We start from the raw sequence: 114,188 nt of genomic DNA, 5'->3' as shown, positions 1-114,188 counted from the left end.
CCCGAACATACCCCCGAGGATATCGTCGAAGCCGCCCTGCTCGAAGGTGTAGCTCTGCTGACGGCTTCCGCCGCCGAACATGCCGCCGAAGGCGTCCTCGAACCCGCCGCTCTGGGCCCGGCCGCCGGGCGCGGCGAACCGCGCCCCGCTGCCCATGGCCCGAACGGCGTCATATTCCTTGCGCTGGGCTGGGTCATTCAATACCGAGTGCGCCTCGCTGAGCTCCTTGAACTTCGCCTCAGCGGTGGGGTTCCCCGGGTTGGAATCCGGGTGGTACTTGCGAGCCAGCTTGCGGTACGCCTTCTTCAACTCGGCCGGCGTGACATCTTTCGATACCCCGAGAACCTTGTAGAAGTCTTTGTCGAACCAGTCCTGGCTAGCCATCGCTCGGTACCTGAACGACGACCTTGGCCGCGCGCAGCAGCGTGGAGCCGAGGTAGTACCCCGTCTCCGCGACGTCGCCCACGGTTTCGGTGTCGACGGCGGCACTGGGCTGCTGGAAGATCGCCTCGTGCATGGTCGGGTCGAACGGTTCGCCGACCGTACCAAACGAGGTCAGTCCGAGACGCTCAACGCTCGCCCGCAGCTTGGCCGCGATCGTGGCGAAGGCGGAGTCGGGCACGAGATCGCCGTGCTTTTCAGCACGGTAGATGTCGTCGAGTACTGGAATCAGCACCTTGACGATATCCCCGGTCACGCGCTCTTTCTCGATGGCACGGTTGGCTTCGGTGCGCCGACGGTAGTTGGCGTACTCGGCCGTGACGCGCTTGAGGTCGGCGAGGTGTTCGCTCGTCGGCTCAGCAACTTCGCGCTCCGCCGCGTCCAGAATGTCCTGAACGGTCAGTTCGTCTTCTTCGATGCCATCGGCCGAAGCCGCCGCATCGCCGTCAGCAGCGGATGCCGATTCCTCCGGCAGTCCCGCACCCGCCGCGGCGGTGCCGTCATCGGGCACCCCCGCAGCGTCGTTGTCTGGATGTTTCTTGTCAGCCATAGTTGCGGCCTACTTCTTCTTCTCGTCTTCGTCGTCGTCCACAACCTCGGCGTCGACAACGTCTTCGTCTTTGTTCTCGTCGGCGCCGGTCTCGTCGGTGCCGGCTTCGTCAGAGCCGGCTGCGGCATCCGCTTGGCTGGACTTGTAGATGGCCTCGCCGAGCTTGCCCTGGCTTTCGTTGAGCTTGTCGAACGCGGTCTTCACCGCGTCCTCGTCGTCGCCGGCGAGAGCAGACTTGAGGGCGTCGACGTCAGCCTGCACCTCATTCTTCACGTCTTCGGGCAGCTTGTCGACGTTGTCCTTGATCAGCTTCTCGATCGAGTAGGCGAGCTGCTCGGCCGTGTTGCGGGTCTCGGCGACTTCGCGCAGGCGCTTGTCTTCTGCGGCGTGCTCTTCACCCTCGCGCACCATGCGCTCGATGTCTTCCTTCGCGAGCGAGGAACCGCCCGTGATGGTCATCGACTGCTCGGTACCGGTGCCCTTGTCCTTGGCGGACACGTGCACGATGCCGTTGGCGTCAATGTCGAAGGTGACCTCGACCTGCGGAATACCGCGCGGCGCCGGAGCGATGCCGGTGAGCTCGAAGGTTCCGAGGTTCTTGTTGTCGCGGGTGAACTCGCGCTCGCCCTGGAACACCTGAATCGCAACGGACGGCTGGTTGTCGTCGGCCGTGGTGAAGGTTTCGCTGCGCTTGGTCGGGATGGCCGTGTTGCGCTCGATCAGGCGCGTCATGATGCCGCCCTTGGTCTCGATGCCGAGGCTCAGCGGGGTGACGTCGATGAGCAGAACGTCCTTACGCTCGCCCTTCAGCACGCCGGCCTGGAGCGCGGCGCCGACAGCGACGACCTCGTCCGGGTTGACGCCCTTGTTCGGGTCCTTGCCGCCGGTCTCGCTCTTGACGAGCTCATACACGGCGGGCATGCGGGTAGAACCACCGACGAGAACCACGTGGGCGATGTCGCCGACCTTGACGCCGGCCTCACGGATGACGTCCTGGAAGGGCTTCTTGGTGCGGTCGAGCAGGTCTTCGGTCATCTTCTCGAACTGGGCGCGGGTGAGCGTCTCGTCGAGGTTGGCCGGACCATTTTCGGTCAGCGACAGGTAGGGCAGCTGGATGCTCGTCGACATGCTCGAAGAGAGTTCCTTCTTGGCCTGCTCGGCAGCTTCCTTGAGGCGCTGCTTGGCGATCTTGTCCTTCGACACGTCAACGCCGGTGGTCTCCTTGAAACGCTTGATCAGGTGATCAACGATGCGCTGGTCCCAGTCGTCGCCGCCCAGGCGGTTGTCACCAGCGGTCGAGCGCACCTGAATCGTCGAGAAGTCGTCGTCCTTGCCCACCTCGAGCAGCGACACGTCGAACGTTCCGCCTCCGAGGTCGAAGACCAGGATGAGCTCGTCTTCCTTGCCCTTGTCGAGGCCGTAAGCCAGCGCGGCGGCGGTGGGCTCGTTGATGATGCGCAGCACGTTGAGTCCGGCGATCTCGCCGGCCTCCTTGGTGGCCTGACGCTCGGCGTCGTTGAAGTACGCGGGCACGGTCACGACGGCGTCGGTGACCTTCTCGCCCAGGTACTGCTCGGCGTCACGCTTGAGCTTGGCGAGAATACGCGCCGAAATCTCCTGCGGGGTGTACTTCTTGTCGTCGATGCCGACGGTCCAGCCGGTTCCCATGTGGCGCTTGACGCTGGAGATGGTGCGGTCGACGTTGGTGACGTTCTGGCGCTTGGCGGTTTCTCCGACGAGAACCTCGCCGTCCTTGGTGAACGCGACCACCGAGGGGGTGGTGCGCAAGCCTTCAGCGTTGGCGATGACGGTGGGTTCTCCACCTTCGAGCACGGCCACCACAGAGTTGGTGGTTCCGAGGTCAATACCTACTGCACGAGCCATGTGGGTTGTTCTCCTTCAATCATGTGCGAAACGAACTACAAAGTAATCTCAAGACTTGAGCCTCGATGACTCAAGTCTCCCAGACCGGCTTGGCCACTGTCAATTCTGGCGGCTGAAAGTTGAGTGTGAGTGACTCAACTTTAGAAGAGCGGATGCTGCCGCCTCAGCAGCGAGACTGCCAAACCCACCTGTTTACCCCGGGGCAGTAGATTGTGCACGTGACCGAGACTGTCGCCGTAGACGCTGGTGCCGCTCCAACGCGCGGGCGGGTGGTGGCCTGGGCGTTCTGGGACTGGGGCTCGGCAGCGTTCAACGCCGTCGTCACGACCTTCGTCTTTACGGTCTACATAACAGGCTCATCCTTCGGCGACGAAGACGTCATCTCGGCCCAGCTCGGTTGGGCGCTGGCGATTGCCGGCCTCGTGATCGCCGCGCTGGCCCCAATCACCGGTCAACGCTCCGATACCTCCGGCCGCCGCAAGTTCTGGCTCGGCGTCAACACCTTCATCGTCGTTGCACTGACCATAGCCATGTTCTTCGTGCAGGCGAGCCCGAGCTACCTCGTATTGGGCCTGTTCCTGGTCGCCGCAGGCAACGTCTTCTTCGAATTCGCCGCGGTCAACTACAACGCCATGCTCGCCCAGGTATCAACGCCGCGCACGATCGGCAAGGTGAGCGGGTTCGGCTGGGGCATGGGCTACCTCGGCGGCATCGTGCTGCTGCTCATCGTTTACTTCGGCTTTATTCAGCCCGAGGTTGGCCTGTTCGGAGTGACGGGCGACAACGGCTTGGCTGTGCGTGTGTCCATGTTGCTCGCGGCCGCCTGGTTCGGCCTGTCCGCGCTCCCCGTGCTGTTGCGGGTGCCGGAGTACCGGGCGCCTCAGGCTGCACGCCGCGAAAGAGTCAGCTTCTTTCGAAGTTATATTGTGCTCGGCCACGACATTGCCCGGTTGTGGAAGACCAGCCGCCAGACGGTGTACTTCCTCATCGCGAGCGCGGTGTTCCGCGACGGCCTGGCCGGCGTCTTCACCTTTGGAGGAGTACTCGCGGCATCCGTTTTCGGATTCTCCCCCGGCGAGGTCATCATCTTCGCCATCGCGGCGAACGTGGTGGCCGGTATTGCCACCATGAGCGTCGGCGCGCTCGACGACCGCCTCGGTGCGAAGCCCGTGATCGTGACCGCTCTGGTCGGGCTGCTGGTGAGCGGGCTCCTGGTGTTCTTTCTGCACGACGGTGGGCAGATCGTGTTCTGGACCGCAGGGCTGGCACTGTGCTTGTTCGTCGGTCCGGCCCAGTCGGCCAGCCGCACCTTTCTCGCCCGACTCATCCCGGTGGGCCGCGAGGGCGAGGTCTTCGGGCTCTATGCCACGACTGGTCGGGCCGTGAGCTTTCTCGCCCCGGCTGCCTTCGCGCTGGCGGTGACCATCTTCGGCGAGACCTACTGGGGCATTCTCGGCATCATGCTCGTGCTGCTGCTCGGACTGCTGCTGCTCATTCCCGTCTCGGCCAAACAGCAGCAGATTCGGTAGCTGGGCGCCAACAGGCGTTTGCCTGAGCATCCGCTGAAATGAGGCTGTTCCCTCGCTTGGAGGCCAGAAGCCGGACAGACTGAAGCGCATGACACTTACCCAGCTCCAGAAGGCCGAACTCTTGCTCTCGCTGCACGTGCCCGGCGAGCCACTCATCGTGACCAACGTGTGGGATGCCATCACCGCCAAGATCGTGGCCGACGCCCCCGGCGTCAAGGCCCTCGCCACCGCGAGCCACTCCATCTCGAATGTGCGCGGCCTGCCAGACGGCGAAGGCCTCTCGCTCGATGAAGCCATCATTGCCGCCACGATCATCGCCAGCGCGGTGGATCTGCCGGTCTCGGCCGACTTCGAAAAGGGGTATGCACCGGATGCCGCGGGCGTGACCCGCAACGTGCGTCGCCTCATCGAGGAATCCGGCATCGTCGGCATCAATATCGAGGACTCAGTCGGCGCCCCGAAAGCGCCCCAGTTCGACATCGAGACCGCCGCCGCCCGCGTGGCCGCAACTCGCGCCGGCGCCGACCAGAGCGGCATTCCGCTCGTCATCAACGCCCGCGTCGACACTCTGGCCGGCGGCGGCGACTGGGACGAAGCCGTCGCCCGCGCCAACGCCTACCTCGGCGCCGGCGCTGACGTCATCTTCTTCCTCGGCCTGACCGACGAGGATAAGGTGGCCCGCGCGATCGAGCAGGTCAACGGCAAGATCTCGGTGATCGGCGCCCCGGGACTCGTGCCGCTGAAGCGCCTCGCCGAGCTCGGCATCAGCCGAGTCAGCTTCGGCCCCGGCACTCTAGGACTAACCCTCGCGGCCCTGCAGGCCGCGGCCACGAACCTCACCGCACTGGGTGAGTACCCCGCCGACCTCGGGTTCAAGTTCGCCCTGTAAGCCGCCCGCGCATCGAGGCCATCAGCATCCGCTTCTCAGCGGATGCGGGTGGCCTCGTTGTGCTCGATCAGTTGCCAGGTCGCGCCCTCGTCGGCGGAGACCCAGCCCTCCCACTTGTAGCTGTTCGGGGTGATGGCGGTGAAGTTCCAGCGGATCGGGCGGCCGTCGGTTCGGGTGCCCTCTTGCCGCACGCCGTGGCGGTACGGGGTGGCTATGAGCTGGCAGTACTCGCCGAGAGTCGGCGCGAAGTAGCTCACGCGCCAGGCGCCGGCCAGGGAATCGTAGACGCGCACGGTGGTGGCGACGGTTTCAAACCCAGACGGATGCGTCGTGCTCGCGACCACCTCGATGTCTTGCACGGCGCGGCCGTCGAGAATGAACGCGACCATCCAGACAAAGTCGCGTTCGATCCACTCGCCGGTGGCCTCGTCGAGGCGGGTGCCCTTGGCTGCCCAGGAGCCGACCATCTGGCCGAAGCGATGCATGCGCCCGGGGTATTCCGGGGTTGGGCCGGCAGCGATGAGCGCCTCGTCGAATCGGGTGGGCATGGAGGTCATACCCAGATTTTACCCGAACCGACGTTACGTTCGACGTATTACGTTTGCGGGGCTCGCGGGCATCCGCTTACCCCCAAATGGGCGCGTCAGCGGGAGATGGCGGTGCGGTGAAAGTTTTGGAACGATCTCGACGCCGTCGGGCCACGCTGGCCCTGGTAGCGGGAGCCGTATTCGCTCGAGCCGTACGGCTTCTCGGCTGGGGAGCTGAGCTGAAAGAAGCACAGCTGGCCGATCTTCATTCCGGGCCAGAGCTTGATCGGCAGGGTCGCGACATTGCTGAGCTCGAGCGTGACGTGGCCGGAGAAGCCGGGGTCGATGAACCCGGCCGTGGAGTGCGTCAGGAGGCCGAGGCGGCCGAGTGAGCTCTTACCCTCGAGCCGAGCAGCAACGTTGTCGGGCAAAGTGACCTGCTCGTAGGTGGCGCCGAGCACGAACTCGCCCGGGTGCAGAATGAACGGCTCGTCGGGCTTGGTCTCGATGAGGTGGGTCAGCTCTGGCTGGTCTTCGGCCGGATCGATGTAGGCGTACTTGTGGTTGTCGAACAGCCGAAACAGGCGGTCGAGGCGCACATCGATGCTCGAGGGTTGGATCATCGCCGGGTCGAGCGGCTCCAAACCGATTCGTCCAGCATTGAGTTCGGCCTTGATATCGCGATCGGAGAGCAGCACGGTGCCAGCCTAGCGGCGCGGGGTTGATATGCTGGCACGGTTCCGATTGTTGTTCATCCACGGTCGGGCGCGCGGATGTAGTTCAATGGTAGAACTTCAGCTTCCCAAGCTGATAGCGCGGGTTCGATTCCCGTCATCCGCTCCCTGCAAGCCCGGTCGCGTTCTCACTGGACAACTTCGCGCGGTGTTGCCGGTCTCCGACCCCACACAGTTGTCTAGTCAGCCCATTTCTCCCGTCTCCGGCACCGGCACCGGCACCGGCACCGGCAAAGCGTCCATGGCCTCAATCCCCGCGCCGATCTGGGCGCCGTCGGTCGCGTCGATCAGGGGCGCCTGCCAGCCGCCGAAAGCGAAGCCACCGGCGGTGTCTTCGTCGGGGCCACCGGGAGCCTGCGCGACTCCGTCGAGCGTGGTGAACAGGTCGATGTGGATGCGGCCGGCCATGACGGTCTCCTTGCAACGGAACGTGCCGACATGCTGGCCGTCCACGATCGCGCTGTCAAGGAGCCAGAGCGAGCCGGGTCACCGTGCTCGCCCGAAAACCACAAGCGGGGCAGGGGCGTTCGAGCACCCAGTTTCAGTCAGACGTGTCAGGAACAATAGGCATGGCTTCATGTTAGCGACCAAGCGGCGTGGCGCTCCGGGCGAACTGTCATGGTGCGCCCGATACCGTGGAGACAGGATAGGGAGACAGATGACGGTACTCATTGCTGGATGCGGCGACCTCGGCACCGAGGTGGGCCTGCGGTTCGCCCAACTGGGGCACCGGGTGGTGGGACTGCGGCGCAACGCAAGCGTACTGCCCGCCGAAATTGACGGGCAATCTGTTGACCTCAGCATCACAAAACCCGTTATTCAAGCAGACACCGAGTTCGTCGTCATCGCCATCTCCGCTGGCAGCCCCACCGTAACGGCTTACCGTGCCGCCTACCTCGACGGCCTGCGTAACCTGCTGGATGCGATCGATGACGCGCAGGTCACGCCGCGACGCGTGCTGCTGGTGTCATCGACCGCCGTCTTTGACGTCAACGACGGCAGCCGGGTCGACGAGCAGACCCCCGCCAACCCGAAACCCGGCACCGATTCAATCGTGCTTGACGCCGAGCGGATGCTCCACCAGCGCCTGCCCGCCGCCACGGTACTGCGCCTGGCCGGTATCTACGGCCCCGGCCGGGAACGGCTGATCAAGCAGGTACAAAACGGTGCCGGGCTTTCCGCCCAGTCGCGCCACACCAACCGCATACACCGGGACGATGCGGCCGCCGCGATCGTTCATCTGCTTCTTCGCACTGAGCACCCGGCTCCGCTCTACCTCGGCGTCGACAACGCGCCGGTGCCGGCCAACGAGGTGCTGACCTTTCTCGCGGCCGAGCTCGGCCTGCCCGCGCCAACCGTCGATGAGTCAAACGAGCCGACCTCGAACCGCGAAAGCCAGCGCGGCGGCGACAAGCTACTCAGCAACCAGCTCTTACGTCAAACCGGGTTTACATTCAGCTATCCATCGTACCGAGAGGGCTACCGAGCGCTTCTCTCCGGGCGAGGCACGCGGCACCGCTAGGCCCGCTCCTGCCGAAATACCTACGTTGTTGGTCCGGCCGGGCCGTCCTCGGAGCCCGATGCGATGATGACTGCCATCGAAGTCAACAGCAACCCGAGCCGAGTCTGGTCTTCCGGCGTCACGTTGCGGGCGGCGTGAGCGAACAGCACTTGAAATTCGTTTTGAAATTTCGCCGCAGTTGCTTGCGCCGCCGGGGTCAGTTCCAGCAGAAGGCTGCGTCGGTCGTGGGGGTGCGGCACGCGGGTGAGCATATCTAGGGCCACGAGATGACTGGAGATCGCAGTTACGGCGCCCGTTGTCATCTCCAGGGACTCAGCGAGCATCTTGGGGGTAATTCTTCCAGCCTCGGCTACCCGGGACAGGGCGCGCAATTCACTGCTGGACACGCCGATCTCGGCCGCGACCTGACTGCGGTTGTGGTCCATAGCGCGAAGGAAAGCGAGAGCCGGTACCGATAGGCACTCCTGGGTGCGTGCCAAGTTGATTGCTTCATCCATGCGTTCCTGACCTCTGGTCGTTACTAATTCCCCGCACTGCAGGTCCGTGTCGTTGCCCGTATCAGGGCTTTCCGTTCCGCCAGTGTATCGGAGCGATCAATTCCTAAAGCTTCTCACAACGTGAATAGTTAAAAGTTTGAGTTACTTGCCGTATATTTGACAATCCGGTGAGTCAGTGGCCCCCACCTGGGGCTCGCAGACCTATGCGCCCATGAGCTCACCACAATGAAATGGATCAGGCGATGCAGAGCTACCGGTTGACGATCAATGATGACTGGTTTTACCTGTCGAACGAGTACAACATCGCAGATTTGAAGGCAACCCTGGCCTCCGCCGTGCATAGCGGCGGTGGCTTCGTGGACATCGTCAGCTCCGTGCAAGCGCAGGTGTCCCTGCTGATCACTGCTTGTTCGGTGGTGAAACTTGAGACCATTGCCGAAGAAGACCTGCCCGACGCCGACTTAGGGTCATCGATCGTCGGACCGACTTATATCGATGAAGACTATTGGCTCGACTGAGCGTTTCACGACGGCACACGCAGAATTCGCTGACCTGCAGCCACTGTTCGGGATTAACGTCAAATCGGCGATTTTGCGCCATTGACGAGAAGCAGGCACCTGAGTACGTTCACGCGAACAGCGCACCTGCATTGCGCCCGCACACCCACTGACAGCACGACTGACTGAAAGGTAGTCTCATGAGTTTCCTTGGATTCCTCCTGCTCGGCCTCATCGCCGGCGCCATCGCGAAGGCAATCCTGCCCGGTCGCCAGGGCGGAGGCTGGTTCATCACCCTGTTACTCGGCGTGGTCGGCGCATTCCTGGGCGGCTGGCTCGGCGGACTCCTGTTCAACGTGAACCTAGGCGATTTCTTCTCCCTGACCACGTGGATTCTCGCCATCGTAGGATCGCTCATTGTTCTTCTCATCTACGGGGCGATCACGAGCCGGCGCAAAGCCTGACCCAGTCCGCCGCCGAAAGGCGGCGCTCCACCCAGTGCGGCGCCCAGTTTTTGGGTGCCGCACTGTTTTGTGCCGACCCTGTTACACGTGTCCACACCCATTTGGGGATATCGGGGCCACAATTAGTACCAATCCGAAGCGGATGGAGCTCCGAACACATAGCAACCACGGGTTGACCCGTGAATCACATAGGAGGCACCTGAAATGCGCACATCACCCAATCGTCTGATCGCCACCATCTTCGGCGCGGTCTACGTTCTCGTCGGACTTCTTGGCTTTGCCGTCACTGGCAGTGTCGGCTTCATCGCCACCCAGGGCGGACTACTCCTCGGCATCTTCGAGGTCAACCCGTTGCACAACGTTGCGCACCTTTTGATCGGTGCCGCCCTACTCATTGCCGGCCTCTCCAACGCCATGGCAGCCAAGGCCACCAACACCACTATCGGTGCCGTCTACCTGCTCCTTGGTATTGTCGGGTTCTTCATCGCGAGCACCTCGTTGAACATCCTGGCGCTTAACACCGCCGACCACTTCCTGCACCTCGCCAGCGCGATCGTGCTTCTGGGTGTCGGCCTCACCGCCGATAAGACGGTTCGCACCCACGCCACGGCCTGACAACCGGCAACACTCCATCCCTTCGCAGCAGATCATCCAAGGAGCATCATGTCCGCGGTCATTCGCACCTGGCTCGGCTTCGCCGCTCTCGGCGCCGCTCTGATCCATCTGGCCGTGGGCGTAACGGCTCCGTTTCCCCTGTCGGTTCTTCTGGTCGGGTTCGGCATCGCTGAACTCGGCTGGGGAATCGCCACCCTCGCCACCGGCCGTGTCATCACGCCGCGCATCGTCGTCGGTGCGGCCCTCATCCCGGTCTTCATCTGGGGCGTGACGGCCGCGCTCGGCAGCGGACTCGGCGTCACAAGCGCCCAGACCGGTCTGCCGCTGTACCCGATGGTCGTGGCGTCACTATTCAACATTTTCCTGGCCGCAACGGTGGCCATCGCCCTGCGGCGCGCACCGAACGGAATCCCTACGGCCGTCGGTGCCGCCTCGCCCGGCACGTTAACACCCGGCTCACCAACACCAGGCGGCTGGCGTTTTCTCACCGGACTAGTCGTCGGAGGATTTCTGCTCTCGGCGCTCACCACCCCGGCCCTCGCCGCAACCGAGGTCGGCTCGCACGCGGTGCCCCATGGTTCCCACGGGGTTACCGAGTTGATCGTGCCGGACTCGGGCGGCCACGGGTCACACTAGGTTCCTCGCAGACAAGTGAAACGGGCCCCGCCGGGCAGCAGTGTCAGGCGGGCAGCCCGGTTTCCGGGTCGGTCGATGCCGATCCCGACACACCCAGTCCGGCCAGGTCGGCCACCGGCGGTACCACCTCAATGTTCATGAATCGCTTCACGTTCTCGTCGACGATGATGTCGCTCGGCCGCAACGGGCGGGTCAGGTACAGCCCGTCCAGACTGGTCAGCCGGCTCAATGCCACATAGGTCTGGCCAGGGCTGAACACCCGGGCACCGAGATCCACAATGGCTCGCTCGTACGTCGCACCCTGCGATTTGTGAATCGTGACCGCCCAGGCCAGCCGCAGCGGAAACTGCGTGAATTCAGCCACGACATCCCGACTCAGCTTTTTGGTCGCGGCGTTGTAGGTGTACTTGTACTTCTCCCATACGGTCGGCTCGACCTCGTGCACGTCACCGTCGATATCGACGAACACCGTCGAGGTAACCTTGGTCACCGTGCCAATGCTGCCGTTCACCCAGCGCGGGCCTCCATCGAGCGGTGAATCGTTGCGCAGAAACATCACCTGCGCTCCCACCTTGAGCTCGAGCACCTCGTCGGCCGGAAACTGCTTGCCGCCGAAATCCCCGGTGATGTCAGCCTTCGCGGTGAGTGATTTGCCCGACAGCTTCTTCAAAGCGGATGCGTTGATGCGGTTCACAGCGTCGTTGCGGGTCGCCAGGGTGATCAGGCCCTCGCTCGGCGGCGTTCGTGCTCCCGCACCATTCAGGGCACCACCGATCTCGGGAGTGACCTGGCCGTGCCGTACAGCGTTGAGCATCAGCTTGAAGTCATTGTCGCGCTGGCGATGAATCTCGGTGAGCTCAAAGATACGCAACTCCGCGTCACGCCAGACCTTCGCATCGAAGAACCACATCGACCGATAGTGGTCGGCGAAATAGGCGCGCTCGTCGGGGCCGCCCGGCACCGGGGCGAGCTGGTACGGGTCGCCGAACAGCACGATCTGCACCCCGCCGAACACGTCGAATGGCCGCTGCCTGGCCTGGCGCAGGCTGCGGTCGATCGCGTCCATGAGGTCGGCGTTGACCATCGAAACCTCGTCGATCACGAGGGTGTCGATGGTGTTCAGGAGCTTGCGCACCTGGTCGTTCTGGTCGATCGGACTGTCAGCGATCACGCCGATCGGCAGGCGAAAGAGCGAGTGAATGGTCTGGCCGCCCACGTTCAGCGCGGCGACGCCGGTGGGCGCGGCGATCACGATCTGTTTGCTGGTGTTCCACGACAGGTGGTTCAGCAGCGTGGACTTACCCGTTCCGGCCCGGCCGGTGACGAACACGTTCTGCTTGGTGCCCTCAATTGCCGCGAAAACCAGCGCCTGTTCACGGCTGAGCGGAATCTCTGACACGGCACACTCTCTCTGACAGTCAAATGCTGCACAAGACCAGTGCAGGGGACATCCCACTGTAACCGCCCAGCCCGCACTGGCGCGAGATGGCGCGTGGCCGACTGGCCGTCCCACCTCCCCATACAATATTCAAGTGACCATTCCGGCCGAACAGCATCGGGCGAGCGGGCGCCGCGGCAGTATGCTCCGGGCCGTACTCGCCATCGTCGTGGTCGCCGGGCTGCTCGCGGCTGGTCTCGCCGGCACCATCAGTGCCCTCAATCGCACGGTGTACAGCGCCGGCGGCTTTGTAGAGCAGTACCTCGACGCCCTCGCCCGCGGCGACACCGTCGGAGCCCTCGCCCTCGGCGGCGTCATGCCCAGCACGGCCGATCTGGCGGCCTGGGGGCTGACCGACGAGGTCGCGAAGGATCTGCCGGAGACGCTGCTGCGGGCATCCGTTTTGGGCGGTCTCGACAATATCGAACTCGCCAGCGCGACCGACACACTCGCCACCGACGACAGAACCGCCCAGACCGTGGTGTTCGACTTTGACCTGAACGGCACCGCGTCGAGCATGGTGTTCACCGTCGAGCGGGCGGGTACCTTCGGCGGCGTTTTCAACGCCTGGGCTTTCAGCACCAGCCCCCTCGCCGTACTGCAGGTCTCTGTACTGCACGAACGGTCGTTCACGGTCAACGGCCTCACCCTCGATACGCGCGCCCACAGCGCAGCGGATGCCCCCGCCACGTTCTCCACGTCCGCCGCGTATCTCGCCTTCGCTCCGAACCGCTACACCTTCGAACACGAGTCGGCCATGCTGACCGCCGAGAAGGCCACCGTGCGCGCGACGGTGGCCGGTCCCACCGCCGTCGAGGTCAACGCCTTGCCGAACGAGGCTATGGTGGGCCAGGTGCAGTCGGAGTTGAACAAGTTCCTCGACGACTGCGCCACCCAGACGGTGCTGCAACCGACCAGCTGCCCGTGGGGCATCACCATCGACGACCGCATTGAGAGCACTCCGGCCTGGTCGATCACCGCGTACCCCACCGTCGCGCTCACGCCCGGCGAGCTGTCGTTTGAAATGGGTGCCACCCCCGGGCAGGCCCATATCGTGGTCGACGTGCAGTCACTGTTCGACGGCGACGTCAGCACCCGCGACGAAGACGTACCGTTCACGATGGGGCTCAGCGTGGTCGTGCAGCCGAGCGGCGCCCTCGCCATCCAGCTGCACTAGGCCCGGCTAGTTGCTCGGGGTCTGAGCGTCGCGCTGGGCGATACGGGCCAGGTTCGCGTTGTAGGCGATCAGCTCGGCGTCCTCGTTGCGGTCGGCCTTGCGGTCCAGCCGCTTGGTGACCTTGGTGTCATCGCGGCTCCACATGACGGCCACGACGACGGCGAGCACGAAGGTGGGCAGTTCGCCGATTCCCCAGGCGACGCCGCCGCCCATCTGCTGGTCGGCGATGGCCGAAAGCCCCCAGGTGCGACCCATGGCGCCGTACCAGTCGGCCAGGAGCAGCCCGGTGCCGCTCATCAGGGCGAGGCCGAAGAAGGCGTGGAAGGCCATGGTCACGAGCAGCAGCAGCAGACGGAAGGCGTAGGGCAGCCGGTACGGCACCGGGTCGATGCCGATCAGGGACTGCACGAACAGGTAGCCGGTGATGAGAAAGTGCACGATCATCCACTGGTGGCCGATGTGGTCCGTGGTCGCCCAGCTGAAGATCGAGGTGTAGTAGAACACCCAGAGCGAGACCCCGAACAGTATGGCGGCGACGATCGGATTGGCGACGATGCCGGCGAAGCGGGAGTGCACCGCGGTGAGGATCCACTCGCGGGCGCCACGACTTCCATCCTGCCGTTTGACGATGGCCCGCGCGGCGAGCGTCACCGGGGCGCCCGGCACGAGCATCAGGGGTACGAGCATGGTCAGCATCATGTGCATGAGCATGTGGGTGGAGAACAGGTACTTCTCATAGACGTTCACGCCACCGTTGGTGATGTAGAACAGGGTGAGCATGCCGAGAATCCAGAGCACGCTGCGGTAGATCGGCCAGGCGTCACCGCGACGATGCAGTCGCCAGACTCCGGCGAGGTAGAAGAAGATGCCGAAGGCACAGAACAGAATCCAGGCGAGGTCGAAGTTCCACTCGGTGAAGTAGCGCGAAAAAGTCAGCTCGGGCGGCAGCAGTTCACCGGTCAGAATCTGCGCCGGCGTCGACTGGGGAATCTCCGTTGCGACCACCTGGGCGACCGGAGTGGCCGTGCGGGCGAGGGCTGCGGCGACACCGGAGGCGAGGCCCATGAAACCGAGCTCGGTCACGACCAGCCACCAGAACCACGGGCTGCGCGCCGGTCCCGAGCGCTGCATCCGCTTGATGAAGAATTGGCGGTGCAGAATGCCGAAGCCACCGAGGGCGATGAGGGCGGTGACCTTGACCAGCACGAGAATACCGTAGGGGCTCGACAGGTTGTCCCAGCTGCCGATGCGCAGCTCGGCGCTGACGTAGCCCGACGCAGCCACGACGATGAAGGAGATCAGCGCGAGCGAAGAATACCGCCCAATCACCGAGCGGATGCGTTCGCCGTCCAGTTGGGTGCGCAGCACGATGATGGTGAGCAGGCCGCCCAACCAGATCGCCGCGAAGACGAGGTGCAGGCCGAGGGCGGTGATAGCGGCGTTGTGCCCGGCAGCGCCCGCGGAGTGCCCCTGCTGGGCCATGGGTAGCAGCGAGGTGAGAGCCAGCACGGTCACGAAGACCAACGCGGTCTGGTTGCGCACGGCGAAGCACAGCACCGTGACGCCGGCGGCGATCAGTGTGGTGGCGAGCCAGGCCTGCCCCAGTTCGATCTGGCTGAAGAATTGGCCGACCGTGGCGCTGAACTGATCGCTGATTCCGAAGGGCACGTTGGTGACCTGCAGAAAGGTCAGAAAGCCCGTGACAGCGGATGCGACGGCGAACACGGCCGCCGACGCCGCGGCGAAGTCCAGGGCGGTGCCGAACTCGCGTTCCTTGGGGCTGAGCGCGAAGAGAGTGAGCACGAGGGCACCGATCGTGCCGGCCGCCGCGAGGTTGACCACGAGCTTGGCGATGGGGAGCCCCCAGCGCACCACCGGTCCCGGGTCGGCCAGTAGCTGGGCCGAAGCTCCGCCGCCATAGGCCAGGGCAACAAGGGTGGACAACACAGCGACCAGCAGCAGGGCTGCCGGTCCGAGAACGCGGACGAGACGGGGCACCTGCCCAGCTTATTCGCCCGACCCTGGGCATCCGTCGCGCCTGGTGCGTTCATGGGCAGCAACGAAGGACGCCGAGCGGTGAGTTTGCCGCTCATCTTGGGTCGAAACTCACGGCTCGGCGTCGGTAACTCACAGCTCGGCGTCAGAAGAGTGCCCGGGGGGCCCCGGCAGCCACCCGAACACGCGAAACGGATGCCACGGGCCTGAAAAAGGGGCGCCGACCGTAGTCGACGCCCCTTCTCTACAGCAAAAGCTACTTGGCGGCAGCCTTGAGCTTGCTTCCGGCGGTCAGCTTGACGCGGTGGCCGGCAGCGATGGCGATCTCTTCGCCGGTCTGCGGGTTGCGGCCGGTGCGAGCAGCGGTTGCGGTGCGCTCGACGCCCAACCATCCCGGGATGGTGACCTTGCCATCAGCGGCAACGGTCTCGGCCAGGGTTGCAAAGAATGCGTTCAGAACGCCGTCAACGGCGGCCTGGCTCTGTCCGGAGTCAGCGGCAACCTTGGCAACGAGCTCGGTCTTGTTCAGCGACTTGTCAGCCATTGAGTGTCCTCCTCGGACCTTCGTCTGTATAAACAGCGATATTCGTAATACGGATGCTCCTCGAGAGAGAAGCCCCGTTGGTCGGTTCGACCGAGTTGAAATCTAGCATTGATCCGCCAAAATCCCCGGATTTACGGCGATTTCCGACCATTTCAGGGCAGTTTCACCCTCTCGAGCACTCGATTTTCGCTCTCCGCGAAACATCCGCGAACACAAAACGGGATGCCGACAATAAGTCGACATCCCGTTTGGATGATTCAGAGGCCGTCGAAGACAAGCTTCAGCGGCTGCCAGCAGAAGTTACCAGCTGGACTTGGTGATGCCGGGCAGCTCGCCGCGGTGCGCCATGTCGCGAAAACGAACGCGCGAGATGCCGAACTTGGAGAGGTGGCCACGGGGACGACCGTCAACGGCGTCACGGTTGCGCAGGCGCACCGGGCTCGCGTTGCGCGGCAGCTTCTGCAGGCCCTTGCGAGCGGCTTCACGCGACTCGTCGGTGCCGGCCGGGTCGACCAGGGCCTTCTTGAGCTCAAGGCGCTTGACGGCGTACCGCTCAACGATGACCTTGCGCTGGTTGTTCTTGGCAATCATGCTCTTCTTCGCCATGTTTAGCGCTCCTCACGGAAGTCAACGTGCTTACGGATGACCGGGTCGTACTTCTTGAGTACCAGACGGTCGGGGTCGTTACGGCGGTTCTTCTTGGTCACATAGGTGTAACCGGTTCCAGCCGTGGAACGAAGCTTGATGATCGGACGTACGTCATGAGCCTTAGCCATTAGATCTTCACCCCACGAGCGAGAACGTCCTTGACGACGCTCTCGATACCACGAGCATCAATAACCTTGATGCCCTTTGCGGACAAGGTCAGTGTGACCTTGCGACGAAGCGACGGCACGTAGTACGTCTTTTTCTGAACGTTCGGGTCGAAACGACGCTTGGTGCGTCGGTGCGAGTGCGAAATGTTGTGTCCGAAGCCGGGAACAGCTCCGGTCACCTGGCATACAGATGCCATGGTTACCTCCATTACCGAAGAGCGACTGCTCTTCCCAAGATCCCTTGTCGACGGGCAGAACCACATCAGCTCCGAGCAAACTCAGAACCGGGGGAGAATCGCCCGCAATGTACGCACACAGGCGTAGCAGCTGTCAACGCTACTAGATTCCCGCACCTCTCGCAAACTGAACTGGCCGCGAGGCGGGTGAAGTGTTGCTTCAGCGAGGTCGAAGCAACACTGCAGCCGCTTTCGCGAAACGGTTCATTCGGATGCCGCGGCCTTGGCCGTGCAGGCGGCGCACAGCCCGAAGACGTCCACGACGTGGGCGGCCTGGGTGAACCCATTCTTCGCGGCGACGTCTTTGGCCCACCGCTCGACGGCATCCGCTTCGATCTCGACCGTGAGGCCGCAGTTGCGGCAGATCAGGTGGTGGTGGTGCAGATTGGTGCTACAGGCGCGGTACAGGCTCTCGCCCTCCGGCGACTGCAGGGAGTCGGCGTCACCCTTGACGGCGAGGTCGGCGAGAGCGCGGTAGACCGTGGCCAGACCGATCGGAGATCCGGTGGCGTGCAGAGCGGAGTGCAGGGCCTGGGCACTGACGAAGCCGTCGTTTGCATCGAGGGCGCCCCGTACGGCCTCACGCTGCCAGGTGTTTCGCTTCATGCTTTCAACCGTAACGATGTTCGCGTGGGTCGGCGTGCATCCGTTTGGCCGGGCGCGCCTGCTGCAGCGACCAGCCGTCGAAGAACCAGGGCGAGCAGAAAGAGGGCGGCAGCCGTCAGGGCGATCGCCGGGCCGGCCGCCACGTCGAGGGAGCGGGACAGCAGCACGCCAACGACACCGGCCACCGCGCCGATTACGGGCGCGATGACGAACATCTGGGTGGTCGTGCGTGACACGAGGCGGGCTGCCGCAGCGGGGGCTGCGATCAGGGCGATGGCCAGGATGGCGCCGACGGCCGGCATCGCCGTGACGACCGTGGCCGTGATGAGCACGAGCGTGAGCAGTTCCATGGGCCATTCGTGATATCCGGCCGCGCGAAAACCGCCAACATCGAAGGTCGAGAACATGATTTGCCGGCCGAACAGCACGATGCAGAGCACGGCGAGACCCAGCACGACGGCCACGAGGGTCACGTCCTGGTCGGTCACTGTGAGGATGGAGCCGACCAGGTAGGAGTCGACCTTGACCGGCAGCGAGGGGTTGAGCCCCTGGAGCAGAACCCCGAGAGCGAAGCCGGCGGTGAGCAGAATGCCGGAGGCGACCTGATTGCCCTGACGTTTCACCCGCCCGATCATGGTCATGATGCCCACGATGAACACGCTCGCCACCGCGGCCCCCAGCGGGATACTCACGCCCAGGATGGCCGCGCCGACCGCTCCGGGAAACGTCGCGTGGGTGAGGGCCTGGGCGAAGAACGTGCGCTGGCGCAGCACGACGAGCGTGCCGACCAGGCCACTGAGTGCCCCGATCAGCAACGCGGCCAGGAGAGCCTGTTCGAAGTAACCCATCAGTGCGCCGCCGATCCCGCAACAACCCGCGTTCGACGCGGGCCGCCGATTCGGTCGAAGACGAGCCGTAGTACCAGGGCCAGCACGTAGCCGGCGACAAGAACGAGTACGACGGTGGCTCCGCTCGGCAGGTCGACTCCGCCGTTCACCGACGCTTCGTAGCCGAGCGCGAGCCCCACCCAGGCGGCCAGGATCGCGAAGCCGGCGGCGACCGGAAAGAGCAGCCACAGGCGATTGGTCACCAGCCGCGCCACGGCGCCCGGCACGATCAGCACGGCGAGCACGAGCAGGTTTCCCACGGCGCTGCTGGCCGCGACCACGACCAGGGCGATGGCAACGTTGAGCAGAATGTCGAGTACGAGCGGCCGGTAGCCGGCCGCCGCGGTGCCCTCCAGGTCGAAGGCGCGAAACACCTGCTCCTTGAGCGTGAACCCCACGATGATCAGCGCGATCAGGCAGACCACGACGGTCTGGTTGACCTCGGCCGGGCTGACGGTGAGCAAACGCCCGAAGAGCAGTGCGTCGAGCTGGCCGACGTAGTTTGTTTCCCGTGAAACAACGATGATTCCCACGCTGAACATGGCCGTGAAGACGATCGCGATCGCGGCGTCTGAGGTGACGGCCCGTCTAACGATCACCGTGAGCACGACAGCGGCAAGAAGGGCCGCGATCAGTGCTCCCACGAACAGGCCGTCGCGCCCGCCCCAGACGAATCCGATGGCCACGCCGGGAAAGACCGCGTGCGTGAGTCCGTCACTGATGAACTCGAGCCCGCGCAGGTTAACGAGCACACCCACGAGCCCGGCCACGAGGCTGAGCACGACGAGCACGAGCAGCGCCCTGGCCATGAACGGCAGGTCGAAGGCTGTGATGAGGGCATCCACTCAGTGACCTCCGTGGCCGGGAACCACGATGGTGTGCTCGTCCATTTCCACACCGACCGAGCCGAACGCCCTTTGCACGTTGGCCAGGGTCAGCACCTCATCGCGCGGACCGAAGGCCACCTGGGCGCCGTTGAGCAGCAGAACGCTCTCACACACGGCCCGAGCGAGGTCGAGGTCGTGGGTGGACACGAGCACCGCGACACCCTGTTGCTTGAGGCGTTTCACCGTTTCGATGAGGGCGTCCCGGTTGACCTGATCGAGGCCGTTGAACGGCTCATCCAGCAACAACAGACGCGGGGCGGATGCCACGGCGCGCGCCAGCAGACCGCGCTGCTGCTGCCCGCCCGACAGCTCACCGAAGCGTGTCTTGGCGCGGTTGCCCAGGCCGACGGTCTCGAGCGCCTCGGTCACGGCCCGGCGGTCGGCCCGAGCGGGCACGCGCCACCAGCCGAGGGACCGGTAGCGGCCCATCATGACGACCTGCTCGAGTGAGACCGGAAAATGCGGGTCGAGTTGGTCGGTCTGCGGTACGTAGCCGATGTAGCCGGCCGGTGCCGGCCACTGTCCGAGCACCTCGACAGTGCCAGCCGTGCGGGTGATGAGCCCGAGAATGCCTTTGAGCACGGTGGACTTGCCCGAGCCGTTGGGGCCGATCAGGGCAACGGCCTGGCCGGGCGACACGGTGAAGTCGATTCCGGTCAACGCGGCCTCGGGACCGTACGCGAACGACGCTGCCACCACTCGAAGAGCGGCGGCAGCGTTCGCTGGGGGGGTTACTTGAGAAGTGTTCTCGATCACGTGTTAACTATTGCAGGTCGGCGGGCAGCGGCGAGGGTGTGACGCCCCAGGATTCGAGCATGAGCGTTGCATTGTGCAGTTGCGCCTTGATGTAGGTGTCTCCGGCGCTTCCGGTCGGGCCGAGCGAGTCGACATAGAGAGCTTCGTCGCCGGAGTAGACGGTGACACCGGCTTCGGTCGCGATCGTCTCGGCGGTCTTGGGGCTGAGCGACGCCTCGGAGAAGACGGCCGTGACGCCGGTGGCCTTGATGGCCGCGACCAGGGCGTCGATCTCGGCGGCGCTCGGCTCGGCGTTGTCATCGAAGCTCGGAATCACGGAGCCGACATAGTCGATGTGGTACGCCGCGGTGAAGTACCCGAGGGCGTCATGATTGCTCACGAGCAGGCGCTCGCTCTCCGGTACGGTGTCGACGTTGGTGCGGATCCACTCATCAAGGTCGGTGAGCTGTGCCGTGTACGCGGTGGCATTGGCTTCGAAGGCGCTTGCATTGCCCTGGTCGGCGGTCACGAGGCCGTCGGTGATCGTCTGCACGATGGTCTCGGCGTTGTGCACGTCAGTCCAGATGTGCGGGTCGCCGCCGTCGTGGGCGTGCGCGTCGTCTGTGGCGGGCGCATCGGCTTCATCGGTGTGGGCATCCGCTTCGTCGGCGGTGTGATCCTCGCCGGCGCCGACCTCTGAGATGGTGATGCCGGTATCGGCGTCGATCGTGACGCCGTCAAAGCCCGAGGCGGCGATGGCGTCGTCGAGCCACTCTTCGAGTCCGACGCCGTTGATGACGAGCACGTCCGCGGCACCGAGCGCGGTCAGGTCGGCCGCGGACGGGTCGTAGCTGTGGGCGCTCTGGTTGGGCTGAATGAGCTGGGTGAGATCCACGCCGCTGGCGTTACCGATGACATTACGAGTGAAGTCGGCGACCTGGGTGGTCGTCGCGACGATTTGGAGGTCGGCGTCCGCGCCGTCGGCGCTCGCGGTCGTGCCAGCCGAGCACCCCGAGAGGGCGAGGGCGGTTAACGCGAGGAGTGCGGGAACGATAAAGGATCTCTTGTGCATCCCCCGAGAATAGCCTTGCTGATAATGATTGTCAAAACCATTAGCGGGTCGTTGCGATTACTCGAGCAGCAGGGCCGGCTCCTCGATGATGCTCGCGACGTCGGCGAGAAAACGGCTCGCGACATCACCATCGACGACGCGGTGGTCGAAGCTCGCGCCGATCGTGGTCACGAACCGGGCACGCACCTCACCGTCAACCACCCACGGCTTCTGCTTGATCGTGCCGAGGGCCACGATTCCGGCCTCGGGAAAGTTGAGAATGGGCGTACCGGTGTCCATGCCGAACACGCCGATATTGGTGATCGTGATCGTGCCATTGCTCATCTCGGCCGGGCTGGTCTTGCCGTCACGAGCGGTTATGGTGAGCTTCTCGAGCGCCGCAGCGAGTTCGAGCAGGCTCATGTCCTGCGCCTCCTTGATGTTCGGCACGATCAGCCCGCGCGGTGTGGCCGCGGCGATACCGAGGTTCACGTAGTGCCGCACGATGATCTCCTCATCGGTGAACGTGGAGTTCACCGTGGGGTTGCGGCGCACCGCCCAGATCATGGCCTTCGCCATGATCAGCAGCGGCGACACCCGAATGCCCGCGAAGTCGGTCGAGGCCTTGAGACGTTTGACGAATTCCATGGTGCGCGTGGCATCCACGTCAACGAACAAGCTCACGTGCGGCGCGGTGAACGCGCTCTTCACCATCGCCTGGGCAATGGCCTTGCGCACGCCCTTCACCGGGATGTGTTCGTCGCGATCCGTCGGCCATTCCGGTGTCTGAATGTTGCGGAACACACTGGCCTGGGTCGCCCCGCGCAGCACGTCTTCCCGCGTCACGTCGCCGACCGGACCGGTCGCCTCGACCAGAGACAGGTCGACGCCGAGGTCCTTGGCGAGTTTACGAATGGGCGGCTTGGCCATGACCGGCCCAGCGGATGCCGCGCGTCGCGTCGGTTCCAGCGGCTCGGCCCGCGCACGCACCGGCGCTTGGGGCGCCAGGGTTTCGTGGGCGACGCTCGAGGTGTGGCGCCGACGCCGGGTCGGCATGGTCGCGGCGGCGCCGCGGCCCACGAGCACGGGTTCGGGCGCCTCATCGCTGATGCTGCTGCCGGTGTCGGTGGCCAAGTCGGTGACGTCGGTGGTCTCGGCGACGGGGGCAACGGCATCCGTTTGAGAAACCGAGACGTCGGAGTTGATCGTGATGATGAGGGTGCCCACGTCGACGGTGGTTCCGGCTGCGACCAGGATTTCCCCGACCACGCCGACGAACGGTGACGGCAGCTCGACCAGCGATTTGGCCGTCTCAATTTCGACCAGCACCTGGTTGATCGTCACGGTGTCGCCGGGGGCGACCTTCCATTCCACGATCTCGGCCTCGGTCAGGCCTTCCCCGACGTCGGGGAGGGTGAATTTAGAAACGCTCATAATAGGCCTTTCCTGACGTTCATTAGTAGGCGAGAGCGCGGTCGACGGCTTCGAGCACCCGGTCGGGGCTGGGCAGAAAGTGCGTCTCGACGGCAGCCGGTGGAAACGGTGTGTCGAAGCCGGAGACCCGCAGCACGGGCGCTTCGAGCGTGTAGAACGCGCGCTCGGCGACCGTGGCGGCGATCTCGCTGCCGACGCTCACGAAGCCGGGCGCTTCCTGGGTGACGACGAGGCGACCGGTCTTCGCCACCGAACCGAGGATTGGTCCGTAATCGATCGGGGAGATCGAGCGCAGGTCGATGACCTCGAGGCTGATGCCCTCGGTGGCGGCGAGTTCGGCGGCCTGCAGCAGCACGCTCACCATGGCGCCGTGACCGACGACGGTGACGTCGGTGCCGGCGGACGCGACGCGGCTGGCGTGCAGCGGCGTTCCGCTCTCACCGAAGCGCACCTCGCCCTTGGGCCAGTAGCGGCTCTTCGGCTCGAAGAAGATTACCGGGTCGTCACTCGCGATAGCTTCCTGCATCATCCAGTAGGCGTCATGCGGGTTGGACGGGCTGACCACGCGCAGACCGGGGGTGTGCGCGAAATAGGCCTCCGGGCTCTCCTGGTGGTGCTCGATCGAGCCGATGTGTCCGCCGTACGGAATGCGGATGACCACCGGCATGATCAGGCCGCCCTCATGGCGATTGCGCATGCGGGCCAGCTGGCTGGTGATCTGGTCGAAACCGGGAAAAACGAATCCGTCGAACTGGATCTCGCAAACCGGGCGAAAGCCGCGCATGGCCAGGCCGATGGCGGTGCCAATGATGCCGGATTCGGCGAGCGGGGTATCAAGAACCCGCTTGTCGCCGAATTCGGCGATGAGCCCCTCTGTCACCCGAAAAACGCCGCCGAGCGGGCCGATGTCCTCGCCCATCAGCAGCACCTTGGGGTCATCCTGCATCGCTTGACGCAGTCCGGCATTCAGAGCCTTCGTCATGGGCAGCGAAGCGGATGCCACGCTCGTGTCGGTCGCAGCGTTCATCAGTTCTTACCCTCGTCAAAAGACGCTTCGTAGCGTTCCAGCCAGGCCTTTTGCTCAGCCACGAGCGGATGCGGTTCGGCGTAGACGTTGTCGAAGATCACCGATTGCTCTGGGCCGGTGATTTCCAGAGCGCGACGACGGGCATCGGCCGCGAAGTCGGCCGCTTCTTCATCGACGGCGTCGAGGAATTCCTGCTCGATGCCCCGGCCCTGCAGGTAGCTGCGAAAGCGCACGATCGGGTCGCGGGCCACCCAGTAGGCGAGTTCCTCCGGGTCGCGGTACTTGGTGGGGTCGTCGGCGGTGGTGTGCGCACCGACCCGGTAGGTGAGCGCCTCGATCAGGGACGGGCCCTGGCCGGAGCGAGCGTCATCCATCGACTTTGCCGTGACGGCGAAGCTCGCGAGCACATCGTTACCGTCGATCTGGGTGCCCGGCATGCCGAAGCCGCCGGCGCGCAGATAGAGCGGAGTGCGGGATTGCCGTGCGACCGGCACCGAGATGGCCCAGTGGTTGTTCTGCAGAAAGAACACCTGCGGGGTCTGGTAGCTCGCCGCGAAGACGAGCGCCTCGTTGGCGTCGCCCTGCGAGGATGCACCGTCGCCGTAGTAGACGATGACGGCCTGGTCGGTCTCTGGGTTGCCGGTCGCGGTCGACCCGTCGAGCTGCATGCCCATGGCATAGCCGGTGGAGTGCAGGGTCTGCGAGGCGAGCACGAGGGTATAGAGGTGAAAGTTTCCGTGCTCTTCGGGTACCCAGCCGCCGAGGGTGACTCCGCGCAGCATGCGCAGGATGTCCACAACGTCGAGGCCGCGGATCATGCCGACGACGTGCTCCCGGTAGGAGGGGAACACGTGGTCCTGCGGCCTGGTCGCGTAGGCCGACCCGACCTGGGCGGCTTCCTGGCCGTGGCTTGGCACCCAGAGGGCCAGCTGGCCTTGGCGCTGCAGGTTGGCCGCCTCGGTATCGAACTTACGCACCACGACCATGTCGTGGTAAAACCTGCGGTGGTCGGCCTCGGTGAGTCGGTTGAGATAGGGAAGAAACTCCTCGGCGGCGGCGTTGGGTTCGAACGCGCCGTTCGGAGAGATCATCCGCACGCAGGTCTCGGCCCCATCGAGGCCAAAGGGAGCGGATGCTGCAAGGCGTGGCGCAGTCGCGTCGTTTCGGGTGGCTGACACCGTACTAACCTATCTTCCGAGCTGGGTGATCGGCGGGAAGAGCGTCGACAAGATCCGCGCTCATTAGTAGGAGTGTCGCCACAGCCTGCTCCTCACCGATAGAAACTCGAATACCTTCGGGCGCGAACGGACGAACGACGAGGCCGGCCTCACCCAGCGCCTCGGCCACAGTGGTCGTTTCAGCACCGGTCGGCAGCCACAGAAAGTTCCCCTGGGGCGCAGGGATGTTCCAACCCTGTCGGGTCAGCTCCTGCCAGGTCGCATCGCGACGCGCGGCGATGACGCGAACCCGCTCGAGCAACTCCTTCTCCGCTTTCAGGGACGCGATCGCGCCGGCTGCGGCCTGCGCGGTGACCGAGAGTGGAATCGCGGTCGATCGGGCGGCGTTCAGAATATCCACCGGGCCGAGCGCATAGCCAACCCGCAGCCCGGCAAGGCCGTAGGCCTTGGAGAAGGTGCGAAGAACGACCAGATTGGGGTAGCGGGCGAGCAGTGGCGGGCCCTTCACGGCATCCGCTTGGGTGACGAACTCGATATATGCCTCATCGAGAATGACCAGGAGGTCGGTCGGCACGACGGCCATGAAGGCCTCGAATTCGTCCTTCGTGACGATCGTGCCGGTGGGATTGTTCGGCGAACAGACAATGATGACCCGGGTGTTGTCGCTGATCGCGGCGGCCATCTCGGGCAGATCATGGCCGTGATCGCTGCGATTGGGCACGCGCACGCTGGTAGCACCGGCGACGGCCACGAGGGAGGGGTAGGCCTCAAACGACCGCCAGGAGTAGAGCACTTCATCGCCGGGGCCGGCGGCAGCGAGAATGAGCTGGGCCAGCAGGGCCACCGAGCCGGAGCCGACATGCACCTGGTCAAGGTCGAGGCTGTACTTGGCGGCGAGGCGTTCGCGCAGAACCAGCGCCGAGGCGTCCGGGTAGCGGTTGTAGGCCGTTTCGGCCGTGACTGCCGCGATTACACCGGGCAGGGGGTCGAACGGGTTCTCATTGCTGGAGAGTTTGAAGGCACTGGCGGCGGCCGGTTTGCCCTGCTTGTAGGCCGGGAGGGCGATGATCTCCGGGCGCAGTCGGACTGAGGGGCGGTCTGAGAGGCTCACTCGGTGAGTCTACGCCCGGATATATTCGCTGTTGAGAATGAATGTTCGCTTGACTTTCGGCCGCCACGACCTGCATGGCCCGAGCCAGTGAGATAGTAGGGGCATGGCCAGATTCCTGATCCAACTGATCGTCAACGCGGTAGCCCTGTGGTTCACCGCCCTGCTCGTGACGGGGGTGCACGTCACGCCCTACGCGCCGGATGCCGGTGCCAGCGTGCTCACCTATCTTCTGATTGCGCTCATCTTCGGCTTCGTGAACACCGTTGTCGGCGGGGTGCTGCGCGTCATTGCGTTTCCGCTCTACATTCTGACGCTCGGACTGTTCGCGTTGATCGTCAACGGCCTGCTCCTGCTGCTCGTGGGTTGGCTTTCCGGTTTCCTGGGCTTCGGCCTCGTCGTTGACAGCTTCTGGTGGGGCGTACTGGGTGCCCTCGTACTCGGCATCATCTCCTGGCTGCTCGGGCTGATTCTGCGCCCGGTCACCGCACGCGACTGAGCTGCGGCAGGAAGAAACCTACTGCGGCGCAGGCCCTTCCGGCACGCGGCTGCCGCGCCACAAGACCGCCTCGCCCGCTTCGCTCCCCAGAACGTCGGTCACGGTGTCCCGAAAGCCCTGCAGGTTCGCCTCCGGAGATGCATCAATGAGCAGCGCTGTCTCGCGGTACGTGTCGAGGTTGTGAGCCGGCAGGGCGGCCCCGGCTGGCAGCGGTTCGGAGGCGAATGCCTCACGGCGCACGGTCACCCGGTCATCGGAGTCGGTCAGGCTGTCTCCGCCCATCGCAGGTACGATGTCGTCGCTGTGCTCGACCGTCAGGGTGGCTACGCCGTCCGGCACGGGCACCTTGGATTCGGGTGCCCCAAAGGTGGCCACCGCCTGCACGTTGAACCAACTGTACGCAGCCACCTGGGTGGCGATCAGGCCGCCCTGGGAATGGCCGGCAAGCACAACAGGGTCGGACGGTGCGATTCCGGCCGCTTTCATGGCGCTTATCACGGTCTCGAATGAACCCGCGGTCTGCCCGGCCATCGCGGTGATGTTGGAGGTGAGGTCTAAGGGGTCCGTTTTGGCGATGGCATCCCATTCAACGGTTCCACTGATGTAGACCGCCCACGACGGATGCTCGGCGTCGCCATAATTCTCGATGCGCACCTGCGGCTTCCCTGCGACGGCCTTCGGGATTCGCGCAGCAAGGTCACCGACACCAGTGGGTGGCGTCGGTTGGGTTGGAGTTCCCACGGCAGCCACGCTCACCGGACTTTCCCGGAACACGCCTCCGTTGCGCGCCACGGCCAAAACGCCGAGCGCTGTGCGTGAGATGCCGATGACACCCAGCCCTTCGTCACCGAAAGCCCGACCAACGGATCGCGGTGTACCGGCCAGGCCCCAAGCTACGTCGTCGAGCGACGAGGCCGCAGCTCGTACCAGGGCTACCACGTTCGGGTTCGTGAGAAGGCGGGGGTCGAGCTCGTCCGCACCGTTGCGGGCGGCCGGCGACCGGGAGGGCGAACGCAGACTTCCATGAAGCCCTATGTGCCCGACGCTGGCAACACCGGCCATGGAGACACCGAACGGCGTGCCTGCAAGGGCAAAAACGCCACCTCGAAGTAACCGGCCCAGGCCATACGCGAGATCTGCGGCACCCATCAATGCAGCCTCCCGGGCGACACGCTCCACGTATCCGTAACTTCTAGCCGCTGCAACGAGATTGTCCGCGATAACACCGCAGTACTCGTGAAGCGAATTCAGCCGGCCGGCCACCTGGAGCAGATCAGGCCAGGAGTCCTGGCCCAGCCAGTTCGTCGGCCAGTACGGGTCCAGATTGCGGATCCGATACGCGCGACCCACCCAGTCGGCCAAATCATCTCGCAGAACGTTCAGGAACTGTGCCTGGGCCAACACTTCATCGGTGGCAACGATGGTCGTACCTCCGACCGAGACGGTCAGGTCGCCGTCAGCGAGGCCGTCCCTCACGCCGGACAGAGCTCCTCCTCGAGGTAGATCTGGTTTCGCACGCTGGCCAGCGCCTCGTGCAGGTAGTGCAGCACAACATCGAGGTGTTGCACGATGTCTGCGACGCAGCCCGAGTAAGCCCGCTGAGATTTGGAACTCCAGAATTCGCTGGGGTCCAGGGCGAGCAACTGGCGACGTTTTCCCTCGATTTCGGCATGCAGGCCGAGCAGGAGATCGCGCTGGGAATGCATCATCACCAGGTGCTCAGGACTATGTGGCCCACCCGGCATCCGCCCCACTGCGTCCATGACACCTCCAGGTCGCGACGATCGTCGCAGAATCCGCGACGCATCCGGCTGCCCGTCGCGCAATCTGTGCACAGAGACCGAATACTGGGCGTGTGGAGAAGGCGAAACTGCTCCAGAATGGAAGACATGCCCTTCGCGTCACTCACCCCCGACGAGTCGACGCCGTTTCGAATCATTTTCGTCTGCACCGGAAATATCTGTCGGTCGCCCATGGCCGAGGTTGTGCTGCGCGACCTCGTCACGAAACTCGGACTCGGACGTCTCATCGCGAGCAGCTCGGCCGGCACCGGAGACTGGCATGTGGGTGAGCAAGCCGACGGTCGCACGATCACGGCCCTGGCCAAGCGCGGCTACGACGGCAGCCACCATCGGGCCCGCCAGTTTGACCCGCTGTGGTTCGCCGAGCACGACCTCGTCGTCGTGCTCGACCGCAGCCAGGAGCGCATTCTGCGCAACTGGGCCCTGGAGGATCGCGATCGCGCCAAGGTGCGCCTGCTGCTGAGCTTTGACGCCCAGCAGGCCGCCCTGTTTGACGTGCCTGACCCCTACTATTCCGACGATGCGTTGTTTGACGCCGTATTAGGCATGATTGAGAGGGCAAGTCACGCACTTGTGAAACAACTTGCACCCGCAATTCGACAGGGAGTCCGATGAGTCACCTACCCGTACAGGTTCTGAGCCCGCTTGATGGCCGCTACCGAGCCGCCGTTTCCGATCTGGGCGAGTTCCTGTCCGAGGCCGGTCTCAACCGGGCCCGCGTGCGCGTCGAGGTGGAGTGGCTGATCACCCTCACCGACCGCAGCCTGTTCGGTTCCGCGCCCCTGAATGACGAGCAGAAACTCGCCCTGCGCACGCTCGTGACCGACTTTGGTCAGCCCGAGATCGACGAACTGGCCGAGCTCGAGGCCACCACCCGCCACGACGTGAAGGCCGTCGAATACCTCGTTCGCCGACGCCTCGGCACACTGGGCCTCGATCACATCAGCGAGCTCACCCACTTCGCGGCGACCAGCGAGGACATCAACAACCTCTCCTATGCCCTCACCGTGCGGGATGCCGTGCAGACCGTCTGGCTGCCCAAGCTGCGCCTCGTGATCGAAGCACTTCGCAGCAACGCGCTGGAATTTCGAGCGGATGCGATGCTGGCCCGTACCCACGGGCAGCCCGCGACGCCGACCACCATGGGTAAGGAACTCGCCGTGTTCGCCTACCGCCTCGAACGCATCGTGCGGCAGATCGAGGCCGGCGAATACCTGGGCAAATTCAGTGGCGCCACCGGAACCTTCGCCGCCCACGTGGTCGCCGATCCGTCCGTTGACTGGCCGGCCGTCTCGCGCGAGTTCGTCGAGGGTCTCGGCCTCGGCTGGAACCCGCTCACGACGCAGATCGAGTCGCACGACTGGCAGGCCGAGCTGTACTCCCGCGCATCCCACGCAAACCGCATTCTGCACAACCTGGCCACCGACATCTGGTCCTACATTTCAATCGGCTACTTCCGCCAGATTCCCCAGGTCGGTGCCACCGGCTCCTCGACGATGCCGCACAAGATCAACCCGATTCGCTTCGAGAACGCGGAAGCCAACCTCGAACTGTCCTGCGCCATCCTGGACTCACTCGCGGCTACCCTCGTGACCAGCCGCCTGCAACGCGACCTCACCGACTCCACCACCCAGCGCAACATCGGAGTCGGCTTCGGGCATTCGTTGCTCGCGCTCGACAATATCCTGCGGGGCCTCGGCGAGATCGACATAGACCGTACGCTGCTGGCGAGCGACCTCGACTCCAACTGGGAGATTCTGGGCGAGGCGATTCAGACCGTGATTCGCGCTGAAGTCTCGGCCGGCCGCTCGTCCATCGAAGACCCATATGCCCTTCTCAAGGAGCTGACCCGCGGCAAACGCATCACGAGCGCGGACCTGGCGGCATTCGTTTCGGCCCTCGATATTGGCGAAGCGGCCAAGACCCGCCTTCGGGCCCTGACCCCTGGTAGTTACGTCGGCCTCGCCGCCGCCTTGGTTGACTACCTGCCGTAGTCGTCACCAGTTACAGGAAAGCACCTTCGCCCACAGGGACGAAGGTGCTTTTTTGGCGCTGCGGTGCCGGCTAGTGCCCGTTCTGCTCGTCGAGGTCGGTCTGCTCCGAGGCATTGGGCTTCATGCCGAGCACGAGCATGGCGATCACCACGAGCGCCACGATGAACGTCACGCCGAGTCCGATAACGGAGAGCATGACCTCGCGCGTGGTGCCCAGAATGGTCAGCCCGACGAACAGGGCCATTCCGGCCGAAATGGCGAGCAATTCGACCGGCTTCAGTCGGTCAGAGCGGCTGGGCTGGTGCGCCGAGTTGGGCGTGCCAGGGGTCTTCTTGGTCACAGTGAGTCCAAATCTTTAGGCGCGGTGTTCGTTGGTGCGGTGTTCGTTGGTACGGCGGCGTCGCGGCGCTGCCTGGGCGAATCCCATTTGATGGAGAGGCCGGCGATGGGCAGAAAAACAGCGAGAAAGACCAGGTAGGCACCGAAGAGGCCGACCGAGACGACCGGATTGGGCGGCAGAAGCAGAAAGAGCAGGGCGAGGATCGCGGTGCCGATTCCGGTATACAGCCAGTCTTTGGCCGGCAGCGGGCGTTTGCGCACCCGGATGCCGGCATAGATCTCGAGAAAGCCGGTGACGGCTCCCCAGACACTCACGATGAAGAGAAAGAACCCGTGGCCTCCGGCGTGAAAACCGAGCGCTGCCGCGCCGGCGACCATGCTCACGATGCCCTGGATCAGAAACAGGCTGCGGTCGGCAGCGACGGTAAGGGTACGCGGGCCGGTGAGAACGAGGAGCAGGCCACTCGCGAGCGCGAAAACGCCGAATACGAGCAGACCAAGCTGAGCCGAGTGGTCCCGGTTGAAAGTGATGATCGCTGCGGGAACCACGGCGATCAGGGCGCGCCCAACGGCCACGGACCAGTACCCGGAACCGACGTGTGATGGTGCCTGGGCGTTTGCCACGCACGACCTCTTTCGTTGCAAAATTTGTCAAGCTCAGTCTACGCGGCGAGACCGTGCGGATCTGCGAGCGGGCTGCACGCGGTGCGCTTGGCCGCGACGAACCGGGCCCGGCACGATCAGGCTCCTGCATGAAGCAGTGCCGAGCTACCCGCCGGCCACCATGTCAGCGAACCGGGAGTAGTGGCCGTGGAAGGCAACGGTGACGGTGCGGGTGGGGCCGTTCCGGTGCTTGGCCACGATGAGGTCGGCCTCACCGGCGCGCGGGTTATCCTTCTCGTAGGCACTCTCGCGGTGGAGCAAAATCACCATGTCGGCGTCCTGCTCGAGCGAACCCGACTCACGAAGGTCGGAGATGGCCGGCATCTTGTCGGCGCGCTGCTCCGGACCTCGGTTGAGCTGGGACAGCGCAATAACCGGAACCTGCAGTTCTTTGGCAAGCAGCTTGAGCGCTCGGGAGAACTCACTGACCTCTTGCTGTCGCGACTCGACTTTTTTGCCGCTGGTCATCAGCTGCAGGTAGTCGATAATGACCATCTTGAGCCCGACGCGCTGCTTGAGCCGGCGACACTTGGCTCGAATCTCGACCAGGGTCATGTTCGGGCTGTCGTCGATGTAGAGCGGCGCGTCGTTGATGCGACCGCGGGTGGCCGCAATAGTGGTCCAGTCGCGGGCCTCGACGGTGCCCTTGCGCATGCTCTGCAAGGGAACGGATGCCTCCGCCGCGAGCAGGCGCATGGCGATTTCACTGCGCCCCATTTCGAGGGAGAAGAAAATGCTCGGCATGTTGTGGTGGATCGAGGCCGACCGCGCGAAGTCGAGGGCGAGGGTGGACTTACCCAGTGCCGGACGGGCGGCCACGATGATGAGCTGGCCACCATGGAACCCGTTGGTGAGTTCGTCGAGGTCGGCGAAGCCCGTGGGTACGCCGCTCATCTGGCCGTCTTTGAGCTTGGCGGCCTCGATTTCTTCGATGGCCGCCGTCACAGCGTCGGTGAGCGGAACGTAGTCCTCGGTCTGGGTACCCCCGGTGACGGCGTAGATTTCGGCCTGAGCCGTGTTGACGAGGTCGAGCACCTCACCCTCGGCGGCGTAGCCCATCTGCGCGATGCGCGTACCAGCTTCCACCAGCCGGCGCAGCAGCGCGCGTTCGGCGACGATGGTGGAGTAGAACCCCGCGTTGGCAGCGGTGGGCACCAGGCTCGTCAGGGTGTGCAGGTAGTCCGCACCACCGGCACGGGACAGTTCACCGACCTTGGTGAGCTCATCGGTGACCGTGATGACGTCGGTCGGCTCGCCCTGGGCGTAGAGGGAGAGAATCGCGTCGAAGATGATCTCGTGCTTGGGGATGTAGAAGTCTCCGCCCCGCACGGTTTCGACGACGTCAGCGACGGCGTCCTTGCTGAGCATCATGCCCCCGAGGGCGCTCTGCTCGGCAAGAAGGTCGTGGGGCAGCGCCCGCTCCGACTTCCACGCTTCAGCGGGCCGCTCCAGACGGCCCTGCCCACCACCGGTCGACGAACCGTACTCGTTTGACGCTGGCTGGTTGGCCAGGCCCAAATGGGCGATCGACACTCGGTACCTCTTTCACTGTCGTGACTCTAGGTGTATCAGGACCCACCGACACGGGACGCACTCACCCAGCCCGAGCCAGATTCCGCTACTGGATCACCCTAAGGAGCCGGTAGCACGACCCACAAACACCCCTGTGGATAACTCTGTGGAAAATCTGCGCGAAACGCCGTGGAGATTGTGCAGAACCTGTGCACTCACTTGTGGACAGATTTTAAATATTTGCAAATAACTGCTGTTTCATCAGGAGTTTAAGTTCTGCACATGGGTGTGAATAAAGTAGCCTCAATCAACCCTTGAACCTTGCCGATAGGAATGCTCACCTGTGCACAAAAGCGGTGGGTCAATGCCCCAAAGTGGCTCTTAACGCCCCATAGCGGAGGATTCCTTACGGAACCCCCCGCTATGGGAGTGGTACAGGCGACCGACCAAAAAGCCCGGCCTGCCGAGGTGCGATGCTACTTGGCAGCGACGACCACGAGAGTGATCGTGGCGCTGAGCTCGTCACGAAGACGAACCGTTGCCGTGTGCTCACCGGTCAGCTTGATGGCGGTGAGTTCGATCTTGCGCTTGTCGACCGTGCCGAGACCTGCGGCTGCAACGGCGTTAGCCACATCCGTGGTCTTGACCGAACCGAACAGGCGTCCGCCGGCGCCGGCCTTGACGACCAGGGTGACCTTGGTGTTCTCAAGTTTGACCTTGAGCGCCTCAGCCTCTTCGAAGGTGGCGTGCTCTCGCGCAGCGCGGGCTGCCTTGATCTGCTCGATCTGCTTCTCGCCACCGCGGGTCCACGCTACAGCGAAGCCCTTGGGAACGAGGTAGTTACGAGCAAACCCGTTCTTGACGTCTACGACGTCGCCGGGTGCACCGAGGCCGGAGACCTCATGCGTCAGAATCAATTTCGACATTTGGTTTCCTTACCGGCCTGAGCCTGCGTAGGGCAGCAAAGCCATTTCGCGGGCGTTCTTGACGGCACGGGCGATGAGGCGCTGTTCCTGAACGGAAACGCCTGTGATGCGGCGGGCGCGGATCTTTCCACGCTCGGAGATGAACTTGCGCAGGGTGGGGACATCTTTGTAATCAATGACACCAACCCGAATCGACTTCGCGGGAGCAGCGTTCTTGCCACCCTTAGCTCCGCGAAGCGGCTTGCGGCGGTCGCCACTCGACTTTCCAGCCATGATTTCCTTACTTTCTAAAAAGAGGTGTTAGCTACGCGCTAGGCGAGCTTAGAAGGGGGTCTCGTCGCTAAAGTTACCTGGGCTGTTCCAGACGTCTCCACCAGATGCTGCTGGCGCAGCAGTCTTGGCGGGGGCGCTGGGTGCCCATGGCTCATCGTTGCCCTGGCCGCCGGCAGCGGGTGCACCACTGCGAGGGCCGGAGGACTGCGCACGAGTGAGGGAAGCGGTGGCGTAGCGCAGCGAAGGACCAATTTCGTCGATCTCGAGCTCCATGCTCGTGCGCTTTTCACCTTCCTTTGTCTCATACGAACGCTGCTTGAGACGCCCGGAAGCGATGACACGCGACCCCTTGGTCAGTGAACCTGCAACGTGCTCGGCGAATTCACGCCAAACGCTCGCACGCAGGAACAGCGCGTCGCCATCTTTCCACTCGTTGGCCGCACGATCGAACGTACGCGGAGTGGAAGCGATGGTGAAGTTGGCAACCGCCAGCCCGTTCTGCGTGTAACGCAGTTCCGGATCGCTGGTGAGGTTGCCCACCACGGTGATTACGGTCTCGCCAGCCATGGGCTACTTGTCGCTTGCCTTGTCGGCAGCGGCCGGCGCAGGAGTCGCCTTGGCAGCAGCAGGCTTGGCAGCGGCAACCTTCGCGGCGGGAACCGCGGTGGAGGCAGCAGCAACCGGAGCAGCAGCATCGGCCTTCGCAGCAGCGGCCGGAGCCTCTGCAACGACGGCTTCTGCTACGACAGGCTTGGCAGCAGCGGCGACCTTGGCGGCCGGAGCGGCAGCGGCTGCAGCAGCAGCGTCAGCCTTGGCAGCGATGACCTTCGGGTTGGCAGCCTTGCGAGCAGCCTTCTCTGCGGCCAGCTTGGTGGCGACGACGACCTGGGCGATGCCCTCTTCGGCGCGGAGCACCTTGGTGCGCATGACGGCCTCGGACAGCTTCAGCTGACGGTCGAGCTCGACCGTGGCTGAGGCGTTCGCGGTGAAGTCAACAACGGCATAAATGCCTTCGGTCTTCTTGTTGATCTCGTAAGCGAGACGACGACGACCCCAGACATCAACCTTGTCAATGCTGCCACCATCGTTGCGAACAACGTTGAGGAACTTGTCAAGGCTGGGAGCAACGGTGCGCTCATCGATCTCGGGATCGAGGATAACCATAAGTTCGTACTGATGCATGACTAACCCACCTCCTTCGGACTAAAACGGCTGCAGAATTTCTGCAACAGGAGGGTTGTGCATGTGCTGCAGGCGGAGGCCGGGAATCCGGCACGCAGGCAGCCTGCCCAGACTACCGGATGCCGCGCGCATACGCCAGTCGACCTGCCCGTCGTTGGGTCGACCTACTCGGTCTGAGTGGCATTAGCGGCATTCTGGGCGGCACGGACACCGGAGTCCACTGGCGTGCGGCCGATGAATACCTCGTCGAGCAGCGGCCGCATGGCGTTTTCGGCGGCCGGCCAACCGGCTCCCCGCGGTGCCGGCGCCGTTCCGGCGGCCAGCACGTCGTAGAACGGGCTGATGTCGACATTCTCCGAAGCCCAATAGGCCGCGTAGGCCGGCTGCGCGGCCAGCACGGCCGGAGACGCCGCACCGGATGCCCCGATGAATTCTGATCCGGCGGCACTCCCGAGCCATTCCAAGACCCGCTGCGTTTCGGCCGGATGCTGGGATGCCGCATTACCGGCGGCCGCGATGCCATCGACACCGCTGATCGCACCGGCCGGGCCGCTGGGCAGGCGCACAACGCCCCAATCGAAGTTCGCCCCGGCGCTCACGTTGGCGAGGTTGTAGACACCACTCTGAAACAGGGCCATCTTGCCCTGCAGAAACTGCTCGCGGCTGAAGTCGCCGTTGGTGTTCGTATCGGCGGCCGACGGAGCGACCTGCCACTTGTTCATGAGATCGACCAGGTACTGGAACGAGGCGATGCCGGCGTCGGACGCGAAGGCATACTGGTTGGACTCGTCCTGAAACTGGGCACCATTGGAGGCCAGGTAATTCAGCACCATCGCCTGCAGGTCGTAGCCGGCGTTGTAGCCATATTGGCTGAGGTTGGAACCGTCGAACTCGGCACTGTCGGCCGTGTTCCCGTTGTAGTCCTTGGTGAGTTTCTGCAGCACGCCAATGAGGGTGTCGTTGTCACCGGTGGGATCCCAGGTGAGTGCGGACACGTCGTCGGCGGTCAGGCCGGCATCACCGAGCAGGTCAGCGTTGTAATACACCGCAATGCCGGGGTCGGCCAGCTGCGGCACTCCCCACAGCGTGGCGTCCCTGGTGTACTGGGCGACGACGGGTGCGGACCAGCCGGCCTGGGCATCCGCTGGCAGGGCCGTCGTAATGTCGAGCAGCGCCCCCGCGTCGGCGTAGGCGGGGTAGCTGCCGCCGTCGACCCAGAAGACGTCGGGCGCCCCAGCACCGGCGACGTCGGTGCGAAGCTTCTCGAAATAGTCGTCCCACGGCACGATTTCGACGCCGACCTGGATGTCGGGGTTGTCCCGTTCGAAGGCGGAGAAGGACTTCTCGTAGGCGGCCGCGACCTGTTCATCCCAGAGACGCACGGTCACGGTGGTGGCATCGCTGGATGATTCGGAGCTGGAGAAGTTCAGGGCCGTGACGGCCCCGGCAATGACGAGCAACACGCCGGCAACGCCGGCAGCAATGATGGTGGAACGCTTGGCCATGATGTCCTTTATTGACGGATCGAACCTTCCCCAGTGAACCAGCCTACGCAGATCCCGAGATGGTGATCGACCGCACAAAGCTGCGCTGAAACAGGAGAAACAACAGGAGCAGCGGCACTAGGGCGAGCGTCGTGGCCGCCATGACGAGGGTCCAGTTGCCATTGAACTGGCTTTGCAGGCTCGCTGTGGCGACGGTCACGACCCGCCATTCACTTCCGGTCGTGACCACGAGCGGCCACATGAAACTGTTCCAGTGGCTCACGATCGTGATCAGGGTCACCGTGGCAATAATCGGACGCGACAGTGGCACGACGATCTCGACCAGCACGTCGAGGGTGTTCGCACCGTCGAGCCGGGCAGCATCGATGAGTTCCTGGGGGATTCCACGAAAGTATTCGCGCAGCAGGAAGATCGCGTAGGGGGAAGCAAACGCGAACGGCAGCACGAGACTCCAGAACGAGTTGCGCAGCCCGGCCTCGGTCATCATCAGGTACAGGGGAATGACCAGCACGACGGGTGGGATCATCAGGGTCGACAGGTATACCCAAAACAACACCTGGCGGCCCGGAAAATCAACCCGAGCGAAGGCATAGGCGGCGAGAATCGAGCAGATCAGCTGCCCGACCAGAATCAGTACCGCCGCCAGGATCGTGACCACGATGGCACGACCGAATTGTGCCGGTCCGGTCAGCAGCAGCGCAAAATTGTCGAGCGTGAATGTGGCAGGCCAGCTGAGGGCTGGCTCCTGCGCGAACTGCTCCCGGGTCTTGAACGCCGTCAGGATGCTCAGCAGGAACGGCCCGAGGGTGAACAGGGCACCGAGCACGAGCACCACGTAGACGGCGGCCGTTGAGGAGAATCTAGTCCATTTCATAGGTGACCCTCCGGCGAAAATAGAACTGCTGGGCGAGGGTGATGACCACCAGGATGACCAGCAGAACGACCGCCATGACGGCCGCACGACCGAGGTCGAAGGCGTCGAAAGCTTCGTAGTAGATGCGCGCCGCTACGACATCCGTTGATCGTGCCGGGCCGCCCTGGGTGAGCGCGTACACCTGGTCGAAGACCTGAAAGGCCGAGATGACCGTGGTGACGAGCACGAAGAACATGGTCGGACGCAGCAGTGGCAGCTTGATGTGCCAGAACATCTTTACCGCGCCGGCACCGTCGATGCGGGCCGCCTCGAGAATCTGCCCTGGAATGTTGAGCAGCCCGGCCATGAAGAACAGCGTGACGTAGCCGACGTTGGTCCAGATCACCACGGCAGCCACGGCCGGCAATGCGAGCGCTGGGTCGCTGAGCCACTCAACGCGCTGACCGAGCAGGGTGTTCAGGGCTCCGTCGGTCGGCGCGAGAATCCACTTCCACACGACTCCGAGAGCCAGCGGAGCACAAATCCACGGCAACACGTAGATGGTGCGAAACCAGGCCGACCCCGGCAGACCTCGGGTGAGCAGTGTCGCCGCGCCGAGCCCGATCAGGGTTTGAATCGGCACGACGAGGGCAACGAAGATCAGCGTGACCAGCAGGGAATTGCCGAAGACACCGTCGCTGAGTACGGACTGGTAGTTGTCGAGACCGACGAAGGTGATCGGGCCGATCAGGTCCCAGCTCTGAAAGCTGAGCCAGAGCACGACCAGCACCGGGAGTAGGAGAAAGCAGACCACACCGAACAAACTGGGGGCGAGAAGGGCATAGCCGGTGATCGCACTGCGTCGACGGAGCCTCCCTCTACTCCGCACGCTCCGCCCACCACTGAACCAACCGGCGGGTGGCTTCTTCCTCACCCAGCGGGCCATCATCGAGACGCTGCTCGAGCAGATACCGGTAGGCCTCTCCCACCTCGCGGCCTGGCTTCAGGCCGAGCACCACCATGATCTGCTCGCCGTCAAGGTCGGGACGCAGGGCTCCGAGCTCTTCCTGCTCGTTCAGCGCGGCAATGCGCTGTTCCAGGTCGTCGTAGGCGAAGCCGAGACGGTCGGCCTTGCGCCGGTTGCGGGTCGTGACGTCGGCGCGGGTCAGAATATGCAGCCGTTCCAGCTGGTCGCCGGCGTCGCGCACGTACCGGCGCACGGCCGAGTCGGTCCAGGCGCCCTCCGTGTAGCCGAAGAATCGCAGGTGCAGCTCGATCAGACGGGCGACGGCGTTGATGGTGTCGTTGTCAAAGCGCAGGGCGCGCAGGCGCTTCTTGGCGAGCTTGGCACCCACCACGTCGTGGTGGTAGAAACTCACGACGCCGCCGGGTTCCAGCTTGCGGGTGGCCGGCTTGCCGATGTCGTGCAGCAGGGCGGCGAGACGCACGATCAGGTCTGGGGCCTCCAGGTTGCCGCGCGAGGTCTCGTAGCCCATCGCCTGCTCCAGCACCGTGAGCGTGTGCTGGTAGACGTCCTTGTGGTGGTGGTGCTCGTCGATCTCGAGCCGCAGGCCGGGAATCTCCGGCAGCACGATCTCGGCCAGGCCCGATTCCATCAGTACCTCGATGCCGGCGCGCGGGTCCCTGGAGACCAACAGCTTCGAGAGTTCGTCGCCGATGCGTTCGGCCGACACGATACGGATGCTTTCCCGCATCTTCTCCATGGCCACTGCGGTATCCAGATCCAGCGTGAAACCCAGCTGGCCCGTGAACCGAGCCGCGCGCAGCATCCGCAGCGGGTCGTCACCGAAGGACACCTCCGGAGTGCTCGGGGTGCGGAGGCGCCCGGCGAGCAGGTCATCGATGCCGCCGGCCGGGTCGACGAGCGTGAGCTGGGGCAGGCGCAGGGCCATGGCGTTGACGGTGAAGTCCCGGCGGAGCAGGTCGGGTTCCAGGCTGGTACCGAACACCACGTCGGGTTTGCGGGTGGTGCCATCGTAGCTGTCCGCCCGATAGGTGGTGATCTCCACGGTTTCACCGGCGAGGCTCGCACCGATCGTGCCATACGCCCGACCGATGTCCCACTGCGCTTCGGAGAGGGGTTTGACGAGCGCGAGAATCTGATCCGGTGTCGCATCCGTGGTGAAATCAAGGTCGTGCAGCGGGCGGTCCAGGAACGCATCGCGAACCGGGCCGCCGACCAGGGCCAGCTCGTGGCCGACCGCAGCAAATGCGTTCGCGAGACGAGAAACGGTGGGGGTGGCAGCCAGGTCGCCCAGTCGTGCGAGGGCTGCCGCGACGCTCTGCATATGCCCCATATTAGTTGCCATCAGGGGGGCACGCAGACTCGGTGCAGGCGGCTCTAGGCTGACACGCCGTAGAATCCCCCTATGGTGGCCGAGTCAGATTCCGCGCATCGGCCCGCGCTCCCGGCTGCCGCGTGCAGCGCCGTGCGCCCGGCCCGGCGCGCGATGAGTCGTCGCCGGCCCGGGCCGATTACGGCGTTTCTGGTGGGAGCTCTGACCCTGGCGTCGCTGATTTTTGCACCGATCTTCGTTCTAGCGTCGGCTCAGGCCGACCCGGCGACCGGCTCCGTCGCGAGCGCCACCACCCCCGCTGACACCGTCGGCGTCACGGTCGCGCCGACCACGTCGCCGCAGCTGGTACCTGGCCAGGACCTGGTTCTAACGGTGACCGTGCACAACAACACCAGCGCCGACATTCCGATCGGCCGAGTCGATGTGTACCTCGCGCAGCTCGCGCTGACCACCCGGGCGGCACTCGATAGCTGGCTCCGGCCCGATGACGACGCAAATTCCGGCGACCAGCTGGTGAGCGTGCCCACCACGGAAGGTATTCCGGCTGGTGCCAGCACGAACCTGAGCGTCACGGTTCCGGCTGCGGCCGTGGGATTGACAGATGACAACGCGTGGGGAGCGCGTGGGATCGCCGCGATTCTCGTTGCGGGTGACGTGATTCAAGCTGAGGGCCGCGGCACGTTTGTCTGGTCCCAGGGCAGCGCGATCACCCCGGTCGCTCTCGCCGCTATTTTGCCGATCACGACCCCGGAAAGCGCGACCGGCCTGATCACCTCGAAGGCACTCGAGTCGTACACGAGCTCGGTCGGTCTGCTCTCGCGCCAACTGGATGTCGCCATTGATGCGCCCACCGCGACGATCGCCATAGATCCGCAGATCATCGCCTCGATTCGAGTGCTCGGCACGGCCGCTCCGGCGTCGGCCGTGGCCTGGCTCGACCGTCTGGCCGGTGCGAGCAATGACATCTTCCCGCTCGGCTACGCGGATGCCGACATCGCGTTGCAAGCGCAGGCCGGCGCCACGACGCTGCTCGCGCCCACCTCTTTCGTGTCGGCGATCGACGCGAGCCTGTTCGTCGTGCCCTCGGCCACACCGCTCCCGGAAGACACCACCGACCCGACCGATGTGCCCAGCGTCACGTCACGAGCCAGGGCCCAAGCCACCGCGTCTCCGACACCCACCCCGACACCCACGCCGGAACCCGGCGCAACGGTCATCCCCTCGACCAGCGACCTGCTGGCCTGGAACTACACGAGCACCGCTATCGGCTGGCCGGTCGCCGGGCAGGTTGCGCGCGCCGATCTTGACGTCTTTGCCGCGAGCGGCCTGACCACGACCATCCTCTCCAGCGGGAACGTCGAACAGTCAGACGTCTTCACGCCGAATACCGCGTTCGCTCTTCCGGGCGGGCTTGGTCTGGTCAGCGACTCCGCACTGTCGGCCGCCATCCGTACCGCGGCCGAAGCCACGACCGAGGACGAGTGGCGGGTCAGCGTCTCCGAGGCGGCTTCGCTGCTCGCGGTTGTGTCTGCGGAGAACCCCAACTCGGCACGCACATTGTTGGTCACCTTCAACCGCAGCAGTCAGGAAAGCGCGACCCGGGTCGCTCAGACGCTTGCGGCCCTCGATTCGACGACCTGGTCGAACGCGGCCCCGCTGCAGGCTGCCCTGGATTCCGCCCCGGGCACTACGGTGACTTTTCGGGACCAGGCCATTGACACTAACCGGGTCACGCTCGCCCGATCGCTGTTGCAGCGCGAGGCGGCAATCGCCGAATTCGCGACCATTCTGGCCGATCCGCTGGCGTTCACCGCGCCGGCGCGATTGGATTTGCTGACCCTTCTGGACACAACCTGGGCCTCGCAGACTGAGGCCTGGGCTGACCAGGTGCGGGCGAACCTCGCTGCCTCCTTCGACCTGATCCACGCCGTGACCGTGACCACCCGCGGGCCGATCATTGTGGTGGGCAGCAAGGTCGACCTGCGCATAACGCTCAACAACGCCCTGGACCAGGCCGTCACCGTGCGCACCGAGATCGTGCCGTCCAACGGGCGACTCGTGGTCGGTGAAACCCTCGAGACGACCATTCAGCCGAACTCCGCGCAGGCCGTCTCCGTACCCCTCAGCGCCGCTGTCGGTAACGGCGATGTCGTCCTGCGGGTCACCCTGTTCACCCTGAATGGCACCCCGCTCGGCCAGCCGGCTCCGATCGATGTCAGCGTGCGCGCCGACTGGGAAGGTGTTGGCGCGAGTATCTTCGCCATTCTCGTCGTCGGCTTCTTCGGTTTTGGTATCTGGCGCAACATCGTGCGCCGACGCCGCGAGAAATCGGCCGAGGCATCCGCTGTCAGTGAAGAGACGGTGTTACCCACGGCGGTGCCCGATGCCTGACCCGGCTCCCAGCGGCAGTGGAGGTATCGGCCGGGCCAGTGCGTTCTTGGCCTCCGGCACGATAGTGTCGCGCATTCTCGGCTTCGTGAAGGTCATCGTTTTGGCCGCCATCATCGGCCAGTTCGGTGCCGCGGCCGACACGTTCGCGATCGCCAATCAGCTGCCGAACACCATCTATGTGATCGTGGCCGGCGGAATCCTGACCGCCGTTCTGGTTCCGCAAATCGTTCGAGCCAGCCTCCACGCCGACGGTGGCACGGCGTACATCAACAAGCTGCTCACCCTCGCCCTGGTCGTGCTGTTTGCGACGACCCTCATCGCTACCCTGTTGGCCCCGACCATCACCGGGTTCATCGGCTTGAACCTCCCCCAGAACGAGAAGGCACTGGCCGTGGCATTTGCTTACTGGTGCCTTCCGCAAATGTTCTTCTACGGGCTATACACCCTGCTGGGCGAAGTGCTCAACGCCCGCAAATCTTTCGGACCGTTCACCTGGGTGCCAGTGCTCAACAACCTGGTGGCCATCATCGGCCTGATCGTTTTCGCGACGCTGTTCAGCCCTGACCCGTTCGGTGCTCGATCGGCCGCCGAGATCACGTCGGCCATGGTCGCCGTACTGGGCGGCAGTGCCACCCTCGGCGTGATCACCCAGGCCTTCGTGCTGTTTTACTTCTGGCGCCGCATCGGATTGCACTACCGCCCGGATTTCCATTTTCGCGGCGTGGGTCTCGGTGCCGCCGGCAAAATGGCGAGCTGGACCTTCGGGATGCTTCTGCTCACGACTTTCGCGGGCATTGTCGAAACGCAGGTCGTGACGCTCGCACACGGTGAGGCATCCGTTGCCGTTCTCGCCACCGCCTGGCTAATTTTCATGCTGCCGCACTCCGTGATCACGGTGTCGGTCGCGACGGCGTACTTCACCCGCATGAGCGAACATGCCGCACTCGGAAGCTGGTCACTGGTGCGAACGGATGCCTCGAGCGCGATTCGGGGAACGTCGCTCGTGATTGTGCTCGCCGCGGCCGTCATCGCGGTCTGCGCTTACCCGTTTGCGGCGATCTTCGTGACACCGTTCGACCAGGTGCAGTCGATCGGCAACGTCATCATCGCGTTCATTCTGGGGCTGGTGCCATTCTGCGTGTTGTTCGTTCTGCAGCGCACCTTCTACGCCCTCGGTGACACGCGTACACCGTTCTTTTTCACCCTGTTCCAGGTCGTTCTGCTGATTTGCGCCGTGCTGGCCTGCGCGTGGCTGCCCACGGAATGGATCGCCGTTGGCATCGCCGCGTCGATCACGGTGACCGGTACGCTGCAGGCAATCTTGGCCGCCATTCTCCTGCGCCGCCGAATGCACGGTATCGACGGACGACGCATTCTGCGCAGTCTCGTGAAATATCTGGTCGCTGTGATAATTCCAGTGGCTGCCGGCCTGACCCTCACGACCCTCCTGGGGGGCAATGTCGACGGCGGATTCGCCGTGTCCTCGAGGCTCACGGCCATGGTCTCCATGGTGTTGATCGGGGTCGTCATGTCCGCGGCCTACTTCGGACTGCTCCTGGTCATGCGCAGCGGCGAGCTCACGGCCTTTCTGGCGCCCCTGCAGCGCCGCTTCGGCCGCTAACGCGTTCCCGGCCTGACACGCGGCTCAGCGCCCCTGTGAGTGGTGCGCCTCGCTGGCGGTGGCTGGGTACCGGCGGCTCTTGCTGGGAGGCCGCGGAATAGCATCGGATTAGGATGTGTTGTATCGAAGCGTGAGGCGGGATATTGCCCGTCTTGCCCACCACTGCAAGGAGTGTGCGCGTGCGTCAGATCATCATCATCGGTTCCGGACCGGCCGGCTATACCGCGGCAATCTACGCCGCGCGGGCCAACCTCAAACCGCTTCTGATTGCCAGTTCGGTGGAGGCTGGCGGTGAGTTGATGAACACGACCGACGTTGAGAACTTTCCCGGCTTTCCGGAGGGCGTCCAGGGACCCGATCTGATGACCAAGATGCAGGAGCAGGCAGAGCGCTTTGGCACCGAGGTCGTCTACGACGACGTCGAATCGGTCGACCTGTCCGGCCCGATCAAGACGGTCGCCCTCGGTAATGGTGACGTGGAGCAGGCACTCACGGTTATTTTTGCCACCGGTTCCGCCTACCGCAAGCTCGGCCTCAACGACGAAGAACGTCTCTCCGGCCGCGGTGTCTCCTGGTGTGCCACCTGCGACGGTTTCTTCTTCAAGGGCAAGGAAATCGCCGTCATCGGTGGCGGCGACTCCGCCATGGAGGAAGCCACCTTCCTCACCCGATTCGCCTCGAAGGTGCACGTCATTCACCGCAAGGGTGAACTGCGCGCCTCCAAGATCATGCAGGAACGTGCTTTCGCCAACGACAAGATCGAGTTCACTTGGAACTCCGAAGTCGTCGGTATCACCGGCACCGAGGCCGTCGATGGTCTGACCCTGCGCGACACCGTCTCCGGCACCGAGAGCAGCCTTCCGGTCGGCGGCGTGTTCGTGGCGATCGGCAACGACCCGCGCACGCACCTCGTGCACAAGCAGCTCGACCTCACCCCCGAGGGCACCATTGCCGTCGCGGGCCGGTCATCCCTGACCAGCCAGGCCGGTGTCTTCGCGGCCGGTGACGTGATCGACTCCAGCTACCGCCAGGCCATCACGGCTGCTGGCTCCGGCTGCGCGGCCGCCCTCGATGCAGAGCACTACCTCAGCACTCTTCCCCAGGACCTGCTGGCCTCGGCCAGTGAACCCGAACTCGTCTGATTTTACTAAAACCTAAGTTTACCAGTACTAAGTTACCCAAGAAGGAGACACACATGACTGCACGCGCCGTAACAGAGGCCAACTTCGAACAGGAAGTCATCAACAACGAGAAGACCGTTCTGGTGGACTTCTGGGCCGAGTGGTGTGGCCCCTGCCGCGCCGTCAGCCCCATTCTCGACCAGATCGCGGCCGAAAACGCCGACAAGCTCGACATCGTCAAGCTCAACGTCGATGAGCACCCCGCTCTGGCCGCCAAGTACCAGATCACCTCCATCCCTGCGATGAAGGTCTTCCAGAAGGGCGAGGTCGTCAAGACCGTCATCGGCGCCAAGCCGAAGCCGCAGCTCGAGAAGGACCTGGCCGACTACCTCGTATAACCGACTCAACCCAGAAAACCCGCCCGGCTTCAACCGGGCGGGTTTTTTGGTGCCCGGGGTCACCCCATACGATGAAGACGACAGCAGAACGGATAGGTGACGTGACAATTCAAGGCTCCACTGCCGATAACAAGCAGTCCGGGCCTGTGCAGACAAGTACTGTGCAGGGCGGCAACAACCTCGACCCGTGGTACCACCACTACGCCGATCGCGCCGCCGGCCTTAAAGCCTCCGAGGTACGCGCGCTCTTCGCCGTGGCCTCCCGCCCCGAAGTCGTCTCCCTCGCCGGCGGTATGCCCTACGTTGCGGCCCTGCCCCAGGACCTCGTGATCAATGCCATGGAGCGCGTCATGCGCGAGAAGGGCGCTACCGCACTGCAATATGGCTCTGGTCAGGGAGTTCCCTTGCTGCGCGAGCAAATTCTCGATGTCATGGCACTCGAGGGCATCAAGGCCAATGCCGATGACGTGGTTGTTACCACCGGTTCGCAGCACGCCCTGGAACTGGTCAGTAAGTTGTTCCTCAACCCCGGAGATGTCGTCATCTCCGAAGGCCCCAGCTATGTCACCGCCATGGTGATCTTCAAGTCGTACCAGGCCGAGGTCGACCATGTACCGATGGACGAGAACGGCCTGATCCCGGCCGCGCTGATCGAGCACATCGCCGCCCTCAAGGCAGCCGGTCGCACCATCAAATTCCTCTACACGATCCCCAGTTTTCACAATCCGGCCGGCGTCACCCTCAGCTGGACACGCCGCATGGAGATTCTCGAGATCTGCCGTTCGAACAATATTCTCGTGCTCGAGGACAACCCCTACGGACTGCTCTACTTTGACAAGCAAGCACCGGATGCCATTCGCTCACTCGAGCGCGACGGTGTCGTCTACCTGGGAACCTTCTCCAAGACCCTGGCTCCCGGCTTTCGGGTTGGCTGGGCTCTCGCCCCGCACGCGATCCGCGAGAAACTCGTGCTCGCCAACGAAGCTGCCGTGCTCTCCCCCAGCTCCTTCACCCAGATGGTGATCTCGGAATACCTCTCCACCGCCGACTGGAAGGGGCAGATCAACACCTTCCGCGGTGTCTATCACGAGCGCAAGAACGCTATGCTGGCCGCCCTCGAGGAGTACCTCCCCGATTTGACCTGGACCAACCCCACCGGCGGATTCTACGTCTGGGTCACCCTGCCCGAACAGCTCGATTCCAAGGCCATGCTGCCCCGCGCGGTCAAGGAACTGGTAGCGTACACGCCCGGGACCGCGTTCTATGCCGACGGTGACGGGCGCCAAAACATGCGTTTGGCCTTCTGCTATCCAACGCCGGAGAGTATCAGAGTCGGCATCCGTCGCCTGGCCACGGTCATTCGCGGCGAGCTTGATCTGCTCGACACCTTCGCCGGCACCGGTACACTGGGCGCCGCGCCCGACCGGCCCGGCGCCAGAAATCAACGCTATGCCGGTCCACCGGCCAACATCTCCTAGATATCCACGTTCACCCACACCAAGCTAGGGAAAAACCTGATCATGAGCGAATTCAACTCCCTTAATATCGTTATTCTGGCCGGCGGAATCTCCCACGAACGTGATGTTTCGCTGCGCTCGGGGCGACGGGTAGCGGATGCCCTCACGGGCGGGGGCCACACGGTCACCGTGATCGATCCCGGGGCCAACCTCCTGACCACTCTCACCGAACAAGCCCCCGACGTGATCTGGCCCACCCTGCACGGAGCTACCGGAGAGGATGGCGCCCTGCTCTCCCTGCTGGAGACCACCGGCATCCCGTTTCTCGGCTCAACTGGGCCCGCCGCCGCCCTGGCCTGGAACAAGGGCACGGCCAAGGAGCTCGTGCGCCGAGCTGGTTTTGCCACTCCCCCGGCTATCGCCCTCTCCACCGAGACATTTCGGGACCTCGGGGCCACGAGCGTACTTGAGCACCTGATCGGCGCAATCGGCCTGCCCCTGGTCGTTAAACCAGCTCAGGGCGGTTCCTCTCAGGGTGTCACGATCGTGCGCACCGCAGCGGACCTGCCCCGTGCCATGGTCGACGCGTACACCTACGCCAACACCGCCCTCGTTGAGGCCTATATTGACGGCGTTGAGGTCACGGTGGCGGTAATTGACACCGGGACCGGCCCCACAGCTCTGCCGATCGTTGAAATCGTGCCCGTTGACGGCGTCTACAGTTTCGAGGCACGGTACAACGCCGGCGAGACAGACTTCTACACGCCGGCTCGCCTTTCCGACGAGGCCTCAGCGGCGGTTTCCGCAACCGCAGTCGCCATTCACACACTGCTGGGCCTCCGCCACCTGAGCCGTATCGACCTCATTGTCGATGCCGCAGGTACCGCCTGGTTCCTGGAGGCCAACGTGCTTCCTGGCCTGACGGAAACGTCACTGGTGCCGCAGGCGATCGAGGCCACCAACCAGACCCTGGGTTCCACCTACTCCGCCCTGGCCGCGAACGCCCTGACGGGCCAGTAGGCCTTACGTTTCACGTGAAACCTGCGCGGCCTCAGCGTTGTTTCACGTGAAACACCACGACAGGACTCCCTCAGGCCAGCCAGCGGGAGTGCGACTGCGGTCTCGACGAGCTCGACCGGCGGTCTGTGGGCAATTCATACGGCCACGGGATACTGTTTCACGTGAAACACTCCGTTGCAGCTCCCGCGAATTGCTCGCGGGACGGCAATTACGGTCTCGACGAGGCCGACCGACGGGCCGTGGCCGTTTCACGTGAAACATCGCGACAGGCGTCCCGCAAACCAGCCAACGGGACGGCGATTACGGTCTCGACGAGCTCGACGGCCGCTGGGTGGGCAATTCACGTGGCCGCGGGATACTGTTTCACGTGAAACATCGCGACAAGATCCCCGCAAACCAGCCCATCGGTAGGGCGATGGACGTCTAGACAAGCTCTGCCAACGGTGTGGGCAGAGTGAATTCAGCAACATAGGGGCGGCGGCGGGTTTTTCGCGCAAGTTGCGAGTTTTGAACGTCTTTCAGCGGACTCGCGCACGCTTTTCGCGAGAAGCCCCTGAAAGACCTCGATGTCTAAGCGGGGAGCGAATGACCCGTCAACGCCCGCCGCGCCCGTACAAGCGCCATCAAGATCGACCAAGCCATGGACCGCAGTAAATAGTTCGCCGTGAGCCGTGAACCGTGGGGCGGTTCACAGAAAAAAATGCCCCGCCGCGCGCCATGTTTCACGTGAAACGGCCCACGGGGGGATGAACTAGCTCGCGCTAAAGGCCGGTTCGCCGAGAACGGTAAGAATGCGGTTAAGATCGCCAATTGTGGCGAAATCAACTGTGATCTGGCCTTTTCTAGCCCCAAGATTGATTTTGACGCGCGTGTCGAGTCGTTCTCCGAGGTGCTCAGCGATTTCATCGAGGTGCCCCTGGCGTCGACCAGGAAGTGGTTTAGCCTTAATCAGTCTTGGCACGGATGTCGCCGCAGCCTCGGCCGCCCGCACCGAGAGATCCTCTTCGACGATCTTGTCAGCCAAGCGAAGCATGCCAGCCAGGTCACCCACTGACAAAATCGCCCGCGCATGGCCAGCCGAGAGCACGCCGGCCGCAACTCGTAGCTGCACCGGTACCGGCAATTTCAGCAGACGCAGGGTGTTGGTGATCTGCGGCCGCGATCGACCAATTCTGGTCGCCAATTCTTCCTGTGTGATATCGAAGTCAGCGAGCAGCTGCTGGTAAGCGGATGCCTCTTCGAGCGGATTCAGCTGGGCGCGGTGTAGGTTTTCCAGCAGCGCGTCGCGCAGCATATCGACATCGGCGGTCTCTCGAACGACAGCTGGAATGCTGTCGAGCCCGACCTCTTTGGTCGCGCGAAGACGACGCTCGCCCATGACGAGTTCGTACTTGCCCGGCTCATCCGCTAATGGCCGCACGACGATCGGTTGCAGAACTCCGACTTCGCGAATGCTGTGCACGAGTTCAGCGAGGTCATCCTCGTCGAAAATAGTGCGCGGCTGGGCGCGGTTGGGCACGATGTCCTGCGGGTTCAGGTGGGCCAGACGCGCTCCGGGCACGGGAACGAGCTCGGGGGAGTCATCCGTTTCACGTGAAACACTACGCGGAAAAAAGACATCAACCGGCCGGGGAGCCGACGCGTCGTCCTGCACCGGGATGAGTGCGCCGATACCGCGGCCGAGGCCGGTTCTTTTCGCCATTAGTGCTTATCTTTCATTTGGGGCTTATCTTCGGTTCGGGGAGCACCTCGATGGGCCATTTCTGCTGCTGCTTCGAGGTAGGAGAGCGATCCTGCGGAGTTGAGGTCGTAACTGACGACGCTCTGACCGTAGCTCGGGGCCTCAGAAACGCGCACAGAGCGCGGAATAGCGGTATTCAGCACCTCTTTGGGGAAGTGATCGCGTACTTCCTTGGCTACCTGGGTCGCCAGATTGGTACGGCTGTCGTACATGGTCAACAGAATCGTTGATACCACGAGGTCGGGGTTCAGGTGTTTCTCGATCAGGGCAATGTTCTTGAGCAGCTGGCTCAGTCCTTCGAGGGCGTAGTACTCACACTGAATTGGAATGAGCACCTCGCGGGCCGCGACGAAGGCATTGATGGTGAGCAGCCCCAAAGATGGCGGGCAGTCAATGAAGACGTAGTCGTAGGGCTCGGCCATCTCGGCCAGGTAGAGGTCCAGTGCCCGGCGCAGGCGTTGCTCGCGTGCGACAAGCGACACCAGTTCAATCTCAGCACCAGCGAGGTGGATGGTAGCGGGAACGCAGAACAGTGCACCGAATTCCGGGCTCTTCTGCACGACTTCAGACATGGGCATGTCGTTGATGATGACGTCGTAGACGCTCGGCGTCTCGGCGCGGTGCTCCACTCCCAGGGCGGTGGAAGCGTTACCCTGCGGGTCCAGGTCGATGACCAGCACGCGGGCTCCCTGCCGCGCGAGGGCGGCGGCAAGGTTGACGGCGGTCGTTGTCTTGCCGACGCCACCCTTCTGGTTGGAGATCGTCAGCACCCGGGTCTTGTCGGGTTTGGGCAGTTCGCCGGCCGCGATAACCTGGCGGCGCCGCGTGAGTTCAGCGATTTCGCGGGCGAGCGGCGTTGTGCCGTCGAACCCTCCCGCCTTGCCCGTGCGCTGATCTTCAGCAGGATGTTTCACGTGAAACCTTTGCGTTCGACGATTGATGAGCCACCCGAAAGGGACCCCCGAACACCAAATCTGGTGACATTCGGGACTAGTCCACTGTAGCCCGGATGACCCGGGTTACCTCGGGCAGCACGCCCGCGCCGAGGGTAATAACCTCGACATCACGCAGGCGGTGCTTGCGAATAGCCTTTGCTGCGGCGTCGACTTCACGCTGGGCACCCTCACCCTTCATGAGAATGAGCTCGCCGCCGGCACGCAGCAGGGGCGCCGTCAACGGGATGAGCTTGCTGAACGCACTCACCGCACGGGCCGTGACCTGGTCGAGCGGATGCGCCAGCCTCGCCTCCTCCGCTCGCGCCCGCACCACGGTCACATTGGCGAGGTGAAGTGCAGCAACCTGATCATTCAGCCAGGCCACCCGACGCTCCATCGGCTCAATCAGGACGAAGTTCACATCCGGCCGAGCAATGGCCAGGACCAGGCCGGGAAGGCCGGCACCGGAACCCACATCACCGACGAGGCCCGGACGCAGCAGTGGTGCAACAATGGCGCAATTGAGAATATGGCGAGACCACAGCCGGGGGAGTTCCAGCGGGCCAATCAACCCCAGAATTTCGCCCTGATCAGCCAAATTATTCGTAAAAGCGCGAATGACGTCGAGCTGGGAACCGAAGAGGCCGGCGGCGCCGGCCGGTTCGGTCTCCAGCTCCACCGAATCGATTGGAACCGCGTCGATGGCAACCGAGTCGGACGCGACCTGTTCAGGGGTCGCCTGTTCAAATTTATTCAAGACTGAACGGGTTGGTTCCGGCGTGGCAGATTCCGACATGACCAGCGAGACTAGGCTGCGGTGATGACGGTGTGGCGGTCTCGACCCTCGCCGGAGGACTCGGACCGGTAGCCACCGCTCGCGGCGACGATATCGTGCACGAGCTTGCGCTCGTAGGAAGACATGGCCGGCAGGTCAGCTTCCCTCGAGCCGGCAACGATCCGCTCTATGGCCCGCGCCACAAGGGTGGCAAGCTCAGCTTCGCGCGCCTCGCGGGACCCGCCGATATCGAGGATCAAGCGTGAAAACGAGCCCGTCTTGTTCTGCACGGCGAGGCGCGTCAGCTCCTGCAGGGCGTTGACGGTTTCCGGCTTGGACAGCACGCGCAGGTTGTCGGCGTCGGAGGCCTTGACCGAGAGGTACGCGCGGCCGTTTCGGGCATCGATGTCGATGTCGCCGTCCAGGTCGCAGATGTCGAGAAATTCTTCGATGTAGTCGGCGGCGATGTCGCCTTCACGTTCGAGCTGGTCGGTCGTGAGGGGAACCTCGGCGACACTGCCCGTCTCTGGAGCGGTGGGGGAGGAGGCATCCGTTGTGGCGGGGGCAGTGGGAACTGCGCTGTCAGCAGAGACGGTACTGGTCTCGGTGCTGAGCTCGGTGAGGCCGGTCTTGTCCGTCACGGTGATCTCCACTACTTCTTCGGGCCGGTTTGCTTCTTGGCGCGGGCCTTACCAACCGGCTGCTGACGCTGCACGGGCTTGGCGGGCTCCTCGACCACAATGATGTCACCGTCGGTCGCGATGAGTTTACCCTTGCGGGCGAGGCGCTCTTCGCGGGCCTTGGCGGCCTCACTGCCGGGAGTCGGCATGTTTCGAATCACCAGGAACTGCTGAATCATCGTCCAGAAGTTGGAGGTAAGCCAGTAGAACATGACGCCGAGCGGAAAAGCCACACCGGAAAAGGCGAAGACGAGGGGGAGCAGGTAGAGCATGATGCGCTGCTGCTTGAACATGGGGCTCGCCTTGGTCTCCGGCGACATGTTCTTGGAGACGATCTGCAGCTGCGTGATGAATTGCGACGCGGTCATCAGCACAACCATGGTGGCGGCGATGATCATGACGGTGAGGTTGAACTCGTTGCCGGCGATCCATCGCGTCCACTGTGAGGCGAATGTGTCGTGCAGCGGGGCGTTTCCGAACAGCGTCGCGCTACCGAAGCTCTCGGCGAGGCTCTGATTGAGCGGCCCGACACCGGCGTTGGAGCGCTGGGCGTCGTTCAGCACCGAGAACAGGGCGAAGAAAATCGGCATCTGCAGCAGCAGCGGCAGGCAGGAACTCAGCGGGTTGGTACCCGTCTTCTTGTACATGGCCATGGTCTCGCGGGACATTGCCTCACGCGAGAACTGGTCCTTCTTGCCCTTGTACTTGTCCTGGATCTTCTTGAGCTGTGGGGCAACCTCGAGCATCTTGCGTTGGCTCTTGATCTGCCGCACGAAGATGGGAATGAGGGCGGCCCGCACGACCAGAACGAGGCCGACGATGGACAGCACCCAAGTGAGACCGTCGTCGTAGCCCAGTCCCGCAATTCCCATCTGCGAAAAGAGCCAGTGGAAGGCCACGAGCAGCAGCTCGACCACCCATTTCAGAGGCCAGAGGATCGTACCTATGAGGTCCATACTGTGGGTTAGCCCTTTCCGTGGCTAGGTGCGACAACAAAACCGAACTTCGTCACGCGGTAGCGACGTTTGCTCTTGAGCGGTACATCATCAATGCCGCCTTCTGACCACGGATGACAATGGCTCAGTCTGCGCGCAGTGAGAGCCGAACCCCACGCTAGTCCGTGTTCCTGAACGGCTCCCAGTGCGTAGGCCGAACAAGACGGGTAAAACCGGCACACATCTCCATACAGCGGAGAGATTACAGCGCGATATACGCCAAGAATGACGACACCCACATTGCGGGGTATCAGGATGATCGTCCCGCGTATCGAGTTCATCGCCCCGGACTGCCCTTCCGCGCCGGGAGCGGGCGAGCAAGCGAGCGTTGGACTTCTTCGTACAGCGTCTGCCACGCCGCACCTTGCGCCGTCGGCAAAGCGCGGATGACGACATCCGTTCCTGGCGGAACCAGGGAGAGCAGTTCGTACGTAACCGCCTTGAGACGGCGGCGAACGAGATTGCGCCTCACGGCGTCACCCACATTCCTTGCGACAATGAAGCCGAACCGTACCGGAACGCCGGCGGCACCCGAAGCAACCTCAGCGCTCTTTCGTACATAGAGAACGGTGTGCGCACCAACGATCCGCACACCGCGCCGAACGACGCCTTGATAGTCGCTGCCGCTCGTGATGCGATTTACGTGAGCGAGCACGAGAACCCGGCGACCACAACGAACCTAGGCAGACTCTGGCCTACGCGGAGAGTTCGGTGCGACCCTTGCGACGGCGAGCACCAAGGATGGCGCGGCCCGCACGGGTGCGCATGCGCAGACGGAAGCCGTGCACCTTGGCGCGACGACGGTTGTTCGGCTGGAAGGTTCTCTTGCTCATAGTTCAATCTCCACGTATTTGAATCACCGCTGGCCAAATTCCCCTCGGCCAGAACAACAGCGCGCACAGAAGTTAGAAGCCCGCGGGATGGGGTCAACTGATTAAAACTACGGCCTCGGCCACGTCTGGTCAAACTCAGGCCCCGAATCGGCCCATTCTCCACAATAATGACTCCAACACAGATACCAACCGGAGAAGCCGATTCACCGCTGAATTCGCCTCGCTGAGCGGGATTGACTACCGTAAAGACAAGTTATCCACAGGTTGGTGGCATCAACCTGAGAATTAGGTCGGTTTTATACACAAGCGGTGGATAACTTTAATGATGAACTCGAACCCAGATTTCGAACCAGGCCCCAAAACGCCCGCAGTGCGGGCCAACTGACGGCGGCTTGCCGGTGTTCAACAGCGGCCCCGCACCCGTCCGCCGCGGTCCAGTAGTGAAACACCCGAAATACACAGATTGTAGGAACAATGGCAGACGTAGAAGCGCCGATAGCTGAAACCTGGCGGTCCGTTCTGACCACGTTGGAATCCGACGCCACGATCACCCCCATGCTCTACGGGTTCCTCAGTCTGGTCGAGCCGAAGGGCATCGCCGCCGGTACCTTCTATCTCGAAGTGCCGAACGAGTTCACGGCCAGCATGCTCAATCAGCGGATGCGGGTTCCCCTGCTGACCGCGATGGGTCAGCTCGACGAAGCCACTGCGGTGTCGACCTTCTATGTGGTCGTCAACCCGGAGCTCGAGCAGGAATCCCTGCGCCCGGTGCAACAGACACTGACCCCACCCGATGTCATCACCCCCGCCCCGCCGCAATCGGTATTCGAAGGTGCCGTTCCGGCGCAGCCGCACGAGACCCGACTCAACCCCAAATACAGTTTCGACAACTTTGTGATCGGCCAGTCCAACCGATTCGCGCACGCGGCTGCCGTGGCCGTGGCCGAAGCTCCGGCGAAGGCCTACAACCCTCTCTTCATCTATGGATCATCGGGGCTCGGCAAAACTCACCTGCTGCACGCGATCGGTCACTACGCCATGAGTCTGTACCCGGGCATCCGCGTACGTTATGTCAGCTCCGAAGAGTTCACCAACGACTTCATTAATTCGATCGCGAACAACCGAGGCTCGGCATTTCAGGCCCGATATCGCAACATCGACATCCTCATGATTGATGACATTCAGTTTCTGCAGAACAAAGCTGAAACCCAGGAAGCCTTTTTTCACACCTTCAACACGCTCCACGACCATAACAAGCAGGTGGTGATCACGAGCGACCTGCCGCCGAAGCATCTGACCGGCTTCGAAGACCGCATGCGCAGTCGATTTGAGTGGGGCCTGATCACGGATGTCCAGGCACCCGACCTCGAAACCCGCATCGCTATTCTGCGCAAGAAGGCCCAGAGCGAGAAGCTGCAGGTTCCCCACGACATTCTCGAGTTCATGGCGTCAAAGGTTTCCTCCAATATTCGCGAGTTGGAAGGAACATTGATTCGGGTCACCGCCTTTGCGAGCCTCAATCGCACGCCGGTGGACATGGACCTGGTGCAGACGGTGTTGAAAGACCTCATCACTCTGGATGAGGACAACGTCATCGCCCCGGTCGACATCATTACGAACACGGCCAACTACTTCAAACTATCCGTCGACGACCTATACGGGTCGAGCCGCTCGCAAGCGATTGCCACTGCTCGCCAAATCGCCATGTACCTGTGTCGTGAGCTCACCAACCTCTCCCTCCCCAAGATCGGTCAGCTTTTCGGTAACCGGGACCACACCACGGTGATGTACGCGAATAAGAAGATCAGCGAACTCATGAAGGAGCGTCGGTCGATCTATAACCAAGTGACCGAGCTCACCAATCGCATCAAGCAGGACCACCGATACAAGTAGGTCCTAGCAGCAAAATACCGACCCCTCACGGAAGCGAGATCACAGATACAAGTAGGCCTGTCCAAAGCAAAATTTCGGCCCCACCGGAAGCTCGTACGAGTTCTGACCCGGAGGGGCCCAAATTTTTTTAGTTTTCACACCTGTGGATAACCCTGTGGAATTAACTCACACAACCGGTCGTCGCCTGTAGAAACTCGAGGCCTGCCTGTAGAAACTTGTAATTACCACGAGTTGCGCTTGCTCAAACGAATGACAAACTTCCACAGCTCGCCCACAACTTACAAGCGTGTAGTTCCCAATGCCTGAGCGGTTTTCACAGAGTTATCCACAGTTTCCACAACGGTTAAGAAGATTAACAAGAATTCTTTAACCTTCATCCAGCCGACAACCTTGAGAGCCAGGGCCCTCAGAGCAGCACGGTACTGAATAGACCTGTGACAACAGCTAGCATTGAGGCCCACCCATCCGCCCGTCGAACGCAAGGAATGTTTCGTGAGATTTCAGGCCAATCGGGATGTCTTCAGCGAAGCAGTTTCCTTCGCGGTCAAACTTCTGCCCCAACGCACGACCCTGCCGATTCTGAGTGGTGTACTCATCGAGGCGACAGCAACGGGCTTGATTCTGTCGTCGTTCGACTACGAGGTCTCTGCCCAGACCGAGATCGTCGCCGAAGTTGAAGAGACCGGAAAAGTTCTCGTCTCCGGCCGGCTCCTCGCCGAAATCGCCAGCCGTCTCCCCAACGCTCCTGTGCGGTTTTCCACGGAAAATTCGCGCATCAAGGTCAGCTGTGGATCGGCCAGCTTCACCCTGCTGTCCATGCCTGTTGAGGAATATCCGAGCATTCCCGTGGTCACCACCCAGTCCGGCCTCGTACCGGCTGAGGAATTTGCTGCGGCTGTCGCTCAGGTTGCCGTCGCTGCCTCGCGGGACGATGTCACCCCAGTCATCACCGGGGTGCAACTCGAGGTCACCGAAAATAGCCTCAGCCTCGTAGCCACCGACCGGTACCGTGTCGCGGTTCGGGAAATCGACTGGGATCCGGGCAGCAACACCGCCCCCAATGAAGCAGGAACAATCACCGCACTCGTGCCGGCCCGTACCCTGCAGGAGGTCGGTAAGACTTTCGGTCACAGCGGAACCATTTCGGTTTCTATCACCAACAGTGACGACCGCGAACTGATCGCGTTCACCGCGAACAAGAAGACCGTCACGTCGCTGCTGATCAAGGGTAATTTTCCTCCCGTTCGTCGCCTGTTCCCGGCCACCGTTGACAACTACGCGGTGATGAACACGGCGGACCTGATCGAAGCCACCCGCCGTGTGCAGCTCGTGTTGGAACGTGAAGCCGCGCTGCGCTTCACTTTCGACGCCTCCGGCGTCACCCTCGAAGCCGTAGGATCCGAGCAGGCCCAGGCTTCGGAAACCATCGATGCCATTCTCTCCGGCACCGAGACCGTCGTCTCACTCAAGCCGCAGTTTCTCCTGGACGGGCTCAGCGCCGTGCACTCCGAATTCGTGCGCATCTCGTTCACGAAAACGGAAAACCCGAATAAGCCCGGGCCGGTATTGATCACCAGCCAGACTTCGCGCGAGCAGGCCGGAGTGGACAGCTACAAATACCTGCTGCAGCCCAACCTGCTCCTGCGCTAACAGCGGTGCGAGTTACTCACCTCTCGCTGACCGACTTTCGCAACTATGCGAACGCCGAGGTTGGTTTCGTTCCGGGCCCGAACCTCATCGTCGGCCGGAACGGCCAGGGCAAAACCAACCTGGTCGAAGCGCTCGGCTTTCTCAGCACGCTCGGATCGCACCGAGTCTCCACCGACAAGGCCATGATTCGCTCCGGGCAGGATGCCGGCATTATTCGGGCCCGACTCGAATACAACGGCCGGGATATCCTTGCCGAAGTGCAGCTGAACCGCTCGGGGCAAAACCGGGCGCAGGTCAACCGGTCAGTCATCAAGACCCGCGATCTGCCCCGCTATTTTTCGAGTGTGGTGTTTGCTCCGGAAGACCTGGCCCTGGTGCGTGGCGACCCTTCGGGGCGTCGTAAGTTTCTCGATCAGCTGTTGGTGCTGCGCAGCCCGCGGCTGGCCGCAGTGCTCAGTGATTACGACCGGGTGCTCAAACAACGCAATACCCTGCTCAAGTCGGCCCGGGCCTCGGGAGTGCGCGGCAACCAACTCTCCACACTCGATATCTGGGACGAACGGCTGGTGGAGTTCGGCTCGGAAATCATCGACGAGCGCGCCAAACTCGTGCAACAGCTTGGTGAACCGTTGCGGGCGGCCTATCGTGCTGTCGTGAATGAAGATCATGGTCCGGCGTTGGTGGCGAGCCTCAGCATCCTGGGCGCCGACGAAGATGCCGATCTCGGCGTTCTCCCGGCCAGCGTCCCGCAATCTGCGGCTTCGGTGGAGTCGTCTACCAATGATATCTTTCGAACGGCGCTGGTCGGACTGCGAAAACGCGAATTGGAGCGGGGTATCACCCTTGCCGGACCCCACCGCGACGATCTGGTCTTCATGCTCAATGCCTTGCCGGCCAAGGGTTACGCCAGCCACGGGGAGTCGTGGTCGTTCGCACTGTCCTTGAAACTCGCATCCGCTCAGCTGTTGCGGCAGGAGTCAGCCAGCGGTGACCCGGTCCTGATTCTCGATGACGTCTTTGCCGAGCTCGACCTGCAGCGTCGGGCCCGGTTGGCCGCCGCGATCGGGTCGTTCGAACAGGTTTTGATTACCGCCGCGGTACTCGAGGATGTTCCGCCCGCCCTCGTTGCGCACACTATTCACATTCATGCCGGAGCGGTCATCGATGGCTGAAGAAAATGTTCCACGTGAAACAACTGAGACCGTCGATTCGGTGGAATCGGGTACCAGTGAAGCAGCGCAGGTCTATCTGCGCTTCAAGAGTGTTTTCGGTGATCCCAACGCCAGACGCTCACGCGGCCGTAAGCGAATTGCGCCGGTAGTCGGCTCGAGTGTTCCCTTCGGGATCGGCCGCGACCCGCGAGGTCTGGGTGACACGATCAATTCGCTGACCATGCAGTTGGGCTGGAATTCACCGCTGGCCCAGTCCGAACTTCTGGCGTCCTGGACCGAGCTGGCCGGTGAAGAAACCGCCAACCATTCGACCCCGGCCGGTATCGATGACGGTGTGCTCACGGTGCACTGTGAATCCACGGCCTGGGCCACCCAATTGCGACTGATGCGCAATGTGATCATGGAACACATTGCGCATCGGTACCCAGACGCGGGCATTCAATCAATTCGTTTCCAAGGGCCCAACGCTCCGTCCTGGAAAAAGGGTCCCAGATCAATTCCAGGGCGTGGTCCGCGCGATACCTACGGGTGACCCAACAATTAAGGTCACCCCCTTGAACAAAACGCGTCAAACGGCGATTATGGCCGGTTCGTCTCCCCCCGTTTGGTAGACTGAATGGTCGCCCGTGCGATGGTCAGGAGCCTAATTTCAGATGACAGTTGAACCGACGCCCGAACGCACGTCCCCAGATATATCCCCAGCCGTGGCGGAGCGGGAGCCGGAGCACGAATACGGTGCCGATGATATCCAGGTGCTCGAAGGCCTGGAAGCCGTTCGCAAGCGACCCGGAATGTACATCGGATCCACCGGACCGCGCGGACTGCACCACCTGGTCTATGAGATCGTCGACAACTCCGTCGATGAGGCTCTCGCCGGACACTGCGACACCATTGACATTCGCATTCTCGCCGACGGCGCGATCCGCGTCGAAGACAACGGCCGTGGAATTCCGGTCGATATTCACAAGGCAGAGGGTCGGTCGACCGTTGAGGTCGTGCTGACCGTGCTGCACGCCGGCGGCAAGTTCGGCGGAGGCGGCTACTCCGTCTCCGGTGGCCTGCACGGCGTCGGAAGCTCCGTCGTCAACGCCCTGTCGAGCCGCCTCGAAGTCGAGGTTCGTCGCCAGGGGTTTATCTGGCGCCAGAGTTTCGCCAACGGTGTTCCGAATGCTCCCCTCGAGCAGGGCGAGGCCAACGACGAAACCGGCACGACCATCACCTTCTGGCCGAGTGCGGAAACCTTCGAGACGATCGAGTTCGACTATGAAACCCTGCGCGCACGGTTTCAGCAGATGGGCTTTCTCAATAAGGGACTGCGCCTCACCCTCACTGACGAGCGTGAAGCCCACCGCACCGACGACGGCAAAGTCATCAGCAACACCTTCAAATATGACCAGGGTCTCGTCGACTACGTCGAGTACTTGAACCGTGCCAAGAAGGCCGACCTGGTCAACGACGAGATCATCTCGTTCGAGTGGGAAGATCACGAGCGCAAGATGGCCCTCGAAGTGGCCATGCAGTGGACCACGGCGTACACCGAGAGTGTGCATACCTACGCGAACACCATCAACACCCACGAGGGTGGCACGCACGAAGAGGGGTTCCGCGCCGCGCTGACCACGCTCGTGAACAAGTACGCCCGGGAGAAAGGCATCCTGAAAGAGAAGGATGACAACCTCACCGGCGATGACGTGCGTGAGGGACTGACCGCGGTCGTATCGATCAAGCTCGCCGAACCGCAGTTCGAGGGCCAGACCAAGACCAAACTCGGCAACACCGAGGCGAAGTCGTTCGTGCAGAAGGTCGCCAACGACCAGCTCACCGACTGGTTCAACCGCAACCCGAACCCGGCACGCGAGATCATCCGCAAATCCCTGCAGGCCTCGAACGCCCGCATGGCAGCCCGCAAGGCCCGTGAAACCGCGCGCCGCAAGGGACTGCTCGAGGGTGGCGGTATGCCGGGCAAGCTCAAGGACTGCCAGAGCAAAGACCCGTCGATTTCTGAGATTTTCATTGTGGAGGGCGACTCGGCTGGCGGTTCAGCCGTGCAGGGCCGTAACCCCGAGACGCAGGCGATTCTGCCGCTGCGCGGCAAGATCCTGAACGTGGAGAAGGCCCGACTCGACCGTGCCCTCGGCAACAACGAGGTGCAGGCCATGATCACCGCGTTCGGCGCTGGCATCGGTGAAGAGTTCAACCCAGACAAGGTTCGTTACCACAAGATTGTTTTGATGGCCGACGCCGACGTCGATGGGCAGCACATCACCACCCTGCTGCTGACCCTGCTGTTCCGCTACATGCGCCCGTTGATCGATCTCGGCTACGTGTACCTGGCCCAGCCGCCGCTGTACCGGCTCAAGTGGAGCAACTCGCCGCACCAGTACGTGTACTCCGACGTCGAGCGCGACGCACTCCTCGCCGACGGTGCCGCGGCCGGCAAGCGCATCCCGAAGGACAACGGAATCCAGCGGTACAAGGGCCTCGGCGAGATGGACTACAAGGAGCTGTGGGAAACCACCATGGCCCCCGAATCCCGTACCCTGCTGCAGGTCACCCTGGACGACGCGGCATCCGCCGACGAAATCTTCTCCACCCTGATGGGTGAAGACGTCGAATCACGACGCAACTTCATCCAGAAAAACGCGAAGGACGTGCGTTTCCTTGACATCTGACGACACCACGGGCCAGCCCGACGCCGAAGAGACGGCGGCAACCGCGGCCGCTAAGGCCGCCCACCTCGTGCAGCACGGCAAGATCGACCAGGTCGACCTGCAGCTGGAAATGCAGCGCTCCTACCTCGACTACGCGATGAGCGTCATCGTCGGGCGCGCACTTCCCGACGTGCGTGACGGCATGAAGCCGGTTCACCGCCGTGTGATCTACGCCATGTTCGACGGCGGCTACCGGCCCGACAAGGCGTTCTCCAAGTGCGCCCGCGTCGTCGGCGACGTGATGGGCCAGTTCCACCCGCACGGTGACTCTTCCATTTATGACGCCCTGGTGCGCCTCGTTCAGCCGTGGAGCCTGCGGTATCCGCTCGCCCTGGGCCAGGGAAACTTTGGTTCCCCCGGCAACGATGGTGCCGCTGCCCCGCGATACACCGAAACGAAGATGGCCCCGCTCGCCCTCGAGATGGTGCGCGACATCGACGAAGACACCGTCGATTTTCAAGACAACTACGACGGCCGCACGCTCGAGCCGACCGTGTTGCCGGCCCGTTTTCCGAACCTGCTGGTCAACGGTTCGGTGGGTATCGCCGTCGGTATGGCCACCAACATTCCCCCGCACAACCTGCGCGAGGTTGCTGCTGGTGCCCAGTGGTACCTCGACAACCCCGACGCCGGCCGCGAAGAACTGCTCGAAGCGCTAATTGCGCGCATCAAAGGCCCCGACTTTCCCACCGGCGCGCAGATCCTCGGCGTCAAGGGAATTCAGGATGCCTACCGCACCGGTCGCGGCTCGATCACGATGCGGGCCGTGGTTAGCATCGAAGAGATTCAGGGGCGCACCTGCCTGGTGATCACCGAGCTGCCCTACCAGGTGAACCCGGACAACCTGGCGATCAAGATCGCCGACCTGGTCAAGGACGCCAAGATCACCGGCATCGCGGACATTCGCGATGAGACTAGTGGTCGCACCGGCCAGCGCCTCGTGATCGTGCTCAAGCGCGATGCCGTTGCCAAGGTAGTTCTGAACAACCTGTACAAGCACACCCAGCTGCAGGAGAACTTCGGCGCCAACATGCTCGCCATCGTCGACGGCGTGCCGCGCACCCTCTCCCTCGATGGCTTCATCTCGGCCTGGGTTGCGCACCAGATCGAGGTCATCGTTCGGCGCACCCAGTTCCGCCTGAATAAGGCTGAAGCGGATGCCCACATCCTGCGCGGCTACCTCAAGGCGCTGGACGCACTCGACGAGGTGATCGCGCTTATCCGTCGGTCCAACACTGTCGACGACGCCCGCGAAGGCCTGATGGCCCTGCTCGACGTGGACAAGCTGCAGGCCGACGCGATTCTCACCATGCAGCTGCGCCGTCTCGCCGCTCTGGAACGTCAGAAGATCATCGACCAGGCCGCCGAACTCGAACTGCAGATCGCTGAGTTCAAGTCGATCCTGGCCAGCCCCGAGCGCCAGCGCACGATCATCAGCGAAGAACTCGCCGAGATCACCGCCAAGTTCGGCGACGACCGCCGCACCGAGATCATGTTCGGTTTCGACGGCGACATGTCGATCGAAGACCTCATTCCCGAAGAGGAGATGGTGGTCACCGTCACCCGCGGCGGCTACATCAAGCGCACCCGCAGCGACAACTACCGCAACCAGCACCGTGGTGGCAAGGGTGTCAAGGGTGCCCAGCTGCGCGCCGACGACGTGGTCGAACACTTCTTCGTCACCACGACGCATCACTGGCTGCTGTTCTTCACCAACACCGGCCGGGTCTATCGGGCCAAGGCCTATGAGGCGCAGGAATCGGGACGGGACGCCAAGGGCCAGCACGTCGCCAACCTGCTCGCCCTGCAGCCGGGTGAAGAAATCGCGCAGATCCTTGACATTCGCGACTACGAGGTGGCCCAGTATCTGACCCTCGCCACCCGCGACGGCCTGATCAAAAAGACCGCGCTCAGTGAGTACGACACCAACCGCACCGGCGGCATTATTGCGATCAAGCTACGTGAAGGCGACGAGCTCGTCTCCGCGCTGCTGGTCGAAGATGATTCCGACCTGCTGCTGGTCTCTCGCAAGGGCATGTCGATTCGCTTCACTGCCACCGATGAGGCGCTGCGCCCGATGGGCCGCAGCACGTCGGGCGTGATCGGAATGCACTTTCGCGGCGAGGACACCCTGCTGGACGCATCCGTTATCAATGACGACGGCTACGTCTTCGTGGTGACCGAGGGCGGTTACGCCAAGCGCACCGCCGCTGACCAGTACCGCCTGCAGAATCGTGGGGGCCTCGGCATCAAGGTGGCCAAGCTCAACGACGACCGCGGTGATCTGGTTGGCTCGTTGATTGTGAACCCCGAGGACGAGGTCCTTGTGGTTCTTGCCAGCGGCAAGGTGGTACGCTCATTCGTCGCCGAGGTTCCAGCCAAGGGCCGGGACACGATGGGCGTTGTGTTCGCGAAATTCGCGGATGAAGATCGAATCATTTCCATCGCGAAAAACATCGAACGTAATCTGGTCGCCACGGACGAAGAGGGCGCAGCGGATGCCGATGCCACGGCTGGTACCGTCGACACCAGTGCTGCAGAGGGCACTGCTCCGAACGCGGATTCAGGGAAAGTAGAGACACCGAATGAGTAGCGTCGCCGAAAAGCTCGCCAAGAAATCCACTCGCAAGACCGCGAGCAAGCAGGTTCGCCTCAAACTGGTCTACGTCGACTTCTGGTCGAGCGTGAAGCTGTCATTCCTGGTGGCGGTCTGCCTGGCTATCGTCACGATCGTGGCCACCTTCTTCACCTACACCGTGCTGGTGCAGACCGAGGTGCTGACCAAGGTGGACGAGCTGTACGCGACCGTCGCGGGAGAATCGGCCGACCTGGCCGCCATCCTTTCCATCGGCAACGTCATGGGCTTCGCGGTCGTCGTGGCGGTTCTGAACATGGTTGTGATCACCGCCCTCGGTGCCATCTACGCGGTGCTCTACAACCTGAGTGTTAAAATAACCGGCGGCTTGCTCGTCGGCTTCACGAATAACTAGTTTTTCCGCACGATCGAGGGCTGTTTCTCCCCAAAAACAGCCCTCGCAGCCCGATTTGGGTAATTCTTCCGCCTGGAAGGGTGGCTCGATTTCAGGTTCCGGCCAGATTCCGGTAGTCTCTAATCTGCCCAAGAGGGGGATATAGCTCAGTTGGTTAGAGCGCTTCACTGATAATGAAGAGGTCCCAGGTTCAAATCCCGGTATCCCCACGCAGCACCAGATTCACCACTTCTCACCCGCTTCTGCTGGCTTATCCATCCGTGCCGGTCGGGTAATTGGGGCCATAGCTCAATTGGTAGAGCGCCTGCTTTGCAAGCAGGAGGTCCGGGGTTCGATTCCCCGTGGCTCCACACGCAGGTGAAGGGCCCGTCTTCGGACGGGCCCTTCTTTTTTGCCCGAGCGTGATGTCTAAGCTCGCGAATCTGTTGCCTGCGTGATCGGCCGGCGCCGGGCATCCGCTGGGATGTCGTGTGTACGGCTCCCAGCAGGGCCGTGTCGGCCGCAGCCGCCGTTAACGCGGCAGGGCCCGCATCCGGTGGATGCGGGCCCTGCACGAGCGGACGAGCGTCTGCTCTAGTCTTCCTGCCTAGCGGCTGGTTCAACCTCGTCGTCGGCGACCCAGAGCTCGTCGTCGGCACGGAAGGTCTGCCAGACGGCGTAGGCGACGCCTACGGCGGCGACCACGGCCAGGCCGAGGGCGAAGTAGGTTCCGGCTCCGGGGCCCTTGGGTTCGACCACAACCGGCTTCTGCAGGCGGAGGCGACCTAATGCAGCGCGCACTCGGGCGTCGCGGGCGACGTCACCGACGGACATGACCGTGCCGATGGCGGTACCGATTCCGGGGAGAACGTCGTTGACGACGCGCCGGCGCACGCCGTCGGCGGCTTCCTGGGTGGCGTTCACGCTCGGGCGAACGTAGTGGTCATAGCTCTCGCGTACGCGCGGAGCTACTTCTTCGCGAGCAAGAATACCGGCCTGGTGACCGGCCTGACGAGCGAGAACGTTTGCTCGCTCCAGTACTTCTTGCTGGTGGCTCCATAGTTCGTCTGCGCTTTTGCGCAGCCGAGTGAGTTCCTTGCGGCGCTTGCGTGACAGGCTCATCTGGACCCTCCATCGATGTCGTGTGGCGAATGTGTATCTATCTTGCCACTGAGTGCCCATCTTGCCACTCAATCGCGGAGTTGCCAGCGAATGCACTGGGAGCGCACGGCGGCAATCAGATTCGGTCGAGGTAGCTGTGCAAGAATCGGGGTATGTCTAAGCACACTGCTGTCGCCACCCTGAACACCACCCTCGGACCGATCAAGGTCAACCTCTTCGGCAATCACGCGCCGAAGACGGTCAAGAACTTCGTCGGCCTCGCGACCGGCGAACTCGAGTGGAAGCACCCCGCCACCGGCGTCGCCTCCACCACGCCGCTCTACGACGGCACGATCTTTCACCGCATCATCAAGGACTTCATGATTCAGGCCGGCGACCCGCTCGGCCAGGGCACCGGTGGCCCCGGCTACCAGTTCGATGACGAAATCAGCCCCGACCTCGACTTCACCCAGCCGTACGTGCTCGCCATGGCCAACGCGGGAATCCAGGGCGGCCACGGCACGAACGGGTCACAGTTCTTCATCACCGTCGTTCCGACCACCTGGCTGCAGGGCAAGCACACCATCTTTGGTGCCGTTGAAGACGAAGACAGCCGCGCGATCGTCGCCAAGCTTGCCACGGTCGCTACCGACGGTCGGGACCGGCCCCTCGAAGACGTCAAGATTCTGACCGTCTCCGTCGAGAACGTCTAACCAGTACCTCTGCACAGAAAATGAGTGATCTGCCGGCCTCGGCGGCGAATTTTTGTTACCGCCATCCGGGGCGGCAGAGCTTCATTCTGTGCCAGCGTTGCGGCCGCACCATCTGCGCCGAATGCCAAACCCAGGCCGCTGTCGGGGTCATCTGCCCCGAGTGCATGAAGGAACAGCGCAAGAACGCACCCCGCACCAAACCGGCGGTGCTCACCCGACTGACCGCCGGGAAGCCTGCCGTGACGTATTCCATAATTGGAATAACGCTCGTCGTGTACCTTCTGCAGTTCGTTTTCGGTAATCAGATCACCAACCTGCTGATCTACGCAGGCTTCTTCTCCCAGCCCGGCAGTTTTGAACCCTGGCGCATGCTCACCACCGCCCTCGCACACGGTTCTATCTTCCACGTGCTGCTGAATATGTACACGCTGTGGATCTTCGGGCAGCTCCTGGAACCTCTGCTCGGCCGGGGCCGCTACTTGGCGCTGTATCTGCTGAGTGCGCTGGCCGGTTCACTCGGGGTGCTGTTTTTGGCGGATCCCTCCACTCCCGTGGTGGGGGCATCCGGTGCGATCTTCGGCCTGATGGGCGCGTTCCTGGTGATTCAACGCCGACTCGGCGGCAATGCCACCCAGTTGCTCGTGCTGGTCGGTATCAACCTCGTGATCGGGTTCATTCCAGGCCTGAATATTGCCTGGCAGGCGCACGTCGGCGGAATCATCGGCGGTGCGGTGCTCGGCCTCATCTTCGTGCAGACCCGGCGCATCCGTCAGAAGCCCCTGCAGGTGGGGCTGATCGGCGCGTTCGCCGCCCTGTTGGTGCTGCTGAGCTTCGCGCGCTTCTTCGTGAGTTAACCGACCGAGCGCTGCGCGAGGGCGAGTTATCCACAGGTCTATCCACATGGGGATAATTACACCCGTGTCATTACCCTTGTTATTACGCCGTGGTGACGCAGCGGTAACGGATCAACGTTCATTGGCCGAACAGTTGGTGCAGGGTCGCCGGACTAACGCCAGCGCGTGGTCATCAGGAAGCCGATGAAGGCGATCCCGAAGCCGACCAGAATGTTCATGGCGCCAAGCCCCGCAATGGGAAGCTGGCTGCCGCTGACGTAGAACACGATGATCCAGGCCAGGCCGAGGAGCATGAAACCGAACATGACCGGCTTGAACCAGACGGCATTGGGCGCGTCCTCGTTCGAGCGGGCAACGTCGGTGCGGGCGGGCCGGGTGCGGGGATTCTTACGTGCCATTCTGCGATCCTAGCGTCTTCGCCTGTTTGAGTGGATTTGACGCGAGGTCTGGTACACGTTCAGGTCGGTAGACTCGCAGTATGTGTCCCCAGGCCGACGATCCCACCGAGATCGTCACCAAGCGCCCGCGCCGGGCGAAATCAGGCAAAATTAGCGTGCTCGGCGTGCTCGGCGAACTGCTCATCACTGCGGGCGCACTCGTGTTGCTGTTTTTGGGCTGGCAGCTTTGGTGGAATGACATGATCATGGCCAACTCGCAGTCCGATGCTGCCAGTCAGATCAGCCAGGACTGGATCCAACAGGACACGTCGACGCCCGAACCGGTGCCAACGACTGACCCGGTGCCAACGACTGACCCGGCAGAACCGAGTGCAGAACCTGCACCGGTTGACTACGGAGCACCAATGGTGGCTACCGCTCCGGCCAATGCCCAGGCATTCGCCGTGTTGTATGTGCCACGGTTCGGCGCTGACTATAACCGCACCATTGCTGAGGGCACTGGCCACGACGTTCTAAACAGCAACCGCCTGGGAATCGGGCACTACGACGGCACTCAGATGCCCGGTGGGGTGGGCAATTTCGCCATCGCCGCCCACCGCAGCGCCTTCGGCGGCGGCATGCATTTGATCAACGAACTTCAGCTCGGTGACGCCATCTATGTGCAGACCGCCGACGGCTATTACACCTACCGGTATCGCGATACCGAGTACGTGGCGCCCTCTCAGGTGCAGGTGCTGGCATCCGTTCCGAATAATCCCGACGCCACTGCTGTCGACCGGATCATCACCCTGACCAGCTGTAATCCGTTGTATTCCACCGCGGAACGCATCATCGCCTACGGCGTGTTCGAGTCGTGGCAGCCGCTTTCGGCCGGCGCACCGGCCGAACTCGCACCGATCATCGCAGCCCAGGGCTAGGAGGCTCCCATCTACGCAGCACTGTGGCGCATTCTTCCCGGGCCAATCTGGGTGCGCATCATTTTGGTTCTGATCCTGTTACTGGCGGTACTCGCCGTGCTTGCCACCTGGGTGTATCCCTGGATCGACGGCATTCTCAACAACCAGGAAGCGACGGTGGGCGGCCCATGACCCGTATTCTCGTGATCGACAACTACGACAGCTTTGTGTACACCCTCAATGGGTACCTCATGGAGCTCGGCGCTGAGACCGATGTCGTGCGCAACGACTCTTTTGACAAAGCGGATGCCGCCTCCCGCATTTCCGACTACGACGGCGTTCTGATCTCACCTGGTCCGGGCAAGCCGTCAGATGCTGGTGTGTCCATTGCCGTGGTCGAGGCGGCACTCGAGGCCGAACTTCCGCTTTTTGGCGTGTGCCTCGGGCACCAGGCCATCGCTGAGGCCTTCGGAGCTACGGTGACCAACGCTGAAGAGCTCATGCACGGCAAGACGTCGCTCATCACGCACGACGGCAGCGACTTCTATGAGGGTGTGCCCCAGCCGTTCACGGCCACCCGGTACCACTCGCTCGCCGTCGTCGCGTCGACCGTTCCGAGCGACCTCGTGGTGACGTCACGCACGCAGGGCGGCGTCATCATGGGGCTACGCCACGCATCCGCTCCCATTCTCGGTGTGCAATTTCACCCGGAATCGGTGCTGACCGAGGGCGGATACCGCATGCTCGGCAACTGGCTGGCCCTGACCGGCCTCGCGGGCGCCCAGGAGACCGCAAAGTCCCTGCATCCCCTGCTGCGCCTCACCTGACGTCTCCTTCTGCACGGGGCCCAGGCCCCGTCCAGCAGGAGCGGGAGGGGGCTAGGAGCCGGAGCAATAGGTGAGCGTGATGTCCGAGCGCTGGGGGACATCGCCCGGCGCCAGGGACTGCGCCTTGATCGGGGAACCGGACTCTTGGGCGCAGGTGGGATCGGGCTTGGAGACGGGCTCGAGGCCATTGCTGCTGACCAGATCGATCGCGGCGACGAGTGACTGACCGGTGAGATCCGTCAACGTGACCAGTCCGCTCGACACGATGTAGTTGATCGTGTCCCCGGCGAATTGCGCGGATGCCGCTGCCGGGTCGGTGCGCAGGACGACGTCGGTGGCCACGGTCGGCGAGTTCTCAGCGGTGACCGACCCGGAGACGAAACCGAGCGCTTCGATCGCGGCTTGGGCATCCGTTATCGTCTGGTTGGTGACATCGGGGACGACGACGGGCACCGGACCGGTCGAAACGAAGACCTTGATCACGTCGGACGGGTTGACGATGGTGCCGGCTGGCGGGTCTGTGCGAATGACCTGATCGGCGGGTACCGTGGTGCTCGACTCTTCGGCACGGGTGGCCGCGAGATCCAGGTCGAGGAGGGTGTTCTGGGCATCATCGTAGGTCTCGCCGGTGAGCGAGGGCACCTCGCGTGAGCTGTCGGGCAGTTCCACCGAGGGTTGCAGATTCGCCACCCAGATCATGACAGCCACGACAATAACGACGACGCAGACGATTCCGGCCCAGACCCAGATCACGGGAGGGCGACGCTGCGTGCGCACCATGGTCTGGTCTTCGGAGAGCTGTTTGAGGGCCAGGGCCGAGCCGGTGATGGCGGTGGGTGCTGCGCCGAACAGTCCGGCGCCGACCTCTTCGCCGGCATGATGGATGGGGATCTGGCCGGACCCGGCGGTCTCGACATCGTTGCGGAACTCGACGGCGCTCTGGTAGCGAGCAAAACGGTCCTTGGCCAGGGCGTGCAGCACGACCGAATCGAGGGCCGGAGACACGCGGGGGTTGATCGCGGACGGCTTGACCGGCGTCTCACTGACGTGCTGGTAAGCGACGGCCACGGGCGTATCACCGCGGAACGGCGGGCGGCCGGTGAGCATTTCGAACAGCACCACACCGGTCGAGTACAGGTCGGTGCGTGCATCGACGGACTCGCCCTTGGCCTGCTCGGGGGAGAAATAGGCGGCGGTTCCGAGGATCGCGGTGGTTTGGGCCACGGTCGTGGCGGAGTCGGAGATAGCTCGGGCGATACCGAAGTCCATCACCTTCACCTGGCCGGACTTGGTGATCATGATGTTGCCCGGCTTGATGTCGCGGTGTACGACTCCAGCCCGGTGTGAGTACTCTAGGGCGGTCAGTACCCCGTCGATGATGCGCACGGCCTCGATGGAATCGATCGGACCTTCCCCAATGATGTCCTTGAGCAGCCGACCGTCGACGTGTTCCATGACGATGAACGGAATCTGCGAGTCGTGGCCGGACTCATCGGTGACGGTCTCTTCGCCGGCGTCGAACACGCGCACGATCGTCGGGTGAGCCATGCGGGCTGCGGCCTGGGCCTCCTGACGGAAGCGGGTGCGAAAGGCCGGGTCAGCCGCAAGGGTCGACTTCAGCAGCTTGATCGCCACCGTGCGGCCGAGCCGGGAATCGGTGCCGATGTGCACGTCGGACATACCGCCACGGCCGAGCAGGGTGCCGACGCGATAGCGACCCGCGATCAAACGACCAGAGTCAGGCACTACAGCACTCCCCACAATCAGACACTGTATTCGGGACGGACACAGTGAGCGCTACTTTACCGCACGGCATGAGGGAGTTACTCCGTGACAGCTGGGTCGCCCGTGACTTTCACATCGACCGTGGGCGAGAACTCGGAGCTGACCTGACCACAGAAGTAGCGGAACTTGACCTTGAAATTCTCGGTTCCAGCGGTGATGGTGCCCGTCGTCGTTTCCGCGTTGGTCGGGTTCGCCGACGTGATGACGGCGGCACCGCCCTCGGTGGCGATTTCGTAACCGGCCAGGGTCTGGCCGGCCGGGCAGGTCTGCGCGTTCCAGCTGACCGTGACCGTACCGGCGGGGGCCGCAGGCGAGGGCGTCGCCGTCGGGGCCGACGTCGGCGTGCTCGGCGTTGCCACCGGGCCATAAACGGTGAGGACCACGGTGGTGCCAGCCGGAACCGGACCGGTGGGGTTCACCCGGTAGACCTTGTCGACGTTGTCACTGGTCTCGGCGGCATTGCCCGTGGCGATGTCAGCCACGAAGCCCATGTCGACGAGCAAAGCTGCGGCTTCGGCGCTTGGCTTGCCGACGAAGTCGTCGGGATTGACCGAGGTGTTGGTGGGGGTCGGAGTGGGTGTCGGGCTCGGAGTCGGTGTGGGAGACGGCTTGGGCGTGGTCGAGGGTGTCGCCGACGTCGCTGCCGGCACCGGCGTCTCGTTGTTCTGGGTGAACAGCGCGATGAGCGTGCCGGTGAGCACGATTACGAGCAGGGCGACGAGGGCGATGAGTGGCCAGGTCCACTTGCTGCGTTTCTTCTTCTCCGCTTCGGCGGCTGCTGCAGCGGATGCCCGGGTGATGGGGGAACCAGTGGCCGGAAGGATGGTCGTGGCTTGGTCGTTTCCGGCGCCGGGCATGAGCATGGTGGCGCTGGTGGCACTGAGCCCGCCCAGAACGGATGGCACGGCCACGGCAGCCGCGGCCACGTCACCACGACGCAGAGCGGATGCAGCGCGCGCCAGGTGGGCAGCCGACGCCGGCCGGTCGGCCGGGTTCTTGGCCAGGCAGGCGAACACCAGGTTGCGCACCGGCTCGGAGACGGTCACCGGGAGGTCAGGAGCGATCTCATTGATCTGTGCCATGGCGATGGCGACCTGCGACTCGCCCGTGAAAGGACGTCGGCCGGCGAGGGACTCGTACGCGACGATGCCGATGGAGTAGATGTCGGTGGTCGGTGACGCCGGGTGTCCGCTGGCCTGCTCGGGTGAGAGGTACTGCACGGTGCCCATGACCTGGCCGGTCGCGGTGAGCGGAACCTGGTCGGCGATGCGGGCGATACCGAAGTCGGTGATCTTGACCCGGCCCTCCGGCGTGATCAGCAGGTTACCGGGCTTGATGTCGCGGTGTACGAGACCGGCGGCGTGGGCAGCGTGCAGCGCGGCCGAAGTCTGCGCGACGATGTCGAGCACCTTGTCGGTCGGCAGCACGTGCTCGCGCTCGAGGATGGTGGACAGGGCTTCGCCGGGCACGAGTTCCATGACCAGGAAAGCACTGCCGTCTTCTTCGCCGTAGTCGAAGACATTCGCGATGCCTTCGTGGTTGACGAGAGCGGCGTGGCGGGCTTCGGCGCGGAAGCGCTCGAGAAAGCCCGGGTCGCCGAGGTACTCGTCCTTCAAAATCTTGATGGCGACGCTGCGTCCGATGACGAGGTCGGTGGACTTCCACACCTCGCCCATGCCGCCAATCGCAATGCGCGATTGCAGCTCGTATCGTCCCCCGAAGGTGAGGCCTGCTGTGGGTCTCATTTGTTAAGCACCGCCTCTAGTACTTTCTGTGCGACAGGTGCGGCAAGTTTGTTGCCGAACCCGGTTTGTCCTTCTCCCCCGCCGTTCTCGACGAGAACGGTGATGGCATACTGCGGGTCGTTCGCCGGTGCGAAACCGGTGAACCACAACGTGAATGGATCGGTTGATCCGTTCTGAGCCGTGCCTGTTTTTCCCGCCACGTCGACCCCGTCTATTCTTGCATTGCTTGCAGCGCCATCCTGAACGCCGTTGATCATCATCGCGGTGATCGTCGCGGCAGTTTCTTCGCTCATCACCCGTCCGAGTTCGACCGGTTTGAAGGTTTCGATGGCGCTGAGGTTGGGCGCGAGAATTTCCTGCACCAGGTTAGGGGCCATTACGACGCCGCCGTTGGCGATGGCGCCGCTGACCATGGCCATCTGCAGCGGCGTTACCTGCACGTCGAACTGGCCGAACGCCGACTGCGCGGTCTGCGGATCGTCGAGCCCACGCGGATACACGCTCCCGGCGACGTTCATGGGAATGCTGTAGCTGCTGTTGAAGCCGAATTTCTCGGCTGTCTCACGAATAGCGGTGTCACCGAGTTCGACGCCGAGTTCGGCGAACGGAATATTGCAGGACAACCGGAGCGCTGTGGCCAGGGTGACCGTGTCACCTGCGCCGCAGGTGCCCCCGCTGGAGTTTTCGATCTTGCTCGTGGTGCCGGGCGCCGTGTAGACGGCCACGTTGGGAAAGGTGCTTTCCGGGGTGTAGTCGCCCGATTCCAGGGCCGCTGTGGTGACGACGAGCTTGAACACCGACCCGGGAGGGTTGAGCGAATTGATCGCCCGGTCGATCAGTGGGTCGCTCGGATCGGCCAGCAACGCTTCGTAGCTGGCCGTGACCTCGGCATTGTTGTGCACGGTGAGCAGGTTCGGGTTGAAACTCGGCTTGGACACCATGGCCAGGATACGGCCGGTGGCCGGCTCGGTGACGACGACCGATCCGGTGTAATCGCCGAGGGCATCCCAGGCGGCCTGCTGGGCTATCGGATCGATCGTGACCTCGACGGCTGCGCCCTTCGGGTCCTGGCCGGTGACCAGGGCGCTGATCTTGTCAAAGAACTGCGAGTTGGAGGTCCCGGTGAGTTCGGCGTTGAGGGCGAACTCGAGGCCGGTCGGTTCGCCGTTGATCGGGATATACCCGGTGATCGGTGCGTACAGCTCTGGATTGGTATAGGTGCGCAAGAATTTGTAGTCGTCGTCGGCCGGCATCGACTGCGCGATCGGTTCCCCGGCGACGAGGATGGCGCCGCGCTCAACCTGGTAGCTGTCGTAGAGCGTGCGGGTATTGCGCGGGTCGGCCGACAGATTGTCGGCCTGGAAGGCCTGCACGACCGAGGTCGAGCTGAGCAGGGCGACGAACATCAGCATCACGACGATGCTGACGCGTTTGAGTTCGCGGTTCACTTAGACCACCAGCCTGGGTTGGTTGCGCACGGTGTCGGAGAGCCGCAGCAGCAGGGCCGCGATGATCCAGTTGGCCACGAGCGATGAGCCGCCGGCGGCCAGGAACGGCGTGGTCAGACCGGTCAGCGGAATGACCCGGGTGACACCGCCGATGACGATGAAGCACTGCAGTGCAACGACAAAGGCGAGGCCGACAGCGAGGAGCTTGCCGAAGTCATCCTGTCCGGCGAAGCCGATGCGGAAGCCCCGAGCCACGAACAGTAGGTAGAGGGCGAGGATGCCGAACAGCCCGGCGAGCCCGAGTTCCTCGCCGAGGCTCGCGATGATGTAGTCACTCTGCGGTACCGGAGTGATTTCCGGGCGGCCCTGGCCCCAGCCGGTGCCGAGCAGCCCACCCTTGGCGAGGCCGAACAGGCCCTGCACCAGCTGAAAGCTGCCCCCCTTCGCCTCGTAGACGTCTGGATTCAGAGCATCCAGCCAGTTGGTGAACCGGCCGTTGACGTAGTCCAGGGTCTGGCTGGCCAGTAGCGCGCCGCCGAGAAAGAGACCCATGCCCAGGATGACCCAGCTCAGTCGACCGGTGGCGAGGTAGAGCATGACCAGGAACAGGCCGAAGTAGAGCAGGGCGGTGCCGAGGTCGCGCTGAAAGATGATGACTGACATCGACAGGGCCCAGACGATGAGAATCGGTCCGAGGTCGCGAAAGCGGGGAAACCGGGCGCCGAGAAACTTTTTGCCGACCATGGAGAGACTGTCTCGGTTGCGCACGAGATAGCCGGCGAAGAACACGGCGAGGGCGATCTTGGCGATCTCACCGGGCTGGAAGGTGCCGAAATTGCCGAAGCTGATCCACACCCTGGCGCCGCTGATCTCCTTGCCGAGGCCCGGAACGAGCGGAAGAAAGAGCAGGAGCACACCGACGAGACCGGCAATGTAGGTGTACCGAAACAGCACACGGTGGTTGCGGATGACCAGCAGCACGACGATGGCACTGAAAATAGCCAGGGCACTCCAGACCGTCTGGCGCACGGCCGCGCTCTCCCAACCGCCCTGTTTGTCGGCGATATCGATGCGGTAGATCATGGCGATACCGATGCCATTGAGCACCGTGGCGATCGGCAGGATGAACGGGTCGGCATCGCGGGCGACAAAGCGCAGCACAATGTGCAGGGTGATCACCAGGGCCGACAGGCCGGCGCCGAGCAGCACGAGGGTCGGGTCCAGCTCGCCGAGGGCACCGAGTTGTACGAGCACGACCGCGCTGGCGTTGATGAAGCACGCGATCAGCAGCAGGAACAGTTCGAGGTTGCGCAGTTTCTGCGGGAGGCGCAGGCGACGCACCGGCTCGGTTGCCGTCGGACGCGCCGTTTGAGCGGATGCCTTACTCAACGATGGCCCCCTTCAGTCGCTCGATGATGGCCAGGGCGTCGTCCAGTGAACCGGCATTGATGGTCTGCTCCACCTGCTGGCGGTCATAGACGCGCAGGTCGGACAGGCTCAGCTCGGTGTCTTCGTAGACGCTGGACAGTTTGATCGGACCAATGTCCTGCTGCACGCCCTGATAGATGGCGACGTTCGAACCGTCGACGCCCACGTAGTAGCGGGTCTGGGTCCACTGGTAGCCGATGATCGTGGTCGTGACGATGCTGAGCACCAGCAGAATGACACCGACCAGCCAGGTGACCTTGCGGCGGCGCGCGCGGCGGGCATCCTCTTCGATCAGTTCGGACAGGTAATCCTGCGAATCGGGCTCGAAGTGGGTTTCCCGCACCGGGTGCAGGCGCAGGGCCGGGATGCGCAGGGCACGGTTGCGGCCCGGTTCCTCACCGAAGGCGAGCGGATTCGCGGCGGAACCGACGATGACCGGGCTGTCTGTGCGCGCGGAGCCGTCGCCCGCGCCGATGTCGACGATGACCACGGTGACGTTGTCGGGGGCGCCGCCGTCGAGGCTCTCCTTGACCAGCAGGTCGGCGACATCCTGCGCGCTGGCACCGCTCGCCAGAGCGGAGGCTATGGCGGTGTGCGAGACGACGCCGGTGAGGCCGTCGGAGCAAAGCAGCCAGCGGTCGCCGTCGATCGTGGCCAGAATCGAAGTGTCGATTTCGGGACTCGCCTCGACATCGCCGAGTACGCGCATGAGCACAGAGCGGCGCGGATGCACCATGGCCTCGGCCTCGGTGATGCGCCCGCTGTCAACGAGGCGCTGCACGAAGGTGTGGTCGATGGTGATCTGGGAGAGTTCACGCTCGCGCAGCAGGTAGATGCGCGAGTCGCCGATGTGGGCGATTGCCACCTCGTTCTCGAGCACCACGATGGCACTGACCGTCGTGCCCATGCCGGTGAGTTCGGCGTGTTCGAAGACCGTCTCGGCCAGCTGGGCGTTGGCACCGATCAGGGCGGCCTGCAGAGCGAATTCGGCGTCCTGCGCGCTCGCATAGTGCTTGTCGGCCTCGATGATGCGTTTGGTGGCGATCGACGACGCGACGTCGCCGCCGGCGTGGCCACCCATGCCGTCGGCGACCACAAACAGGCTGCGACCGGCGTACCCGGAGTCCTGGTTGTTGGAGCGAATCTTGCCGACGTGAGACGCGGCTGCGCTATGACTGACCGTCGCCATGACCTACCGCCGAAGCTCGAAGCTGGTGGCGCCGATCTTCACGGTGGCGTTCAGGGGAATTTTGGTCGGCACGGTGACGCGGGAGCCGGCCAGGAAGGTGCCGTTAGTGGAATCCAGGTCTTGCAGCATCCACTCGTCGTTCCAGAGCATGAGACGCGCGTGGTGCGTGGAGGTGTAATCGTCGCGGATGACCAGGCTGGAGTCGCTCGAACGACCGATGGTGATGGTTTCGGCGCCGAGCGGAAACTCCGTGCCGGCCTTCGGGCCGCTCGTGATGACCAGGCGGGTGGTGTTCTGGGCAGTCGCCCTTCCCCCGTCTGCCCCTGAATTCCCGCCCGCCGGGCTGGCGCGCGCGACCGGCGGCGTGAAGGCGTCAGCGGCAGCGGGGGCAGCGACGGGGCCGGGGACGACGGCGGGAACAGCGGATGCCGGGAATGCGGCGGCGGGGGCGGCGGCATCCGTTTTCATCTTGCGCACGCGCTGGCCGAACAGGTCACTGCGCAGGGCGTAGACGATGCCGAAGATGAACATCCAAAGCAAGAGCAGAAAGCCGATGCGCAGCACCAGCAGGGTCAGTTCGCTGACGTTCATGTGTTCGGCCCCCAGAATCCGCCCATATCGTGGCGTTCGGTGGGCGGGTCGGCCGGCGGCGCGGCGCGCGGGTACTCGCGGGAGTCTGGTGAGGCCTGGGCGAGCACGCGGAACACGATGCGGGTGCGACCGATGGTGACGACCGAGTCGGGCTCGAGGATGGCCTGGCTGACCGGGGCGCCATTGAGCTGGGAGCCGTTGGTGGAGCCGAGGTCACGCACCTGGGCGCGCGAGCCGTCCCAGAGGATTTCGACGTGGCGACGCGAGGTGCCGGTGTCGTCGACGGTGATGTCGGCGTCGGAGCCACGGCCGATCACGGTGCGGGCCTTGACCAGGGGGTGCCGGGTGCCGTTGATGTCGAGCACCGGGCTCCAGGCGACGTTGCTCTTGACCGAGCTGGAGTCGATCTGCACCATGCCCTCGCTGAGGCTGCGGTCGTCTTGCAGGGTGATATCGATGCCGCCGGTGAACTGGTAGCGCTGCTCGGTGCCGTGCTTTTGCACGAGGGCGGTGAGCTCGTCAATGAGGGTGACGCCGAGCGCGCTCATGCGGGTGTAGTCGGTGTGGGACATGCGCACGGTAAAGCGATTGGGCGCGAGGATGCGATCCCGCGCGACGACAGCGGCCTTGGTGTCGAGCTCACGACGCAGCGCGGAGGTTATTTCCACCGGCTGCAAGCCCGATCGAAAGGTCTTGGCGAACGCTCCGTTGACGGCGCGCTCCAAGCCTTTTTCAAAGTTATCCAGTATGCCCACAGGTCTCCCGATCCGGTCCGTTTGGCTATGAGCATGTTACTTGTCTCGGGCGACAACCCACCTTCAGGGCGCAAACGGCACGAACAGCCATACTACCCGCGGAGGGTCCCGGACCGAATTCGGGGCCCATTATGGGCATTCCGTGGGTATTTTTCGATAGGTGGCGGGGAGCGGATGCTGCGCGGCCGTTTCGGGCGGTGGCATCCGTTCTCTCCGAGGCTGGCCGAGGCGGGCATCCGTTGTGCCCGCGCCCGATAGGCGGGCTCTCCTGATGGTCGCGCCCGATACCGGTGGGCGCTGCAGTAATTACCGGCGCGGCTACCAATTTCGGGCGCAGTCATGGCTGCGGGGGCCGAGATTGGGCCGATTCAGCCCCCGGACCCGCGCGGCGCGCCGTCGAATGGCGCTGACCCCCCTCGCAGTGTTAGCATTCCTAAGTTCGCGCGAGTGGCGGAATTGGCAGACGCGCTGGCTTCAGGTGCCAGTGTTCGAAAGGACGTAGGGGTTCAAGTCCCCTCTCGCGCACTCTGGGTGTTTCAGGAAATTGAAGTCTCGTTTTCGTGAAATCCAAGCGAACAGGCCGGTTGAGTAGAAATACTCGGCCGGCCTTCGGTTTTTAACGGTGTTGGCGGGGCTGACCGGGCCGGTCGAGGCGGGGGTGACCTCTTAAATAGGAAAAGGCCTGCGGGTGGGCAGGCTGAAGTTTTCGGTGCGCGGGTGGTTAGTGCTGGAGGAGGATGAGGTCACCCCATTGGTTTTGCAGCCCGAGATCAGTCTTCTTATAGTCGATGACGAGCTCGCAGCCGCGAAGCCTCAACGGAATTTGAAAGTTGCGGGCCCTTTCCCCGTTGTAGGCACGGTCGACGATGACTAGGCCGCTGGTGAAGCCGAGGCGTTGGTGGGAGTCGACGAGCTTTGCGCCGTGCCCGATGATTTCTCCCGGCCGGTGAAAACCGACGGCGGTGATGAGTGAGGGGAACAGCATGTTCTGGCCGGGCTTGTCCCAGACCATGACGCTGATTTCGAGTTCGTAGCCGGCCTTATCGGTTTTGGCACCCAGGCCGCCGTGGCTGCCTTCGCGCCGGTAGCGTCCGGAGTGGGAGTCGGCATTGCCGCGCCGCAGGGTCGGGTCGGTCGGGTTGGGTCGACCGGTTCCCGGAATCAGAGTCGCGTCGGCGGCGATGTTGCCGGTGTATTTGGCCCAGATGTCTGCGGGCAGCATGCGCACGCTGGTGTGGAGGAGTTGTTCGCAGAGCCAGTCCAGGCGCTCAAGATTGCGTGCAGACTTTCGTGTGGCCTTCGGCGTTGCTTGCTTCGTGAGCAATTTCGCATAGGCCTTCGGCTTCAACCGCTTATTGCGGGGACCGGGGTAGGGGTCGATGAGAGCCATCATACGATTCGCTGAGCGCCACAGACGTTGGTACCAGTCATCGTGGTCGCCGGCGTGGTTTTGTATTCCGAGCAGGGCAAATTCTTCGTCGTGGAAGTGCACGTCGAGGGTTTCCGCGATGCGGTGATAGTTGATGCCGTACCCCAGTTGCACGTGCAGGAGAAAGAGCACGAGCACAGCGCGAAAAGGGATGGTTGGTTTGACGCCGGCGTTTGATTTCAAGCGCGCGTATCGCCACTCGATAAGTTTGGTCACGACGCCGGAGTTGTCGACGATGCGGATGGCGTTGTTGAGGTAGGCGCGTGAGACGGGGCCGCGGGCGCGTTCGCGCTTGTAGTCCAGTCGGGTCATGCCGAACGTGGACTGCATCCGTTCCTCCAGAAGCGCGGCATCCGAGGTTGACGCGCTCACTGTATAACCGTCCCGCGCAGCTGTGCGCGATAGGAGGCAACATCGAGTGCTTGGACATGCTCCAGGTAGCGTGGCAGGTTTTCAAACTTCTCCACACCGAGAGCGCGAGTGAGCTCCTTGATGCGGGTGCCAGCCTGAAGGTGGGTAACAATCCAGGTCGCGCGCAGCCGGTCACTGCGGGGGCGGAATTTGTCGCTGGTCTCATTCGCCTTGGCAAATTCCGCATCGTGGACACTGTGTCTCACAGCATCGGAGACACTTGCGGCGGTGATACTGGCTCGCTGCCTTGTGCCTGACTGACAATGCCTATAAGCTCCAAAAGTCGGGGGGACAGCTTAGATCACATATAGACCGAGGTCGCAACGCAGCACCCTCGGACCAAATTATATTCTTTAAATAGCTGGTGGATAGCTGTTTTTGTGCAAAAATATCGCGCAGACGTGCATGATTGTGCCGAATCTTTCCGGAGGAATACCTTCGTTCTGATCGCTCTCGACCCAACTGTGGGTAGCCGATTGCTACGGCTTGAGAGGGGGATTGCAGCCCACAACGTACCGAACCAGGTACCCTTGTCAGCTCGAAGCCACGCCAAAAGTCTTTGATGACCTCGCCGGCCGAACCGAGCACGCGGCAGGGCAGCCCTGCTAAATCCCGCCCGAGCAAATGAATGCTTAGACGGCCAACCCGCCAGGAGAACTGTTGTTAAACCTGCCCATTTTTACTTCATCAGTGTTGATCGGAGTTCCCGTGTTCTGGATTCTCTATACCGTCGGGTTTATGTGGGTGTCCCGGCATTGGGCGCGCGAAGACGAAGGGGGTCCGGAATGACTACCGAGATCAACTTCCTACTTTTCTACTTTTTAATTCTCATTGGCATTGGCATCTGGGCCATGCGCCGGGGCGCGGGTAAGGGCCTGGATAACTACCTGCTCGGGGGTCGAAGCATGGGGCCCGCTGTCACTGCCTTGACCTTGCAAAGCACATCCATGAGCGGGTATATGTTTCTTGGCGCTGGCTCGCTGGCCTACACCCAGGGTTATTGGAGCCTCTGGTACGCGCTCGGCGACCTCGGCGGCGGCGTGCTCAACATGTCCGTGCTGGGGCGGCGCATGCGCAAGCTGTCCCAAATCCTCGGGGCCGTCACCTCAATCGAATACCTGGAACGTCGCTATCCGTCGGCGCTCACTCGCATAATCGCCGCTCCGCTCGCACTGATATGCCTGTTCTTCTATGTTCTGGCGCAGTTCATTGCTGGCGGAAAGGGCTTGGCGCTGGTTACCGGCTTCTCCTATCCGCTCGCCCTCGGCATTGCCATCGGTGTCATCGTTCTATACACGTTCCTGGGCGGCTATCTCGCTGTGGCATACACGGATTTCTTTCAGGCGATCATCATGTTGATCGGGGTTCTGTGGGTTCTCTTCGCAGCGCTGGCCACCCTCGGCGGCCTTGGTGCTGCCAATGCGCGAATCGGTGAGATCGATTCCTCTCTGCTGACGATGTGGGGAAAAGACCTCGCAAATTACGGCCAGTGGGGGCTGATTATCGGGGCGCTGTTGGTGTTCTCGATCGGCTACCTGGGCTGGCCGCACGTGGTGACCCGGCACATGGCCATGAAGCGCCCGAGTGTCGCGCGCAAAGCCGGCGGTTACTCAATGCTCTTCAATATTCTTTTCGTTCCGGCCCCGTACCTCGTCGGCATCGTTGCTCTCCTGATCGTTCCGATCGGCACGGACCCGGAGATGGCCATCTTCGCCACCGCTCAGTTGTTGCTTCCCCCCGCCGTGGTAGGCATCGTCATGGCCGGCATTATGGCTGCCATCATGTCCACGGCGGATTCGATCCTGCTGCAAGCCGGTACCATTGCGAGTCGGGACATCTACCATCGCTTCATCAATAAGAAGATGAACGAGAAGAACATGGTGTGGGTTTCCCGCGGTATGGTGCTCGCCCTGGCCATCGTCGGATTCTTCATCGCCGTTTTTCAGCCTCCAGCGGTCTTCGCTCTCGTAATCTTCGCGACGACGATTCTGGGCAGCGCCTTTGTGCCTTGTTACGTGGCTGCCGTGTGGTGGAAGAAGGCGAACACCGTTGGGGCGATCTCCTCGATGATCGTGGGAACCGCCGTCCCAGTGGTCTGGGAGATCTTCAGCCTGGTTTCGCGCACGGGATTGGATTCGATGCTCGTAGGCATCGTCAGCTCCGTCACGGCGATGATTGTAGGCAGCCTGCTGACGCAGACGAGCTGCCCCGTCCCGGCACACATTCAGGCGGCCCTCGGCGAAACGGAGCGTCTCGGCCCGATCCCAGCCCAACTACTTAAGGGCCAAGATGTGATCATGGCGACGGAAGCGTCGGTCCGTTGAGCGCCGCGATACCGGTCGTCGGGCCACAACCAGCTCCGCCCACCACTGCCGACCAGCCGGCCCGTCGTATTCCCGCCGGTATCAGTCGCAATCGGGCTATCCGGCTCGTGCTGAACCGCGCTCCCGATCTCGTCTGCACGAACGCCCGCTTAGTGCACCATCCCTATGCCGGCTATGTCTACGCCGTTCAACAGCGAGCTTTCGGCCGAAGCATCTACGGAGTCGCCCATATCTTGGTCGACCGGTGCAGCGGCGGCACGAGCACGAGCGATCCTTGGCCCGATCCGGTTCTGATTGAACCGTGCGAAACACTGGATGCTGCTCCCGCAACGATCAGTAAAGAACACGCCGAGAACGATGCCCGGCAATGCGCGGTACGCACCGCTCTGCACCGACGTCGCGCCGTGATCCCGATCGAGGTCACAAGCGTCAGCAGAGACCCGTTGTTGTATAAGCCGAATTGGCTACTCGACTTGCAATTGCCCGCGGATGGCGGCACAGTGAAAGTCTTGGTCGACGCCTTGAACGGCGCCTATCATCTGGTGCCCGGTGGAGTCGTTCAGATCGAACCAACCGCCGCCGGGTAAGGACTAATTGCGCCTGTTCTCGATTACTTGGCTTCGCAGAATCCATCGGTAGGAAACGGCACCACGTTAGAGGATCGTCCCCATCACCTCCGCCATGTATATCCGAAAGCCCCAACTGTCGGCTCTGGCTGCTTGACTATCACCATGAACGCCCCCTTACTTTATCCTGCTGGATACAACGCCGATTTCCTTGAAATTCCTCTGCCGCTCCCCGTCCCTCCTGCGGGCACCCTGATTCGTGAACTGCTTTACACACATTTCACCGTGCTCCTCGACCCCGCGCGGCGCCTCGCGATCGCGATCGGCGTCAACATCGACGGGGATCAGCTCATTACTGTTGACCGGGGCGACGACTGGCACCTCGACTCGCGTGTCCCGGTCTACGAACAGGCCGGGGAGGGCGTCTACGCCAGAAACGATCTCGACCGCGGACACCTCGTCCGGCGACAGGACCCGGTCTGGGGCGACACAACGACAGCCAGGCGTGCGAATTACGATACCTTCGCCTACACCAACGCCGCCCCGCAAGCCGGAGCCTTTAACCAATCGAAAGAACTCCGGCTTGGCCTCGAGGACCACGTCCTCACCTACGCACGCACAAACGGTAATCGCATCAGCGTCTTCACCGCCCCCGTGCTCTCAACCCAGGACCCGATATACCGCGGCGTGAAGATTCCACAAGCGTTCTGGAAGATCGCGGCATGGACCACGACCACAAGAGGCTCCACCGCTCTTCACGCTGCCGGATTCGTCCTCGACCAAAGTCCACAGTTAGAAGACATCGACCTCGACACGGACCGCGCTCCAGCCCTCATGTACGGTAATCCCCCGCCGCTGGGGCCGTACCGCACCTACCAAGTACCCATCGTGGACATCACCGACCTCACCGGCCTCAACCTGGCCGCCCTATCTGACGCAGACGTATACGCCCCGGCCCCAGCTATCCGAGAAGACATCGACCGTCGAACGCGCTGGGTCGAACTGGTCGACACCGCAGGAATCCACCTCTAACCACACCGAATCGTCTATAGCCAGCTCAGTCCCCGGCGCCGAGGTAGACATAGACGGTTTCGCGGCTGATCCCAAACTGTCGAGCAAGAACAGATTTCGGCACGCCAGCGGCAGCCTTCTCGCGCAGCTCGGCCGCACGGGCCGTGTCCAGTGACGGGGTGCGACCGCGGTATAGGCCACGCGTCTTAGCCAATGCAATACCCTCGCGCTGACGCTCACGAATCAGCGACCGCTCGAACTCAGCGAAAGCTCCCATGACGTTCACAAGGGTGCTTCGGCGCGGTCGGAACGGGTGCGCTGCTCGCGTGCACTTGTGCGTGACTGGTCCAGGTCGGCCCGCAGCGGGGTGAGTATGTCGTCGCGGTATTCGTGTATCGCGTGTGCTGCCCCGTCGGAGCACGCATGCGAGTCGTTTCTGTTTGGTTGGACGGCGTGACCCACGCCACGAGCCTGTTCGTCGTATCATCATCGCTGTCGGCCTACTTACCACCGTGTCGGGTCGGCACTCCGGGGCGTCGAAGCTGGCCGTACTGGGCTCGATGAGGAGCTGTTCGAGCATCTGCACGCCTGGCCTGCCTCTGCGATGCTGGCCCGGACGATCGTGCTGTTCGCGGCATCCGTCGCCCGTGTCTGGTTAGCTGGCTGGGTCGGTGATGAAACCCTCCTCGATCATCCACTCATAGGCCACATCGGCGGGTTCGGCACCGTCGACGTCAACTTGACGGTTCATGCCGCGCAGGACCTCGTCGGTGAGTTTCGGTGATATCTTGGCGAAGACCTTTTCCAGGCCGGGGTGGGCCTTGATTGTGTCGGTGAAGAAGATCGGTGCCACGTTGTATGCCGGGAAAAATGCGAGGTCATCGGTCAGGACTGTGAGGTCGAGCGCGTCGAGGCGACCGTCAGTTGTGAAGACTTCGCCGAAGTTGCAGGCGCCGTTGTCGGTTGCGCTGTAGATGGCACCGGTGTCGTAGATGCCGATGTTGCTGTCGGGCACGCCGTTGGCGGTGCCACGTTCCAGTCCGTAATGGGCGAGCATGGGGTTCAGGCCGTCTGGCCGGGAGTTGAATTCGGACTCGACGCAGAAGGTGCGATCCTCGACCGGCAACGCGGCAAGTTCGGACATGGCCGTGATGCCGCCGAGGTCGGCGACTGCCTCACTGCGCACAGCGAGGGCGTAGGTGTTGTTCATCGGTGCCGGCGCGCCCCAGGTGACACCGTTGGTGAGGTCGAGGTCGTACACGGCCTGCCACATTTCGTTCTGGTCAGTGATCGCCTCGGCCTGACCGAGGTAGGTCAACCATGCGGTTCCGGTGTAATCCCAGAGCACGTCGGCCTGGCCAGAGAGAAGCAGCTCGCGGGCCGGCTGGCTGCCGGGCACGTTACTGAGGTCAGTGACGTCGAATCCAGCGGCGGTCCCGGCGAGCACCGCGATCTTGCCGAGCAGTAGCTGCTCAGTGAAGTTCTTGGACGTGACGGTGAGGTCGACACCGTCGGCACCGTCGAGCGGGGTGATCGACCCGGGTCCAACCGCGGGAACGTATGAGGTCGCCGGTTGCAGGCCGCAGCCGGTCAGGGCGACGGCGGACAGGGCGAGGACGCTCGTTGCTTGAGCCCAGTGGCCGACGTGTCCGCGGCGGGTGTGAAAAGAGGGGGGGTGCATCTAGAGTCCCTTCGGGCGGGCGACGTGTTCTGCTACGCGGCCGATCCAGTCGATGAGGAGGGCCAGCAGAGCCACCAATAGGGCTCCAGTGACGAGCACGGGGGTGAGGCTGAGATTGACGCCGGTGGTGATGAGGATGCCGAGTCCGCCGCCGTTGACGAACGTGGCCAGGGCGGCGGTGCCGACCAGCAGAACGAGGGCGGTACGCACGCCTGACAGCATGACCGGCACGGCAAGAGGGAGTTCCACGCGAAAGAGCACGGCTGTGGAGCTCATGCCCATGCCACGTCCGGCTTCGATGAGGCGGGCGTCGACCTGCTGCAGGCCGACCATGGTGTTGCGCAGCACCGGGAGCACCGCGTAAAGCACGAGGCTCAGCGTCGCTGCCCAGAAGCCGAAACCAACCCAGAATGCGAGGAGGACGACGACGCCGATCGCAGGGGCGGCTTGACCAACATTGGCGATCGCGAGCACCGGAGCGGTCAGAAACCGCAGGGATCGTCGGGTCAGGGCGATTCCCAAGGGAATCGCGATGACCAACACGATCACCGCGGCGAGGAGGGTGAGCTGGATATGCTGCACGGTGTAAACCCAGAGCGCGTCCGGGGCGAGTGTGGTCAGTTCGATCGGCGACAGGTTGGCCGTCAGTAGCCAGATGACGAGCGCGAGGAATGCGAGCAGAATACCGGCCAGCTGGTAGACCAGTCCCCGCCAGGATTGCCATACCGCGCGGGCACGACTGACCGGTACTGCCGGCGCGGCCGGGTCGCCGGGTGTTTCGACGGCGGAGTCGCCGCCGGAAATGCCGGCTTCTGTAGTTCGGCGGCGGGTGCTCATTGACCGGCCCGCGCGTCGGCGCCGTTGCTCTCGGTCTCGTTCAGGTCGGCGTCGGTGGCAGGCGCCTGCGCTTGGAACACGCCGGTGTTTAGTCCGACGGGCGCTTGGTCCGACTCGAGCACGGCAGCGGTCTGTGACCGGGTAATGGCGTCCATGACGGTCTGCACGTCGATGACGCCCTTGAACATGTCGCGGCGGCCGGTGACGAGCGCGGCTCCGGCGCTGGAGACGAGCATTGTGTCGAGTGCGTCATTGAGCGTGGCACGGTAGCCGACGACCGGAAGTTTCGGATCGGGAACGTTGCTAATGAGCTCGAGGCGGCCGAGCTTGCGGCGGGAGAGCCACTGGATGGGACGGTGACGCTCATCGACGATGACCGCGTGGCCGTGGCCGGCGTCGATGAGGCGGGCTAGGACATCCGCTGCCCGTTCGCCGGGGCTTCCCACGACGGCGTCGCCGAACCCGACCTCTGCCACCCGGGTGAGGGTGAGCTGTTTGAGGCCGGCGCCTGACCCGATAAAGTTTTCGACGAATTCGTTGGCCGGGTCGCCGAGGATGCGTTCCGGGGTGTCGTACTGTTCGAGCTGGGCGCCCTCGTTGAAGATGGCGATCCAGTCGCCGAGCTTGACGGCTTCGTCGAAGTCGTGGGTGACGCAGACGATGGTCTTCTGCAGTTCTTCTTGGATGTTGAGTAGTTCGTCTTGCAGGCGTAGGCGGGTGATCGGGTCGACGGCGCCGAAGGGCTCGTCCATGAGTAGCACGGGTGGGTCGGCCGCGAGGGCGCGCGCCACGCCGACGCGTTGCTGCTGGCCGCCAGAGAGTTCCTTGGGGTACCGGTTTCGGTAGAGCACCGGGTCGAGGGAGACGAGCTCGAGGAGTTCGTCGACCCGCGCCGCGATACGGGCCTTGTCCCAGCCGAGCATTTTCGGCACGAGGCCGATGTTGGTGGCCACCGTCATATGGGGAAAGAGCCCCCCGGCCTGAATGACATAGCCGATGCCTCGGCGCAGGGTATCGCCGTTCATGTTGGTGACGTCGTCACCGTCGACGACGATGCGGCCCTCGGTCGGTTCGATGAGTCGGTTGATCATTTTCAGGGTGGTGGTCTTGCCGCAGCCCGAGGGGCCGACGAGCATGACGATCTTGCCGGCCGGGATCTCCATGGTCAGACCGTCGACCGCGGGGCGCGCCTGGCCGGGGAAACGCTTAGTGACGTGGTCCAGCAGGATGTTCGCACCGGTGATGCCTGTCGGGGAATCTTCGGTGCTGGTGGATTCTGCGCTGTTGGATGCAATGAGTTCAGACACGGATACCTCGGGGTGTGGTCAGGCGGCCGAGGCCGACGAGAAGGAGGTCAAGAATAAGGGCGAGCACGACAACGCCGATGACGCCCGTCATCACCGACTCGAGGGAGTTGGCGCCGCCGAGGCGGGACAGGCCGGAGAAGATGAATCCGCCCAGGCCTGGGCCGAGGGAATATGCGGCGATCGCGGCGATTCCCATGACCATTTGAGCGGATACCCGAATGCCTGTGAGGATGATTGGCCACGCCATGGGCAGTTCTACCTGCAGGAGCGTGCGGAACCGGCTCATGCCAATGCCGCGGGCGGATTCCACGATCGACGGTGCGATACCCGATAGGCCCACGACCGCGTTGCGCAGAATGGGGAGGGTAGCGAAGAACGCTACGACGATGACGGCAGGAACGACGCCGAAGCCGAGTGGCGCGATGAGCAGCCCGATGAGCGCGAACGATGGGATGGTCAGGCCTATGGCAGACACGGAGTTGACGATCCCGGTGAGCGCGGAACTGCGGTAGACGACGGCGGCCAGCACGACGGCGATGACAGTCGCCAGGATCAGGCATTGCACGACGAGGCTAAAGTGCTGCCAACTGCTGAACAGGATCTGCTCATACTGATTCCTTACAAAATCCCACACATCAAAACCCCTTCGCTTCGATCACACATGGATTCACCGCCACCGGCACGGGGGCAACTGGAGGCGCCGATGCGGAGCTGGATGGGGACGCAGGCTGAGAGCCGTAGGCAGAGATGATTCTCCAGTCTTGCACGGCTACTGCCTTGTGGACGCAGCGAGACGCTACGGTCTAATCACGTGCGCCTGCGCCCCCGCGAATGAGGACGAGGACACTTGCATGACGCTGATCAGCACCGGGCTGCGCGTCTCCGAAGCCACGGCCTTGACCTGAGCCGACCTGCAGCTGTCCCGGCCGGCCCGCGCGGTCTGCCACGGAAAAGGACACGCAGACTCTATCACCCCGCTAATCCCGGTACCTGCTCGGACAGGCTGGCCTGGCAGAAAGAAAACCGCACTCCTGAACTCCCGCAGCACCGCGATTCATCTGTGCGACAACGCGCGGTTCGGGCCGGCGGACGGTCCGGGCGCCGTCATCAACCAATACGGGCACGTGCACGGTATCGAAGGGTTGCGCGTCCCCGACACCTCGAACTGCCAACCACGCTCGTGCGCGGGCCTGCCGGTTCAGGCTGTCGTACTCGGTCAGAATGTCGCGTTTGTACTTGGCGGTATAGGTTCGCCTCCGAGCACGCTCGGGAACCTGGGGATCGGGAACATCTTCCATCCCTACAGCCTGCCCGGTCGAGCTACGTTCTGTCATTACTGCGTTCGTCAAGGGGAACTCCTTCCCCGCCCTCTACGACACTATTCGGGACGATCCCGGTGCCTTATCTAAGGTTGACAGAGAGGGCAGCAGCTCTGCTCTGCGAGCGAGTTATTCAAGCAGCAGTGCGAGGCGGTCGGTATAGGCAGGATCGGGGTCGAAAAGGACCACGGCGTTCGTCGACGAGTTCCGGCGCTCCGGCATGATCGAATAACTAGCGACGTCCGCGGATGTCGGGGCGGAGCGCCGCCGTTGAGTGCCCGCGGAGCGCTCCGAGCCAGAGACCTGCCCCGTAGGCGAGGTCGTCGGCTCGGCGTGCGATCCCGAAGCGCACGATGTCGAGTTGCGGTCTGGTTCGTCGGTAGTCGAGGACGACGTCGAGTATGGCTGCGGCGATCGTTGCCCGGCGTACCCGTCGGGAGATGATGCTGCCGAGCACCGCGATCGGCCACCAGTGCCGCGTGAGCAGGGCCATCGTCTGCGAAACCGATGCGGCGACGCCGGTGGCCGTCAGCTCGATACCGATACGCAGCGGATGCTCGTGGCGGGATAGCTTGCGCGAGATGCGCACTGCGGCAACGGCCGAAATTCCGAGGGCGAGAGGAACCGACCAGGCCCGCTGGGCGAGCAACGCCACGATGACGCCGACGCTCCAGGGCGCGAGGATCGCCGGGGCGATGTTGCCTGGATGTCGGAGTGCCAGTGCGTGGCCGCCCGTGCCATAGAACGCTTTGCGCTTGGCCCAGTCGGGAAACGTGACTCGGTGTTCATGGGCGCTCGTCGCGGCCGGTTCGTAGCGCACCCTCCAGCCCTGTTCGACGAGTGTCCAAACGAGGTCGACGTCTTCGCCGACTCGCATACCGTCGCTGAACCCGGCGCCGAGGGCTTCGACACGGGCTACGACGAAAGCCGTTGACACCCACGACACCCGCGCGCGAGGCCGCACCGTGGCGGGAGTCGGTCCGAGGTCGAGCGATGACCGGGCATCTTCGTAACGAGAGATCCAGTTGACTCGGGTCGACAGCTGGAGTCCGATCACTCGCGGGGCGACGAGGGCAACCCTTGGATCAACGAAGTGTCGGAGCAATATTGCTACAGCACCGTCGGTGACGACCATGTCGTTGTCGACGAACACTACATAGGTCGTGTGCACCAATCGCAGCCCCGCATTGCGGGCGCCGGCCGGACCCAGATTCTCGGGCAGAGCGATGAAACGGGCTCCCGCTGCGGCGGCGATTCGTTTCGCATCGCTGGGGTCGGGCGAAGCATCATCGACCACGATGACCGATTTGCGTGGCCCAATACTCGTTAGGAGGCGGTCGAGCGATTCCGGCCGACCGTACGTTGGAATCACGTAGGTGACGTCGCTCTCATCCGCTGCCGGGAGCGTGTCGAGTACCGGATCGGCCATGCCAATTTCGAGCAGCTTGTCAACGAGGGCGCCCGAGCCGGCACGGTCGACGGCCAGGAGGCGCCCGGCGAACATTCTGACGGCGGCCCGGGAGAGATAGATTGCGCGGGTCGGGGAGCCTCCGACCAAGGATCGGCCTTGGTCACGGACCGTGACCGTGCGGTTGAGTTCGACCGTGAAACCGGGTGGGAGCAGAGCAGCGGGCGGCTTCATGCTCGATCTTCCGTGGCGACGGGTGCCGGGACTGTGCACCGGGCGGGGTCGCGGAGGCAACCGCGGGGGTCGATGGACTCGCCGAGGATCCGGCGCTGCACACCGTCGCACATCTCAGCCATGAGGGCAGCGCCAGTCGTGGCGGTGGCTCCGGTCGGGTCGCCCAAAATCCCGGTCGGCGACACCGCTCGCACGCCCTCCGACGCGAGCCGGCTAAAAAGGGCAGACATCGGCGTCATCGCGCCAGGCACAACCGATGCCAGGTCGACCAACTTGGCGTCGAGATGCAGCAGAATCGATGTCTCGGTGATTCCGGCGTGGGCATCTCCCCGGGCAACCGTGCAGGGAGCCCAGGCGACAGTGTGACCTTCGCCCCGGAGCAGAGAAACGGATGTGGTGAGCGCAGCAAGGTTTCCGCCATGGCCGTTGACGAGCACAATGCGGCCAGCCCAGGTCGACAGCGAGCGCACCAGCTCGATCACGACTATCGTGAGCGCTTCGGTGCCGATCGACACGGTTCCCGGAAAATTCTGATGCTCACCACTCGCCCCGTACTGCAGGGCGGGGGCGACGACGACCGAATGCCCCCTGATGGTCAGATCCGTGGCGACTCGCTCTGCCACCGCCGAGGCGATTATGGTGTCGGTGGAGAACGGCAGGTGTGGTCCATGCTGCTCCGTCGAGCCAAGGGGTACGAGCACGACTGGGGCCGGCGGCAGCGATGGCCAGGTGCTATACGCCAATTCACCATCCACTTGTGCCCCCTCGTTCGACTTCAAGTCTGGCCCCAAAAAGTACCGTGCGCCGCCGCCATGGCGGTGACGTGGTTGATAGTGACGTGATTATTGCCGGGTCGTAGCGTCGACGTTGCTCAGTGTCGCTCCAAGGGTGCGCGAGAACGTTGGCGGGATGTAAAAGTCTGCGGGTGAGAGCTCGTGGATTGAATCATGGCCAAGGCCGAGAACGGCCGAGTCGAGTCCGCCACGCAGAATGTCGAGTACGTTTTCGACTCCGGCCTGGCCGTTTGCGGCGAGGCCCCACAGGTAGGCGCGGCCGATCATGACCGCGCGTGCGCCGAGCGCGAGGGCCTTGGCGACGTCGCTGCCTCGACGGATTCCGCCGTCCAGCACAATTTCCACGTCGCCGCCAACGGCTTCGACGACCGACGCGAGCATACGAATTGTCGCCGGTGTTCCGTCGAGGTTGTTGCCGCCGTGGTTGGACACGGAGATGGCGGTTACACCCGTGTCGACGGCTCGGTGGGCGTCGTCGATGCGGGTGACGCCCTTGAGCATGAAGGGTCCTCCCCAGGTTTCGCGCATCCAGGCGACGTCTTCCCAGGAGGGTGGCGGCGTCTGCATCCACTCGTAATAGGCGCCGAAGAATGTCGGTGCAGTGCCGCCCGGCGGAGTGAGATTGGGAGCGGTGAGGTCGGGGATACGGCCGGACTTCGCGAAGCGCAGGAGCCATTGTGGGTGGGGGAGCACGTTGGGCGCGAAGTTGATCATTGTCTTCAGGCTCATCTTTTCCGGAATCTGCGGGCTGCCCCAGTCGCGACCGTTGGAGAAGGACCAATCAAGGGTGGCGATGAGTCCCTTGGCGCCGGCGGTCCGGGCCCGGTCCATTCGCTGCACCATCGATTCCCGCGATCCCGACCAGTACATTTGGAAGAACGTGTTTGGGTTGGCAGCAATTACGTCTTCAACGGGTTTGCTGGCGAACGAACTCAGGCCCATGATAGTGCCGCGGTTAGCGGATGCCCGGGCAACGGCCACTTCACCGTCGGGGTGCACGGCCTGCACACCTGTGGGGGAAATGATGACTGGCAAAGAAATGGGGATGCCCATCACGGTTGTCGTTAGGTCGCGCACCGCATGGTGCCCGGCGACATGCGGTGAGAAGCCGAGCTCGCCAAACGCTGCCATGTTGTCGTCGATGGTCAGCCCGCGCTCAGACCCCGCAACGAGGGCACTGTAGACGGAGGAGGGAAGTGCACTCTTGGCTCGTCGCTGTGCCTCGGCAACGGTTTCGAACCATGCGTTTTTTGCCATGGGAGTTCCTGCTTTCTAGTTGTCGTTTTAGGTTCTAAAGAGTCGACTGATAGCCGGAGCGACATCGCGGTGGGTGCGCACGAGATGGGCGGTTCCATGCCCGGCAGTCGCGAGCTGCCGGCCGAGTTCGATGTCTTTCTCACCGCTCACGTCGATGAGCACGTCGAGTCGCCCCAGCCAGGCCGCGCTTTCCCGTGGATCCGGACCCGCATTATGCACACAGTCCGACAATAGGATCACGCGCGCCTCCCGTGTTGGTACCTGCGCCAGCTGACGCGCCGCGAGTTCGAGTGGGAAGGCGATGTTCGTGAGTCCGCGGGCGGGCATCTGCAAGATGGAATCGAGCAGATCCATCGGCTTCACCTCCCGGCCGAGACCGAGCAGGATGGCTGCGTCCGACCAGAACGCGATGACGGCCAGGGAGTCGTGCTGGAGTTCACCCGCGAGGGCACCGACCGTCGCGGCGGCGGTCTGCACTCGCTCGCCTTTCATTGATCCGGACACATCAACGAGCAGCACCACCGACCGGCGGGTGCGAATGCGCTCCCGCACGATGATGTCTTCGTCTTCCGGAATTGGGTGTTCGGCGAGCATCTCGATTGTGCGATCGAGATCGATTTCGTCCGACCCGGCCCGATAGGGCAAACTCGTGAGCTTGCCCGACCCGCGGTGCGCCAGCGAGTCTGTTCTTGGTTGGGGGATAGCCAGCCTCGCAGCTATCTGCCGGGCTCGGGCGCGCACGCTGGGATCGATGTCGACCACATCGGTGCCACCGAGCACTATTTCACCTATTTCGTCGGTGTTTCCCGCTTCAGTGGTGCCCGGAGACGATTTGGGCGCGGGACCGCGCCCAATTGTCTGCGCGCGCAACACCATGCCTGCGCTCCCCGCGCCGCCGGGCTCAAAGACCACCGGATCCTCCGTGAGCTGTTTCGGCTTGCGACCCAACGCGGTTCTGGCCCGTTTCTGGCGGTCCGGCCTCGAAAGGGGTGTATCCGCTTCGATCTCCCTTCAACCCGGCTCGGCAATGGCCGGTTCCAGAATGAAATGGTCTTCCCAGATCTGTCGCAACACGCGCTCGGGCGTGCTTTCCGCGGCCTCGTCGAGGTGGATGCGGCCGGACAGGGAGACGGTCATGGCATCGTAGACGAGTTCTTTGTAGCCGTCGTCGTGCGGTGACCTGAGGTGTCGAAGCAGTGCGAGTTGCAGCGCGACGAGGACGCAGTCAATTGCGCCGCGCACGCTGCTTCCCTGGCGTACATCCGGGTGACGCCTCGTTGCCCGGGTGACGGATACCGCGTCGATAACGAGGCGATTGGCGAGATCACCGTCGGCCTGGGTGCGAAGCGTGACGATTCCGCGTTCGGCTGGCTCGTCCTGATAGCCGATCGCGAGTCGGTTCAACCGGTCGTGCACGCTCGTCGACAACCGCGTCGTGCCGACGTTGTCATAGGGGTTCATCGACGCAACTACTCGGAAGGTCGGCGCCGCGATGATGGTGCCGACCCGGGGCACCGCGATGGCGCGATCGGCCATTGCGGTGAGCAGTGTGTTGAGGGTGTCTTCCGGTGCCCGGTTGAACTCCTCTATATAGAGGAACCCGCCGCGTTGCATCGCTTCGATGAGGGGCCCAGCCACGAAGTTGTCGGCGCTGTAGTCCTCCCGCAGCACCCGCGCGGGATTGTGGTGGCCAACGAGTTTGGCTGGGGTGAGGTCGGCATTGCCCTCGACGAAGTGCAAGGGGATACCCCATTCTTCGGTGATGGCTTTCAGTATGGTGGTTTTGCTAGTCCCCGGTGGCCCCTCAAGCAGGATGTCGCGGCTAGCTGCGATGGCCGCGAGCGTCAGTTCGAGCTCACGCTCCCGGCCGACAAGGTGCGCGGCTACCCGTTTCTGGGTGTCGACGATGGTACTGGTGGGTGCCACGTGTTCTCCTTCATCTGGAACAGGGCTGGTTTACTTGATGGATGCTCCACCGTCGACCGGGATCTGGCCTCCGCTGACGTAGTATGACTGGTCGGAGGCGAGCCAGGCGACCGCGTTCGATACGTGGATTGGCTCGATCCAAGCCTTGCCCATGGGGTTCAGCCCGGCGAAGGCGGGTTCGGCATCCTCGGCCTGAGGATCGTCAAGGTCTGGGCGGAACAGCTTGTAGGTGTTGCTGTTCTTCACCATCTTCGTGTCGATCGAGTTCGGGTGGATCGTGTTAACCCGAATTCCGTGAGGACCGAGTTCATTGGCGAGTACCTTCATCAGGCCGACGATGCCGTGCTTGGTAGTCGTATAGGCGGCGACGTTGGCGAGTCCCTTGAATCCCGCCAGTGAGGAGATAATAATGACCGATCCACCGGCACCGGATGCGATCAGATGGTCGGCAGCGGCTTTGTAGGTGTGCCATACCCCGGTCAGGTTAATGTCCATGAGGTCTTTCCAGGACTGCTCTTCGATCTTCTGGGTGTCCGATCCGAAGGTGAAGATTCCGGCGTTGGCGACGATGATGTCGAGCCGTCCCAGTTCTGCGACGCCCTCATCCACGGCCTTGGTCAGCGCGTCGATATCGCGCACATCCGCCTGTTTCGCCACGATACGCCGGTCGAGAGCTTCGACCTGCCGGACGGTCTCCGCCAGGTCCTCGGCGGTTGCTGGCTCATAGAATGTGGTGACGCTGTCGACGCCCTCGCAGAGGTCGATCGCGATGATGTCGGCGCCCTCCTGCGCCAGACGAATGGCGTGGCTTCTGCCCTGCCCTCTCGCTGCGCCGGTGATGAAGGCGACTTTGCCGTCGAGGTTTCCCATGTCTGTCTCTTTTCTTCCATATGTGGCGGTGCGCTTCGCGTCGCCCCGCGTCAATTGGTTACTTGACGAGGTTGCCCGCGTCCACGGGGAGGGTAACGCCGGTGATGAATCTCGCCTCGTCGGAGGCCAGGAACAATACCGCGTTGCTGATATCGACCGGCTCCACCCAAGGCACTGGCAGGGCGTTGATACTCTTGAAAGCCTCGACTGCCGAATCCTGAGTGGGGTTCGCATTGGCCGGATCGAACAACCCCCAAACGTCTTCGTTCTGGATCATGATTGTGTTGACCGTTGTTGGATGCACCGAGTTCACTCGAATTGAGTATTGGGCGAACTCGTTGGCAAGCGTCCGCATGATGCCGACGACCCCGTGCTTGGCTGCTGTGTAGTGGACGGTGTTAGCGAGTCCTTTGAGCCCCGCAGTCGAACTGGTAAGAATGATCGACCCGCCTCGTCCGCCTTTGATGAGGTGCGGTAGGGCCGCCTTGCAGGTGTTCCAGACGCCGGTCAGATTAATGTCGATGGTTTCCTGCCATGCGGCATCGTCAAGCTCGAGCGCCGGGGACATCTGAAAGATTCCCGCGTTGGCCGACACGATATCGAGCCGTCCGAGCTGAGCGACTCCATCGTCCATCACCGCTTTTAGCGCTGCTGAGTCACGTACATCGGCCTGTGTAGCGATGATGCGGCGATCCAATGCTTCCACCTGACGCACGGTCTCGGCCAGATCCTCTGCGGTGGCCATTGGGTATGCATGCACCGACTCAACAGGACCGACGATGTCGACCGCAATGATGTCCGCGCCCTCCTGGGCCAGTCGCAGCGCATGACTGCGCCCCTGACTTCTAGCGGCACCGGTGATGAACGCTACCTTGCCTTCTACTCTTCCCATGATCTTCTTCTCCTCGTCGAGTTGTGAAACGAATATTCTTACTTGATGCTGCCGCCCGCGTCGACAGGCAGGGTAACGCCGGTGATGTATCTAGCCTCGTCGGAGGCCAGGAACAGTAACGCATTGGAAATATCAATTGCTTCCAGCCACGGAATCGGCAGCGCCTGCATAGCAACCGATGCAGTCTTGAAGTCTTCGCGGGTGGGGTTCTTCAGGTCAGGGCGGAATAGCTTGTAGATTGCCTCGTTCTGGATCATGTCGGTGTTAACCTGCGTCGGGTGGATACTGTTCACACGGATCATGTGTGGTGCCAGTTCAAGGGCCAGCGTTCGCATGAGTCCCACGACACCGTGCTTAGCTGCGGTGTAGTGGGCGAGGTTCTGGTAGACCATCAGAGCGGCGTTGGAACTGGTCAGGATGATGGATCCACCGCGCCCGCCGGCCTTGATGTGCGGGATTGCTGCTTTTGTGGTGCGCCAGACACCGGACAGGTTCACGTTGATCATGTCTGTCCAGATCTCCTCCGATAGCTCCTCGGTGGGTGCCATGTCGGTTACGATGCCGGCGTTGGCCGACACGATGTCGAGGCGTCCGAGCTGCGCTACACCCTCATCCACTGCGGATTTCAGGGCGTCAAAATCGCGCACATCCGCCTTAGTAGCGATGATGCGACGATCGAGTGCCTCGACCTGACGAACGGTCTCGGCCAGATCTTCTTCCGTGGCCCCGGCGTACGGCGCTCCGGGAATGTCCTCACAGACATCGATCGCGATGATATCTGCGCCTTCTTGTGCCAGTCGGATAGCGTGACTACGCCCCTGGCCTCTGGCTGCACCCGTGATGAATGCGACTTTGCCTTCTACTCTTCCCATGGTTTCCTCCTCATTTTTGATGTTCAGGTTCTATACAGTCGACTGAGACCGGCGCGGTAGTTGCGGCGGCGCGGCATCCGATCGGAAGGCGTACTCCGCGACTGCGTCGTGCTGCACCTCACGGCTCAGAGTCCCCGTTCGCCGAAGCAGTCGCGCGTTCCGATCCTTGATAACGCATTTTTTGGCTGGAGACCACCGACTCTCTGTCGCAAGCGCACCGGGCGCTTGTCACGTCTCTCTGGGTTGCGAACTCTAACTACAGCCGCACGTTCCTTCTCCGCAGCTCTCCCCGGCGCAGCTGGATTGCGAAGTTGCGAGCAGGTTCATCCCGGCCAGTGGGCTCTCGTCACAAGCTCCTGCCGGTGGTTGTTCGGGCGTGAACCCGACGAGAGGACTGACTTCGCAGTCGCTGGCGTTCACTGGAACCATCCCGGCGCGACGGCTCAGTGTGAGCTGTACCGAGCCCATTCCTTCGCGTCCGGCTCGGGTAGTGCGGTGGGAGTGGTCGACGATTGACGATTTTGGAAGCTCTACCGCTTTGCCCTTGCGGTTCTTTAGCAACTCTTCGCCGTAGCCCTGGACGCATTCCGGGTCGGGACCATCCAGCGGTAATCCAGTGAAGAATTTGGCGGCCATGCAGCCGCCCTTGCAAGTGTCGAAAAACGCGCATGAGGTGCACGCTCCACCCGACTGCGGTTCGCGCAGTTTGAGAAAGAGTTCCGAGTGCTGCCAGACCTCCTGGAAGCCGCCCTCTGAGCGCACATTGCCGGCGAGGAACTCTTCGTGAATGGCGAAGGGGCACGCGTAGACGTCCCCGACGGGGTCTATGAGGCAGACAACACGACCTGCGCCGCACAGGTTAAGGCCGGGCAGTGCGTCTCCAAAAGCAGAGAGATGGAAGAACGAGTCTCCGGTGAGCACACCATCTCCGTGTGCGACGAGCCAGTCGTAGAGTTCGCGCTGCTGCGTTTGGGTCGGGTGCAGTTCGTCCCAGACGTCCGCTCCGCGACCGGAGGGGCGCAGGCGGGTGAGCCGCAATTGGGCGTCAAACTTGTCGGCGATGGCCTTGAAGTCGTCGAGCTGGCTGATGTTCTGGCTCGTACAGACGACCGAGATCTTGAATCCCTTGAAGCCGGCCTCATACATGTTCTGCATGGCGTTCATAGCCGTGGCGTAGGAGCCGGGGCCGCGCACATGATCGTTGACTTCCGCTGTTGCGCCGTCGAGCGAGATCTGCACGTCGACGTAGTCGCTTCTGACGAGACGCTGGGCAATCTCCGGGGAGATTTTCACGCCGTTGGTGGAGAATTTGACTCCGACGTGGTGCTCTGATGCGTAGTCGACGAGTTCCCAGAAATCGGGACGCACGGTCGGCTCGCCGCCGCCGATGTTGACGTAGAAGACCTGCATCCGCTCGAACTCGTCAATGACGGCCTTCGCCTCTGCCGTCGTCAGCTCGCGAGGATCGCGGCGCCCGGAACTCGAGAGGCAGTGAACACAGGACAGGTTGCAGGCGTAGGTCAGTTCCCAGGTGAGACAGATGGGGGCGTCAAGGCCGTATTCGAAGAGATCGACGAGACGCTCGGTCTTTCGGGGAATATCTTTCGGGGCGAGAACGAACGGGGACGTTCGGGGTGCATCGAGGAGCGTCATGAGGTCCTTTCAACGACCATGGAGGATTTCGCGAGGATGCCGAGAGCACGCTGATAGCGGGGCAGATCACTCTCAGCGATGCCCGCGGCCGTGCACGCTGCGCGGGCAGAAGGTCCGTCGGCGAGAGTCCTCACGACGGCGAGAAGCGTCGTATCTTTTAGGAATGAGAGCTGGCGGGTACCGAAATGGTAGAGCAGCGCACCGAACGGCTCCGGGCGAACAGATACCTGGGGATGGAGATCCCATCCCCGGTCAAGATCCAGGCCGGCCATGTCAGCGATTTAGTAGACGCCGCACATGCCGTCGATCGAGATCTCCTCGACCAGGGTATCGGATTCGAGATCCAACGCCGCAGAATGTTCAGCGTCGGCGGTTGCGGATTCGGTGGGGCTGGTCTTTTTTGCGGAAACCATGCGGTTCTCCTTGCGATAGAAATCGACATCAGTGGCGAAAATCTCGTGCATGCACCAGACTAGTGGCACTCAGTGCCGAAAGTACAGGGATGAAAACAAATGAATGAATGCTCTGTGGCACCGCGGATGGGCCGACAGCCGCTGACGACCCGCGCCGCCCTGAGCCACGTAGCACTTCGGCTTTTTCTCGAGCACGGTTTCGACCAGACGACCGTCGACGACATTGCCACCGCCGCCGGAATTGGGCGTCGAACCCTGTTTCGCTACTTTCCCTCCAAGAACGATCTGCCCTGGGGTGACTTTGACGCTGAACTCGCGCGTATGCGCGCGCTCCTCGCTGCTACGGACACGACCGTGTCTCTCGTCGATGCGCTCGCCCGGGCGGTCGTCGAATTCAATCGATTTCCGTCAGAAGAGGTCCCCTTTCATCGCGAGCGGATGAACCTGCTGCTGAACGTTCCTGCGCTCGTGGCGCACTCCACGCTGCGATATGCCGAGTGGCGCCTGGTGGTGTCGGATTTCGCGGCTGGCCGCTTGGGAGTCGCCGTCGACGCGATCGAACCGACAGTGATCGGCTGGGTATTCCTCGGTGCATCGCTCGCCGCGTACGAGCAGTGGCTCAGAACTGACGGCTCCAACCTCATTGAGCTGCTCGACTCGGCCTTGCTTCTGCTTAAGGAGGGTTTCACGTCGGGTGAATTATCAATAGTTGGACCCGGAGGACAGGCATGAACCCACGGGTACCGGTGTCGAACTTGACGGACGTGAACTATGACGTGATCGTGGTCGGTGCCGGCGCAGCCGGAGCCCCACTCGCAGCCCGACTGAGTGAAGATCCCGAGAGACGGGTGCTGCTCCTTGAGGCAGGACCGGTGCCGCGGTCCGCCGCCGAATTCCCGCCCGAGTTACTCGATGCTGGAACCGTGCAGGGAGCGACGCCGGGACATCCGCAGAATTGGTCGTTCACAGGTAATCTCACACCGAAACTGCCCTACTCAATCGCGCGCGGCCGGGTCCTCGGTGGATCATCGACGATCAACGGCTCGTACTTCATTCGTGCAAGAAAAGCCGACTTCGATTCCTGGTCTATCGGGTCACCCGAATGGGCCTGGGAAAAGGTATTGCCGTTCTATCGCCGGATCGAAACCGACCTGCAGTATGGCGAGTCCGCCGTTCACGGTGGTGCGGGGCCGATGGTCGTCGGTCGGCCTCCGCAGGACCATCCAGTGACCGTCGCTTTTCGCGCGGCGGCCTTGGAGCTGGGTTTCGCCGACGAACCTGACAAGAACGATCAGGGTATTCCGGGACACGGACCGCTCCCGATGAACACGCTCGACGGCGTGCGTCAGAACACCGGGATCGCCTACCTGAATCCGGTGCGGCACCGCAGAAACCTCACGGTGTCGGGTGACAGCTACGTGCGCCGTGTACTGTTCGAGGGAACAAGAGCCATCGGTGTCGAGGTCACGCGGGGCGGCGGGATGGTTCAGCTGCGAGGCCGAGAGATTGTGCTCTCGGCAGGCGCGATCAAATCACCTCACCTGCTGCTGGTCTCAGGGGTGGGCCCCCGGGAGCAACTGGAACAATTCAACATTCCAGTCGTGCGCGACTTGCCCGGGGTCGGGGCGAATTTCAGTGATCACCCGGATATCGCCGTGCTGTGGCAGCCGCGCCGACAGATCGTTGACTACCGCACGTCGCAGTCGATGGCGGCGTGCCTGAACTTCACGGCGACCGGTTCTACTGCGCCCGGGGATCTGGAGATTCTCCCGATGCTTAAACCGATGGGGTATCTGTTGACCGGCAGCGCGCGCGGCATCATGGTCGGGGTACGCGCCGCAGCGAGGCGTCCGCTTCGATCACTTCGGGCGATGCGCGGGGTGTCGATGCGGCGCTTCGCGAACCAGATCGCCTATCGGGGGGACCTCGCGCTGCTCGTCGCCGTGCAGTCAGAGACTTCGCGCGGACGTATCAGCCTCGAGTCGGGCGATCCAGACGTGCAACCGCGCATCGACTACAACTACCTCTCGACCGAACACGACCTCAAACGCATGCGCGAAGTTGTGCGGGTGGCGGTACATTTGCTGCGAACAGATGCCTACAGGCACCTGTTTAAGCGATTGACCGAACTGACCGACACCGTGCTCAAGAGCGATGAACTGCTCGATGATTGGCTGCGCTCCCACTTGGGCACCGCCATTCACCTCTGCGGCAGCGCACGGTTTGGGCCAGCAGATGATCCTGGGGCCGTCGTCGATCAATACGGGCGCGTGCACGGTGTCGAGGGGTTGCGCGTCGCCGACACCTCGATCCTGCCGACCACGCCCGTGCGCGGACCGGCCGCGACCGCCGTTCTCGTCGGGGAGCGCGTGGCCGACTTTATTCGCCGCGGAATGTAAGGCGTACTTCTTACGGCCTGTACCCCGATGATTATCGCCCGGAGGACGATTCCAACGCCGATAGAAGGGAAGATCGTTCACAAGCCCTGCACAGGATCTAGCGCCCACAATCAACGCCCCTGGGCGTTCTTCACAGTCCGGCCGTGACGCCAACGCATCCCCGTACGCCGGTTGATCTTCAACATTCGGCACGCCTAGGCGTTACTGATTCCTTGCCTCATTAGCCGAGCATATTCAACGCGCGTCTCGGCCATCGGCAGCGCCGGTCACCTTCTTGCGGCTTCGGGAACCGTCTGTCATCGCTACTCCTAAAACTCAGGTGTTGCGACGTTGGCTGGAAAACGCCCAGCCTGTCATGGCCGCCGACACACCGTCTGCGTGAAGTCGGTTCGGACTTTGCGCAGCGCTGTCCCCGATGACGGCGATTGGTTGGCGCTGCATGTGCTGGCAACGGCATGCCGCCATAGGAGGGGGCTATGTTGGGTGGGAGATGCAAGCGGCATCGGAGTTGGTTGAGGTACCGCCGGTCCGGGCTGCTCATCACGAAGGAGATTCAATGTCGAATCAGGATCATGAACCGTGCGCAACGGGAGATCTCGAGGTCCGCAGTCTGTCCGATCATGAATGGCGTGTCGGCGACCGCCGCTGCCACGAAAGGTCACCCAAGAAGGTGCTCGGTTACATCGAAAAACGTGGTTCTGCTTTTGAAGTCATGAATATAGAGGCGCCGCGACGGCACGTCATGTTTGATCATTTCGAGTCGGCGGTCGCCTCGTTTGCGTCAGTTTCCCCGACTTAGATTTTGTTTACGGCGTTGACGTCAACTTGCCGATTCACTCAGCTCCGGGTCCGAAACCCTGACGTGTTTACGCTGCGAGGTCCAGATGCAGCAGTAGCGGCTCGGTCCAAGCTGTCCCTGGCGTCAAGCAGCATAGATGTCAAAAATGAGACTGACTTGACTTAGATGAGACAGGACATGACGGGAACTCCATGACCAGCGTGGTGATCACCGTTCCGCGCGGGAGCTGGTGGATCTGGGGGTGTTGAGCCCGGAGAATCGCTGGCAGTACCTCGGGGACGCCGCCTAACTATCGGGTGCAGCTTGGGGTCAGGTCATGAAGTGGTTGACAGTCGGGCTATTGCTTCGTTGCGCATGTCGATTTTGCGTATCTTGCCGGATACTGTGAGGGGAAAATTGTCTCGAACGTCGGTGTACCGGGGGATTTTGAAGTGGGCTAGGCGTCCGTGGCAGAAGGCGGCGAGGTCTTGGGCGGTTATCGGGTCGACGCCCGGTTTGAGGATGATGCAGGCCGTGAGTTCTTCTCCGTATTTTTCGTCGGGTACTCCGATGACTTGCACGTCGTGAATTGATGGATGGTGCAGGAGGAATTCTTCGATTTCGCGTGGGTAGATGTTTTCGCCTCCGCGGATAACCATGTCCTTGATGCGTCCTTCTACGGTGATGTAGCCGTGCGTGTCCATGCTGGCGAGGTCACCGGTGTGTATCCAATCCTCCTGGTCGATTGCATCTCGAGTTTTGTCTGGTTCGTTCCAGTAGCCGGAGATGACGCTGTAGCCGCGTGTGCATAATTCGCCGATCTTGCCGCGCTCTACCGTTTCGCCGGTGGTGATGTTGATGATCTTGTTTTCCAGGTGTGGCATCGTACGACCGACAGTTGAGGTGCGTTGGGTGATGGTGTCTTCGCTTCTGGTCATTGTCGACACGGGTGCGGTTTCGGTCATGCCGTAGCAAATAGCCACGTCGATCATGTTCATTTCGTCGATCACTCGGTTCATCACTGCTTCCGGACAGGTTGACCCAGCCATCACTCCGGTGCGCAGTGTGGAGAGGTTGAAGGTGGTGAATTCCGGGAGGGCTAGTTCGGCCATAAACATCGTGGGTACTCCGTAGAGTGAGGTGCCGCCGTGATCGTGCACGGCTTGTAAGGCAGCTGTTGCGGTGAAGCTGCGCCCGGGAAGAATAGCGGCGGCACCGTGTGAGTAGATGTTGAGGTTGCCGATGACCATGCCAAAGCAATGGTAGAAGGGCACGGGGAGGACGACCCGGTCGTGTTCGGTGTAGTTGAGGAGTTCGCCGATGAAGAAGCCGTTGTTGAGAATGTTGCGGTGGGTGAGGGTGGCACCCTTAGGAAATCCGGTCGTACCCGAGGTGTACTGCAGGTTTATCGGGTCGTTCGCTGTCAGTTCGTTCATACGGTGGCGCAGGTCCAGGAGTGACACGGTATGGCCGGCTGTGATGAGGGCGGTATAGTCGAATTCGCCCGATAGGGTCGGGTCGGTATCGGTGCCGATAAAGACGAGTTCGTGCAGATCTGAACAGCTGATGAAAGCGTCTCGGGCCATGGCTGTATAGTCACTGTTTTTGTCGGATGGGGCGGAGATGAGCATCCGCATTCCGCACTGCCTGATAACGTATTCCAACTCAGCGATGCGAAACGCGGGATTCACGTTCACTAAAATCGCACCGATCTTGGCCGTGGCGTATTGAACGATCGTCCATTCGGCGCAGTTGGGCGACCAGATACCGACTCGGTCTCCGCGTTCGACGCCCAACCCCATAAGGCCGAGCGCAAAGTCGTCGATTGCTGAATTGAGTTCGGAATAGGACCAGTGTCGTCCGGTTGCTACCTCGATCAGGGCGTCACGGTGGGCGAATCGTTCAACGATGCCCTCAAAATGATCACCGATGGTGCATTCCAGCAGGGGCAGGTCTGAGGTCACTTGTGTGTACGACGACATGGCTGATCTCCTTTGATCGCTACTCGTGCACGGTATCACCCACAGTGCTCGACGAGCCAATTTTCACCAGTCGACCGTCCGTCCGCCCGACTCTCCATGTCACTTATGCGGCGTCATCATCGCCAATTCCCCGCCTGGCCAGGGCTCCGCGTTTACTGAACGTGACTTGATTCGCGAACGCATCCTCGTCGGCTTCACTACCGCCCGAGGCGTGGGCGAGTGTCGGTGGCCATGACAAGCTGGGTGTTTTCTAGCCAACGTCGCAACACTCGATCAAATGTGGGCTGTTTCCTTGTCGAGCGTTGATCTTGGCCGCGACTTCAGCCAGTCGTTCGGGGCTATGGAGATTCAGGTTTGTGCCCTTGGGGAAGTACTGGCGAATGAGCCCGTTTGTGTTCTCGTTCGAGCCTCGTTGCCACGGCGAATGTGGATCGCAGAAGTAGACCGAGATCGTCGTTTCCTCCTTGAACTGAAGGTACTCGACCTTCTCCGATCCTTGATCCCACGTCAGCGATTTCCGGAGGTGCGCCGGCAGGGCGCTGTGGGCGCTCAGCGGTGTTCCGGTGGCTTCTTTGCGACGCCGTTCGACACTGGCTGGCCTCAGTCAGCGCTGCCGGCCCCGACTCTGCGGAGCTCTAGCCAGAGATTCGCCGACACGTCAGGGTCGTCGAGATCGGCGTCCAGTAGTTTCGCTGCAATGCCGATTCGGTGCCGCAGGGAATTGCGATGGAGCTTCAACTCCCGGGCAGCGACCTCCCACTGGCCCTGATTCCGAATGTAACTTTTCACGGTTGCCACGAGATCGGCCCGGGAGTATGCCGTGAGCCGGGCCACCCACTCGACGGCACGAGGATCACGTAGGCCCGGGCCCGTGGAGATCTGTCCCACCCTTGCGAGCAGGCAAGACCGACGCAGGTCGTCGGCGCTGCCCGGTAACTGGCTGAGCGGCATGGGCCGGCTGAGCGCCGCCGCGAACGGAACAGGTTGGGCGCGTCGGCGCGACACTGCTGCCTCAACCGGGTTCCCGGATTCTTCGGCAGGGTCAGGGTCTGTCCGGGTCTCCAGAATGAGGTAACAGACGCCGTCTTCCATTGAGCGAAGGCGGCATCGGCGGATGCTGTCGCCTAATCGCATCGCCGGCTCACCAGACAGCATGGCTGAGACCTGATCGGCGAGTTCTGAGGTGGTGAGCGCCTCAAGGTTGTCTCCCCGGATGGCCAGGAGCCGGACCCGTTCAGCCAGCGGGGAACCGATCAGATCTCCAGCTACAAGACGCGCAGCATCGACGAAACCGTTCAACGCCAGCGTCGTTGCCGTGGTGCCGAGAACCGAGTTCGCCCGAGTGAGCTGCCACTCTCGCTGGGCAGCCACGGCGAGGAGCATGCATCCCGTGAGCATCAACTGCCGATCCGCCTTTCGCAGGGGCCGACCCGCACAGACAGCCAGGAAACCCGCCGTGCGCCGGTCAGCAATAATGGAGTACTCAACGACGTCCATCCCGTCCAGCGGGAAGGTGGCCGCCGAGTGCGTTCCGGCGAGGCCGAGGCGGGCCGTTTCTTCCCGGAGCTGAGGCAGGACGCGGTTCTCCTTCGGTGGCCAGTACGTTTCCGCTGAACCATCGGCGGGAAGATACACGGCCCAGCCGCCCAGGGCATTGCTCAGAACCTTCACCACCGCGGCGACGGCCTCGGGCCGTGTCGCAGCCTGCGTCAGTGAAGTCTGAAGAGTGAGGCTGGCCGCGAGGTCGGCCTGTTCTGTTTTGCCCACCAGGTCCCAGTAGGTGCGGGAAATGTGCATAAACGGGATGCTCGCAGGCACGATGAGGAGTGTTACTCCGGCTCCCGCACACGCACTTTCAAGTTGGGCGGGCACATCGTCAGTACCAGCACCGAGGCCTAGCCCCAGGGCAAGTACGCCGCGAGACGCGAGCCGAGTGACGTAGTCGCGAAGGCTGTCGGGCTCACCGGCCAGAGGAATGCCTGTGGTCAGCAGGAGTTCCCCGCCTTCCAAATACGGTGTCGGGTCTGTGAGCTCGGAGATATGCACGCCGGTGAGGTTGATCCTGGCGACCGGATCTCCGTCGACCGTGCGGAGGGCATTGCCCAACTTCTCACAGAGCTGAGTCAGGCTGATCACGAGGCAAGATCCGTTCTTACGGAGTAGGCGACAATTGTTGGATATTCTAACCAAGAAATGACAATAATTGGGCAATCCATCTGATGTTTCAGAGTCTGCGCGTTGCTAATTTGAGCCCATGACACCAGTACCCGTTCCCCAGTCCCGTCTTCTCGCCACGGCAATTCCTGGCCCACGCTCTGTTGAATTGCATGCCGAGCGGCTGAAGCACGTCACGAGCGGATTCGGTATTACCCTGCCGGTATTCATCGACCGCGCTGACGGTGCAATCCTCCAGGACGTGGACGGCAACCGCATCATCGACTTCGCCTCGGGGATCGCGGTGACGAGCGTGGGCGCCAGCAACCCGAACGTGCAGGCGCATGTCGGGGATCAGCTGGCCAGATTCACCCACACCTGCTTCATGGTGACCGAATACGACTCGTTCACCGCTGTCTGCCGGTGGTTGAACGAGCACACTCCCGGTGAGTTCGAGAAGCGCACGGCGCTGTTCTCCACGGGAGCGGAGGCCATTGAGAATGCCATCAAAATTGCCCGGTCGGCCACCGGTCGACAGAAGGTTCTCGTTTTCGACGACGCCTATCACGGTCGGTCGCTGCTGACGATGGCGATGACAGCCAAGGAGAATCCCTACAAGCTCAACTTCGGGCCATTCCCGACCGAGGTGATTCGAGCCCCGTTCGCAGCGCCGCTGCGCTGGCCGACCGGGGCAGAGAACGCCACTGCGGAAGCGCTCGCCGCTGTGGAGCGCATTCTGGACGCCGAAGGGCCGGAGACGTTTGCCGCCATGGTGATCGAGCCGATCCAAGGTGAGGGTGGCTTCATCGTTCCGTCGCCTGGCTTCCTTCCCGGGCTACGCGAAATTGCGACCCGGCACGGCATCGTGTTCGTGCTCGATGAAATTCAGGCTGGCATGGGACGCACGGGCCTGCTCTTCGCGAGCAACCATGAACAGGTCGCGGGAGACCTCACCGTGACCGCTAAGGCCCTAGCTGGCGGCCTGCCGTTGAGCGCGGTCACCGGCCGTGTCGAACTAATGAACGCGGTGCACGCCGGCGGTCTCGGCGGCACCTACGCGGGAAACCCGCTCGCCTGCGCGGCGGCGCTTGGGGTCTTCGAGGCGTTTGAAGACGGTGCACTCGTTGCCAATGCCTGCTGGATCGAGGCCGTCGCCCGCGAAATGCTGGACCCGCTGCTCTCCGCTGCGGGCATTGTTGTTGATGTTCGCGGCCGGGGAGCGATGCTGGCCGTGGAATTCGCCGACCGGGACACCTTGGCGCCCCGTGCCGAGCTTGCCAAAGAGATCGCTGCCCGGTGTCACGCGCAAGGGCTGCTGGTGCTGGTCTGCGGAACCTATTCGAACGTGATTCGCCTGCTGCCCCCGCTCGTGATTGAGGAAGCGTTGCTACGTGACGGCCTCACGGTTCTTCGGGACGTTGTCGTACAGGTGGATGCCGCCGCGCGCGAGACCGCAACCCGGGAAGATGTCGCCGCGTGAGCACGACTGCGCCGCATGCTGTTGCCGGCGTTGACGCCAGCTTCGACCCGCACACCGGACTGCAGCGCGGGAGCGTTAAACACACGTCGCCGAGCATGGTCGACCGCGTGCTGCTGCGCGCCGTGAATGCGGCCCCCTTGCTCGCAGCGACCGCCCCGGCAGTCCGTGCCCGCTGGCTGGCTGCCGTGGCCGATGCACTGAGTGCGCACCAGCAAGAACTCGCCGTTCTCGGTGACGAGGAGACCGGGCTCGGTCTGCCGCGCCTTCGGGGTGAGATCGCGGGAGCGGGGCAGAGCCTGCTCTTCTATGCCAGTGTCGCGGTCGAGGGTAGCTACCTCGCCGCGAGTATGGACGTGGTTAGCGACACGGTCACCCTGGCGCGCTGGAATGTTCCGGTCGGACCGGTCGCCGTGTTCGGTGCGAGCAACTTTCCCTTTGGTTTCGGGGTGTTCGGTCACGACGTTGCATCCGCGCTCGCGGCTGGCTGTCCTGTCATTGTGAAGGCCCATCCCGCGCACCCACGCTTGAGTGTCAAGGTTGCCTCGATTGCCCGGGACGCACTCCGCGCAGCGGGCGCCCCTGAAGGAACGTATGACTGCGTTACTGGCTTCAACGCTGGACTGCAACTCGTCGATTCCCTCGCTGTGAAGACAATTTCGTTCACCGGAAGCCAGCGCGGCGGGATGGCCCTGCGGGACCGTGCGGCGGCGCGGGGGGTGCCTGTGTTTGCCGAGATGGGCACCATAAACCCTGCGTTCGTTACGTCCGCGGCCGCCGAGTCACCGGCCGCGGCCGAAAACATCGCTGCCGGGTTCGTTGCCTCATTCACGCTTGGGGCAGGCCAGTTCTGCACGAAACCAGGCCTTATTTTCGTCCCGGCCGGCTCCGGCATGTTCGACGCCGTAGCCCGCCTGGTGGGGGAGGTTGCGCCCGCGCCGCTGCTGACGGCGGGCATCGAAGCCGGATTCACAAGCGGGATTGCTGAGCTTTCGGCTGTCGCCGGGGTGATGGTCGCGGCCCCGTCCGACGGCGGCGACGGTTATGCCGCTGCTGCACACGTCTTCCGCGTGGCTCTGGCCGATCTCATGCCAGGGTCGCGGCTGCTCGAGGAATGCTTCGGCCCTGTAGCTCTTGTTTGTGAATACGACTATGCCGGCGAGGTAATGGATGTTCTGGCCGGTCTGCAGGGCTCCCTTGCGGCATCCGTCTTCACTGGCGGCCCCGATGACTCGGAAACAGCCACTGTGGTAGCACGAATGCTCCCGAACGTCGGACGGGTCACGCTCAACGCCTGGCCCACCGGGGTGGCCAACACGTGGTCCCAGCAACACGGCGGCCCCTGGCCTGCCACGAGCCGGCCCGAGGCCACCAGCGTGGGCGGGGGAGCCCTAGCCCGGTTCGTGCGCCCCGTCGCGCTGCAAAACCCGGACCTGCAAACCCTCCCAGTGTTCCTTGCCACAGAAAACCCGTGGAAGATTCCCTGCCGCATTGATGGTGTTCTTCTCCTTCCGGTTCCTTCCTCCTTCGCCCCCAAGGACCGCTCATGACCGACAAATCCGACCTCATCGACTTCGACTACCTGCTCACCGCTGATGAGATCGTGAAGAAGCGCTTGGCATCGCATTCGCTTAATGCGATGCAACCCCGCCCCGAGCCGATGGAGGCCACAGATGCTAGACCGTGCCCTCCCAGGCGGCCGGCGCCAGGATCCACAGGAGCTCGGTCTCGACCTCGAGGTCGGCCTGCCAATTATGGGGCTCGCGGCCGTCGAAAGTCAGCGAATCACCCGCAGCGAGGGTCAACGTGCGGTCGCTGAATTGCACCGTTATGGAACCGGCCAACACGTGCACGACGTCGACGGGCGAGTTGATCGTGTAGAGCTTTCTCCCACCGGACCCCCCGGGGCTCACGGTGGAACGAACGACCTGCAGACGACTCTCGCGCCGGGGGGTGAGCAGCCTCTCGTTGGCACCCTCACCTCCGAGGTTGATGCGCGGCGCGCCCGCGGCGGTCACAAGTTCAACATCAGACGATGCGAACAGGTCGCCGATATTGACATGGAGCACCTCACAGAGGGCAACCAGCGTCGAGACGCTCGGCGAGGTCATGTCGCGTTCGATGCGACTGATGAAGCCTTTGGTGAGGTCGGTGACCGTGGCCAACTGATCAATGGTGAGCTGCTGAGAACGCCGAGCGGCGCGCAATCTGCTGCCGATCGCCGCCCGCTGGTTCGTGGGATCGACAGGCATCGGGCGCATGATCACTCCAGTGGGACGTGGGCGGAACAGATCACCATTCTGTCAGGGTTGGCAACACCGTCTTGTGTGCAGCAGCGAGACATGCCCGCCAGGCAGCCATTCGCCAGCGCGTCAGCGAGGCGATGGGCGGGGATCAGCTATCGGTGACCCGGGTATAGAGCGACGGGCGCCGATCGGCATGCACGTCGTTGCGCGCACTGATTCCCTTGGCGCGGGCTTTGGCGAGGTTGATATCTGCCAGCAGCATCGTTTCATCGCCGAGTGTGATGCGCGTGAGGGGAAACCCATCGGCGTCGACGATGACGCTGCCACCGAGCCAGTGCTGCCCGCGTTCTAGCCCGGTGCGGTCGGCGACGGCGATGAACATGCGGTTGACTGCAGCATTGGCCTGCACCTTGACGATTTCGCTCGGACGCTCACCAGCCGGGCGCGGATACAGCGGCCAGTTGACGGGGCAGCAGAGCAGCTCGGCACCATCGAGGGCTGCTGAGCGCACCCACTCCGGAAATTCGAGGTCGTAGCAGATGGCCACACCGATGCGACCCCACGCGGTATCAACGACCGGCGGTGCGGCAGATCCGGCGGTGAACAGGTTGCCTTTTTCATGGTCCCACAGGTGAACCTTGCGGTAAACGGCACGAAGCCCGGTCTTGTCGACCAGCACCGCGGAGTTGTAGATCAGACCGTCGTCGCCGGCCTCGGCGAAACCGGCCACGATCACCAGATCGTGCTCCTGGGCCAGCAGCTCCCATTCCCGAACGGATGGCCCGGTCGCGGATTCCGCCACGGTTCGCAGTTCCGCCAGATCGGCGAACATGTAGCCCGAGTTCGCCAGCTCCGGCAGCACGATGACGCGCGCTCCAGCATTCACCGCCGCCTCGATGGCAGCCCGCACCCTGGCGCGGTTGCCGAGAGTCTCGCCCACGGTCATGGAGATTTGGCAGCAGCCCACGCGCACCGGGGAACCAGCCACTGTGGTGTCGCTAATCGGCGGCTCCTTCCAGCTCGAGTTCGCTGCGGACGCGAGCTTCGGCCTCGGCCGCGTGGTCGAGGTTTCGTGAGAATAACAGATAGAGCCCGCCGGAGACGATCAGGCCAACGACGAAGGAGATGTCAGCCCCGCCCAGCGCCGCTGAGACCGGTCCGACGTAGAACGACGTGTAGAAGAACGGGATCATGGCAACGAAACCGATGAGGTAGGCGACCATTCCCCGCCAGGCCCAGCGACCGTAGATGCCCCGCGGGTTGAAGATCTCGGCGATTGCGTACTTGCCGCGTCGCACGAGGTAGAAGTCGACCAGGTTGACGGCGGTCCACGGCACGAGGAAGTACAGCATGAGAAGCACGAAGTTGTTGAAGCTGCTCAGGTAGTCGTCGGGGATGAGCAGGGCGATCGCGAGGGTGACCAGACCGACAACGGTGAGCCCGATCACGCGCAGGCGCACGGTCGCGGAGACTTTGCGAAACCCGTCGACGGCGGTTGTTCCAGTGAGCATGGCCCCATAGGCATTGACACCCATGATCGAAATCAAGGCCACCGTTGAGACCAGCACGGCAAAGGTGCCGAACCCGGGGAAGAGCATGTCACCGACGGTCTTGATGGCGCCGATCGCGTCGGCGTCGGGAATATGGCTGCCGAGGAGGGCACCGAGCGACATGAGCCAGGATGCCGACAGCGCCGCGCCGAGGTAGGTCCAACCGATGAGTTTGGGGGCCGAAGCGTTCTGCGGGAGGTAGCGGCTGTAGTCGGAGACATAAATCGCGTAGCTGATGTTGTAACCGGCGGCCAGCGAGAACATCACCAGGAAGGACGCTCCATCCCAGCCTGCGGTGCTCGCGGTTTCGGTGACCGTCGTGGAGTCGAAGTGAACGATGGCCAGCACCGTGATGATGACGAAGACGACGACGAGCAGGCCGGTGAGCCAGCGCTGGATGAAGTGGAGCAGATCGTGGCCCACGACGGCGATCAGGATCGAGAGCGCAATCAGGAACGGATACCAGAACAGCTTGTCGCCCGGAAAGGCCAGCAGGAGGCCCTGGGTGGCCAGGATCGTGTCGAAAACCATGAAGCCGATGTAGACGAAGACGCTCGCCGCGAACGGCACGATGGCACCGCGGCTGCCGAACTGGGCGCGGGACTGGATCATCTGCGGCAGGCCGGTGCGTGGCCCCTGATTGGCATGAAAGGCCATGAAGAAGGTTCCGAAGCAGGCGCCGGTGATGACCGCAATAACGGTCCACCAGACGCTGAGCCCGATGACCGGTCCGATGAAGCCGATCACCATGGTCGGCAGCACGAAATTGCCGGTGAACCAGAACGGCCCCTGATGCCATACTTTTCCGTGCCGCTCGGACCTCGGCACGTAGTCGATCGAGCGCTGCTCGATGACAGTACCCCGCCGCTCGGAGTCAGTGCTGGGAGGCGAAGCGGGGTTCGTCATGTTGGTCGACATCATTGTCCTTATTGGTGTGCGGAGACTGCGGGAGGTAGGGCGAGTGCTACGCGGAAGGAGTCATGGCTGAGATGATCTCGTAGGCCACGTGCGAGGCAGCCACGGCCGTGATCTGCGCGTGGTCGTAGGCCGGGGCAACTTCAACCACATCGGCCCCGACCAGGTTCACGGCTCGCAGGGCACGAATCATGGCCAGCAGTTCCCGGCTGGTCATTCCGCCGGCTTCGGGGGTGCCGGTGCCGGGAGCGTGGGCGGGATCGAGCACGTCGATGTCGACGGAGAGATACACGGGGCGGTCACCGAGCCTGGCGAGCATCCGCTCGATTGCGCGGGCGAGTCCCTCGGTTTCGAACTCATGACTGGCGATGATCGCGAAGCCGAGACGTTCATCGTCGCGGAGATCGTCGCGGGAATAGAGCGGGCCGCGGATGCCCACGTGCATGCTGGCCTGCATATCGATCAGGCCTTCCTCCGAGGCACGCCGAAACGGCGTACCGTGCGTGACCGGCGCCCCGAAATATGTGTCCCAGGTGTCGAGATGGGCATCGAAGTGCAGCACGGCGACGGGGCCGTGGCGCTCGGCAACAACCCGAAGCAGGGGAAGCGCGATGGTGTGGTCACCGCCGATGACGACCAGACGTTTGCCGTCGGCCGACAGTTCGGAGGCTGCCTGCTGAATTTGGGCCACAGCCTCGGTCAGGTTGAACGGGTTCGCGGCGATGTCTCCGGCGTCAACAACCTGCTGAGTGGAGAACGGTTCCACGTCCTGCACGGGGTTGTACGGACGGAGCAGTCGGGAGGCCTCGCGCACGTGAGCCGGGCCGAAGCGGGCGCCGGGGCGGTAGCTCACCCCGCTGTCGAAGGGCACGCCCACAACGGCGATATCGGCCCGACGAACATCCTCGAGCCGCGGCAGGCGGGCGAAGGTGGCGATTCCGGCGTAGCGCGGAGTCAGGCTGGCGTCCAGGGGGCCGATTGGCTGCTCATCGTTGGACATCAGCATCCTGCTTTCGTGTGAATCGGTATTTAGTTTTACTAATATGCAACAAAACTTGCCTTTTGTCCAACTATGGGGCGAGTGGTGGCCCACTCGGCCTGCACCGCAATTCGGGCGTGCAGCGCATCGAACTCGCGCATATTTCGTCACAAATGCGTAACGACTTGCCAATTTGAGTGTTATACACCGGGAACCATTCAAATATTCGCAAATAAATTGCTCAATTATGGAGAATTAGTCGCGCTTGCGGATTTGAATTGCTACGTTGGGGGCTATCGATTCCAGGAGCGTGCGGTGCAGCCAGTGGCTGTGTTGGTCTCTGGGGGTTCACAACGGAGTGAAGAAAGAAGGATGACCATGCGAAATCCGAAATTTAAGCGCCAGCTGGGCGCTCTCGCGTTGGGTGGAGTAGTGACTCTGCTCATCGCCGGCTGCGCGGGGGGCGGTGCGGCTGCACCAGTGGTCGAGCGAGACCTCGGCACGCCAGTGGCGGGCGTTGTTCCCGAAGGAGTCTTTGACGGTGTGACGTTGACCTATGCGGCTTCCGGTGGAATTTTTCAGGATGGTCAACGAGACGCTGCGTGGGATCCGTTTGCGAAGATCTCGGGCGCGACTTTCCTGC

At 63.1% G+C, this 114,188-nt stretch carries 112 protein-coding genes, 4 tRNA genes and 3 pseudogenes (2 of these 119 running past the window's edge); 42 read left to right on the top strand and 77 right to left on the bottom strand.

All coding sequences use genetic code 11. The features are described 5' to 3' along the window. The 3 genes in view from CXY78_RS14955 to dnaK are tightly spaced (at most 9 nt apart) and all read right to left on the bottom strand, a layout consistent with a single transcriptional unit that may run on beyond the window. A protein-coding gene (locus CXY78_RS14955; protein WP_092338272.1) for a DnaJ C-terminal domain-containing protein crosses the window boundary here: on the bottom strand, nt 1-384 show its 5' portion. The gene continues 618 nt to the left of window position 1, outside the view; only the first 384 of its 1,002 coding nucleotides appear in the window; it begins with the start codon at nt 382-384; its stop codon lies off the left edge, out of view. Beyond that, nucleotides 377-991 carry a nucleotide exchange factor GrpE gene (locus CXY78_RS14950; RefSeq protein ID WP_104090021.1) on the bottom strand — a complete coding sequence of 205 codons (615 nt, stop codon included), beginning with the start codon at nt 989-991 and terminating at the stop codon, nt 377-379. The genes CXY78_RS14955 and CXY78_RS14950 overlap by 8 nt, the downstream gene beginning before the upstream one ends. Nucleotides 992-1,000: 9 nt before the next feature. Next, entirely contained in the window at nt 1,001-2,875 is a 1,875-nt protein-coding gene (gene dnaK / locus CXY78_RS14945) for a molecular chaperone DnaK (protein ID WP_092338276.1), read from the bottom strand. Between the two features lie 218 nt (nt 2,876-3,093). Here dnaK and CXY78_RS14940 point away from each other — a divergent pair, with 218 nt between their 5' ends. After that, nucleotides 3,094-4,404, top strand: coding sequence for an MFS transporter (locus tag CXY78_RS14940; protein ID WP_233197271.1), 1,311 nt, complete (start codon nt 3,094-3,096; stop codon nt 4,402-4,404). 88 nt (nt 4,405-4,492) lie between these two features. Continuing rightward, nucleotides 4,493-5,293, top strand: a complete 801-nt coding sequence (locus CXY78_RS14935; protein ID WP_092338280.1) for an isocitrate lyase/phosphoenolpyruvate mutase family protein — start codon at nt 4,493-4,495, stop codon at nt 5,291-5,293. Between the two features lie 35 nt (nt 5,294-5,328). Here the strand turns inward: CXY78_RS14935 and CXY78_RS14930 are convergent, their stop codons facing one another. Together CXY78_RS14930 and dcd are read right to left on the bottom strand one after the other, a co-directional pair. Then, nucleotides 5,329-5,850 carry a hypothetical protein gene (locus CXY78_RS14930; RefSeq protein ID WP_104090020.1) on the bottom strand — a complete coding sequence of 174 codons (522 nt, stop codon included), beginning with the start codon at nt 5,848-5,850 and terminating at the stop codon, nt 5,329-5,331. 86 nt (nt 5,851-5,936) lie between these two features. Continuing rightward, nucleotides 5,937-6,518, bottom strand: coding sequence for a dCTP deaminase (gene dcd / locus CXY78_RS14925; RefSeq protein WP_104090018.1), 582 nt, complete (start codon nt 6,516-6,518; stop codon nt 5,937-5,939). 71 nt (nt 6,519-6,589) lie between these two features. On the opposite strand from dcd, the gene CXY78_RS14920 reads away from it, so the two are divergent. Beyond that, nucleotides 6,590-6,660: transfer RNA gene (locus tag CXY78_RS14920), tRNA-Gly, on the top strand. Nucleotides 6,661-6,785: 125 nt separating this feature from the next. Here CXY78_RS14920 and CXY78_RS14915 read toward each other — a convergent pair. Next, nucleotides 6,786-6,962 (bottom strand): annotated as a pseudogene (locus CXY78_RS14915) (deaminase); the annotation flags it as partial. 250 nt (nt 6,963-7,212) lie between these two features. Here CXY78_RS14915 and CXY78_RS14905 point away from each other — a divergent pair. Further along, complete coding sequence (locus CXY78_RS14905; protein WP_104090016.1) at nt 7,213-8,076, top strand: NAD-dependent epimerase/dehydratase family protein; 864 nt, start codon at nt 7,213-7,215, stop codon at nt 8,074-8,076. 20 nt (nt 8,077-8,096) lie between these two features. Here the strand turns inward: CXY78_RS14905 and CXY78_RS14900 are convergent, their stop codons facing one another. Further along, complete coding sequence (locus CXY78_RS14900) at nt 8,097-8,573, bottom strand: MarR family winged helix-turn-helix transcriptional regulator (RefSeq protein WP_092338288.1); 477 nt, start codon at nt 8,571-8,573, stop codon at nt 8,097-8,099. Nucleotides 8,574-8,803: 230 nt separating this feature from the next. Here CXY78_RS14900 and CXY78_RS14895 point away from each other — a divergent pair, with 230 nt between their 5' ends. From CXY78_RS14895 to CXY78_RS14880, 4 genes are all read left to right on the top strand, one after another. Then, complete coding sequence (locus CXY78_RS14895; RefSeq protein WP_092338290.1) at nt 8,804-9,091, top strand: hypothetical protein; 288 nt, start codon at nt 8,804-8,806, stop codon at nt 9,089-9,091. 179 nt (nt 9,092-9,270) lie between these two features. Next, nucleotides 9,271-9,534, top strand: coding sequence for a GlsB/YeaQ/YmgE family stress response membrane protein (locus tag CXY78_RS14890; protein WP_092338292.1), 264 nt, complete (start codon nt 9,271-9,273; stop codon nt 9,532-9,534). Between the two features lie 204 nt (nt 9,535-9,738). Next, on the top strand, nt 9,739-10,149 hold the full coding sequence (locus tag CXY78_RS14885; RefSeq protein ID WP_092338294.1) for a DUF4383 domain-containing protein: 411 nt from the start codon (nt 9,739-9,741) through the stop codon (nt 10,147-10,149). A gap of 48 nt (nt 10,150-10,197) precedes the next feature. Next, a complete protein-coding gene (locus tag CXY78_RS14880) occupies nt 10,198-10,785 on the top strand; it encodes a hypothetical protein (RefSeq protein ID WP_104090013.1) in 588 nt (195 codons plus the stop codon). A 43-nt stretch (nt 10,786-10,828) separates the two neighbouring features. On the opposite strand, the gene CXY78_RS14875 is transcribed toward CXY78_RS14880, so the two are convergent. Next, the gene (locus CXY78_RS14875; RefSeq protein WP_092338298.1) at nt 10,829-12,184 is read right to left on the bottom strand and encodes an ATP-dependent RecD-like DNA helicase; all 1,356 of its coding nucleotides are present in this window, start codon (nt 12,182-12,184) and stop codon (nt 10,829-10,831) included. A gap of 133 nt (nt 12,185-12,317) precedes the next feature. On the opposite strand from CXY78_RS14875, the gene CXY78_RS14870 reads away from it, so the two are divergent. After that, nucleotides 12,318-13,400: a hypothetical protein gene (locus tag CXY78_RS14870; protein WP_104090011.1), complete on the top strand. Its 1,083-nt coding sequence runs from the start codon at nt 12,318-12,320 to the stop codon at nt 13,398-13,400. A gap of 6 nt (nt 13,401-13,406) precedes the next feature. On the opposite strand, the gene CXY78_RS14865 is transcribed toward CXY78_RS14870, so the two are convergent. From CXY78_RS14865 to CXY78_RS14800, 14 genes are all read right to left on the bottom strand, one after another. Then, nucleotides 13,407-15,398 carry a cytochrome c oxidase assembly protein gene (locus CXY78_RS14865; protein ID WP_104090009.1) on the bottom strand — a complete coding sequence of 664 codons (1,992 nt, stop codon included), beginning with the start codon at nt 15,396-15,398 and terminating at the stop codon, nt 13,407-13,409. A gap of 253 nt (nt 15,399-15,651) precedes the next feature. Next, a complete protein-coding gene (locus CXY78_RS14860; RefSeq protein ID WP_035835256.1) occupies nt 15,652-15,939 on the bottom strand; it encodes an HU family DNA-binding protein in 288 nt (95 codons plus the stop codon). A 300-nt stretch (nt 15,940-16,239) separates the two neighbouring features. Beyond that, nucleotides 16,240-16,545, bottom strand: a complete 306-nt coding sequence (rpsN, locus tag CXY78_RS14855) for a 30S ribosomal protein S14 (RefSeq protein WP_092110538.1) — start codon at nt 16,543-16,545, stop codon at nt 16,240-16,242. Between the two features lie 2 nt (nt 16,546-16,547). Then, a complete protein-coding gene (gene rpmG / locus CXY78_RS14850) occupies nt 16,548-16,715 on the bottom strand; it encodes a 50S ribosomal protein L33 (RefSeq protein ID WP_035880539.1) in 168 nt (55 codons plus the stop codon). Beyond that, nucleotides 16,715-16,951: a 50S ribosomal protein L28 gene (gene rpmB, locus CXY78_RS14845; RefSeq protein WP_035835252.1), complete on the bottom strand. Its 237-nt coding sequence runs from the start codon at nt 16,949-16,951 to the stop codon at nt 16,715-16,717. Before rpmB ends, rpmG begins: the two co-directional genes overlap by 1 nt. A gap of 243 nt (nt 16,952-17,194) precedes the next feature. Continuing rightward, nucleotides 17,195-17,596: a Fur family transcriptional regulator gene (locus CXY78_RS14840; RefSeq protein WP_104090008.1), complete on the bottom strand. Its 402-nt coding sequence runs from the start codon at nt 17,594-17,596 to the stop codon at nt 17,195-17,197. After that, entirely contained in the window at nt 17,593-18,444 is an 852-nt protein-coding gene (locus tag CXY78_RS14835) for a metal ABC transporter permease (RefSeq protein WP_092338306.1), read from the bottom strand. The genes CXY78_RS14840 and CXY78_RS14835 overlap by 4 nt, the downstream gene beginning before the upstream one ends. Then, entirely contained in the window at nt 18,444-19,328 is an 885-nt protein-coding gene (locus CXY78_RS14830) for a metal ABC transporter permease (protein ID WP_233206202.1), read from the bottom strand. Before CXY78_RS14830 ends, CXY78_RS14835 begins: the two co-directional genes overlap by 1 nt. Further along, on the bottom strand, nt 19,329-20,126 hold the full coding sequence (locus CXY78_RS14825; protein WP_233197269.1) for a metal ABC transporter ATP-binding protein: 798 nt from the start codon (nt 20,124-20,126) through the stop codon (nt 19,329-19,331). It lies immediately after the preceding gene. Nucleotides 20,127-20,133: 7 nt separating this feature from the next. Further along, nucleotides 20,134-21,177, bottom strand: coding sequence for a metal ABC transporter substrate-binding protein (locus CXY78_RS14820; protein ID WP_104090007.1), 1,044 nt, complete (start codon nt 21,175-21,177; stop codon nt 20,134-20,136). Nucleotides 21,178-21,234: 57 nt separating this feature from the next. Further along, nucleotides 21,235-22,590: a dihydrolipoamide acetyltransferase family protein gene (locus CXY78_RS14815; RefSeq protein ID WP_092338312.1), complete on the bottom strand. Its 1,356-nt coding sequence runs from the start codon at nt 22,588-22,590 to the stop codon at nt 21,235-21,237. Nucleotides 22,591-22,612: 22 nt separating this feature from the next. Then, nucleotides 22,613-23,617: an alpha-ketoacid dehydrogenase subunit beta gene (locus CXY78_RS14810; RefSeq protein WP_092338314.1), complete on the bottom strand. Its 1,005-nt coding sequence runs from the start codon at nt 23,615-23,617 to the stop codon at nt 22,613-22,615. Further along, nucleotides 23,617-24,708 (bottom strand): thiamine pyrophosphate-dependent enzyme, encoded by a 1,092-nt coding sequence (locus CXY78_RS14805; RefSeq protein WP_092338316.1) that lies wholly within the window; start codon nt 24,706-24,708, stop codon nt 23,617-23,619. Before CXY78_RS14805 ends, CXY78_RS14810 begins: the two co-directional genes overlap by 1 nt. 91 nt (nt 24,709-24,799) lie before the next feature. Beyond that, complete coding sequence (locus CXY78_RS14800; RefSeq protein ID WP_104090006.1) at nt 24,800-25,906, bottom strand: histidinol-phosphate transaminase; 1,107 nt, start codon at nt 25,904-25,906, stop codon at nt 24,800-24,802. A 103-nt stretch (nt 25,907-26,009) separates the two neighbouring features. Here CXY78_RS14800 and CXY78_RS14795 point away from each other — a divergent pair, with 103 nt between their 5' ends. Beyond that, nucleotides 26,010-26,402: a phage holin family protein gene (locus CXY78_RS14795; protein ID WP_092338319.1), complete on the top strand. Its 393-nt coding sequence runs from the start codon at nt 26,010-26,012 to the stop codon at nt 26,400-26,402. 18 nt (nt 26,403-26,420) lie between these two features. On the opposite strand, the gene CXY78_RS14790 is transcribed toward CXY78_RS14795, so the two are convergent. Beyond that, nucleotides 26,421-27,878 (bottom strand): hypothetical protein, encoded by a 1,458-nt coding sequence (locus CXY78_RS14790; protein WP_104090004.1) that lies wholly within the window; start codon nt 27,876-27,878, stop codon nt 26,421-26,423. Then, nucleotides 27,875-28,111, bottom strand: a complete 237-nt coding sequence (locus CXY78_RS14785; RefSeq protein WP_104090002.1) for a hypothetical protein — start codon at nt 28,109-28,111, stop codon at nt 27,875-27,877. The genes CXY78_RS14790 and CXY78_RS14785 overlap by 4 nt, the downstream gene beginning before the upstream one ends. 180 nt (nt 28,112-28,291) lie before the next feature. Between CXY78_RS14785 and CXY78_RS14780 the strand changes: the two genes are divergently transcribed. Beyond that, nucleotides 28,292-28,819 (top strand): low molecular weight protein-tyrosine-phosphatase, encoded by a 528-nt coding sequence (locus CXY78_RS14780; protein WP_104090191.1) that lies wholly within the window; start codon nt 28,292-28,294, stop codon nt 28,817-28,819. Next, nucleotides 28,816-30,198: an adenylosuccinate lyase gene (gene purB, locus CXY78_RS14775; protein WP_104090001.1), complete on the top strand. Its 1,383-nt coding sequence runs from the start codon at nt 28,816-28,818 to the stop codon at nt 30,196-30,198. The genes CXY78_RS14780 and purB overlap by 4 nt, the downstream gene beginning before the upstream one ends. A gap of 70 nt (nt 30,199-30,268) precedes the next feature. Here the strand turns inward: purB and CXY78_RS14770 are convergent, their stop codons facing one another. The 11 genes and pseudogenes from CXY78_RS14770 to CXY78_RS14720 all read right to left on the bottom strand — a co-directional run bounded on the left by CXY78_RS14770 (nt 30,269) and on the right by CXY78_RS14720 (nt 39,760). Then, nucleotides 30,269-30,538 (bottom strand): hypothetical protein, encoded by a 270-nt coding sequence (locus CXY78_RS14770; RefSeq protein ID WP_104089999.1) that lies wholly within the window; start codon nt 30,536-30,538, stop codon nt 30,269-30,271. Continuing rightward, a complete protein-coding gene (locus CXY78_RS14765) occupies nt 30,535-31,161 on the bottom strand; it encodes a hypothetical protein (protein WP_092338331.1) in 627 nt (208 codons plus the stop codon). The genes CXY78_RS14770 and CXY78_RS14765 overlap by 4 nt, the downstream gene beginning before the upstream one ends. A gap of 144 nt (nt 31,162-31,305) precedes the next feature. Beyond that, nucleotides 31,306-32,733 (bottom strand): replicative DNA helicase, encoded by a 1,428-nt coding sequence (gene dnaB, locus CXY78_RS14760; RefSeq protein WP_104089998.1) that lies wholly within the window; start codon nt 32,731-32,733, stop codon nt 31,306-31,308. A gap of 455 nt (nt 32,734-33,188) precedes the next feature. After that, nucleotides 33,189-33,638 carry a 50S ribosomal protein L9 gene (gene rplI, locus CXY78_RS14755; RefSeq protein ID WP_092110565.1) on the bottom strand — a complete coding sequence of 150 codons (450 nt, stop codon included), beginning with the start codon at nt 33,636-33,638 and terminating at the stop codon, nt 33,189-33,191. Nucleotides 33,639-33,647: 9 nt separating this feature from the next. Then, nucleotides 33,648-33,911, bottom strand: coding sequence for a 30S ribosomal protein S18 (gene rpsR / locus CXY78_RS14750; RefSeq protein WP_035835236.1), 264 nt, complete (start codon nt 33,909-33,911; stop codon nt 33,648-33,650). A gap of 48 nt (nt 33,912-33,959) precedes the next feature. Further along, nucleotides 33,960-34,478 (bottom strand): single-stranded DNA-binding protein, encoded by a 519-nt coding sequence (locus CXY78_RS14745; protein WP_092338335.1) that lies wholly within the window; start codon nt 34,476-34,478, stop codon nt 33,960-33,962. Nucleotides 34,479-34,724: 246 nt separating this feature from the next. Further along, nucleotides 34,725-35,093 (bottom strand): annotated as a pseudogene (gene rpsF, locus CXY78_RS14740) (30S ribosomal protein S6); the annotation flags it as partial. A 164-nt stretch (nt 35,094-35,257) separates the two neighbouring features. Continuing rightward, nucleotides 35,258-36,598 carry a sugar ABC transporter substrate-binding protein gene (locus CXY78_RS14735; protein WP_104089996.1) on the bottom strand — a complete coding sequence of 447 codons (1,341 nt, stop codon included), beginning with the start codon at nt 36,596-36,598 and terminating at the stop codon, nt 35,258-35,260. A gap of 43 nt (nt 36,599-36,641) precedes the next feature. Further along, nucleotides 36,642-37,472 (bottom strand): carbohydrate ABC transporter permease, encoded by an 831-nt coding sequence (locus tag CXY78_RS14730; RefSeq protein ID WP_104089994.1) that lies wholly within the window; start codon nt 37,470-37,472, stop codon nt 36,642-36,644. Beyond that, entirely contained in the window at nt 37,459-38,265 is an 807-nt protein-coding gene (locus CXY78_RS14725) for a carbohydrate ABC transporter permease (protein ID WP_369827319.1), read from the bottom strand. Before CXY78_RS14725 ends, CXY78_RS14730 begins: the two co-directional genes overlap by 14 nt. A gap of 64 nt (nt 38,266-38,329) precedes the next feature. Beyond that, entirely contained in the window at nt 38,330-39,760 is a 1,431-nt protein-coding gene (locus CXY78_RS14720; RefSeq protein WP_092338343.1) for a CCA tRNA nucleotidyltransferase, read from the bottom strand. A gap of 81 nt (nt 39,761-39,841) precedes the next feature. On the opposite strand from CXY78_RS14720, the gene CXY78_RS14715 reads away from it, so the two are divergent. The 6 genes from CXY78_RS14715 (at nt 39,842) to CXY78_RS14690 (ending at nt 47,777) form a co-directional block, all read left to right on the top strand. Then, nucleotides 39,842-42,160 carry a DUF6049 family protein gene (locus CXY78_RS14715; protein WP_092338345.1) on the top strand — a complete coding sequence of 773 codons (2,319 nt, stop codon included), beginning with the start codon at nt 39,842-39,844 and terminating at the stop codon, nt 42,158-42,160. Next, on the top strand, nt 42,153-43,781 hold the full coding sequence (gene murJ / locus CXY78_RS14710; RefSeq protein ID WP_104089992.1) for a murein biosynthesis integral membrane protein MurJ: 1,629 nt from the start codon (nt 42,153-42,155) through the stop codon (nt 43,779-43,781). The genes CXY78_RS14715 and murJ overlap by 8 nt, the downstream gene beginning before the upstream one ends. 179 nt (nt 43,782-43,960) lie before the next feature. After that, entirely contained in the window at nt 43,961-44,923 is a 963-nt protein-coding gene (trxB, locus tag CXY78_RS14705) for a thioredoxin-disulfide reductase (RefSeq protein WP_092338349.1), read from the top strand. 53 nt (nt 44,924-44,976) lie between these two features. Continuing rightward, nucleotides 44,977-45,300, top strand: a complete 324-nt coding sequence (gene trxA, locus CXY78_RS14700) for a thioredoxin (RefSeq protein WP_092338350.1) — start codon at nt 44,977-44,979, stop codon at nt 45,298-45,300. A 146-nt stretch (nt 45,301-45,446) separates the two neighbouring features. Next, entirely contained in the window at nt 45,447-46,778 is a 1,332-nt protein-coding gene (locus tag CXY78_RS14695) for a PLP-dependent aminotransferase family protein (RefSeq protein ID WP_233197268.1), read from the top strand. A gap of 42 nt (nt 46,779-46,820) precedes the next feature. Beyond that, the gene (locus tag CXY78_RS14690; RefSeq protein ID WP_104089988.1) at nt 46,821-47,777 is read left to right on the top strand and encodes a D-alanine--D-alanine ligase; all 957 of its coding nucleotides are present in this window, start codon (nt 46,821-46,823) and stop codon (nt 47,775-47,777) included. Nucleotides 47,778-48,528: 751 nt separating this feature from the next. On the opposite strand, the gene CXY78_RS14685 is transcribed toward CXY78_RS14690, so the two are convergent. The 8 genes from CXY78_RS14685 to rpmH all read right to left on the bottom strand — a co-directional run bounded on the left by CXY78_RS14685 (nt 48,529) and on the right by rpmH (nt 53,736). Continuing rightward, a complete protein-coding gene (locus CXY78_RS14685; protein ID WP_092338356.1) occupies nt 48,529-49,479 on the bottom strand; it encodes a ParB/RepB/Spo0J family partition protein in 951 nt (316 codons plus the stop codon). Continuing rightward, nucleotides 49,479-50,432, bottom strand: coding sequence for a ParA family protein (locus CXY78_RS14680; RefSeq protein WP_092338358.1), 954 nt, complete (start codon nt 50,430-50,432; stop codon nt 49,479-49,481). The genes CXY78_RS14685 and CXY78_RS14680 overlap by 1 nt, the downstream gene beginning before the upstream one ends. Before the next feature lie 76 nt (nt 50,433-50,508). Beyond that, nucleotides 50,509-51,141 carry a 16S rRNA (guanine(527)-N(7))-methyltransferase RsmG gene (gene rsmG, locus CXY78_RS14675; protein ID WP_233197289.1) on the bottom strand — a complete coding sequence of 211 codons (633 nt, stop codon included), beginning with the start codon at nt 51,139-51,141 and terminating at the stop codon, nt 50,509-50,511. A 119-nt stretch (nt 51,142-51,260) separates the two neighbouring features. Then, nucleotides 51,261-51,869, bottom strand: a complete 609-nt coding sequence (locus CXY78_RS14670) for a R3H domain-containing nucleic acid-binding protein (RefSeq protein ID WP_104090189.1) — start codon at nt 51,867-51,869, stop codon at nt 51,261-51,263. An 11-nt stretch (nt 51,870-51,880) separates the two neighbouring features. Next, nucleotides 51,881-52,864 (bottom strand): membrane protein insertase YidC, encoded by a 984-nt coding sequence (yidC, locus tag CXY78_RS14665; RefSeq protein ID WP_104089985.1) that lies wholly within the window; start codon nt 52,862-52,864, stop codon nt 51,881-51,883. An 8-nt stretch (nt 52,865-52,872) separates the two neighbouring features. Further along, the gene (yidD, locus tag CXY78_RS14660) at nt 52,873-53,184 is read right to left on the bottom strand and encodes a membrane protein insertion efficiency factor YidD (RefSeq protein ID WP_104089984.1); all 312 of its coding nucleotides are present in this window, start codon (nt 53,182-53,184) and stop codon (nt 52,873-52,875) included. Further along, nucleotides 53,181-53,558, bottom strand: a complete 378-nt coding sequence (gene rnpA, locus CXY78_RS14655) for a ribonuclease P protein component (protein ID WP_092338366.1) — start codon at nt 53,556-53,558, stop codon at nt 53,181-53,183. Before rnpA ends, yidD begins: the two co-directional genes overlap by 4 nt. Nucleotides 53,559-53,598: 40 nt before the next feature. Then, entirely contained in the window at nt 53,599-53,736 is a 138-nt protein-coding gene (gene rpmH, locus CXY78_RS14650; protein WP_010204566.1) for a 50S ribosomal protein L34, read from the bottom strand. A gap of 474 nt (nt 53,737-54,210) precedes the next feature. Between rpmH and dnaA the strand changes: the two genes are divergently transcribed. From dnaA to CXY78_RS14605, 9 genes are all read left to right on the top strand, one after another. Next, a complete protein-coding gene (gene dnaA / locus CXY78_RS14645) occupies nt 54,211-55,629 on the top strand; it encodes a chromosomal replication initiator protein DnaA (protein WP_092338368.1) in 1,419 nt (472 codons plus the stop codon). Between the two features lie 492 nt (nt 55,630-56,121). Then, entirely contained in the window at nt 56,122-57,279 is a 1,158-nt protein-coding gene (dnaN, locus tag CXY78_RS14640; protein ID WP_092338370.1) for a DNA polymerase III subunit beta, read from the top strand. Between the two features lie 5 nt (nt 57,280-57,284). Next, a complete protein-coding gene (gene recF / locus CXY78_RS14635) occupies nt 57,285-58,451 on the top strand; it encodes a DNA replication/repair protein RecF (protein WP_092338372.1) in 1,167 nt (388 codons plus the stop codon). Next, complete coding sequence (locus tag CXY78_RS14630; protein WP_233206201.1) at nt 58,426-58,983, top strand: DUF721 domain-containing protein; 558 nt, start codon at nt 58,426-58,428, stop codon at nt 58,981-58,983. The genes recF and CXY78_RS14630 overlap by 26 nt, the downstream gene beginning before the upstream one ends. A gap of 121 nt (nt 58,984-59,104) precedes the next feature. Then, nucleotides 59,105-61,123 carry a DNA topoisomerase (ATP-hydrolyzing) subunit B gene (gene gyrB / locus CXY78_RS14625; protein WP_104089982.1) on the top strand — a complete coding sequence of 673 codons (2,019 nt, stop codon included), beginning with the start codon at nt 59,105-59,107 and terminating at the stop codon, nt 61,121-61,123. 67 nt (nt 61,124-61,190) lie between these two features. Then, entirely contained in the window at nt 61,191-63,755 is a 2,565-nt protein-coding gene (gene gyrA, locus CXY78_RS14620) for a DNA gyrase subunit A (protein ID WP_233197288.1), read from the top strand. After that, nucleotides 63,748-64,152 carry a DUF3566 domain-containing protein gene (locus CXY78_RS14615; RefSeq protein ID WP_092338380.1) on the top strand — a complete coding sequence of 135 codons (405 nt, stop codon included), beginning with the start codon at nt 63,748-63,750 and terminating at the stop codon, nt 64,150-64,152. The genes gyrA and CXY78_RS14615 overlap by 8 nt, the downstream gene beginning before the upstream one ends. Nucleotides 64,153-64,287: 135 nt before the next feature. After that, nucleotides 64,288-64,361: transfer RNA gene (locus CXY78_RS14610), tRNA-Ile, on the top strand. A 68-nt stretch (nt 64,362-64,429) separates the two neighbouring features. Next, nucleotides 64,430-64,502: transfer RNA gene (locus CXY78_RS14605), tRNA-Ala, on the top strand. A gap of 223 nt (nt 64,503-64,725) precedes the next feature. Here the strand turns inward: CXY78_RS14605 and CXY78_RS14600 are convergent. Further along, nucleotides 64,726-65,253, bottom strand: coding sequence for a hypothetical protein (locus CXY78_RS14600; RefSeq protein ID WP_092338382.1), 528 nt, complete (start codon nt 65,251-65,253; stop codon nt 64,726-64,728). 152 nt (nt 65,254-65,405) lie between these two features. Here CXY78_RS14600 and CXY78_RS14595 point away from each other — a divergent pair, with 152 nt between their 5' ends. Both CXY78_RS14595 and CXY78_RS14590 read left to right on the top strand, forming a co-directional pair. Continuing rightward, entirely contained in the window at nt 65,406-65,945 is a 540-nt protein-coding gene (locus CXY78_RS14595; protein WP_092338384.1) for a peptidylprolyl isomerase, read from the top strand. Between the two features lie 20 nt (nt 65,946-65,965). Further along, nucleotides 65,966-66,799 carry a rhomboid family intramembrane serine protease gene (locus tag CXY78_RS14590; RefSeq protein ID WP_104089980.1) on the top strand — a complete coding sequence of 278 codons (834 nt, stop codon included), beginning with the start codon at nt 65,966-65,968 and terminating at the stop codon, nt 66,797-66,799. Between the two features lie 152 nt (nt 66,800-66,951). Here the strand turns inward: CXY78_RS14590 and CXY78_RS14585 are convergent, their stop codons facing one another. Next, nucleotides 66,952-67,197, bottom strand: coding sequence for a cell division protein CrgA (locus tag CXY78_RS14585; RefSeq protein ID WP_092338388.1), 246 nt, complete (start codon nt 67,195-67,197; stop codon nt 66,952-66,954). Nucleotides 67,198-67,277: 80 nt separating this feature from the next. Between CXY78_RS14585 and CXY78_RS14580 the strand changes: the two genes are divergently transcribed. Together CXY78_RS14580 and CXY78_RS14575 are read left to right on the top strand one after the other, a co-directional pair. Next, nucleotides 67,278-68,114: a class E sortase gene (locus CXY78_RS14580; protein WP_233206200.1), complete on the top strand. Its 837-nt coding sequence runs from the start codon at nt 67,278-67,280 to the stop codon at nt 68,112-68,114. Nucleotides 68,115-68,281: 167 nt separating this feature from the next. After that, entirely contained in the window at nt 68,282-68,920 is a 639-nt protein-coding gene (locus CXY78_RS14575; protein ID WP_092338390.1) for an aminodeoxychorismate/anthranilate synthase component II, read from the top strand. Nucleotides 68,921-68,971: 51 nt separating this feature from the next. On the opposite strand, the gene pknB is transcribed toward CXY78_RS14575, so the two are convergent. The 7 genes from pknB to CXY78_RS14540 form a co-directional block, all read right to left on the bottom strand. Beyond that, the gene (pknB, locus tag CXY78_RS14570; protein ID WP_104089979.1) at nt 68,972-70,666 is read right to left on the bottom strand and encodes a Stk1 family PASTA domain-containing Ser/Thr kinase; all 1,695 of its coding nucleotides are present in this window, start codon (nt 70,664-70,666) and stop codon (nt 68,972-68,974) included. Between the two features lie 77 nt (nt 70,667-70,743). Further along, nucleotides 70,744-72,450: a protein kinase gene (locus CXY78_RS14565; RefSeq protein ID WP_104089977.1), complete on the bottom strand. Its 1,707-nt coding sequence runs from the start codon at nt 72,448-72,450 to the stop codon at nt 70,744-70,746. Further along, nucleotides 72,447-73,898 carry a penicillin-binding protein 2 gene (locus CXY78_RS14560; RefSeq protein ID WP_092338396.1) on the bottom strand — a complete coding sequence of 484 codons (1,452 nt, stop codon included), beginning with the start codon at nt 73,896-73,898 and terminating at the stop codon, nt 72,447-72,449. The genes CXY78_RS14565 and CXY78_RS14560 overlap by 4 nt, the downstream gene beginning before the upstream one ends. Next, a complete protein-coding gene (locus CXY78_RS14555) occupies nt 73,899-75,287 on the bottom strand; it encodes an FtsW/RodA/SpoVE family cell cycle protein (RefSeq protein ID WP_092338398.1) in 1,389 nt (462 codons plus the stop codon). Then, nucleotides 75,280-76,515: a PP2C family serine/threonine-protein phosphatase gene (locus CXY78_RS14550; RefSeq protein ID WP_092338400.1), complete on the bottom strand. Its 1,236-nt coding sequence runs from the start codon at nt 76,513-76,515 to the stop codon at nt 75,280-75,282. Before CXY78_RS14550 ends, CXY78_RS14555 begins: the two co-directional genes overlap by 8 nt. A 3-nt stretch (nt 76,516-76,518) precedes the next feature. Continuing rightward, entirely contained in the window at nt 76,519-77,106 is a 588-nt protein-coding gene (locus CXY78_RS14545; RefSeq protein WP_104089975.1) for an FHA domain-containing protein, read from the bottom strand. After that, nucleotides 77,103-77,861, bottom strand: coding sequence for a DUF3662 and FHA domain-containing protein (locus CXY78_RS14540; protein WP_104089973.1), 759 nt, complete (start codon nt 77,859-77,861; stop codon nt 77,103-77,105). Before CXY78_RS14540 ends, CXY78_RS14545 begins: the two co-directional genes overlap by 4 nt. A gap of 441 nt (nt 77,862-78,302) precedes the next feature. On the opposite strand from CXY78_RS14540, the gene CXY78_RS14535 reads away from it, so the two are divergent. After that, a tRNA-Leu gene (locus CXY78_RS14535) sits at nt 78,303-78,386 on the top strand. Between the two features lie 196 nt (nt 78,387-78,582). Here CXY78_RS14535 and CXY78_RS14530 read toward each other — a convergent pair. Beyond that, nucleotides 78,583-79,662, bottom strand: a complete 1,080-nt coding sequence (locus CXY78_RS14530; RefSeq protein WP_140425718.1) for a hypothetical protein — start codon at nt 79,660-79,662, stop codon at nt 78,583-78,585. Further along, nucleotides 79,659-79,907 (bottom strand): hypothetical protein, encoded by a 249-nt coding sequence (locus tag CXY78_RS14525; RefSeq protein WP_104089969.1) that lies wholly within the window; start codon nt 79,905-79,907, stop codon nt 79,659-79,661. Before CXY78_RS14525 ends, CXY78_RS14530 begins: the two co-directional genes overlap by 4 nt. Before the next feature lie 579 nt (nt 79,908-80,486). Here CXY78_RS14525 and CXY78_RS14520 point away from each other — a divergent pair. From CXY78_RS14520 to CXY78_RS14510, 3 genes are all read left to right on the top strand, one after another. Next, nucleotides 80,487-82,025, top strand: a complete 1,539-nt coding sequence (locus CXY78_RS14520; RefSeq protein ID WP_104089968.1) for a sodium/proline symporter — start codon at nt 80,487-80,489, stop codon at nt 82,023-82,025. Beyond that, entirely contained in the window at nt 82,022-82,612 is a 591-nt protein-coding gene (locus CXY78_RS14515; RefSeq protein ID WP_104089966.1) for a hypothetical protein, read from the top strand. Before CXY78_RS14520 ends, CXY78_RS14515 begins: the two co-directional genes overlap by 4 nt. A gap of 144 nt (nt 82,613-82,756) precedes the next feature. Beyond that, on the top strand, nt 82,757-83,623 hold the full coding sequence (locus tag CXY78_RS14510) for a DNA/RNA non-specific endonuclease (protein ID WP_104089965.1): 867 nt from the start codon (nt 82,757-82,759) through the stop codon (nt 83,621-83,623). 25 nt (nt 83,624-83,648) lie between these two features. Here the strand turns inward: CXY78_RS14510 and CXY78_RS22170 are convergent, their stop codons facing one another. From CXY78_RS22170 to CXY78_RS14485, 5 genes are all read right to left on the bottom strand, one after another. Beyond that, a complete protein-coding gene (locus tag CXY78_RS22170; RefSeq protein ID WP_369827326.1) occupies nt 83,649-84,089 on the bottom strand; it encodes a recombinase family protein in 441 nt (146 codons plus the stop codon). A 168-nt stretch (nt 84,090-84,257) separates the two neighbouring features. Next, on the bottom strand, nt 84,258-85,283 hold the full coding sequence (locus tag CXY78_RS14500) for a glycine betaine ABC transporter substrate-binding protein (protein ID WP_104089963.1): 1,026 nt from the start codon (nt 85,281-85,283) through the stop codon (nt 84,258-84,260). Beyond that, the gene (locus tag CXY78_RS14495) at nt 85,284-86,120 is read right to left on the bottom strand and encodes an ABC transporter permease (protein ID WP_104089961.1); all 837 of its coding nucleotides are present in this window, start codon (nt 86,118-86,120) and stop codon (nt 85,284-85,286) included. Then, nucleotides 86,117-87,364 carry an ATP-binding cassette domain-containing protein gene (locus CXY78_RS14490; protein WP_167552408.1) on the bottom strand — a complete coding sequence of 416 codons (1,248 nt, stop codon included), beginning with the start codon at nt 87,362-87,364 and terminating at the stop codon, nt 86,117-86,119. The genes CXY78_RS14495 and CXY78_RS14490 overlap by 4 nt, the downstream gene beginning before the upstream one ends. 55 nt (nt 87,365-87,419) lie before the next feature. Then, nucleotides 87,420-88,061, bottom strand: a complete 642-nt coding sequence (locus CXY78_RS14485) for an ABC transporter permease (RefSeq protein ID WP_104089959.1) — start codon at nt 88,059-88,061, stop codon at nt 87,420-87,422. Nucleotides 88,062-88,338: 277 nt separating this feature from the next. Here CXY78_RS14485 and CXY78_RS22165 point away from each other — a divergent pair, with 277 nt between their 5' ends. Beyond that, a complete protein-coding gene (locus CXY78_RS22165; RefSeq protein ID WP_198412771.1) occupies nt 88,339-88,836 on the top strand; it encodes a GMC oxidoreductase in 498 nt (165 codons plus the stop codon). A 142-nt stretch (nt 88,837-88,978) separates the two neighbouring features. Here the strand turns inward: CXY78_RS22165 and mftF are convergent, their stop codons facing one another. The 11 genes from mftF to mftA form a co-directional block, all read right to left on the bottom strand. Further along, entirely contained in the window at nt 88,979-90,388 is a 1,410-nt protein-coding gene (gene mftF, locus CXY78_RS14475) for a mycofactocin biosynthesis glycosyltransferase MftF (RefSeq protein WP_104089957.1), read from the bottom strand. Next, on the bottom strand, nt 90,385-91,143 hold the full coding sequence (gene mftE / locus CXY78_RS14470) for a mycofactocin biosynthesis peptidyl-dipeptidase MftE (RefSeq protein WP_104089955.1): 759 nt from the start codon (nt 91,141-91,143) through the stop codon (nt 90,385-90,387). Before mftE ends, mftF begins: the two co-directional genes overlap by 4 nt. Before the next feature lie 87 nt (nt 91,144-91,230). Then, a complete protein-coding gene (gene mftD, locus CXY78_RS14465; protein ID WP_104089953.1) occupies nt 91,231-92,439 on the bottom strand; it encodes a pre-mycofactocin synthase MftD in 1,209 nt (402 codons plus the stop codon). A gap of 27 nt (nt 92,440-92,466) precedes the next feature. Next, complete coding sequence (locus CXY78_RS14460) at nt 92,467-93,351, bottom strand: VWA domain-containing protein (protein WP_199182624.1); 885 nt, start codon at nt 93,349-93,351, stop codon at nt 92,467-92,469. Nucleotides 93,352-93,450: 99 nt separating this feature from the next. After that, nucleotides 93,451-94,365 (bottom strand): MoxR family ATPase, encoded by a 915-nt coding sequence (locus CXY78_RS14455; protein ID WP_092338435.1) that lies wholly within the window; start codon nt 94,363-94,365, stop codon nt 93,451-93,453. A gap of 30 nt (nt 94,366-94,395) precedes the next feature. Next, nucleotides 94,396-95,235 carry a mycofactocin-coupled SDR family oxidoreductase gene (locus CXY78_RS14450; protein ID WP_092338437.1) on the bottom strand — a complete coding sequence of 280 codons (840 nt, stop codon included), beginning with the start codon at nt 95,233-95,235 and terminating at the stop codon, nt 94,396-94,398. 58 nt (nt 95,236-95,293) lie between these two features. Continuing rightward, on the bottom strand, nt 95,294-96,127 hold the full coding sequence (locus tag CXY78_RS14445; RefSeq protein ID WP_140424909.1) for a mycofactocin-coupled SDR family oxidoreductase: 834 nt from the start codon (nt 96,125-96,127) through the stop codon (nt 95,294-95,296). A 38-nt stretch (nt 96,128-96,165) separates the two neighbouring features. Continuing rightward, a complete protein-coding gene (locus tag CXY78_RS14440; protein WP_092338442.1) occupies nt 96,166-96,999 on the bottom strand; it encodes a mycofactocin-coupled SDR family oxidoreductase in 834 nt (277 codons plus the stop codon). 252 nt (nt 97,000-97,251) lie between these two features. Beyond that, a complete protein-coding gene (gene mftC, locus CXY78_RS14435) occupies nt 97,252-98,652 on the bottom strand; it encodes a mycofactocin radical SAM maturase (RefSeq protein ID WP_104089949.1) in 1,401 nt (466 codons plus the stop codon). Next, complete coding sequence (mftB, locus tag CXY78_RS21910; protein WP_104089947.1) at nt 98,649-98,924, bottom strand: mycofactocin biosynthesis chaperone MftB; 276 nt, start codon at nt 98,922-98,924, stop codon at nt 98,649-98,651. Before mftB ends, mftC begins: the two co-directional genes overlap by 4 nt. Before the next feature lie 9 nt (nt 98,925-98,933). Then, nucleotides 98,934-99,065 carry a mycofactocin precursor MftA gene (mftA, locus tag CXY78_RS14425; protein ID WP_104090186.1) on the bottom strand — a complete coding sequence of 44 codons (132 nt, stop codon included), beginning with the start codon at nt 99,063-99,065 and terminating at the stop codon, nt 98,934-98,936. A gap of 99 nt (nt 99,066-99,164) precedes the next feature. Here mftA and mftR point away from each other — a divergent pair, with 99 nt between their 5' ends. The 3 genes from mftR to CXY78_RS20800 all read left to right on the top strand — a co-directional run bounded on the left by mftR (nt 99,165) and on the right by CXY78_RS20800 (nt 102,263). Beyond that, complete coding sequence (gene mftR / locus CXY78_RS14420) at nt 99,165-99,797, top strand: mycofactocin system transcriptional regulator (RefSeq protein ID WP_104089945.1); 633 nt, start codon at nt 99,165-99,167, stop codon at nt 99,795-99,797. After that, nucleotides 99,794-101,464 (top strand): mycofactocin system GMC family oxidoreductase MftG, encoded by a 1,671-nt coding sequence (mftG, locus tag CXY78_RS14415; RefSeq protein WP_104089943.1) that lies wholly within the window; start codon nt 99,794-99,796, stop codon nt 101,462-101,464. The genes mftR and mftG overlap by 4 nt, the downstream gene beginning before the upstream one ends. Nucleotides 101,465-102,020: 556 nt before the next feature. After that, complete coding sequence (locus CXY78_RS20800; RefSeq protein WP_134344817.1) at nt 102,021-102,263, top strand: hypothetical protein; 243 nt, start codon at nt 102,021-102,023, stop codon at nt 102,261-102,263. A gap of 314 nt (nt 102,264-102,577) precedes the next feature. Here the strand turns inward: CXY78_RS20800 and CXY78_RS14410 are convergent, their stop codons facing one another. From CXY78_RS14410 to CXY78_RS14405, 3 genes and pseudogenes are all read right to left on the bottom strand, one after another. Next, on the bottom strand, nt 102,578-104,224 hold the full coding sequence (locus CXY78_RS14410) for an AMP-binding protein (protein WP_104089941.1): 1,647 nt from the start codon (nt 104,222-104,224) through the stop codon (nt 102,578-102,580). 250 nt (nt 104,225-104,474) lie between these two features. Next, a pseudogene (locus tag CXY78_RS20795) lies at nt 104,475-104,765 on the bottom strand (IS30 family transposase); the annotation flags it as partial. A 59-nt stretch (nt 104,766-104,824) separates the two neighbouring features. Further along, complete coding sequence (locus CXY78_RS14405) at nt 104,825-106,360, bottom strand: PucR family transcriptional regulator ligand-binding domain-containing protein (protein WP_158252773.1); 1,536 nt, start codon at nt 106,358-106,360, stop codon at nt 104,825-104,827. Between the two features lie 118 nt (nt 106,361-106,478). Here CXY78_RS14405 and CXY78_RS14400 point away from each other — a divergent pair, with 118 nt between their 5' ends. Then, nucleotides 106,479-107,858, top strand: coding sequence for an aminotransferase class III-fold pyridoxal phosphate-dependent enzyme (locus CXY78_RS14400; protein ID WP_104089937.1), 1,380 nt, complete (start codon nt 106,479-106,481; stop codon nt 107,856-107,858). Then, the gene (locus CXY78_RS14395) at nt 107,855-109,405 is read left to right on the top strand and encodes an aldehyde dehydrogenase family protein (protein ID WP_104089935.1); all 1,551 of its coding nucleotides are present in this window, start codon (nt 107,855-107,857) and stop codon (nt 109,403-109,405) included. The genes CXY78_RS14400 and CXY78_RS14395 overlap by 4 nt, the downstream gene beginning before the upstream one ends. Before the next feature lie 126 nt (nt 109,406-109,531). Here CXY78_RS14395 and CXY78_RS14390 read toward each other — a convergent pair whose 3' ends face one another. The 4 genes from CXY78_RS14390 to speB all read right to left on the bottom strand — a co-directional run bounded on the left by CXY78_RS14390 (nt 109,532) and on the right by speB (nt 113,566). Further along, a complete protein-coding gene (locus CXY78_RS14390) occupies nt 109,532-110,116 on the bottom strand; it encodes a helix-turn-helix domain-containing protein (RefSeq protein ID WP_104090185.1) in 585 nt (194 codons plus the stop codon). Between the two features lie 133 nt (nt 110,117-110,249). Then, entirely contained in the window at nt 110,250-111,089 is an 840-nt protein-coding gene (locus CXY78_RS14385; RefSeq protein WP_199181873.1) for a nitrilase-related carbon-nitrogen hydrolase, read from the bottom strand. Nucleotides 111,090-111,099: 10 nt separating this feature from the next. Further along, complete coding sequence (locus tag CXY78_RS14380) at nt 111,100-112,557, bottom strand: cytosine permease (RefSeq protein ID WP_199181874.1); 1,458 nt, start codon at nt 112,555-112,557, stop codon at nt 111,100-111,102. Nucleotides 112,558-112,615: 58 nt separating this feature from the next. Continuing rightward, nucleotides 112,616-113,566: an agmatinase gene (gene speB / locus CXY78_RS14375; RefSeq protein WP_092338783.1), complete on the bottom strand. Its 951-nt coding sequence runs from the start codon at nt 113,564-113,566 to the stop codon at nt 112,616-112,618. A gap of 357 nt (nt 113,567-113,923) precedes the next feature. Here speB and CXY78_RS14370 point away from each other — a divergent pair, with 357 nt between their 5' ends. Beyond that, a protein-coding gene (locus tag CXY78_RS14370; RefSeq protein WP_092338785.1) for an extracellular solute-binding protein crosses the window boundary here: on the top strand, nt 113,924-114,188 show its 5' end (the start). Its footprint extends 854 nt past the window's final position; the window shows 265 of its 1,119 coding nt (coding positions 1-265); its start codon is at nt 113,924-113,926; its stop codon lies off the right edge, out of view.

The organism is Cryobacterium sp. N19 (assembly GCF_002929595.1).
Lineage (GTDB): Bacteria > Actinomycetota > Actinomycetes > Actinomycetales > Microbacteriaceae > Cryobacterium > Cryobacterium flavum.
This window is presented reverse-complemented; position numbering and strand designations above follow the sequence as displayed.

Excerpts from the sequence above, each read along its gene's own strand:
- trxA (WP_092338350.1), top strand. The coding sequence starts at position 44,977 with ATGACTGCACGCGCCGTAACAGAGGCCAACTTCGAACAGGAAGTCATC.
- CXY78_RS14930 (WP_104090020.1), bottom strand. The coding sequence starts at position 5,850 with ATGACCTCCATGCCCACCCGATTCGACGAGGCGCTCATCGCTGCCGGC.
- CXY78_RS14440 (WP_092338442.1), bottom strand. The coding sequence starts at position 96,999 with ATGGGAAGAGTAGAAGGCAAAGTCGCATTCATCACGGGTGCAGCCAGA.
- CXY78_RS14780 (WP_104090191.1), top strand. The coding sequence starts at position 28,292 with ATGCCCTTCGCGTCACTCACCCCCGACGAGTCGACGCCGTTTCGAATC.
- mftF (WP_104089957.1), bottom strand. The coding sequence starts at position 90,388 with ATGAAGCCGCCCGCTGCTCTGCTCCCACCCGGTTTCACGGTCGAACTC.
- CXY78_RS14685 (WP_092338356.1), bottom strand. The coding sequence starts at position 49,479 with ATGGCGAAAAGAACCGGCCTCGGCCGCGGTATCGGCGCACTCATCCCG.
- CXY78_RS14590 (WP_104089980.1), top strand. The coding sequence starts at position 65,966 with ATGAGTGATCTGCCGGCCTCGGCGGCGAATTTTTGTTACCGCCATCCG.
- CXY78_RS14935 (WP_092338280.1), top strand. The coding sequence starts at position 4,493 with ATGACACTTACCCAGCTCCAGAAGGCCGAACTCTTGCTCTCGCTGCAC.
- rpsR (WP_035835236.1), bottom strand. The coding sequence starts at position 33,911 with ATGGCTGGAAAGTCGAGTGGCGACCGCCGCAAGCCGCTTCGCGGAGCT.
- CXY78_RS14715 (WP_092338345.1), top strand. The coding sequence starts at position 39,842 with ATGGTGGCCGAGTCAGATTCCGCGCATCGGCCCGCGCTCCCGGCTGCC.
- mftB (WP_104089947.1), bottom strand. The coding sequence starts at position 98,924 with ATGGCCGGCCTGGATCTTGACCGGGGATGGGATCTCCATCCCCAGGTA.
- CXY78_RS14450 (WP_092338437.1), bottom strand. The coding sequence starts at position 95,235 with ATGGGAAACCTCGACGGCAAAGTCGCCTTCATCACCGGCGCAGCGAGA.
- speB (WP_092338783.1), bottom strand. The coding sequence starts at position 113,566 with ATGTCCAACGATGAGCAGCCAATCGGCCCCCTGGACGCCAGCCTGACT.
- CXY78_RS14565 (WP_104089977.1), bottom strand. The coding sequence starts at position 72,450 with ATGAGACCCACAGCAGGCCTCACCTTCGGGGGACGATACGAGCTGCAA.
- CXY78_RS14410 (WP_104089941.1), bottom strand. The coding sequence starts at position 104,224 with ATGTCGTCGTACACACAAGTGACCTCAGACCTGCCCCTGCTGGAATGC.
- CXY78_RS14600 (WP_092338382.1), bottom strand. The coding sequence starts at position 65,253 with ATGAGCCTGTCACGCAAGCGCCGCAAGGAACTCACTCGGCTGCGCAAA.
- mftR (WP_104089945.1), top strand. The coding sequence starts at position 99,165 with ATGAATGAATGCTCTGTGGCACCGCGGATGGGCCGACAGCCGCTGACG.
- rplI (WP_092110565.1), bottom strand. The coding sequence starts at position 33,638 with ATGTCGAAATTGATTCTGACGCATGAGGTCTCCGGCCTCGGTGCACCC.
- CXY78_RS22170 (WP_369827326.1), bottom strand. The coding sequence starts at position 84,089 with ATGATACGACGAACAGGCTCGTGGCGTGGGTCACGCCGTCCAACCAAA.
- CXY78_RS14805 (WP_092338316.1), bottom strand. The coding sequence starts at position 24,708 with ATGATCTCTCCGAACGGCGCGTTCGAACCCAACGCCGCCGCCGAGGAG.
- yidD (WP_104089984.1), bottom strand. The coding sequence starts at position 53,184 with ATGAACTCGATACGCGGGACGATCATCCTGATACCCCGCAATGTGGGT.
- CXY78_RS14730 (WP_104089994.1), bottom strand. The coding sequence starts at position 37,472 with ATGAAATGGACTAGATTCTCCTCAACGGCCGCCGTCTACGTGGTGCTC.
- CXY78_RS14545 (WP_104089975.1), bottom strand. The coding sequence starts at position 77,106 with ATGAACGTCAGCGAACTGACCCTGCTGGTGCTGCGCATCGGCTTTCTG.
- CXY78_RS14400 (WP_104089937.1), top strand. The coding sequence starts at position 106,479 with ATGACACCAGTACCCGTTCCCCAGTCCCGTCTTCTCGCCACGGCAATT.
- CXY78_RS14585 (WP_092338388.1), bottom strand. The coding sequence starts at position 67,197 with ATGGCACGTAAGAATCCCCGCACCCGGCCCGCCCGCACCGACGTTGCC.
- mftC (WP_104089949.1), bottom strand. The coding sequence starts at position 98,652 with ATGACGCTCCTCGATGCACCCCGAACGTCCCCGTTCGTTCTCGCCCCG.
- CXY78_RS14690 (WP_104089988.1), top strand. The coding sequence starts at position 46,821 with ATGAGCGAATTCAACTCCCTTAATATCGTTATTCTGGCCGGCGGAATC.
- CXY78_RS14510 (WP_104089965.1), top strand. The coding sequence starts at position 82,757 with ATGAACGCCCCCTTACTTTATCCTGCTGGATACAACGCCGATTTCCTT.
- CXY78_RS14575 (WP_092338390.1), top strand. The coding sequence starts at position 68,282 with ATGACCCGTATTCTCGTGATCGACAACTACGACAGCTTTGTGTACACC.
- CXY78_RS14745 (WP_092338335.1), bottom strand. The coding sequence starts at position 34,478 with ATGGCTGGCGAGACCGTAATCACCGTGGTGGGCAACCTCACCAGCGAT.
- CXY78_RS14500 (WP_104089963.1), bottom strand. The coding sequence starts at position 85,283 with ATGCACCCCCCCTCTTTTCACACCCGCCGCGGACACGTCGGCCACTGG.
- gyrB (WP_104089982.1), top strand. The coding sequence starts at position 59,105 with ATGACAGTTGAACCGACGCCCGAACGCACGTCCCCAGATATATCCCCA.
- CXY78_RS14630 (WP_233206201.1), top strand. The coding sequence starts at position 58,426 with ATGCCGGAGCGGTCATCGATGGCTGAAGAAAATGTTCCACGTGAAACA.
- dnaA (WP_092338368.1), top strand. The coding sequence starts at position 54,211 with ATGGCAGACGTAGAAGCGCCGATAGCTGAAACCTGGCGGTCCGTTCTG.
- rpsN (WP_092110538.1), bottom strand. The coding sequence starts at position 16,545 with ATGGCGAAGAAGAGCATGATTGCCAAGAACAACCAGCGCAAGGTCATC.
- mftD (WP_104089953.1), bottom strand. The coding sequence starts at position 92,439 with ATGGCAAAAAACGCATGGTTCGAAACCGTTGCCGAGGCACAGCGACGA.
- dnaK (WP_092338276.1), bottom strand. The coding sequence starts at position 2,875 with ATGGCTCGTGCAGTAGGTATTGACCTCGGAACCACCAACTCTGTGGTG.
- CXY78_RS14550 (WP_092338400.1), bottom strand. The coding sequence starts at position 76,515 with ATGGCGACGGTCAGTCATAGCGCAGCCGCGTCTCACGTCGGCAAGATT.
- CXY78_RS14795 (WP_092338319.1), top strand. The coding sequence starts at position 26,010 with ATGGCCAGATTCCTGATCCAACTGATCGTCAACGCGGTAGCCCTGTGG.
- CXY78_RS14445 (WP_140424909.1), bottom strand. The coding sequence starts at position 96,127 with ATGGGAAGAGTAGAAGGCAAGGTAGCGTTCATCACCGGTGCCGCTAGA.
- CXY78_RS14390 (WP_104090185.1), bottom strand. The coding sequence starts at position 110,116 with ATGCGCCCGATGCCTGTCGATCCCACGAACCAGCGGGCGGCGATCGGC.
- CXY78_RS14815 (WP_092338312.1), bottom strand. The coding sequence starts at position 22,590 with ATGAGCGTTTCTAAATTCACCCTCCCCGACGTCGGGGAAGGCCTGACC.
- CXY78_RS14950 (WP_104090021.1), bottom strand. The coding sequence starts at position 991 with ATGGCTGACAAGAAACATCCAGACAACGACGCTGCGGGGGTGCCCGAT.
- CXY78_RS14900 (WP_092338288.1), bottom strand. The coding sequence starts at position 8,573 with ATGGATGAAGCAATCAACTTGGCACGCACCCAGGAGTGCCTATCGGTA.
- CXY78_RS14820 (WP_104090007.1), bottom strand. The coding sequence starts at position 21,177 with ATGCACAAGAGATCCTTTATCGTTCCCGCACTCCTCGCGTTAACCGCC.
- CXY78_RS14380 (WP_199181874.1), bottom strand. The coding sequence starts at position 112,557 with ATGACGAACCCCGCTTCGCCTCCCAGCACTGACTCCGAGCGGCGGGGT.
- CXY78_RS14495 (WP_104089961.1), bottom strand. The coding sequence starts at position 86,120 with ATGAGCACCCGCCGCCGAACTACAGAAGCCGGCATTTCCGGCGGCGAC.
- mftA (WP_104090186.1), bottom strand. The coding sequence starts at position 99,065 with ATGGTTTCCGCAAAAAAGACCAGCCCCACCGAATCCGCAACCGCCGAC.
- CXY78_RS14785 (WP_104090002.1), bottom strand. The coding sequence starts at position 28,111 with ATGATGCATTCCCAGCGCGATCTCCTGCTCGGCCTGCATGCCGAAATC.
- CXY78_RS14860 (WP_035835256.1), bottom strand. The coding sequence starts at position 15,939 with ATGGCTGACAAGTCGCTGAACAAGACCGAGCTCGTTGCCAAGGTTGCC.
- CXY78_RS14735 (WP_104089996.1), bottom strand. The coding sequence starts at position 36,598 with ATGGCCAAGCGTTCCACCATCATTGCTGCCGGCGTTGCCGGCGTGTTG.
- CXY78_RS14580 (WP_233206200.1), top strand. The coding sequence starts at position 67,278 with ATGTGTCCCCAGGCCGACGATCCCACCGAGATCGTCACCAAGCGCCCG.
- CXY78_RS14905 (WP_104090016.1), top strand. The coding sequence starts at position 7,213 with ATGACGGTACTCATTGCTGGATGCGGCGACCTCGGCACCGAGGTGGGC.
- rpmH (WP_010204566.1), bottom strand. The coding sequence starts at position 53,736 with ATGAGCAAGAGAACCTTCCAGCCGAACAACCGTCGTCGCGCCAAGGTG.
- rpmG (WP_035880539.1), bottom strand. The coding sequence starts at position 16,715 with ATGGCTAAGGCTCATGACGTACGTCCGATCATCAAGCTTCGTTCCACG.
- mftG (WP_104089943.1), top strand. The coding sequence starts at position 99,794 with ATGAACCCACGGGTACCGGTGTCGAACTTGACGGACGTGAACTATGAC.
- purB (WP_104090001.1), top strand. The coding sequence starts at position 28,816 with ATGAGTCACCTACCCGTACAGGTTCTGAGCCCGCTTGATGGCCGCTAC.
- CXY78_RS14840 (WP_104090008.1), bottom strand. The coding sequence starts at position 17,596 with ATGAAGCGAAACACCTGGCAGCGTGAGGCCGTACGGGGCGCCCTCGAT.
- CXY78_RS14810 (WP_092338314.1), bottom strand. The coding sequence starts at position 23,617 with ATGAACGCTGCGACCGACACGAGCGTGGCATCCGCTTCGCTGCCCATG.
- CXY78_RS14615 (WP_092338380.1), top strand. The coding sequence starts at position 63,748 with ATGAGTAGCGTCGCCGAAAAGCTCGCCAAGAAATCCACTCGCAAGACC.
- CXY78_RS14520 (WP_104089968.1), top strand. The coding sequence starts at position 80,487 with ATGACTACCGAGATCAACTTCCTACTTTTCTACTTTTTAATTCTCATT.
- yidC (WP_104089985.1), bottom strand. The coding sequence starts at position 52,864 with ATGGACCTCATAGGTACGATCCTCTGGCCTCTGAAATGGGTGGTCGAG.
- CXY78_RS14880 (WP_104090013.1), top strand. The coding sequence starts at position 10,198 with ATGTCCGCGGTCATTCGCACCTGGCTCGGCTTCGCCGCTCTCGGCGCC.
- CXY78_RS20800 (WP_134344817.1), top strand. The coding sequence starts at position 102,021 with ATGTCGAATCAGGATCATGAACCGTGCGCAACGGGAGATCTCGAGGTC.
- CXY78_RS14890 (WP_092338292.1), top strand. The coding sequence starts at position 9,271 with ATGAGTTTCCTTGGATTCCTCCTGCTCGGCCTCATCGCCGGCGCCATC.
- murJ (WP_104089992.1), top strand. The coding sequence starts at position 42,153 with ATGCCTGACCCGGCTCCCAGCGGCAGTGGAGGTATCGGCCGGGCCAGT.
- CXY78_RS14720 (WP_092338343.1), bottom strand. The coding sequence starts at position 39,760 with ATGCAGAGCGTCGCGGCAGCCCTCGCACGACTGGGCGACCTGGCTGCC.
- CXY78_RS14885 (WP_092338294.1), top strand. The coding sequence starts at position 9,739 with ATGCGCACATCACCCAATCGTCTGATCGCCACCATCTTCGGCGCGGTC.
- CXY78_RS14835 (WP_092338306.1), bottom strand. The coding sequence starts at position 18,444 with ATGGGTTACTTCGAACAGGCTCTCCTGGCCGCGTTGCTGATCGGGGCA.
- CXY78_RS14895 (WP_092338290.1), top strand. The coding sequence starts at position 8,804 with ATGGATCAGGCGATGCAGAGCTACCGGTTGACGATCAATGATGACTGG.
- rpmB (WP_035835252.1), bottom strand. The coding sequence starts at position 16,951 with ATGGCATCTGTATGCCAGGTGACCGGAGCTGTTCCCGGCTTCGGACAC.
- CXY78_RS14595 (WP_092338384.1), top strand. The coding sequence starts at position 65,406 with ATGTCTAAGCACACTGCTGTCGCCACCCTGAACACCACCCTCGGACCG.